We start from the raw sequence: 115,343 nt of genomic DNA, 5'->3' as shown, positions 1-115,343 counted from the left end.
CGAGCCTGCCGGTCAGCCGCCGGCCCTGCACTCTCTCGGCTGGCGCGGCCAGCAGGCGAAACGGGCCATCTATCTGCTGGACAATCCCGGGGCGGCGCTCAGCCAGATCCGGGTGGGACGGCGCGCCATGGCGGAGGATGCCTTCGGCGAGCACTACCTGACCCGGCTGATGAATGTCTCCCTCGCCGAGCGGCTGCACATCCGGCTGCGCGAGGAGCTGGGTTACACCTACTTCATCGACGCCGCCTTCGACGGCAACGCCGATGCGGGCCACTTCCTGTTGCAAAGCAGCGTGCGCAGCGGGGTGACCGGGGCGGCCCTGCGGCAGATCCTGCAGGAGCTCGACAAGTATCAGCGGCTGGGGCCGACCCGGCTGGAGGTGCGTACCCTGCGGGATCGGGTGCTCAATGGTCAGGCGCTCGATTACGAAACGTTGCCGCAGGAAATGGAGTACATGCTGCCCATCCTGCTCAAGGGGTGGCCGGAGGATTATGTGGAGCAGCGGGTGCAGCAGGTGAGCCGGCTCTCTCCGTTTACCCTGCGTGAGCTGGCCCGCCGCTGGCTCGATCCCGACGACATGGTGATCCTGGTGGTGGGGGATGCCAAGACGCTGGCTCCTGAGCTCGCCGCGTTGGGCTGGCCGGTGCAGCGCCTCTCTGCCACGCCTTAGCGGGTTGCCCCTATCGGGCGATGGCCGCAAGCAAAACAGCCCGCCCCCTGGCAGGGGGCGGGCTGTTTTTTTGCGCTCAAAAGAGGCAAACGGTCAGATAAGGGCCAGGGCGGCGGCCAGATCGGCAATCAGATCGTCGGCGTCTTCCACCCCGATGCTGAAGCGGATGAGATCGTCATTGACCCCGGCGGCGAGGCGGCTCGCCTCGTCCATGGCGGCGTGGGTGGTGCTGGCCGGATGGCAGGCCAGGCTCTCGAGATCGCCGAGGCTCACCGCCTGCACGAACAGCTGCAGGTTGTCGAGCAGGTTGGCGCAGCGGGCAAAGCCGCCTTCAAGTTCAATACTCACCATGCCGCCAAAGCCGCTGGCGAAGGCGCCGAGGGCATCGTGGCCCGGATGGTTGGCCAGCCCCGGGTAGATCACCTTCTTCACCGCCGGGTGGGCGGCCAGGAAGTCAGCCACCTTCTGGGCATTGTGCAGGTGGGCATCCATGCGCAGGGGCAGGGTCTTGACCCCGCGCTGCAGCAGGTAGGCCTCCTGCGGGCCGATGGGGGAGCCGATGTGCTTGAGGGCCACGGTGCGAATCGACTTCATCAGCGCGTGAGAGCCCGCCACCACCCCGGCGATGATGTCGCCGTGGCCGCCGAGGTACTTGGTGCCGCTGTGCATGACGATGTCGATGCCAAGCTCGAGCGGACGCAGCAGATAGGGGGTGAGGAAGGTGTTGTCACACACGGTGATGGCGCCCACCTTGCGGGCCGCTTCTACTACCACCCGCGGATCCACCACCTTGAGGGTGGGGTTGGTCAGGGTTTCGAACAGTACCACCTTGGTGGCGGGGCGGATGTTGGCCAGCAGATCCAGATCGCTCTCGTAGGCGGTGACCTTGATGCCGGCGCGGCTAAAGGTCTGCTTGAGAAACGCATCGGTGCCGCCGTAGAGCGGGCCGATATAGGCCACTTCATCGCCGCTGTCGGCCAGGGCATACATGATGGCGCTCACCGCCGCCATGCCGCTCGCCACCACCAGCGCCTCGTCGGCCCCTTCCAGTGCCGCGAGTTTTTGCTCCAGCTCGGCGGTGGTGGGGTTGCCAAAGCGGCTGTAGATGAAGCCGGGGGCCTGACCGGCGAAGCGCTCCTTGCCCGCCTGGGCGTTGAAGTAGCTGAAGGTGCTGCTCTGATAGAGCGGGGTGGTGAGGGCGCCGGTCTGGGGATCGATCCGCTGGCCGCTGTGCACGCTCATGGTTTTGAATTTCATTGTATTGCTCCGTCATTGCCAGGCTGTGGCCCAACTGCTTGTGTCATCTGAAGGGCGCCGTGGCGCCCCTCGTCTATTAGGTATGGCAGCGTCAGGCGAGTTGTGGTTCGCGCCGATCGCGCTTTGCCATCTGTTCGCTGCTTGTCTGCGCATTGGCGGACGCGGGGGCGACGCCATAGTGGCGGGCCGCCACATCCGGGTGGGAGCGCAGCCTCCCTTTGAGTACGTTCTCCCCCACCTGATAAAAGAGCGGGTTGGTCGGGTCGCTCTCGGGCCCCTGTGCCTGCGCCGCCAGCGCGGGGGAGAGGCTGAGCAGCGGCACGGTCGCATCCAGCCGCGCCGCCATGAAGAAGGCGCAGGAGAGGCGCGATACCCCGGGCGGCGGGCTCTGCACCCGGTGCAGTGTGGCCTTGAGGTAGCCGTTGGAGGCCAACTCCAGCAGTTCGCCGATGTTGACCACCAGGGCGCCCGGCAGGGGCGGCGCAGAGATCCAGCCGTCGGCCGTCTCCACCTCGAGCCCGGAGTGATGATCCTGCATCACCAGGGTCAGGTAGCCGGGATCCTTGTGGGCGCCCACCCCCTGACCGCTGCCCCCTTCGGCTTGCCCCGGGTAGTGGATCAGCTTCATGTGCTGATGGGGCGCCCCGCGAATACTGTCGTCAAACACCCCGGCCGGCTGCGCCAGCACCTCGGCGAAGGCGGCCAGCAGGGTGAGGGTGATGGCGCTCAACCTATCTTGCCACGCCAGCAGCTGCGCCTGCATACCGGGCAGGGCGGTCGGCCACTGGTTGGGGCCGATGAGCCGCTGCCAGGGATGCTGCAGGCTGGCGGCATCGAGGGCTGCCTCTTCGTTCATGATGTCGAACTGCTCGCGCAGATCCGGCCGCGCCCGGGTGAGCTCGGCCCCCACCTGGTTGTAACCGCGAAAGTGGGGGGAGTGCACCATCTGCACCGCCAGCTTCTCCTGCTGTGGCAGGTCGAAGAAGCGGGCCGCCAGCGCCAGGGTTTCCTGCTGTTCTTGCTCGCTCAGGCCATGGCCGATCAGATAGAAAAAGCCCACCTCACGGGCCGCCCGGCCAAGGGTGGCCAACATCTGGCGACGGGTCTCGGGGGCGCCGTCGAGCGCGGCGAGATCGATGATCGGCAGTGGTGAATGTTCCATGTGCACCTCCTCACTGGCCAGGGGCGGGATGTTACCCGCACACCTGACATGAAAACGACGACGCCCTGACCGATAAACCGGCCAACGCCCTGTTGCCAGGGATGGCGCCATTTGGATTGAGGGAGATGCTACTGTTCGGAGTTATAAGACGGAAACAACAAATTATTCTTAGTTATATACAAAAATCGAAATAGAATTCGCCACCCATCCGGGTGGCTGCCGATTGAGCGGCGATAATGGCAATATACCGGCGCACTTGACACCCATGTTGGCCTGACCCGGCATGTACCGGCTTGAGCGCAATGTGAGCGAGACTTGAGCCAAAAAAGAGGCGAGCATCGCTGCCAGCACAGAAATGCCCAAATACAGAGATGCAAAAAGGGAGGCTGATGCCTCCCTTTGTGTGACGGGTGTTGCGGCCCTGTGTGGTACCTGGCTCAGGCTCAGTAACCCAGGGTAAAGCGCTGGCGCAGGTGGGCTGGTTTTTCCGCTTCGTTGAGCACGCCGTCGGCCAGATCGCCAACCGTGATCCCGGCCGGTTGTTCACCGCTGAACAGCACCTGATCGGCACCGAGCCGGTAGCCGCCGCGCTTCTCGCCGGGTTCCAGGAACACGGGCGGGGAGACGAAACGCCAGTCGAGGGTGGTTTCACGGCGCAGGGCGGTGAGGCCGTCGCGGGCGGCCAAGGCCCCCTGTTTCCACTCGGCCGGGAATTCCGGGGTATCCACCAGTTGCACACCCGGGGCAATTTCCAGACTGCCGGCACCACCGACCACCAGCAGCCAGCTGTTGGCCGCGACGGCGGCGGCCACGATGGCGCTGGCCCCCTTGAGGTACTGGTCGTAGATGTCCGGGGCAGTCCAGCCCGGGTTGTAGGCGCTGATCACCCGATCGTGCCCCTTGAGCACCTTGGCCAGCGCCTGGCTGTCCTGGGCATCCACCGCCACGGCGGTGACCTGCGGGTGAGCGGCGACCTTGCTCACGTCACGCACGATGGCGGTGACGTGATGGCCGCGGCTGACGGCTTCATTGAGGATGGCTGTACCGACAAAACCGCTGGCACCGATCAGGGCAATTTTCATGGGAGATTCTCCTTCACTGTTGGAATGGGGCTATCCTACGCCCCCGAATGTGATTTAATAATCCGTTGTAAATTGCATTCACTTATAAGCTGGATTTAATAATGGAACAGCTCAAGCGTTACGCCATCTTCGCCGCCGTGGTCGAGGCGGGCAGCATGACCGGCGCCGCCAAGGCTCTCGGCATGACACCTTCCGCCGTCAGTCAGCATATCAGCCAGCTGGAGAGCCTGCTCGGCCTCACCCTGCTGCACCGCTCCACCCGCCGCCTCAACCTGACCGAGGCGGGAGAGGTGGTGTGGCAGGGGTGCCAGTCCCTGCAGCAGACCCTCAACCAGACCGAGCTGCGCCTCTCGGAGGTACGCGACAGCCTGCTGGGGGAGGTGCGGATCACCGCCCCGGTGGGGATGGCCGGCCAGCCGCTGGCACGAGCGCTCTCGCCGCTGCTGCAGGCTCACCCCGGCCTGTGCATCCAGATCATCGCCGACGACGAGAAGCGGGATCTCATTGCCGAGCGCATCGACGTGGCGCTGCGGGTCGGCACGCTCTCGGACTCCACTCTGGTGGCGCGCAAGCTGGGCCAGACCCGGATGTTGCTGTGTGCTTCGCCCGCCTACCTGGCGCGCAAGGGCACCCCGCGCAGCCCGGAGGCGTTGCTGGATCACGACTGGCTGGCTGCCGATATGCTGATCGGCGGGCTGACCTTCTTCGACGAGAAGGGGCAGGGGCACAGGGTTAAGCCCAAGCCGCGGGTGGTGTGCAACAACGTGTTGCCGCTGCGCCAGTTCACCCTGGCGGGGCAGGGGGTGTCGCTGCAGCCGGAGGGAGAGATCGCAGAAGATCTCGCCTCGGGCCGCCTGCTGGAACTGCTGCCGGGCTTTCGGGTGCCACCCATGGAGATCCACGCCATCACCCCGCAGCGGGAGATCCCGGAGAAGGTGCGCCGGGTGATCGCCGCCCTGCGCAGCCACTTCGCCGAACCGGTGGGGGCCGCGGCGACACGTCCGTAGCCCGGGCAAGGAAGAAGGCCGTTCCGGTTGGCCGGAGCAAACAAAGAGGGCAGCCCGCGGGCTGCCCTCTGTCGATGCAATGCCGGTGAGACCAGGCCCGGCCTCACTTCATGTAGAGGCCGCCGTTGATGGCCAGGGTCTCACCGGTGATATAGGCACCCGCCTCGCTGGCAAGAAACACCACGGCGGCGGCGATCTCTTCGGGCTTGGCCAGCCGGCGCATGGGGATGTCGGCCTTGATGCTGTCGAGGATGTCGGTGCGGATCGCCTCCACCATGGGGGTGGCGGTGTAGCCGGGGGCGATGGCGTTGACCGTCACCCCGAAGCGGGCTCCTTCCGCCGCCAGCGCCTTGGTGAAGCCCAGCATGCCAGCCTTGGCCGCCGAGTAGTTGACCTGGCCGAACTGCCCCTTCTGGCCATTGACCGAGGAGATGTTGATGATGCGGGCATCGCGCTGTTCGCACATGGCGTCAAACAGCGGCTGGGTCACGTTGTAGAGGCTGCACAGGTTGGTGTGGATCACCTCGAACCACTGCTCCGGAGTCATCCGCTTGAAGGCCCCGTCCCGGGTGATGCCGGCATTGTTGACCAGCACATCCACCCGCCCTTCATCCTGCAGCAATCGGCCTAGAGTGTCGCGGCACATGGCGGTGTCGGCGACGTCCAGCGCCAGCAGCCGTACCTGATCCGGCCGAAAACCCTGCTCCCCGTACCAGTCGTGCGCCGCCGCCCCGTTGGCGCTGGAGTGGGTGGCGATGATGCGATACCCCTGGGCCAGCAAGGCGGTGGTGATGGCGGATCCGATGCCGCCACGGGCTCCGGTGATCAAGGCAACTTTCTTCATCTTGGCTCTCCCTGCATAAAAGATTCGAACGAGGACTTTATGGGCTTTTTGAGGTAATTGATATATTTGTTTTCAAACAATCTGACAGGCAAACGCGTCACTTTTGTGACAGTCTGCCAAGCTGGCTTGACGCGCTGGCCTAAGGGGCTGGCAAGGCCCTGGGCAAGGGGACCAGGGTGAGCGCAGCGGCCAGCGCTTGCCGCCAAGGTCGCGGCCATGTTTAATGGGGCCCTTGCGCGTAGCGCCTTGCCGACAGCCCAGATCCGATCTCGTCATGACCATCTTGTCCACCATTCCGGGCGCCGTGCCCCAGCCGCATAGCCAGCTGACCCGCATCGAGCGGGTGCTCGACTACATCCACGCCAATCTGGATCAGCCGCTGGCGCTGGCCGAGCTGGCGGAGCAGAGCTGCTGGTCGCGCTGGCAGCTGCAGCGGGTGTTCCTCCATGAGACGGGGCTGACGGTGGCCCACTATGTGCGCGAGCTCAAGCTGAGCCAGGCGGCAGAGGCGCTGCTCTCTGGCCGCCAGCGGGTGCTGGATCTGGCGCTCTGTTACGGTTTTGGCTCAGAGGTGAGCTTCAGCCGCGCCTTCAAGCAGCAGTTCGGCTGCTCGCCGCTGGCCTATCGCAAGCGCGGCCTGCGGCTGGGGCTGCGTACCCCCCTGGTGCGGGCTACCCTGCCGCAGCCCACGCCTGCCAGGCTGGTACAGGTGCGAATTGAGAGCCAGCCGGGTTTTATCCTGCAAGGGGTGAAGGGGCAGATCCGCGGGCTGTTTGCCGCCGCTCCCGACTTTCAACAGACGGTGCCCGCCATCTGGCGCGCCCTGCGCACGGCGGGCGGTTTGCCACCCGGGCAGGAGCGGGTTGGGGTGGTGGATGTTGCTGGTGCCGGCGAGTCGCTCCCCTACTGGGCGGGCAGCGTGATGGAGGAGGGGACCAGCTTGCCTGCCGGTCTGGCGCGCCTCCCGGTGCCGGCCCAGACCTACGCGGTGCTAAGTCACGTGGGCCCGGTCAGTCAGCTGGGGCAGACCCTCAACTGGTTTATCCTGCACTGGCTGCCGAGCTCCGGTTATCGCGGCGTGGACGGCTTCGAGCTGGAGCGTTACGCCCCCGATTTTGACGGCAACCAGCCGGATGCCCGCATGGAGTACTGGCTGCCCGTCGCCCCTCTCTGAGAGGGCTATTCCCTTGCCTGGCGGATGCCGGGCGCTGCTATCCCTCTTTCCCTTTTTGCTGCGCCAGGCTTTGCTATCCATTCGACATCGCCTGCGTTGCTGCCGTCAGTTGAGGTTGCCGGATGGGGCCAAACTGGCCGCATTTTCTCCCTCTTCAGCGCCAACATGCCCCAAATTGTTAATTCAAGGGCAAAATGACCCAATAAAATGCAAATGAGATTTGTTACTATTCACTCATTGCATTCGAGGATCAGATGTACGCCACTCACCCCCCTTTGACCCTGGTCGCCGCGACTATCTCCGCCCTGTTGGCAGGCCCTGTGCAGGCAGCCGCCACCGAGCGCCCGACACAGACCCGGGCAGACGAGACCCTGACCGTGCTCGGCGAGACCTATCGCAACACCGCGACCAAGACCCGGCTCGACCCCCTGGAGACGCCCCAGGCCATTTCGGTGGTGGAGGGTGACACCCTGGAACAGCGCGGCGTCAGCTCGGTGAGCGAGGCGCTGCGCTACGTGCCTGGCGTCAACACCGAACTGCGGGGCGGAGCGGTCAACCGGCTGGATCTGTTCAACATCCGCGGCTTTGACAACTACCAGAACTTCTACGACGGCCTGCTGCTGCAGTACAACGACTGGAACCTGCAGCCCCAGATCGATCCGGTGGCCATCGAGCAGCTGGAAGTGTTCAAGGGGCCCACCTCCGTGCTCTACGGCAGCATGCCCCCCGGCGGCATGGTCAACCTCATCGCCAAGCGCCCCCAGCGGGAGAGCAGGCACAGCGTCAGCGTGGCGAGCGGGACGGGCACCCTCAAGGAGCTGACCCTCGACAGCACCGGCGCCCTCAACGATCAGTTTGCCTATCGGCTGGTGGGGCTGGCCCGCCAGAAAGAGGGTCAGGCGGTGACCTCAGAGGAGGAGCGCTACGTGCTGGCGCCCTCTCTCGACTGGCAGTTGAGTGATCGCACCCTGCTGAACCTCAACCTCTATTACCAGAAAGACCCGCAAGCCGGCATCTACACCACGGTGCCGGCCAGCGGTTCGGTCAAGTCCAACCCGCTGGGCCAGCTTGGCAGCGATACCTTCCTTGGCGATGAAAACTGGAACCACTACAGCCGGGAGGTGACCCTGCTCGGGTACAAGCTGAGCCACGACTTCAACGCCAACTGGCAGCTGCTGCAAAACGCCCGCTACATGGATGCCTCGGCCAACCAGCAGAACACCTACAACGCGGCGCTGGCGGCCGATAACCGCACCCTGGCCCGCAACGCCTACCTGACCGATGAAGAGTCTCGCGGCTTTGTCATCGACAACCAGCTGGCGGGCCAGGTGCAGACCGGCAAGGCCCAGCACAACCTGCTGCTGGGGGTGGATTACCAGTATCTGGATGCGCGCATTCTCTACCGGGATACCCTCGACTATGCGGCCCCTGCCATCGACATCTTCAACCCGAACCACCAGCAGATAGTGCCGGCAGACCTGGTCTTCAACTATCAGGACAACCGAACCATCCGCCAGTACCAGAGCGGCCTCTACCTGCAGGATCAGGTGCGCCTCGATCGGCTGGTGGCCATCGGCGGCGCCCGCTACGACCGCTACCGGATGGACACCGACAGCCGGACCCTCTATCAGGGGGCGGCGAGCAACAGCCTGGCCCAGATTGATCAGGACAACCTCTCGCTGCGCCTCGGCGCCCTCTACGAGCTGGATCACGGTCTCTCGCCCTATGTGAGCTATGCCGAGAGTTTCGAACCGGTGGCGGGGGCGGACAAGCAGGGCCAGGCGTTCAAACCGGCCACCGGCCGGCAGTGGGAGGGGGGGCTCAAGTTCCTCTCCGAGGACGTGAGCAAGACCGCCACGATCTCGGCGTTCCATATCACCAAGGAGAACGCTCTGGTGACGGATCCGGACAACGTCTACGGGCCCAAGCTGCAGACCGGCGAGATGGTCTCCAAGGGGGTCGAGCTGGAGGGGCGACTCGATCTCACCAGCCGCTGGGATCTGGCGCTGAGCTATACCCGCCAGGAGATGGAGATCACCCGCGACACCACCAGCCTGCAGGGCAAGACTCCGGTCTGGGTGCCGAAACAAATGGCTTCGCTGTGGAGCAACTACCTGCCAGCCGGTCCGCTGGCAGGGGCGCGCCTGAGGGTTGGCCTGCGCTACGTGGGGGAGGCCCAGCTTGATGCCGCCAACACCGACACCGTGCCGGATTACCTGCTGATGGACATGTCAGCCTCCTACGATCTGGCCCAGCTTAGCCAGCGCCTGCAAGGGGTGGAGGTGTCACTCAGCGCCAGCAACCTGTTCAACAAGACCTACTACTCCTGCTACGACCAGAACAACTGCTGGTTCGGGGCAGAGCGCAGCGTGGAGGCGCGACTCAAATACGTATTCTGACCCTGCGTCCCGGGCCGCGCCCGGGACTCTCTCACCCCATGAGTGGCGCCGGCCGTCATGCCCGCAGCCCGGGCGCACGGCGCGAGCCGGATCTGCAGGCGCTGGCGGATCACGGCGCCCTGTTCGCGGCCGCCGCCGGGCTTATCCCATCCCTCAAGGGGCGGCTGGTGTCTGCCGGCGAGGCTGCGGCGCTGTTGACTATGGCCGAACAGGCCACGCCGGCCGAGGTGGCGGCCGCGCTGCACGAGCATTGGCGGCTGGCCCATCCGGAGGCGGGCCCCGCCTACTGGCTCACCCGCAGCTGGGGCATGCTCTGCTGGCAATCCATCTATCTTGCCATGGTGGCCGTCTATCGGCTGCGGGCCGTGCCAGCGCTGGAGAGGCTGGGGCAGGGTTGTCAGGATGGGCTGGTATCGGGCTTTACCCTGCCGGCTGAGCCCATGATCAAGGGGGAGCTGGAGGTGTTGATCAAGGCGGCGGGCGAGCGGCTGCAGGCCCATTGGCAGGCGCTGTTCACAGCGCTCGGGCAGGCGCAGCGGCTGCGGCCCGGCTTCGTGCGCCCGCTCTTGGCGGACGATCTGCTGGCGGCGCTGGTGCGGGTGCCCGCGTTCTTTGACGAGATAAGCCCTGCCGAAGTGGCGGCCCATGCGCCGCACTGGCTTGCCGCCTGCGGCCTGCCGGCCGAGCATCTGGCGGGCTGGCAGCCGGCGCCCTGGCCGCCAGCGGCCGGCTTGGTCGGTTATGTGCGCCAGCGCTGCTGCCTGCACTACAAGCGCCGCGATGGTGAGCTCTGCGCCAACTGCCCGCGGCGGCGGGGGGCGGCGAGCTGTGAAGAGAGTGCTTGAAAAGAGAAAGCCTGCGTGATGACAAGCCGCCCTCAGGCGGCTTTTTACTGCGCCTTGCCGTATGGATTACTGCGCTCTTACGTCGCCCATCTTGCTGCGAATGCGTTCGAACAGGCTCTGCAGACAGGCTTGATCCCGGTCGGCGGCGCGCACGGCGCCATACATGTGGCGGCGTACCCCTTCCGCGAGCGGGCGCGCCTCGAGCAGCCCCTGACGGACAAACTCCTCGCAAGCCCAGCGCGGCAGGGCGGCGACGCCCAGGCCAGCGGCGGCCATCTGCAACATCACAGAGGTGTTGTCCACCGGCTTGCAGCGGGCGGGCTCGATGCCGGCCGGCTGCAGGAAGCGGCTGAACACGTCCATCCGCGCCCGCTCCACCGGGTAGACCAGCAGCACCTCGGGGCGCAGATCCTCAGGCTTGATGGTCTGCTGCCCACAGAGGGGGTGGTCCGGCGCCATCACCAGCACCAGCTCGAAGGCGAACAGAGGCTCGAAGTGGAGATCGCCGCGCGCCTGCACGTCGGAGGTGAGCAGCAAGTCGAGCTGGCCGCCGAGCAGGGCGCTGATGGCATCAAAGCCCGGCACCGACTCCACCTCCAGATCCACTCCCGGCCACTGGCGGCGAAAATCAGGCAACAGCGGCAGCAGCCACTGGATGCAGCTGTGGCAATCGAGCGCCAGGTGAAGGCGACCGGCCTCGCCGCTGTGCAGGGCCTGCAGCTGTTTCTCGGTCTGCGCCAGCGCCGGCAGCACCTGGCGGGCCAGCCCCAGCAGCTGGTTGCCGGCCGCAGTCAGCACCAGCGGCCGGCTCTTGCGCAGATAGAGCTCCAGGTTGAGGCGGGTCTCCAGCTCTTTTAGCTGGTGGGAGAGGGCGGACTGGGTGAGGTTGAGGGTCAGCGCCGCCCCGGCCAGCGAGCCCTGCTCGGCCAGCGCGCTCACCGTCTTCAGGTGCTTGATGTCGATCCCCGGGTTGCTTGACACCGCCATGGTATCCCTCCTTGTTGTGCCTGGGCGGCGGCTTGTTGCCCGCCTTGAGAATTTCTTGAGAGCCAGTTGAAAAGGATTCAATAGCCAACGCCACCTTATCTTGTCATTTTGGATGTGTAAACATCTGGATGGCTAAATCATCCAGTTCACCATCAGATGAATGAGCATAAGGAATGGAACCTATGACCTGCGCACACACCCTGGGCTTTCCCCGTATCGGCGCCAAGCGCGAGCTGAAATTTGCCCTCGAATCTTACTGGCGCGGCGAAACCAGCCAGGCCGAACTCATCGCCACCGGCAAGAGCCTGCGTGAGCGTCACTGGCAGGCCCAGCAACAGGCCGGTGTGACCCTGCTGCCGGTGGGTGACTTCGCCTGGTACGATCAGGTGCTCGGCACCAGCCTGCTGGTGGATGCCATCCCTGCCCGCCACCGTCATGGCGACACCGATCTCGATACCCTGTTCCGGGTCGCCCGTGGCCGTGCGCCGACCGGCCCGGCCGCTGCCGCCGCCGAGATGACCAAGTGGTTCAACACCAACTACCACTACCTGGTGCCCGAGTTCAGCCGCGACCAGCGTTTCAAACTGGGCTGGAGCCAGCTGTTTGACGAAGTGGAGGAGGCCAAGGCGCTGGGGCTGCCGGTCAAGGCGGTGCTGCTGGGGCCCGTCTCCTACCTGTGGCTTGGCAAGGAGAAAGAGAGCGGCTTCTCCCGCCTCGAACTGCTCGATCGCCTGCTCATCGTCTATCAGGAGATCCTGGCGAAACTGGCCGCCCAGGGGGTGGAGTGGGTGCAGATCGACGAGCCGGCGCTGGCGCTGGACTTGCCGGACGAGTGGCGTCTCGCCTACCTCAACGCTTACGAGCGTCTGGCCGGTCCTTGCAAGCTGCTGCTCACTACCTACTTCGGTTCGGTGGCCCATCAGCGCGACATCATCACCAGCCTGAAGGTGGACGGCCTGCACCTGGATCTGGTGGCGGCGCCCGAGCAGCTGGAGACCCTGGTCCCGCACCTGCCGGCCCAGTGGGTCATCTCGGCCGGGGTCATCAACGGTCGCAACGTCTGGCGTGCCAACCTGGCCAAGCTGGTACCGACCCTGAAAGCACTGAAAGCCAAGCTCGGCGAGCGGCTCTGGGTGGCCTCCTCCTGCTCCTTGCTGCACAGCCCGGTGGACTTGACCCTCGAGTTGGAGCTGGATGCCCAGACCCGCAGCTGGTTCGCCTTCGCCCTGCAAAAATGCTACGAGCTGGGGCTGCTGGCTGACCATCTCAATGGCGGGGAGCTGGACAAGATCACAGCCTACAGCCAGCCCATCGTGGATCGAGAGTCCGACAGCCGGGTGCACAAGAAGGCGGTGCAGTCACGGCTCGCCAGCCTCACCAACAGCGATTTCGATCGCCACAGCGCCTACCCGGTGCGGGCCGAGGCGCAGCGCTCGGATCTCAAGCTGCCGCTGTTGCCGACCACCACCATCGGCTCCTTCCCGCAGACCTCGGAAATTCGGGTGCTGCGCCAGGATTGGCGGGCTGGCCGCATCGACGACAGTGCCTATGAGGCGGGCATTCAGGCCCAGATCAAGGATGCCATCCTGCGCCAGGAGGCTATCGGGCTGGACGTGCTGGTGCACGGCGAAGCCGAGCGCAACGACATGGTGGAGTATTTCGGTGAGCTGCTGGACGGCTTTGCCATCACCCGCTTCGGCTGGGTACAGAGCTATGGCTCGCGCTGCGTCAAGCCGCCGGTGATCACCCGCGACATCGACCGGCCGACCCCCATGACCCTTGAGTGGACGAAGTTTGCCCAGAGCCTGACCGACAAGCCGGTCAAGGGCATGCTGACCGGCCCGGTGACCATCCTCTGCTGGTCCTTCCCGCGCGAGGACGTGAGCCGCGAGCAATCCGCCCTGCAGATTGGCCTCGCCATTCGCGACGAGGTGGCAGATCTCGAAGCCGCCGGCATCAAGATCATCCAGATCGACGAGCCGGCGATCCGTGAAGGCTTGCCCCTGCGCAAACAGGATCATCAGGCTTATCTCGACTGGGCGGTGCGGGCCTTCCGTCTGAGCGCAAGCCCGGTGGCGGACAGCACCCAGATCCACACCCACATGTGTTACAGCGACTTCAACCTCATCATCGAGGCGGTGGCGGCGCTGGATGCGGACGTGATCACCATCGAGACCAGCCGCAGCCAGATGCAGCTGCTCGAAGCGTTCGAGCGCTTCAACTACCCCAACGAAATCGGCCCGGGCGTCTACGACATCCACTCGCCGAACGTGCCGAGCCAGAGCTGGATTGAAGGCCTGCTACGCAAGGCGGCCAAGCAGATCCCGGCCGAGCGGCTGTGGGTCAACCCGGATTGCGGCCTCAAGACCCGCGGCTGGGAAGAGACCGAGGCCGCCCTCAAGGTGATGGTCGATGCCACCAAGGCGCTGCGTGCCGAGCTGGCCTGAAGAGCATCAGCAAACAACAAGAGAGTACGGGCATAACGAACGAGGGAAGGCGCAAGCCTTCCCTCTTTTTTGTTGGTTGAAGCCCCTCAGAGGGTGACGACAAAGGCGCCGCTGGCAAGCCCCGGGCTCGGGACGGGCGAGGGGGCGCTCGGCAGCTGCTGCGGCTGGGGTTCCCTTGCCAGCGCCTCGGCCAGCCAATGGTGATCGAGGGGGATGGCATTGCGATCACCGATCACCAGATTGAGGTGCTGGGCGCCGAGGCAGCCGTAGCGGGCGGGATCGGTCTGGGTAAAGAGGCCGAGGCAGGGCACGCCGCTGGCGGCAGCCAGGTGCAGCGGCCCGGTGTCGCCGCTGACGAAGAGGGAGAGGCCGCCGGCAAAGCGGGCCAGCTCGCTCAGGCTGGAGAGGGAGACTTGCACGTCCCCGAGCCGGGGCTGGGGATCGACGGGATCCTCGAGCTGGATCAGCAGGGTGCTGGGGTAGTGGCGGCGTAGATCCTCGAGCAGTCGCTGCCACTGGGGCAGAGAGAGCCCCTTGCCCTTGCGGGCGCCGGTGAAAAAGCCGATGAGCGGCCGCGCCGGATAGTCATGCCTGAGTGCCAGCAGCCGTGGGCTGGCGCTGTGCAGCAAGCTGCCGAGCTCAATCTGATCGGCGAGATGGCCGTGCATGCCGAGCAGTTGCAGCGGCTGGTGGGCGTAATGGCAGTGCTGGTTGGGGGTGAGGGGCTGGGGGAACAAGGCGTCGCCCTTGGCATCGTCAAAGCCCAGCTTCTCGCGGGCCTTGACCCAGCCGGCGATCAGGTGATCGGTGCTGGAGGCAAAGGGCACGTAGACCCGATCGTAGTGCTGACGGCGCAGTCGCCACAGCACCGACAGGGAGGCCAGCAGCCGCTTGCCCTGCAGCTTGACCGGATGAATGCGCTGCAGCTGCAGATCGGCCAGGAAGGGGAGCAGCTGGCCGCCGCTGCACACCAGCTCTATCTCGGCGTGGGGGTGGGCGCTGCGCACCTTCTGCAAAAAGGGCAGCAGAAACAGGTTGTTGCCGATGCGGCAGGTACTGCGAATGACCAGGATCCGCTTGGGAGGCTGGCTGCTCGCCGGCAGTCGGCCTTGACGCGCGAGCCAGGCGAGGGCGGCCCGCTCCAGCCCGGCGGTCCAGCAGCGGCGCTGGCCGTCGAAGCGGCGAAGGGCATCTCTGATGGTGCTCATAAGTAGTGGCTCCGTGCATGAAGATGAGCTCAAGATGACACTGCGATTCTTAAGGGCGTGTTAAGAGAAGGGGAAAAGGAGGTTGTCAGCAGCTTTTTTGTAAGAATTTGTTGCGGTATCACAGTTTTGTGACGAGCGCGGGGAGCAGCGGGATGGCGGTGTGACTCCCATGAGACCGGTCATCACCAAATAAGAGGGGTCTGGCTGCATCTGGCGGTGGTATTGGGCGAGGGGATGCCGTTAAAATTGCGCATTTGAAATAAATGTTATCCGCGCAGGAGCCCCATGCAGTTCAGGGATTTTTTTCCGGTATCCACCAATACCAGTATCAAAGAGAGTTGTTACGGCGCCCTGGGTGCCTTCGTCGGGTTGCTGGGTACCGCCCTCTTGTGTCGGTGGGGGCTGGGGCTTGAGGTCCATTGGCTGATCGCTCCCATGGGGGCCTCCGCCGTGCTGCTGTTTGCCGCGCCCGCCAGCCCGCTGGCCCAGCCCTGGTCCATCGTGGTGGGCAACGGGGTCTCGGCGCTGATGGGGGTGCTGAGTGCCAGCCTGGTGGCGGATCCGGCGCTGGCTGCGGCCCTTGCCGTGATGCTGGCCATCGCCGCCATGTTTCTCACCCGCAGCCTGCATTCGCCCGGCGGCGCCGTGGCCTTGACTGCGGTCATCGGCGGTGAGGGGATCCGCCAGCTCGGGGTGGGCTATGTGTTGCTGCCGGTGCTGCTCAATTCGCTGCTGTTGCTGCTACTGGCGCTCTGCTACAACCGGCTGCTGGGGCGCCGTTATCCCAACAGCGGTCAGGCCCAGCCCAATCGCCATCAGACCGCCGATCCCCAGCCGAGCGAGCGGGTGGCGACCCAGGCGGCGGACATCGACTTTGCGCTGGACAAGCACGGTGAGCTGCTCGACATCAGCCGCCAGGATCTGCAGGCGCTGCTGCAGGAGGCCCAGTTGCACGCCCTGCGGGCCAGGGTGGGCACGGTGCGGGTGCAGGACGTGATGTCGCGGGATCTGATCCTGATAGAGGCGCAGCAGCCGGCCATGGCGGCCTGGCAACTGCTCTCCCACCATCAGGTCAAGGCGCTGCCGGTGGTGGACGAGGCCGGCCGGCTGACCGGCATCATCACCCTGCATGACCTGATGATCGACCGGGCGCTGCAACAGCCGCGAGGCGCCGCAGACCTGGCCGAGCTGCGGGTCGCGGACCTGATGACCCGCAACGTGTCGACCGCCCGCCGCTATCAGCCGCTCTACGATCTGGTAGGCGCCTTCTCCGATGGCGGCCTGCACCACATGCCGGTGGTGGATGGCGAGCAGCTGGTGGGGATCCTGACCCAGTCGGACATGGTGGCGGCGCTGTTCAACCTGGCGCTGCACCCGGCGCAGGGCGAAACCGGCGCGCCGGCCAGTCCATAAAAAAGGCCCCTCGCGGGGCCTTTTTGTTGTCAGCGGTTTGGCTCAGGGGGCCGGGTAGATGGTGTTGCCCTGAAACACGGTCTGCTCGACCCGGGTGTCGGCAATCTGCTCTGGGGTGCCGGCCTCGACCAGGGCGAACAGATCCCGGTCGAGCACGATGAAGTCGGCGGATTTGCCTGCCTCGATGGAGCCGGTGATCTCCCCCTGGCGCACCGCCCTGGCACCGTTGATGGTGTAGGCGGCCAGCATCTCGGCCAGCGAGATGCGCTGGCTGGCGCGAAATGCATCGTCGCTGCCGGCCGCCCGCACGATGCCGGCGGCCATGTTCTCAAACGGGCGGGGATCCCGGCTGTCGACCGGCGCGTCGCTGCCTGCCACCAGGATGGCGCCCGCCTTGCGGCTGCTCTCGACCGGATAGAGGGCCTGCTGCAGATAGCCCAGCGGATCGTAGAGCGCCTCGCTCAGGGACTGGCCGGCCCTGGTTGGCTGGATGAAGGGGGTGACCAGCATGTCGTAGGCGAGCTGGGGTGTGGTCCAGGCGTAGGTGAAGGTGAGGTAGAGGCCGAGCTCGCCGAGGCGGCGCTGATCGTCCGGGTGCACCACCTGCAGGTGGGCCAGGGTGTGGGGGATGCCCCGATCGCCGTTGCTGGCGCGGGCGGCAGCCAGCGCATCGAGCCCGACCCGGGTGCTGCGATCACCGATGCTGTGCATGTGGATGCCAAAACCCGCCCCGTCCAGCGCGGTGACGTAGCGCTTCAGATCCGCCTCCCGGTAGTTGACGATGCCGTTGCTGCCAGCGTCTTCGCTGTCGGCGGTGATGGTGACCCGGCCGCTGTCCGGATCCAGCGCCAGATGGGGGTTCTGGTAGTTCTCCAGCATGCCGGCGTTGGGCAGGAAAGGCGGCGCGGTGAAGGGATCCCCTTCCAGCACCCCGTCGAGGAAGATCTTGACCGCATCGGCCTTGATCAGCGGGTTGCCGGCAAAGGCGCTTCTGACCTGAGTGGCCTTGGCCAGGTGCCCCTCGATGTCCAGCTTGCCGCTGTAGTCATCTTCGTGAAAGCAGGTGGCGGCGGTGATGCGCATCTGCAGCAGCCCCCGTGCCTGCATGCTGAGCAGGCGCTGGCGGATGAAGTCGGTGGCGCAGGCGTCCTGCACGCCGGTGATGCCGCGCGAGGCCATCAGGGTGGCGATGGCCGGCAGGATCTGCTCGTACTGGGCGGCGGCCCGCTCGTCGCTGGCGCTCAGCACCCCGCTGTCCGGTACCGGAATGGCGCTGCGGGCCCCCTCCCGGATGACGCCGCTGGTCAAGTCCACATAGGGGATGAACCGCTCGAATACCCCGCCCGGCGCCAATGTGCCGGGGTTGAAGCCCACCTGATTGCCATCCTGATCTTCGGCGCTGGCCAGCGCCTGCGAGTTGTAGGCACTGGCGTGACCGTCCGCCCCGAGCAGCACCACAGGGTTGTCCGGCGCCACGGCATCCAGGGCGGCCAGCAGGGTGGCATGGCTCGCGGTCGGGGTATTGCCATCGTAGGGGGACCACTGATTGACCACCAGCCACTCGCCCGGCTGCCCGGCGTAGCGGGGCAGGCACGCCTTGACCTTGGCGGCCAGCTGATCGAGATCGACGGCCTGGCCATCCAGATCGCACATGGGCAGGGCCACGGTGCCGAGCAGGTGGATGTGGTTGTCGTGCAGCCCCGGCAGCACCATGCGCCCTTGCAGATCCACCTGGCGGGTGGCGTTGGTCATGAAGGGTTCGGCCCCCTGGCGCGAGCCGACGTAGCGGAACTTGCCATCCTCGACCACCATGGCCTCGGCCAGGCTGTGCTGGCCGTCCTGGGTGTAAATCTTGCCGTTGAAGTAGAGGGTGCGGGTCGGTTCCTGCGAGCGGTTGTCCTGCTGGCAGCCGCCGAGCAGGACTGTCATCAGCAGGGCGACAAGTCCCCGGCGGTGGTTGTGTTGTTTGCCATCCATTGCGTGCTCTCCTTGTATGATTGCAGTGATTACTGCAAATATGAGCACAGTTGTTTATTGCAGCTGCGCCGAAAAATGCCAGTGATTGCTGCACTTTTTTTGACTTGTGTTGAGTCTGTCTCATCATGTAGTGATGAGACTCGGTGATCATGGAGAGAGACGCAATGGCGGAACACGCATTGCCAGAGGGGCTCTGCATGCGGCGTCAGCCGCGGCAGCAGCGCAGTCAGGAGGTAGCGACCCGCATCGAGCAGGCCACCCTGGCGCTGCTGCAGGAGCAGGGGTTTGCGGCGCTCAACACCAATGCCATCGCCGCCCGCGCCGGGGTGGGCATCAAGTCGCTCTATCACCTCTATCCCAACAAGGAGGCGATCATCTGCCGGCTGGCGATGGACTGGCTGGCGGCGGTGTGCGAAGCGCAGGCAGCGATCCGCCAGCAGGCGGACGACTGGCCGCAGACCCTGGCCATGCTGGATCAGGCGCTGGACGCGCTGGATGAGCGCTTCGTCGGTTACGGGGCCCTGTGGCAGGCGATGGATCTCATCCCGGCCCTGCACGGGCTCGAGCAGGAGCACGAGCGCGGCCAGCTGGCGTTCTGGCACGAGCGGCTGCGCCATTTTGGCTGCCGCTGGCCCGACCCCGAGCTCACCACCCTGATCCGCTACTTCTACCGGACGGCGGATGTGGTCAAGCAGTGCGCCAAGGAGGAGGGGCGCCTGGGGGATCCCATCTGGCTGCTCCATCGCCACTGGCTGCAGCAACTGGTGGCGAGCGCCATCGCCGAGCCGGATCCTGCCCGGGTGTGGCAGGCGTTGCCCACCCTGATGCCGGGCAGTGCGGCGGCAGAGGCAGAATGAATCGAACATGAGTGGAAGAAAAGAGGGAGTGCCAGGCACTCCCTCTTTGGGATGAAACGGGAAGAGACGCAGGACAAGGCTCAGCCGTAGCGGGCCAGGGTGAGCCCTTCGTCACTGATGGCGGTGTCGCTGCCGCTGATGAGATCGCACAGCAGCTGACCCGAGCCCGCCGCCATGGTCCAGCCCAGGGTACCGTGGCCGGTGTTGAGCCAGAGCCCGGGGATGGGGCTTGGGCCCACCAACGGGGTGCCGTCCGGCGTCATGGGGCGCAGCCCGGTCCAGAAGTCGGCGCGGCTGATGTCGCCCCCCTCGGGGAAGAGATCGCCGACCACCATGGCCAGGGTGTCGTGCCGTTTCGGGTTGAGGGCCAGGTTGTAGCCCGACAGCTCCGCCATGCCGCCAACCCGGATCCGCTCATCGAAACGGGTGATGGCCACCTTGTAGGTTTCGTCCAGCACGGTACTGCGCGGCGAGGCCTCGGCGTTGATCATCGGCAGGGTGAGGGAGTAGCCCTTGACCGGGTAGACGGGCAGATCGAGCCCGAGCGGGCGCAGGAACCCGGTGGCATAGCTGCCGAGGGCACAGACGATGGCGTCGGCCTTGAAGCGCTGCTCGCCGGCCCGCACCGCCACGGCGCGTCCCTGCGCCAGCTCGATCTCGTCGATGGCGCAGTTGAACACGAACTTGACCCCCAGTCGCTGCGCTTCCGCTGCCATGGCCTTGGTGAAGCGGAAGCAGTCGCCGGTCTCATCGCCCGGCAGGCGCAGGCCGCCCACTATCTTGCCACGTACCCGGGCCAGCGCCGGTTCTGCCCCTTCACAGCCAGCGGCATCGAGGGACTGGTAGGGCACGCCGTACTCTTCCAGCACCTCAATGTCGCGCTTGCTGGCATCGAGCTGGGCCTGACTGCGAAACAGCTGCAGGGTGCCGAGCTGGCGCCCTTCATAATCGATGCTCAGCTCGTCGCGCAGCAGCTTCATGCAGTCGCGGCTGTATTCGGCCAGCCGCACCATGCGCCCCTTGTTGACCGCATAGGCCGCCGGGGTACAGTTGGCAAACATCTTCAGCATCCAGCGCAGCTGGAAGGGATCCGAGGTTGGTCGCACCGTGAAGGGGGCATGCTTTTGCAGCAGCCACTTGGCGGCCTTGAGGGGAATGCCGGGGGCCGCCCAGGGGGCCGCGTAACCGGGGGAGATCTGGCCGGCATTGGCGTGGCTGGTTTCAAGGGCCACCCCGTCACGCCGCTCCAGCAGCGTCACCTTGTGACCCGCCTTGGCCAGATACCAGGCGCTGGTCACACCGACCACGCCACCACCGAGTACCACTATGTCCATCTTGTCTCTCCTTGACTGGGGCCCTCACCTTAATCAGCCGCCACAGGATATTCAACTGGTGTAGATATAATTGGGATATATATCTATTTACATTTATTTAACTGGTTTTCAATGTTGAAAAGTGTGGGCTTGTTGGTATTAGCTGTGGCAGTCAGAGCTGCTCCAGTCGGATCAGGTACTGCTCCGCCGTCGCCAGGATGGCGTGCTGCTGTTCGGCGGCCTGGCCATCCCAGTTGGCATAGGGCAGGGCGAGGCGAGGATTGCTGCCAAGTTTGTCCCGGTTGCGCCACAAAAAGTGCCAGTAGAGGCTGTTAAAGGGGCAACTCCCGTCGCCGTGGCGGGCTTTGATCTGATAGTGGCACCCCTTGCAGTAGTGGCCCATTCGCTCGAGATAGGCGCCGCTGCTGGCGTAGGGCTTGCTGCCCATCAGGCCGCCATCGGCAAACTGGCTCATGCCGCGGGTGTTGGGCAGCTCCACCCACTCGATGGCATCCACATAGATGCCGAGATACCAGGCATCCACCTGGTCAGGATCGATCCCCGCCAGCAGGGCAAAGTTGCCGGTCACCATCAGCCGCTGGATATGGTGGGCGTAAGCGTGCTCCAGAGACTGGCCAATGGCGTGGCGTACGCAGGCCATCCTGGTTTCGCCACTCCAGAAAAAACCGGGCAGCGGCCGCTTGGCCTCCAGAAAATTGGTCTGCTGGTAGTCGGGCATCTTCTCCCAGTAGAGGGCGCGCACGAACTCGCGCCAGCCGAGGATCTGGCGAATAAACCCCTCCACCTGCGCCAGGGTGATAGTGCCCTGATTGGCCTGCCAGTGGGCTTCAGCGGCGCGGATCACTTCGAGGGGGTGGAGCATCTTGCTGTTGAGGGAAAATGACAAACGGCTGTGAAACAGGCTCCAGCCACGCTCGCTCAGGGCATCCTGATAGCGGCCAAAGTGGGGCAGGCAGTGGGCCAGAAAATGGGCCAGCAACTCGCGACTCTGGCGCCGGCTGATGGGCCAGGGTAGGGCGCCGGCATCCGCCTCGCCGATGGTACTGACCCCGTGGCGGGTCAGCATGGCATCAATGTCGCTCACCTCGTTGGCAAAGATGAGGGGCGCCGGGATGGGTTGGCTCGCCGGCAATTTGGCGCGGTTCTCATCATCAAAATTCCAGCGCCCGCCAAGGGGTTGGCCGCGCTCATCGAGCAGCACCCTGTATTGCTTGCGCAGAGCGCGGTAGAAGAACTCCATCCGGCTGTGGGGGTAGCGCTGCCAGCCATCGCGGGGGGTGAGAAAATGTTCGCTCTCCACCTCGGTGGCAGGGATGGCCAGGCCAGCCGCCCATGTTTGCAACTGGCTGGCGAGGCGCCACTCGTCCGGGCTCTGCCAGGCAACGCTGTCGGCCTGATGTGCTTCGAGCTGAGCTGCCAGCAGACTGGGCAAGTCGGGCCAGCGGGCGCTCTCATCGAGGGTCAGGTAACAGACGCGGTGGCCCGCTTGGGTGAGTGCCGCTGCGAAGGCGCGCATGGCGGCAAAGAAGGCCAGCACCTTCTGGCGGTGGTGGCGGCAGTAGTCGGTCTCCTGGCGCAGCTCCGCCATCAGATAACAGATTGCCGGATCCGGGGTGCGAAACCAGCTGTGACCGGCGTTCAGCTGATCGCCGAGCACGAGGCGCAGCTCCATCAGACTGGCTCCCCGTTATGTTGACGGCTGTTATGACGAGCGTGGCGACAGCGCTCGCTGCAGTAGCGAACCGCCTCCCAGCTTTTCGCCCACTTGCGCCGCCAGCTGAAGGGGCGCTGGCAGACGGGGCAGATCTTCTCGGGCAGATGGGCTTTGCGATGCATGGGACTTCCGGCTGTGGGCAACGAGGTGCGTGAACGGTGTCAAGTCAACGGGATAACAGCTTAACGAAGCGGGGCGCTGGGGGGATCACAGTTACCCGCATCGGGCCAAGTGAATGGACGCTTTGTGAGCAGGCGCACAGCCCGGCGGTGCGCCTCTTGTCTGCCAATTAACCTGCCGTTAACGTGGCGAGGCTGCCTGCTGGCAGCACTCATCAATGGATCTTAATTGGCCACCGACTGGTTACAACCGACATGGAGGGGAGTGATGCCAATCGTGACAGCTACGCCCCGGGCAGCCTGCCTGCTCGCCCACTGGTACACCCGGGATCCCATTCTGACCCTCGACTTTCCTCACCGCTGATTGGCGGCACTGCCGTTTGAATTTGTCAGCCGGACGACTCTGATCGCCCCGGCCTCTTTGCCAATCCCGATTTCAAACACACTGGCGTTGCGCCGGTGAGGAGTCTTTTATGCGTCGTATACCCGAGCCGTTTCGTATCAAGATGGTCGAGCCCATCAAACAGACCACTGGCGCCGAGCGCCGCGCCGCCCTCGAGGCCGCTGGCTGGAACCCCTTCCTGCTGCTGGCCGAGGATGTCTATATCGATCTGCTGACCGACAGCGGCACCGGCGCCATGTCCGACCGACAGTGGGCCGGCATCATGATGGGGGATGAGGCCTATGCGGGCAGCCGCAACTTTGTCGAGCTGGAGCGCGCGGTGCGCGAGATCTTTGGCTATCAGCATGTGATGCCGACCCACCAGGGGCGCGGGGCCGAGCAGATCCTCTTCCCCGAGTTGGTCAAGCGTTGCCAGGGCAAGGCGCCGGTCTTCATCTCCAACTACCACTTCGATACCACCAAGGCCCACGTGGAGTTGGCCGGGGCGCGGGCCATCAACCTGCTCACTCCGAAAGCCCTCGACACCACGGCCCCCTACGCCTGGAAGGGGGATTTTGATCTCCCTCGCCTGAACGACACCATCGAGACCCTGGGGGCCGCCAACGTGGCCGGCATCATCATCACGGTCACCTGCAACAGCGCCGGCGGTCAGCCGGTCTCCATGGCCAATATGGAAGCGGTCTCGACGCTGGCCCGTCGTCACCATATTCCGGTGGTGATCGATGCTGCCCGTTTTGCCGAAAACGCCTGGTTTATCAAGGAGCGGGATCCGGCTTATGCCAAGCGCAGCATCAAGGAGATAGTGCGCCAGATGTTTGCGCTGGGGGACATCTTCACCATGTCGGCCAAAAAAGACGGGCTGGTCAATATCGGCGGGCTCTGCTGCTTCAAGGAAGATCTCGAGCTGTTTCGCGCGGTGCAGGTGCGCTGCGTGGCGATGGAGGGGTTTGTCACCTATGGCGGCCTCGCCGGGCGGGACATGGCGGCGCTCGCCATCGGCCTGCGCGAGGGGATGGATGAGGAGTATCTCACCTACCGTATCAGTCAGGTGGCTTATCTCGGCGAGCGGCTGGCCGAGGCGAGCATCCCCATCCAGACCCCCACCGGCGGCCATGCGGTGTTTGTGGATGCCAAAAAGTTGCTGCCCCATATTCCGGCCGAGCAGTTCCCGGCCCATGCGCTCGCCTGCGAACTCTATCTGGAAGGGGGCGTGCGCGGGGTGGAAATAGGCTCCCTGCTGCTGGGGCGCGATCCCGCCACCGGCAAGCAGGAGGCGGCGGACTTTGAGCTGTTGCGTCTCACCATTCCGCGCCGGGTCTACACCCGGGATCACATGGACTATGTGGCCGACTGCCTGATCGCGGTGAAGGCGCGGGCCAGCGAGATTCGCGGGCTCACCTTTGACTACGAGCCGCCGCTGCTGCGCCACTTCACCGCGCGGCTCAAGCCGGTCTGATTGCCAGCACTTTGGCGTCGTAGCCAGCGGATTTGTTTACAAGGCTCAACAACAAAAGCCCCCGCACCTAGGTGCGGGGGCTTTTTTGACGAGGATGGCCGGGCGCGTTACTGGCTGCTGAACAGCTTGGTCTGGGGAGTGGACTGGGCGGTCAGGCTCATGCGACCGGAAGTCTCCAGCCAGGATTTGATCCGCTTGGCATCGGCCACCCGGGCATTGGGGGTATCGGCATTGAGCAGCACCATGATCACCGGCTCGCGGTTGATCTGGGTGGCCATCACCAGGCAGCGACCCGCCTCGCGGATGTAGCCGGTCTTGGAGAGGGAGATGGGCCAGCTCCCTTCGCGCACCAGCCGGTTGGAGTTGAGGTAGTGCAGCTGGCGCTTGCCGTTGCGCACCATGCGCTCCTCGGTGGAGGAGTACTGGCGAATGAGCGGATAGGTGGATGCCGCCGCCACCAGCTTGGCCAGATCGTGGGCGCTGGAGACGTTGCGGGGGGTGAGGCCGGTACTGTCGGAGAACTGGGTGCTCCACATGCCGAGCATGCGGGCCTTGGCGTTCATCGCCTCGATGAAGGCGCGCTGGCCACCCGGGTAGTTTCTGGCCAGCGCCGAGGCGGCGCGGTTTTCCGACGACATCAGGGCGATGTGCAGCATGTCGGCCCGGCTCAGGCGCGAGCCCACCGCCAGCCGTGACCCGGTGCCCTTGAGTCTGTCCACGTCGGCCATGGTAACGGTCAGCATCTCGGAGAGACGCTGGTTGGCATCGAGCACCACCAGCGCCGTCATCAACTTGGTGATGGAGGCTATCGGCATCACCCGGTTGGCGTTGCGCTCCGACAGCACTTCACCGGTGCGCGAGTTGGCTACCACGAAGGCGGCGGAGCTCAGCGCCAGATCGTTGCGCTGCTCCAGAAAGCTGTTGGGGGAGTGGGACTGGGCTGAAAACGGATTGGCCTGGGCGCTCTCCATGCTGACGGGAACAAGGAAGGCACCGAGCAACAGGGTAAGAAAAGGGCGAGTAATCATGATTTGACGCTACCGTACGGCTGACAGGGATATTTGGCTAAGTTATATGACGGTAATTGACGCTTCACAACGTCTAATGGCCCGATATTTCAATTTTATGGGATGGCGCACCTTGAAATAACGGTAATGGCAGCTATGGGTGGCTTCATACGAGTAATTATGGGGTGGGCAGGAGTGGGGAACCTGGTCGCAGCGCACGGCTGGCGGCGCCCCCTGGCCGCCAGATAGTCACTCTTTTACCTCTCTCTGCTGCTTGTTTCCTTCCTCTCGCTCATTCTGGGTGATCATCTCTGCTGAAAACGGCCTGATCAGGGGCGGCAACATGTGCTGATGGCCGCCATGGCCGGATGTGGATCATCACAGGATCAAGGGGATAACGGCAGGGCTCTTGGCATGCGCCCGCTATGGTGCCATGGCCACCCGCATCAGCGCCGAGGGGCTGTTTTCGACAAAGTAGTGCCAGAGGTGATCATAGAGTGCCTGCTGGCCGGGGAAGCCCGCCAGTGCCTTGGCTTCGGCCAGGGTGCACCAGCGGTACTCGGTGTGCTCGTGATTGAGGGTCACCGCCTGTGTTGGCGGGCAGTAGACCACGAACACCGGCACCAGACAGACGGTGTTGGTGGCGTGCTCGTAAAACTGCTCCAGATACTGGCCGTTGTAGAGTTCGTGCACGACGATGCTGGTCTCCTCGCGAAATTCGCGCACTATGGTTTGCCAACCGGTTTCCCCCGCCTCGACCGTGCCCGCCACATGACACCAGAAGCCGCCCTTGACCCGTTTCATCATCAGCAACCGGGTCTCGCCCTGGACGGTGGAGAGTGCGACGCCGGAGACGGTGTGACAGCGAATGGGGATCATGGGGTAGGCTCCAGGAACAGGTTCAATAGACGCCTATTGTTCGGCCGCCGACGGGAGGTTGGCAAGTGATTTTCCTGCCGGCGGCGCTTGTGCGGGCCCAACGTGACAGGGGGATTCAGCCCCCATCATACGTGCGGTCAGCCTCCCATCATGCGGGCAGTCTGGATCGCCTCGATCAGCGCGGCCCGGTTGATGCGAGGGCGCTCTTCGTCCAGCAACTGCTGCCAGAGGGCGATAGCCTGGGAGTAGCGGCCGTGCAGGAAGTGATCGGAGGCGAGCAGCATCAGGGCGCTCACCTCGCCCTTGTCCTGCTTGAGCGCGCTATCGAGCAGGCGCAGCGCCTCGGGAGTAAGCTGCTGGCCCGCTTGGTAGTAGAGTACGGTGGCCTGGGCGGCCTGGGTCGCCGCGCTGGCCCCCCCCTCTTGCAGGGCGAGGCGCTGGTAGGCGAGCAGGGCGTTGGCGTACTCGTCCCGATAGAGATAGAGCTGGCCGAGCGCCGCCCAGCCGTCGAGATCGGCGGGGTTGGCTTGCAGACGCTGGTGCTGGGCGCCCAGTTCTTTGTCCTGCAGATCCCGCGGGCTCAATCCCGCCAGCGGATCGGGGCGCGACTGATAAGCCTGCCACGCCTGATAGCGGCCGGTGCCGGCATAAATGCCGGCCATCAGCGCCAGCAGCAAGGCTCCAAGCAGTATCCATGAGCGCAGCCAGGGCAGCGGACGGGCGGTGCGATCTCTTACCAGCCGATCGCGCAGGGCCTGCTCGGTGGTTGGGGTGGCGTTGGCGAGGCGGGCCAGCTCCAGCTCCCGGTAGAGGCGGCTGTGGGGGGCAAGCCCTGCCTGCTGCTCGGCCATGATCAGCCGGTTCAGCTCGGCCCTGGGGTCGTGGGCGAGCATCCCCTCGGCTCTGTCGCCGATAAGCGGCACCCGCGCTGGTTGCCGGCGATGCAGGCTCCTGCGCAGGCGATTGAGCGCCAGCAACAGCAAGAGGGCGGGGCCGCCCCACAGCAGCGCCGTGCTGCGCTTGAAGGGGGGATCGTAGCGCACGAAATCGCCGAAGCGCTCCGTCATGCGGGCGATCACCTGCTCATCAGACTGCCCCTCGTCCACCCAGCGATAGACTTCGAGCCGCAGATCCCGGGCGATGGGGGAGTTGGACTCCACCAGGTTCTGGTTCTGGCACTGGGGGCAGCGCAGGGCGCGGGCCAGTTCCTGAGCGCGGGTCTGCCGCTCGGGGTGGCGAAACTCATAGGTGTCGACCCCGCTGGCAAGGGCCCCGAGGCTCAATGCCAGCAAGAGCGGCGCGATCAGGGCGTGGCCGAGACGGCTCATGGCTTGCTCTCCTGCACTTGTCTCTTTACTTCTCTCTCCACTTCGGGCGGGCTGGCGGTGTTGCTGCGGGCCTTTGCAAGCAGGGGGGCAAACTGGCGTTGCCAGATTTCCCGGGTGAGCAGGCCGGTATGACGGGTCAGCAGGGTACCGTCGCCGGCGAAGAGATAGGTCTCCGGCGTGCCGTAGACGCCGAGCTCCAGTGCGAGTCGGCCATCGGGGTCCGCCAGCACGGCGCGATAGGGGTTGCCCGCCTCGGCAAGCCAGGCGCGAGCGGCATCCCCCTTGTCCCGATAGTTGAGGCCATAGAGGGGCACGGCGCTGGCCAGCTCACCCAGCAGCGGATGCTCGGCGCGGCAGTTGGGGCACCAGCTGGCCCAGACGTTGAGCACGAAGGGCTCCCCCTTGAGCGCCGCGGTGTGGATGGGGGCGCCGCCAAACAGATCGTCACTCTGCCAGGCGGGCAGGGTGCGCCCGGCGACGGCCTCATCCTGGCTGTAGGGGTTGTTGCCAAGGCCGAGCCAGAGCAGGGCACCGAGCCCCAGGGTGAGCACGAGCGGCACGAACAGGCGCAAACGGGCGTTCATAAGGACTCCTGTTCAAGCCTAGGGCAGGGGGCGGTCGCTGGCGCAGGATGGTTAGCCAGCAGCGGCCGGCGAGCGAGCAGACGCAGGGCGCCGCCCGCCATCATCAACAGGCCACCGAGCCAGATCCAGCGCACCAGCGGCTTGTAGTGCAGCCGCATGGCATAGGCGCCGGGCCCCATCTTCTCGCCGAGCACCACGTAGAGATCGCCAAACAGCCCCCACGCGATGCCGGGTTCGTTCATGTTCATGGTGCGCACGCTGTAATGGCGCCGCTCTGGGGTGAGCCGCGCCACCTCTTTACCGTCCTTATGCACGCCGAGAGTGATGCGTTCGGCGGTGTAGTTGGGGCCGATGAGCGGCTCGCTCCCCTCATAGCGAAACTCGAAGGCGCCGAGCCGATAGGGCTGACCTGCGGCGAGCACGGCGCCCCCCTCCTGACTGTGGTGACTCACCTGCGCAATGCCGAGGGCGCACACCGCCACCCCGAGGTGGGCCAGCAGGCTGCCGAACCGATTGAGGGTGAGTTCGCGCCGCGACGTCGGTTGCAAGAGCGGGAGCAGCAGGCTGGCCATCAGCCAGAGGCTCAGCACGTTGGCCGCGAGCCCCAGCCAGCTTGCCCGCAGCGGCTCGGGATAGGCGAGGCTCAGCAAGGCGCCCCCCAGCAGGCCGAACAGGCATGGGAGCAGCACCTTGATGCGGCGCTGGGCTGCCAGATGCTGCCAGCGCAGGCGCGGCAGCTGGGTCATCAGCGCCATCAGGCAGAGGGCCAGCGGCACGAAGATGGTATTGAAATAGGGGGCGCCCACCGAGAGCGAGCCCAGATGGAGCGACTGGAACACCATGGGGTAAAAGGTGCCGAGCAGCACGCTGGCGCAGGCCACGCTGAGCAGCAGGATGGCGGCGCCGAGCAGCCCCTCTTTTGACAGCAAGCCAAAGCGGGCATAGGGGGCGCGAATGTCCGCCCGCAGGGCAAACAGGGTGAGGGCGCAGGTCAATAGCAAGCCGAGCAGCAACAAGAGGGTGAGGCCGCGGCTGGGGTCGACCGCAAAGGCGTGCACCGAGGTGAGCACCCCGGAGCGCACCACGAAGGTGCCGAGCAGGCTCAGCGAAAAGGTAAAGATGGAGAGCAGCAGCACGGCGTGGCCGTAAGCACCGCGTTTCTCGCACACCACCAGGGCGTGCAGCAGGGCGGTGCCGAGCAGCCAGGGCAAGAGGGAGGCATTTTCCACCGGATCCCAGAACCACCAGCCGCCCCAGCCGAGCTCGTAATAGGCCCACCAGGAGCCCAGCACGATGCCGGCGGTGAGAAACACCCAGGAGCCGAGCGCCCAGGGGCGGCTCCAGTGGGCCACGGCGCCATCGAGCCGACCCGAGTGCAGCGCCGCCATGGCGAAGGCGAAGTTGACCGCAAAGCCGACGTAACCGAGATAGAGCAGGGGTGGGTGGATGATGAGGCCGATATCCTGCAGCATGGGGTTGAGATCGCGCCCCTCCAGCGGCCCCGGAAACTGGCGGTCAAACGGGCTGGAGAAGACCAGGGTATAGAGGCCGAACAGCCCGACGATCAGCCCCATGATGGCCAGTACCCGGATTGTGATCAGCGGATCGACCCGCCTGGAGCAAAGGGCCACCAGCGCGCCCCACAGCCCCAGCGCAAAGACGAAGAACAGCATGGAACCCTCGTGGCCGCCCCACACGGCCGCCAGCTTGAAGCCAAGGGGCAGGGCGCTGTTGGCGTGCTGGGCCACATAGACCAAGGTAAAGTCATCGAGGCCAAAACAGCCGGCGAGCAGCAGCAGGGCGGTCAACAGCAGGAGCGCGACCAGGAGGGCCAGCGGTGTTGCGCAGCCGAGCAGCTGGCGTGAGGCGAGCCGCAGCCCCAGCCAGGGCAGCAGCCCTTGCAGCAGGGCGAGCCCGGTCGCCAGCAACAGTGAGAGATAGCCGAGCTCCGCCAGCACACAACCTCCAGTCAATCATTCGTCTATGTTATGCCGCAGCGTCTGCACCGTACCGGCGCTGGGGAATAACATCCACATTTCTGGCAACAATCAATCGCAACAACCAATCGCAACAAATAAGCGCCAGTCACCCGAGGGTGGCTGGCGCTGGTGATCATACCTTTAAACTACCGTCATCTGGCCGGCGTAGAGCACGAAGTAGCGCAGCAGCAGGATCCCCACCAGAGTCAGGCTGCAGATCAGCACCAGATAGCCATTTTTGGCCCGCAGCGGTGCGGGGGCCAGCAGGGCCAGCAACTGGGGCAGCAGCATGCCGATGCCTACCACCCCGAGCCAGAATACCTGAGCCCAGAAGCCGCTGCCGATGGCTGCCCACATGGCAGCCTCCTTCTGGCCGCCACCGAAGTAGAGGCCGGTAAAGAAGCAGACCAGCAGCAACACCTCCACCGCCAGCACCGGCCGCTCGAAGCGGTGGACAAAGCTCACCCCCTGGCTGTGATGGTCCTCCTTGAACAGGGTGACCGCCAGCAAGATGGTGGAGGCGATGCCGGAGCTGACGCCGGAGATGAGGAACAGCACCGGCAGCACCGGGTTGTTCAACAGCGGATAGGTCTTGAGCGCTGACAGCAGAAAGCCGGTGTAGGCCCCCAACAGCACGGCAAGCAGCAGCAAGAGCGGCGCCAACAGCCGCTCAAAGCGTGCCAACAGGGCGATCAGCCCATCCACAAAGGCGAACTTCTCTTGCAGCAGGTGACGGCGCAAGGTCTCGATCTCGGTCCGAAACACCACCGCCAGCCAGGCGAACAGCACCGCCATGTAGACCTGGAACAGCATGACCCCCATGGACATCACGGAGTCGAACTGGTAGTGGAACATCAGCTTCCAGAAGGTCCACGGGCGGGCCAGATGGAAGATGAGGATCAGTAACCCCAGCACCACGCTCACCGGTGCCAGAATGGCGGTCGCCTTGATGATGCCGCTCTCGCTGCCGGCCCCCTTGCGGCGCAGCAGCACCGAGAGGGTGGTGGCCCCGGCGGAGATGCCGAGCAGAAAGAGATAGATGGCGATTGGCCAGTCCCACACCAGCGAGGAGAAGTGAAATGCGTCATGCAACATGATCCATTCCTCCTTCTGTTACTGCGGTAGATGGCGATCGGACAAATCCCCAGACAAGGGAGGGGAAGTGAAATGCCTCTTGCATGGTCATGACTTTATCTCCCCTTTGGGCACACGGTACATCTTGGGCGAGGTGCCGAGTGCCTGCTTGTAGCGATAGGTGGTCTCCTTCACCAGCCGTTTGGCGATAGGGCTGTCCGGGTCATCCAGATTGCCGAACACCAGCGCCTTGGTGGGGCAGGACTCCACGCATGCCGGCTCCTTACCCGCCGCCAGGTTGGTCTTGCGGCAAAAGTCGCACTTATCGGCAACCTTGGTCACAGGGTTGATGAAGCGCACCTGATAGGGGCAGGCGGCCAGACAGTACATGCAGCCGACGCAGAGATCCGGGTTGACGTCGACGATGCCATCTTCCTTGCGGATATGGGAGGCACCGGTCGGGCAGACGTGTACGCAGGGAGCGTTGTCGCAGTGCTGGCAGGACTTGCGAAAGAAGTGGTACTCGGCATCGGGGAAGGTGCCGATGGGGCCGGAGCGGATGATCTCGAGGCGCGAGACCCCCTCTGGCACCTGATTCACCTCCCGGCAGGCATCCATGCAGGCGGTACAGCCGATGCAGGCCGTCTCGTCGTGGATCATGCCGTAGCGGATCCCGTCGATGGTCTGGCTGTGGGCGAGGGTGGTGGCAAGGGAGCGGGCGTTGGCACGAGCAGCCCCCGTCATCATGATGAGGGCCCCCGCGCTCATCCCCGCCATGAAGTGACGGCGAGAGCAGCTCATTGTGCCTCCTTGCCCGAGGTGGTGTTCGCCTTGGCCGCCTTGACGGCCTCATGCTGCTTGCTGTGGCAGTCGACGCAGAGCTTGATGCGGGACTTCTCCGGAATAGCCACCATGGGCTCCTTGGCCGGGTGCAGCTGGTGGCAGCTGGTGCAGGTGAGCTTGGTGGCGTGCACGTCGTGGGCCCAGAGCGCCTCGCGCAGCGGTTTGGGTTCGTGACAGCTCATGCAGACCCCGTTCTGCTCGGCGATGGGGTAGCTCTCGGTACTCTGCTTGTCCTTGAAGCTGTCGCTAAAGCGCATCACATCCTTGACCCCTTCCCTGTGTTTGGGGGAGGGCTGACCATGGCAGTTGGTGCAGGTGACCGGCGCCAGGTTGTTGGGGTTGGTCGCCTGACCGTGCTTGCCGTGCATGCCGTATGCCTGCTCCTTGTGGCAGTCGGTACAGGCGGCATCGGGATTGCGCAAAAACTCCACCTCATGTGTAGCAGAGACAGGTGTGGCAGGGAGGGCCGCAGGCGCGCCAGCCGCATCGGCGGCCTGGCCCTGCAGGCTGGTCAGCAGCATGGCTGCCATCAGCATCAGTCGTAAGAAATCCATTGTTAAATCACCCATAGGAAGCCTCCATCCGGCTGCGGGCCCGACACTGCGGGCCCGCATGCCTCGTCATTGTGCGAGCCGTCCGGCCGCTTTGGCCTCGGCATCCCAGGCGGGGACTGTGGTCTTGAGGAACTGGGCCTTGTCGCTGTTCATCTGCTTCATGTCCATGCCAAGAGCGGCCTGGGCCTTCTCCTTGCTGGAGATGTCAGGAATGGCGATCTCGTGGCTGATCCCCTTGGCGGCCAGCAGGCGTGCCAGCTTGGTGCGGGCATCGGCAGCCTTGTCCAGGGCGGTTCCCAGCATGCGCAGCGCCACTTCCGGGGCGTGCATCTGCACCCCGTGGGAGGCGATGGAGAAGTCCCAGCGCCATTGGGCGTGACGGATGTCCTGCAGAATGTCCTTCATTTCGGCCTCGGTGGCGCCGGCATCCCAGGCGGCCTTGGCTTCAAAGTGGGCGTGCACCAGCTGCTTCTCGACTTTGAGCTTGATCTCGGTGACGGCATCCTTGCGCTGCTTGACCACCCCTTGCAGCATCTCTTTGCTCTGGGTGTGGCAGTTGCGGCAGGTCTGGTCGAAGCGATCGAAGGGGTTGCCTATCTTGTGATCGGTGTAGACCTTGCCCTGCTCGTTCTGCACCTTGGGCATGTGGCAGTCGACGCAGGCGACGTTGTTCTGGCCGTGAATGCCGGCGCGCCAGGTCTCGTACTCGGGGTGCTGGGCTTTGAGCATGGGGGTCTTGGAGAGGGCATGGGTCCAGTCGGCAAAGCCTATTTCATCGTAATACTGCTCCATCTGCTCCACTGTGGTGCCCTTGTCCCAGGGGAATTTCACCGCCTTGGTGGGGCCGCTGAAGTAGTACTCTACGTGGCACTGGCCGCACACCTGGGACTGCTGATCGAAGCGCCCCTGCTCCTTGAACGGCTTGCCGATGGCGGTCATGGCCCGGTCGGCATAGGGACGGGAGAGGTGCAGGGCGGGTTTGCCCTCCTTGAACTCTTTCGAGGCGGTGTCGTGGCAGTCGGCGCAGCCGATGGTGTTGACGATCTCGGGGCCGCCTTTTGCCCACATGCCCTTGAAGTAGCCATCCTCACCCTTCTCGTCGATGACGCGGGCCACGTCCGGGCCTTTGCAGCTCCAGCAGGCCATGGGCAGCGGACCGTCTTCGGCGGTCTTGGGGGCGCCGGTACGCAGGGTTTCCCGCACGTCGGTCAGCGCATAGAAGTGACCGCGCGGCTTGTTGTAATCCTTGGAGAAGGGGTAGCCGGCCCAGAGCACCACCATCTGCGGATCTTCCGCCAGGGCGTCGGTGCGCTCCTTGCTCTCGCTGGTGCCTTTCCAGCTGGTGAACTGATCGGCGTGATCCTTGGCGAACAGCTCGCTGCGCGCCTCGATCTTGTCCTTGGGTTGTGCCTCGTCGGCCGCCTGTGCCCAGCCGCTGGTGCCAAGGCAGGTGGTAAGCAGCAGGGCGGCGAGGCCCAGCCTGGTCTGTCTGTTGTGTGAACTCACGATCATCACTCCCAAATCGATCTCATTGCCAAGCCTGACCGTTCCATCCTGGATGTGGGCATCAGCCCCCGCACTAGGCAGGAGCAGGCAGGCCGATTAATTGTTATTAGTGAATAAAACCCATGTATTTATGCGATTGCTCAAGCTGGATATTACCAAATGGGTAAAACGAATGATGATTTATCGGGAGCGGGGTTGCGCTAGATCAATTGTCGGAGCAGGCAACAAGCGGAAATGAGATCCCGGTTAAATTATGAGGAAACTCAACTTATTGCATCATTGTTAATGCGGTGCACCACGTACCCTGGCGGCCATGGCCCGCCAGCCCGCGTCCCGCAAGGGAATGTGCGTCAAATGGCGCGAGCCGTATTTATTTAGGGGTAGAAAATTTATTTTGAATAGATATGCATTATTGAATTCAGGGAAGGGAGCCATGATGATCCCCTTATTGGCGGATTCAATCAGGGGGCTGTCCATGGATACCATGGCCTATTCGAACGATGATCCAGTAAAAAGAGCCGGCAATTGCCGGCTCTTTTTCTATCTGGTGCTTGCTTATCGGCCCCTGTGCCGAGCAGGCCATCTGGTCGGGTGTTTCAAGGGGATCAGGCCAGGGCCCGGGCCAGCAGATGGATGGGGTGTTCACAAGGGAACGGCGTGCTCATCTCGATCTGCCATTTGCAGGTCTCGCAGTCGGTGATGACCAGATCGGGCTTGAGCCGGTTTATCTGACCAAACAGCCCTTCGCCGATAGCCTGGCTGGTCTGGTAGTTCTCCGACTTGAAGCCGTAGGTGCCGGCGATGCCGCAGCACTGGGAGTCCAGCACGGTCACCTTGACGCCAGGGATGGCGCGCAGCAGCTCGAGGGTATAGATGACGCCGCCCATCTTCTCCATGTGGCAGGGGGTGTGGTAGGCGATGTGCAGATTGAGCGGCTTCATCGCCGGCTTGTTGCCCTTGTAGAACTCGTTCCACAGGAAGCGGGTCACCAGCGAGATGCGATCGCGCACCTTGTGGTTGTCCTGCTCCAGCAGGTGGGGATATTCGTCGCGCAGGGTGAAGCCGCAGGTGGAGGAGGTGGCCAACAGCGGCATCTCGTTGCCGAGCAGAGTGTTCTCCAGCTGCTTGATGTTGAAGGCCGCCTGCTGCTTGGCCTTGTCCATGAAGCCGTTGGCAATCAGCGGCACGCCGCAGCACTTCTCCCGCTCCAGCAGCTGGACACCGATGTTCATGGTGTTGAGCACCTGCACCAGCTCCTTGCCAAGTTGCGGGTGGTTGTAGTTGACGTAGCAGCCGTGGAAGTAGGCGATCTGGCGCTCGAAGCGGGCCTGACTCGCTTTCTGCTTCTTGTACCAGCCGCGGAAGGTACCCTGGGAGTATTTGGGCAGGTCGCGGTGGGAGGAGACCCCCAGCGCCTTGTCCAGCACCAGTTTCATCGGCTTGAGGCCGGTGGTGAAGTTGACCACCGGGGCCATCAGGGTGGACATGCTGCCCATCAGATCGGTGTGGGAGAGCACAAACTCGCGGATCCCCGGCTTGAAGCCGCTGTACTGGTGCTTGGCCTTGGCGATGATGTCGCCGATGCGCACCCCGCTCGGGCAGGCCACTTCGCAGCGCTTGCAGTTGGTGCAGTACTTGAGGGCGCTGTCAAAGAGCTCCGGGCTCTTGATGCGCAGCCGCTCGCCATCCGGGCCCGCCTGCTTGGGGCCGGGGTAGGCCGGGTTGGCCTTGGCCACCGGGCAGTAAGCGGTACAGACGGTGCATTTGATGCACTGATCGAAAGTTTGGTTGGCATGATCCAGTAGCATGTCAGTTCTCCTCCCGTTGGGTGTGAAGGCACGGGATGTGGGACAAAATCATCATTGGGCTGAACTCAAAATATGACCGGCAGCCTGCCAGCCGGTGGCAACCGCGACACCTGACCCTGACCCTTCCTTGATGGGGTCATAGTGCGCCAGCACGCTGCCGGCGCCGTAGAGGTTGGTGAGCGGCTTGCCGCCACGCAGCACTCTGAGCTTGTCGTCGGTCTTGACCCCGAAGCCCATGAAGGGGTGGTGGTCGAACAGGCGACGGCCGGCCCAGGCGTCCCGCTCGGGCAGGCTCAGCACATCGGCGTTGAAGATGGGCTCGCGAATGCCGCGCAGACGCGACTCCAGCCCGCGGCTGAAGAAGCTGCCGGAGGCGAGCACGAAGTGGTCCGCCTCGAACAGCTGATCGTCGCCATTCTGGCTGTGCACGCCAATCACCCGATCGCCCTCGTAACGGGCGCCCAGTACCCGCTCGCTGGTGAGGAAGGTGCCGCCAAGGGCCATGAAGCGGCGCTTGAGCGCCTCCTGCATCCGCATGCCGATCAGTGACGGCGGCATGGTGGCCACCTCCTTGATGATGCAGCCGGTGCGCTGCTCCAGCTCCGCCAGGCGCGGGCCGACCAGCCCGAGTGACAGGCAGGCGGGCAACACCAGGTGGTGGCAGCGCGGCTCGCCGCTCTCTTGTACCAGGCGGCTGATCTCGCGGGCCAGATCCGTCAGCAGGTCACGCTGGCCATTGCCCTGCTTGTCGAACAGGCGGGCGATGTCGGCGGAGCGAAACTCGTGGGGATTACGGCTGAACTCGGCCAGCTGGGGCAGGTGGAGCTCCCCGGTCAGGATGCGGCAGTGGGCGAAGCGCGTGTGGGTCGCCAGGTTGGCGGCCGCGAGCTCGGGGTGAAAGTCTCGAAATCCCTCCAGAGTGGCCAGCAGGATGGCGTCGGGGGCCGGCGCATCGGTCACGCAGGCGCAGGTGTCGGGGGAGAGCCAGGTGGCTTTGAGGGTGCCGATGGGGGTCAGTCGCTTGTGGTTGCGCTCCTGGCGAAACAGCGGCAATCCCTGCGCGGCGCAGTGGCGCTGCAAATCATCGAGGCTCGCCGCGATATGGGTCAGCCCCACCTTGTTGTAGGGATGCTCGGGGTTGGCGGCCATGAAGGCGGGCAGGGCGGCGCGGGGATCCCCCTCGCTCTCCAGCAGATCGACCGAGCCGGAGGAGAAGTGCAGGGCGCTCTGGCCGGAGGCCATCAGCAGGGTCTTCTGGCCGGCCTCGGCCAGGCGCAGGGCCGCCGAGAGGCCCGCCAGGCCGCCGCCGATAACGATGCTGTCAAATTTCATGGCTGCGCTCCTTGGTGGGATTTGCGGTGCTGGCATCGAGCGGGAAGGGCGGCTCGGCCACCAGGTGGGGGGCCGTCCACTCGCCAAGGCCGAACAGCCCCTCGTAGATCCAGTAGGTAAATTCGGCTTCGCGCAGGGCATCGCCCCATAGCACCGGCCGGGCGCCCTTGTAGCGCTCTTCCAGGAACTGGCGCAGCATGACGCACGCCTGACGGCCGTCGGCCTTGCCGTACTCCTGCATCAGGCCGGCGGCGCGATAGGCGCACAGCTCCCCCTGACAGGGGCCCATGCCCAGGCGGGTGCGGCGGCGCAGATCCACCAGGTTGTCCACATCCAGCTCGCGCAGGGCGTATTCAATCTCGCCCGCAGTGACCATCTCGCACTCGCAGATGAGGGCGTTGGCCTTGGGATTGTCGCGGAAGAAGGCGATGACCCGCTCGCCGTGGCGGTACTGGGCCGAGCCTTCGGCTGGCACCGAGAGGCCGGGGGCGGAGACCTTCTCCGGATCCCGTGAGCCGGGCAGGCTCAGTTCGGCGGTGCGGCAGGGTTTGCTGTTGCCCAGCTTCTTGGCCAGCAGATCGGTAGCCCATTCGGCCATCAGCCGGTAGGTCATCAATTTGCCGCCGGTGATGGTGTTGAAGCCCTTGAGCCCATCGCGCTCGGCGTGATCCAGCAGCACTATGCCGCGGCTGATGTTGCGGCCGGACTCGTCGCCATCCACCGCCACCAGCGGGCGAACGCCAGCGTAGGCGCGCAGCAGACGGGTGCGGGCCATGATGGGGGCGAGCTTGATCCCCTCGCGCAGCAGCACCTCCACCTCTTCAGGCTCGACGGTGAGCTGGTCAATCTTGTGGTAATCGATGCGACTCGACGTGGTGCCGATGAGGGAGATGGTATCGCCCGGCACCAGGATGTCCGCGTCCGCCGGTTTGCGGGCGCGGTTGAGCACCAGCTGGTTGATGCGGTAATCCATGATGAGCAGGGAGCCCTTGGCCGGGAACATGCGGATGCCGAGATCGGCGTACTCGCAGATCTGCTGGCCCCAGATGCCGGCGGCGTTGATCACCTCCTGGCACTCCACCTCGAACGCTTCACCGGTGCGGGTGTTGATGGCCTTGACCCCGTGCACCCGATCCTGAGTGCGCAAAAGCCCCAGCACCTTGCTGTGGGTGAAGATGCGGGCGCCGTGCTCCTTGGCATCCAGCACGTTGGCGGCGGCCAGGCGGAAGGGATCGACCGTGCCGTCCGGCACCTGGATGGCACCGATCAGCGCCGGGTTGACGTTGGGTTCGAGGCGCAGCGCATCGGCGGGATCCAGCTGGCGGGCGTCGATGCCCGCCAGGGCGCAGGCGTCCATGAAGGTATTTTGAAAATTGATGTCATCTTCCGGCAGGGTAATGAAGAGGCCGCCGGTGTCCTCGACGCAGTGGCTGGCGATCCGCTTGAGGATGCGGTTCTCCTGAATGCACTCGCGGGCGGACTCCTGATCCGTCACCGCGTAGCGGGCGCCGGAGTGGAGCAGGCCGTGGTTGCGGCCCGTGGTGCCGGCGGCGATGTCGTCCCGTTCAAGCAGGATGCAGTCGATGCCGCGCAGTGCGCAATCGCGCATGATGCCGGCTCCGGTGGCGCCACCCCCTATGATGACGACTTGTGTGGTTATTCTTTTCATTCTTGCCCGTCTCATCTCTTCCAGATGGTGCCAGTGTGGCCTGTCTCTGGGCGAAAATGTTTGATATGGGCCAAGTTAATGTTCGCAAACGCTCAAGTTAAGGGTGGTTAATGAGCAAATCGTGATTGTTGTCACACTCCAGCAACAGCAGAGGGGGCCGCCGTGCCCCCTCTGTCGACACGAGTCGCGGCGCTCAGCCGCAGCACTTCTTGAACTTCTTGCCGCTGCCGCAGGGGCAGGGGTCGTTGCGTCCCACCCGCAGCGGCGCCGGATCCTGCTCGCCGTCGGTGTAGACCCAGCGCCCCTGATGGCGCACGAAGCGCGAGCGCTCATGCAGGCAGTGGCGCGCTTCACCTTCCATGAACCAGGCCTTGAACTCCACCATGCCGAGGGTGTTATCGGGGCCGCCCTGGCTGGCGATGATCTCGAGCCCGTCCCATTGGGTGTCGGTCTGGGAGAGCTGCTCCGCAGTCAGATTCCCTAGATAGTCAGGGTGCCAGCTGTGCACCAGATACTCCCCCAATCCCAGCACGAAGGCGCTGTAGCGCGAGCGCATCAGCTGCTCCGGGGTCTGGGCGGCGGCGCCCCGATGCAGTGATCCACAGCACAATTCGAGAGAAAGAGTTGAACCGCAAGGACATTTGTTCATGTGTCTGGCCATCAGAGTCGATAGATATAGAGGGCGGGGATTGTAGCGAAAGCGGGTCCCCGTCGACCAGCATCCTATACTGGTCTGGTAGGAACGGAACGCCCATAAAAATAGCTGCAAGGATGTGAAAGATGACGCTAAAGCAGAAAATTCTGTTGTTGGGAGCCGTCCCCGTGCTCCTGATGGCCCTGGTGGTCAATCTCAGCAACTACATGATTTCAAAGAGTGACCTGGAAGCCGATCTGGTGGTGGCGCGAGAGAATGCCATCAAGGATCGCAAGGCGTTGCTCAGCAGCTACCTGATGCTGGCCAAGACCGCCATCGATGCCGTCTACAACCAGCCGGACAGCCCGGCGGTGCGCAAGCAGGTGACCGAGCTGCTGCGGCCGCTGCGCTACAGCAGTGACGGCTACTTCTTCGTCTACGACTTCCAGGGCAACACCATACTGCTGCCCACCCGCCCCGAGATGGAAGGCAAGAACCGCTGGCAGGACAAGGATGCCAAGGGCAAGCTGCTGATCCAGGAGATCGTCAAGGCGGCGCGCCAGGGGGATGGCTTCTCCGAATACTCGACCGCCAAGCCCTCCATCGGCCGGGATGCGCCCAAGCTCTCCTTCAACCTGGTGCTCGACAAATATCAGTGGGTCATCGGCACCGGCTTCTATATCGACGACATCGACAACGAGCTGGCGGTGCTGCGCACCGAGCGCGAGAGCAACATGCGCGACTCGCTGCAGAGCAGCGTGCTGCTGATCCTGGTGATCCTGGGGGTGACCCTGGCCGCCACCGTGGTGATCGGCAACCGGGTTACCCGGCCGCTGGCGGATGCGGTCTCGGCCCTCAACGACATCGCCGACGGGGAGGGGGATCTGACCCAGCGCCTCAAGGTGCAGAGCCATGACGAGATTGGTCAGCTGGCCACCGCCTTCAACCGCTTCGTGACGCGGATCCAGTCGGTGGTGAGCCAGGTGGGGGAGACCAGCAATCACCTGTTCAGCGCGGTGGAGAAGCTGCACCACCTGAGCGAGCACTATGACCATCAGATGCACGGCCACAGCCGGGAGACCGACCAGGTGGTAACCGCGGTGACCGAGATGAGCTCCACCGCCCAGGAAGTGGCGGCCAGCGCCTCCAACGCGGCCACCGCCACCAGCGACGCGGCGCGCGAGTCCGATGCCGCTCGCGGCGTGGTGGGTACCGCCATCAACAGCATCAACCGGCTGGTGGGCGAGGTGCACACCGCCTCCGGTGTCATCGAGCAGCTGGCGCAGGAGACCGCCAAGATAGGATCCGTGGTGGAGGTCATTCGCGGCATTGCCGAGCAGACCAACCTGCTGGCGCTCAACGCCGCCATCGAGGCGGCCCGGGCCGGCGAGCAGGGGCGCGGCTTTGCGGTGGTGGCGGACGAAGTCCGTTCGCTCGCCGGTCGCACCCAGCAGAGCACCAAGGAGATCAACGAGATGCTGCAGCGCCTGCAGGGCGGGGTGAAGCAGGCGGTGGACGTGATGCAGGCAAGCGAAGAGCGCAGCCAGGAGACGGTGCAGGAGGCGAGCCACATCGCCACCTCCCTCGACAGCATGGTGATGGCGGTCAGCACCATCAACGACATGAACATCCAGATAGCCACCGCCGCCGAGGAGCAGCACGCGGTCTCCGAGGAGATCAACAAGAACTTGGTGGCCATTCAGCAGATCGTCAGCGAGCTGACCGACGCGGCGGTCGAGTCCAACAGCACCACCCGCGATCTCGCCAGCACCGGCGACAAACTGCGCAAGCTGGTCTCCCAGTTCCGCTACTGATGGGGTGACAAGAGGGGGATGTTCCTCACAAGATGCGGCCTGAACCCCGGTTCAGGCCGCACTTTATTTGGGGATTGACCAATAATATGTGAAAATTGCCCCCCTCTGTGTCAGCCCTTGCCCCATACCCTATGAATGAGATCGTGAAAGGCAGTATCGATTTGATCCGTCAGCTCAACTATGGCCTGGTCTATGCCAGCCTGGAGGAGCACAAGGAGCTGTCCCGTACCGATCTCTCCCGTCTGACCGGCCTCTCGCCTGCCAGCATCACCAAGATCACCCGCGAGCTGCTCGACGGCGGTCTGGTGGTCACCTGTGGCGAGAGCTCGGTGGGGCGTGGTCGCCGCCAGACCCTGCTGCGCATCAACGAGCGCCGCTTCCAGTTTCTCTCCATGCGCCTTGGCCGCGGCTATGTGGACATGGCGCTGTTCGATCTGGCCGGCCGCTCGCTTGCCCGTCATCGCCATGTCTTCAGCGAAGGGGAGCGCGCCGACCTGCTGGCCAGCCTGGTGCGGGCCATCGAGGGCTTCTTGCCCAAGAAGGCGCTGCGCCTCGCCTGCATCGCCCTCTGTCTGCCGGGCCAGGTGGAGCGCCACTCCGGCATGGTCAAACACTTCCCCTTCTACGATCTGCGTAACTGGCCGCTCGGCCCCACCCTGCAGGAGGCGTTCGCGGTGCCGGTGCTGGTGAGTGGCGACGTGCGCACCTGGATACAGGCCGAGCGTGAGTGGGGCGCCGCCAAGAACTGCGCCGATGCGGTGCTGGTGTTCGTGCACAATGACATCGGGGTCGGCATGGTGGTCAACGGCCAGCTCATCGAGAGCGAGTCGGCCCTGCTCGGCGATCTCAGCCACTTGCAGCTCGAACCCTACGGTCAGCGCTGCTACTGCGGCGGCTTTGGCTGTGCCTGCACGCTGGTGACCAATCAGGCGCTCGAAGCCCAGTACCGTGATCTGCGCGAGCGGATGCAGGAGTACGATCTGCCCGAGAGCGTCACCATCCGCGAGTTGTGCGAGCTGGCGCTGGCGGGCAACAGCCTCTGTCAGGACATCCTCCATCAGGCGGCGGGGCGGCTCTCCCGGGTGCTCTCCAACCTCATCTGCCTGCTCAATCCGGGCAAGCTGCTGCTGGGGGGGGAAATCACCCGCGCCGATCGGCTGCTGTTCCCCATGTTGCACCAGTCGCTGGCAAGCCAGCTGCCGGCCGAATACCTGGTGCGGCTGCAGATTGAATCCACCCACTTCTACGAAGATCCCACCAAGCCCACCTCGGTGCAGGTGCACAAGGCCCTGCGCGACGGCAGCCTGCTGCTCGACTTGTTGCGAGGCGACAAGGAGGCATGAAGCTGGGGTTGCAAGGACGCATCCTCCTCATGCTCTGTCTGGTCAGTCTGCTGCAGCTGGTGCTGCTGAGCGGGGCCAGTTACTACTATGTGTCCGAGCAGCGCTACCGCGAGGTGGGGGATCAGGCCCTCGACGTGGCACGGTTGGTGGCCCGCGAGCCTGGCGTGCTGGCCGGGGTGAAGCGGGCCGACACCGCCCGCCTCAATGTGCTGGTGGAGCGGATCCGCGCCGAGGTCGGCGCCAGCTACATCGTCATCGGCGATAAAGACGCACGCCGGCTGGTGCACCCCAATGCGGATCGCATCGGCCAGCCCATGATGGGGGATGATCCGCGGCGGGCGCTGCAGGGGGAGGCCTATATCTCCCGCGCGCAAGGGTCCCTCGGGGTCTCGGTGCGTGGCAAGAGCCCCATCCGCGATGAGCTCGGCCAGATCATCGGGGTGGTGTCGGTCGGTTATCTGGTGCGGGATATCGAGGCGGACCTGCAGGGGTTCCTGCGCTTCGGCCTCGTCATGACCCTGCTCATCGTGCTGCTCAACAGCCTGGCCGCCGCCTGGCTGGCCCGCCGTTACAAACGCGCCATCCTTGGCTTCGAGCCCGAGCAGATCGGCCGCCTCTATGCCGAACTCGACTGCACCCTGCGCAGCGTGCGCGAGGGGATCCTCACCATCGACGAGCAGGGCCGGCTCACCTCCCTCAATCCCAATGGCATCCGTTTGCTGCGCCTTGACGAGCAGACGGCCCGGGCCGCCATCGGCCAGCCCGTCACCCGGCTGCTGCCGGAGAGTCGGATGCTCTCCCTTATTCAGGATCCGCGCCCCCAGTTTGACGAGGAGATAGTGCTCAACGGCCAGTCCCTCATCGTTAACCGGCTGCCGCTGGTGCGAGACGGCAAGCTGATCGGCGCGGTGTCGAGCTTTCGGCGCAAGGATGAGCTGGCCGAACTGAGCGCCCAGCTCTCCCAGGTGCAGGCCTACAGCGATCTGCTGCGGGTGCAGACCCACGAACACCACAACCAGCTTGGCACCATCGCCGGGCTCATCGAGCTCGGGGCCACCCGCGAGGCGCTTGCCTTCATCGGGCGGGAGGCGGCCACCGAGCAGAGCCTGCTCAGCTTCCTGCTGAGCGCCATCGCCAAGCCCAAGGTGGCCGGCCTGCTGCTCGGCAAATACCACAGGGCTCACGAGCTGGGGCTGGTGCTGGAGGTGGATCCGGATTCCCGCCTGCACGACATTCCCCTTCGCGTCAGCGGCTCCCAGTTGGTGACAGTGCTGGGCAATCTCATCGACAATGCCTTCGAGGCGACCCGTCGCCACGGTGCCCCCTACCAGCCGGTGCGGGTGGCGCTGAGTGATCTCGGCCAGGATCTGATCCTGGAGGTGGAAGACGGGGCGGGGGGGATCGATCCTGCACTGGCTGATCGCCTGTTCGAGCGGGGCGTCAGCAGCAAGGCGGAGCCGGATCACGGCATCGGCCTCGCGCTGGTGCGCAAGACCCTGGATGCCCTGCAGGGGACCATCACCATCGAAGCCACGGCGCAGGGGAGTTGCGTCGTCTGTTACATTCCCAAGGAGGTGTGAGTGATCAAGATCCTGATCGTCGAGGATGACCCGGCCATTGCCGAGATCCACCGCCGCTTCGTGCAGCGGCTGGCGGGCTTCGAGGTGCTGGGGGTGGCACTCACCCTGTTCGATGCCAGAGAGCAGATAGAGATCCTCAAACCCGATCTGGTGCTGCTGGACGTCTGGCTGCCCGATGGCGAGGGCTTTGCCCTGCTGCGGGAGTTGCGTCAGGCGGGGGCTTCCCTCGACGTGATACTGCTCACCGCGGCGCGAGAGGCCGGCGCCCTGCAGGAGGCGATGCGGCTCGGGGTGGTGGATTTCATCCTCAAACCCGTGGTGTTCGAGCGGCTGCGCGACACCCTCGATAAATATTGCCAGAGCCGCGCCGCCCTGGCGGCGCTGGCCGACATCGATCAGCAGGCGGTGGACGCCCTGCTGGGGACGCCGTTGCAGCAGGTGGCGGCGGACGGCCTGCCCAAGGGGATCGACGGGCTCACCCTGCAGCGGGTGCTGGCGGCGCTGGGGTCGCAGGGGGCCAGTGCCGAGGAGATTGGCGGCCGGGTCGGGGTGAGCCGCACCACGGCGCGCCGCTATCTGGAGTTTCTGGTGGGCCAGCAGCTGGCGAGCCCGGAGCTGGAGTACGGCACCGTGGGCCGGCCGGAGCGGCGTTATCGCCAGCCCTGAGCGGGATAGCCCCCCCATCTCGTCTTGCCAATAAAAAGAGCGCCTGTCGGCGCTCTTTTGCAGTGTGAGATCCGTCAACTCAGCTCGGTTCGGATTGCAGTGTGGCGGCCGGTGTGCGGCGCGCCTGCCACCACTGCCACACCGGCAACAGCAGCATCACCAGAGTGATTAGCGTGAAGGCGAGGGTGATGGGGCGCTCCCACAGGAAGCTCAGGGAGCCGTCGTTGATCACCAGGGCCCGGCGCAGGTTGTCCTCCAGCATGCCCCCCAGAATGAAGCCGAGCAGCATGGGCGCCATGGGGAAGTCCAGCAGGCGCAGGCCGATGGCGATCAGTGCCACCAGCGCCATCACATAGATGTCCATGGTGTTGAAGGAGACCAGATAGACCCCGATCAGCGAAAACAGTAGCACCATGGGGATGAGCACCGGGCGCGGCACCTGCAGGATCTTGGCCAGATAAGGGATGAGCGGCAGATTGAGGATCAAGAGCACCACGTTGCCCAGGTACATGGAGATGATCACCGACCAGAACACATCCGGATGCTCCATGAACAGGCGCGGGCCCGGCTGGATGCCGTAGGCGATGAGGGCCCCCAGCATCAGCGCCGTGGTGCCGGAGCCCGGGATCCCCAGGGTCAGCAGCGGCACGAAGGCCCCGCTGGATGCGGCGTTGTTGGCCGCTTCCGGCGCGGCGATACCGGTCAGGCTGCCCTTGCCGAACTCCTCCTGCCTGCGCTTGCTGGCGAAGTTGCGCTCGGCGCCATAGGCCATGAAGGAGGCGATGGTGGCGCCGGCCCCCGGCAGCACGCCGATGAGAAAACCCATCACCGAGGAGCGGGCGATGGGGGGCGCTATCTCTTTGACTTCGTCCCTGCTCAGTTTGAGGGAGCCGAGCTGCTGGATCTTGCGCGCCTCCTCCTTGCTGGTGTCCTTGCCCGGGCGCAGCACCGTCATCAGGATCTCCGCCAGGGCGAAGGTGGCCATGGCCAGCAGCAGGAAAGAGAAGCCGTCGCGCAAGTCCGGCAGACCGAAGGTGAATCTGTCCACCCCGACGCTGCGATCGATGCCGACGGTGGAGAGCATGATGCCGAACAGCGCCATGATCAGTGCCTTGAGCACCTGGCCCTTGCCGGCAAAGGCCGCCACCGCCGAGAGCCCCAGCACCATGAGGGCGAAGTAGTCCGCCGACTGGAACGAGAGGGAGACCTTGGCCAGCAGCGGCGCCGCCACCATCAGGAAGATGGCGGACAGGGTGCCGCCGGTGAAGGAGGCGTAGGCGGCGATGGCCAGCGCCTTGCCCGCCTGCCCCTTGCAGGCCAGCGGATAGCCGTCGATGGCGGTGATCATGCTGGCGGAGCAGCCCGGGGTGTTGATCAGGATGGAGGAGGTGGAGCCGCCGAACATGGAGCCGTAATAGACCCCGGCCATCAGGATGATGCCGGAGGCGGGATCCAGCCCGTAGGTGATGGGGATCATCAGGGCGATGGCGGTGACGGGCCCAAGGCCCGGCAGCATGCCGATGAAGGTGCCGACGAAACAGCCGACGATCACCATGAAGATGTTGATGGGCATCATGGCGGTGCCCAGTCCTTGCAGAATGCCGTCTAACATGGGTTCTCCTTATCCCAGCAACTGGGTGAACAGCCGGCCCGGCTCGAGGTAGACGTTGAGCCCCTTGGTGAGCAGGGCCCAGAAGATGAGGGTGAACGGCAGGCTCACCTTGCAGGCGAAGGCGAGGCTCTGCTCGCCCATCAGCCGGATCCCGCCGATCAGAAACAGGGTGGTGGCGACCAGAAAGCCGAGCCAGCCAAGGGCCAGGCCGTAGGCCAGCATCAGCAGCAACAGGGCAAACACCAGTCGCCAGTTGCCGCTCTCCCGCTGCAGCCGCTCGCCGCCCGGAAAGCAGATCAGCAGCAGGGAGAGCAGGGCGCCGGCACCGGCCAGGGCATAGGGCAGGGTGCTGGCGGTAAAGGGTTCATATTCGTCCCCGGGGTAGCCGGGGATCTGGGTGGCGTGATAGCCGTAGGCGAGGGAGAGCAGCAAAAACAGCAGCCCCCCGAGTCGCTCCTTGGTCAGATGCAGATGCATGGGATGACTCCGATGGGCGGGCCAGGCCCGCCGACAGTGGGATTACTTGATGAAGCCGAGTTCGCGCATCAGGCCGCCGATCTGCTGCTCCTGCTGGATCAGAAAGGCGGTGAACTCGGGGCCGGCCTGATAGAGATTGGTCCAGTTGTTGCGGGCGCGGACCGTTTCCCACTCCGGCTTGTCATACATCTGCTTGAGCAGGGCGGCGAATTCGGCCGACTTGTCGGCGCTGACGGCGGGGGAGGCAAAATAGCCGCGCCAGTTGGCAAATACCGTGGGGTTGCCCTGCTCGCTGAAGGTGGGCACCTCGCTCGCATCCGGCATCCGCGTCGGGGCCGTCATGCCGAGGATCCGCATCTGGCCCGACTTGACCGCCTCCATCGCCTCGCCAAAGCCGGTGGAGAGCACCTGGGTTTCTCCTGCCAGCACCGCCGCCATGGCGCTGCCGCCGGCGTCATAGGCCACGTAGCGCAGCTTGCCGGCATCGGCCCCGGCATTCTTGAAGGTCATGGCCGCCACCAGATGATCCAGGCTGCCACGGGCGGAGCCGCCGGCAATCTTCACCTTGGCGGGGTTCTCCTGATAGGCGGCCAGCAGCTGGGGCCAGCTCTGATAGGGGGAGTCCAGCGGCACGACCAGCGCCTGGTAGTCGGCGATGATGGCGGCCACCGGGGTGAGATCCCGGAACGATTGCGGCAACTCCTTGGAGAGGGATTTGACGATGATGGGGGTGGAGTTGACCATCAGGGTCTTGTCGGACTGGGCCGAGGTTTCGATCAGGTGAGCGATGGCCTTGGCGCCGCCACCGGCCGAGATGTTCTGGTAGGAGGCGGTGGTGATGAGGCCGGATTTGGTCAGCGCCTCGCCGGTGCCACGGGCGGTGTTGTCCCAGCCACCGCCGGCGCCGCCCGGAATGAGGAAGTGGATTTCGTCGATCTTGGCCTGGGCGCCGAGGCTGGTGCCCAGCAGGCAGCAGAGCAACGTGTGTTTGAGGGTTCCTTGCAACATGGTGTACTCCTTGTGATTGTTGCAGGAAGGTTAATTAATCGTGTTTGGTCGGCAAACAATCTGGCCGTAATGGCTATTAAGGCTGTTGTGGTCATTGTGTTCATTCTGGTCACGACGGGGTGAGGCAGGGTCATGACGGGGCTGAAGGTCGTCAGAATGGTACTGCGGTGACGGCTGAAAAGGCGCGCGGCTCCCCATCTGACGGGAGCCTCGCGGATGAAGGGCTGGCTTATCCCTGTGATGCGGGGGCGGCGGAGACCTGGTCGCCGCCGGTGCCCTGCTGCTTGATGGTCTCGGTCGCCTGCTGCCTGCGCTGCAACTGTTCCATCACCAGCTTGTAGGCGATGTAGTACTTGTAGATGTTGCCCACGTAGGTGACCGTCTCCGGCCCTATCTTCTCCGCCGCCACGTACTCGACGTTGTGAAACCAGACGTTGGGATCCAGCCCCCGTTTCTTGGCCTCGATGCGCAGCCGCGCCACCCTGGCGGGGCCGGCGTTGTAGGAGGCGAACGAGAAGAGCGCCTTGTCGAGGGCCGTCATGGGCTCGTCTGCATAGTAGTGGTCGATCATCCAGCGCATGTATTTGACGCCGCCGTGGATGTTGGGCTCGAGCTGGCGGATGTCGCCCACTTTGAGCCCCTTGCCGGTGGCGGGCATGATCTGCATGATGCCGATGGCGCCGACGTGGCTGCGCGCCTTGTGATTGAGGGCCGACTCCTGATAGCCCTGGGCCGCCATCAGCAGCCAGTCCACCTCGTATTTCTCGCCATATTCGCGAAACAGATCCACCACCTGCAGAAACTTCTGGCGCTCGGCGTCGGCGGCGGCGCTCTTGACGAATTTGTTCTGCTTGAGATAGCGGGCCAGGATGGCGTCACCGCTGTGTTTGCCGCGCAGGGCGGCTATCTGTTCGTTGAGCATGGCCAGCAGTTGCGGGCTCTCCTTGCGCACCGCCCAGGCGATGACCCCCCCTTGCCGGAACACCGGCTGTTCATGGATGCGGATGGCGGGGAAGATCTTCTGCCAGAACCGGGCCTTGTGTTCGTCCATGACGATGAAGGGCAGCAGGCCGGCATTGACCATCTCCACCAGATCTTCATCTTCCAGCGCCTCCGGGGCCGGCTGGATGTCGACAAGCGGCTCTCCCGCCGCCTTGCGCGCCTGGTTGTAGGCCGTGAGGCTCTCGAAGTAGCTGGAGGAGGGGCGTACATAGACCCGTTGGCCGGCCAGATCGGCGGCGCTCTCCACCTTGGGGGAGGCTGGCCCCGAGATGAGCAGCTCCCGCACGTTTTCCAGCAGAGGGTTGGTAAAGAGCACCCCCTGCAGTTTGCGCCGCTCGGTGATGGTGAGGTTGGCGGCGGCGATGTCGCCCTTGCCTGCGATGAGGGCTTCCAGCAGGGCCTCGCGCGCTACCGGGATAAAGACCAGATGCAGCTTGAGATGGCGCTTGAGGCTCTTTTGCTTGCGCAACTGCTCGTTGAGCCGCTTCTCCACTTCGATGAAGGCGTCGTAGGTGACGCCCCGCTGAACCCCCTTGTAGATGAAATAGCCGGTCTTGTTGTAGGTGGTGAGCACCCGGATGGTGCGCCGTGCCAGCATGGCATCGAGATCGCCAAGCAGGGGCTGGGCGAGCTGGTCGCTGCTAAAAGCCAGGGCGGCCGGTTCGGAGTCGGCTTCCTCTGCGGGGGAGGTTTGCGCTGGCGTGGCGGCCTGCAGCGGGCCGCACAGCAGCCAGCCCAGAAGGATCCATAACCGTATCATGACGATGCCCTCGTGTGTTTCATTGAGTTTAAGCGGCATGGGGCGGGCGCTTTAGCTCAATGGGTTTGGTCGGTGAGGGGCGCATAGCACGATAGGCCCTATCCTGCGGGGGCGAGCCGGTGGGTGTTTGGGCGAAAAGGAGAGAGGAATGAACGAAAAGGGGAGCCATAGCGGCTCCCCTTGAGTTGGTTGGCTTGGTGCTAGATCGTCGGTGCTAGAACCAGAAGCCGATGATGAAGGAGCCCGCCAGAGTCAGCATGACGTTGGCCACCGCATAGGTGCCGGCATAGCCGAGCGCCGGGATGGAGCTGTTGGCCGCCTCGTTCACCACGTCCATGGCCGGGGCGCAGGTGCGGGCCCCCGTGATGGCGCCGAGCAGCAGGGCCGGGTTCATCTTCAGCACCCAGACCCCGAACAGGTAGCCCACCAGCACCGGCAGGGTGGTCACCAGCATGCCGGAGAAGAGCACCACGGCACCGACCTGGCTCAGGTGATCCAGAATGCCGCCGCCGGCTTTGAGGCCGGTGCTCACCATGAACACCGCCAGACCGAGATCCTTGGCCAGACGCAGGGCGCCCGGCGGCACGTAGCCGACCGTGGGGTGGTTGGCGCGCAGGTAACCCATCAGGATCCCCGCCAGCAGCAGGCCGACGGCGTTGCCCAGCCCAAACTCCAGCTGGCCGAACACCAGGGAGACGGAGCCTATCAGCAGTCCCAGCACGAAGAAGGTGGTGAAGGCCACCAGATCCGTGGTCTGGCTGTGGATGCTGATGAAGCCGATCTTGTTGGCCAGCAGCTTGACCCGCTGTTTCTCGCCGCTGATCTGCAGCACGTCACCCTTTTGCAGCATGATGTTGCGATCAAAGGGCATCTCTATCTGGGAGCGCACTACCCGGTTGAGGAAGCAGCCCTTCTCGGTGAGGTTGAGCTCCACCAGATGGCGACCCACCACCGCATCGTTTTTCACCACTATCTCTTCGGTGACGATCTGCAGGTCAAGCAGGTTGCGGTCGAACACCTCCTTGCCGTTGCGGTAGTTGACGTCGAGCTTCTCGTGGCTCTCGGGGTAACCCACCAGGGCGATCTCGTCCCCTTCCTGGATGACGGCATCGCCATCCGGGCTCGCCAGAATGCCGTTGCGGCGGATCCGCTCCACGTAGCAGCCGGTGTGGGGGTAGATGCCGGTCTCGCGCAGGGTGCGGCCACCGATCCAGGCCGCCAGTTCCGGGCCGACCCGGTAGGCACGGATGATGGGCAGGTAGGTCTTGCGGCTCTCGTTGTCGGAGAGGCCGCGCTCGCGGGCGATCTTTTGCGCCTCGGTGTTGAGGTCGAGCCGTGCCAGTGAAGGCAGGTAGCGTACCACCAGCATCAGGCCGACCAGCCCCACCAGATAGGTCAGTGCATAGCCGATGCCCATGTTGTCGAGCACCGACTGCATGTCGGTCTGATGGGGCAGGTTGAGCAGGCCGCTGCGCAGGGCATCCTGCGCGCCCACCAGCGCCGGGGTCGAGGTGAGCGAGCCGGCCAGGATGCCGGCCGCCATGCCCGGCCCCAGATTGAAGAACTTGGCCAGCCCCACGGTGAGGAAGAGGGCGGTCAGCAGGATCACCAGGGTGAGGGTGATGTAGTGGATGCCGTCACGCAGGAAGACGCTGAAGAAGTGCGGCCCCGCTTCTATCCCCACGCAGAAGATGAACAGCATGAAGCCGACGTTCTCCGTGGTGGCGGTGAATTCGAAGCCCATCTGGCCGAACAGCAGGGCGGTAAACAGCACGCCTATGGTGTTGCCGATCTGGAAGTTGCCGAACCTGACTTTGCCGAGCAGCAGGCCGAAGGCCAGTACCACGAACAGCAGCAGGGAGTCGCTTTGATGTAGCAGTGTCACAAAATCTATGGTCATGCCCGGAAAAACCGAGGAAAAAAGTGGGGCCGATATTGTGCCGGATCCCTCACCAATAAAGAAGCGTCAAAGGAGGATTAATCGGCACTAACCCGCCACGCGACCCGCCTGTGTGAGGGAAACTGCGGGGCGGGTCTGGTGATGACCTCTATTTCCCTCTGCCAGCCCCGCTGTCAATTAGTGATTCCTGCTATCTGTGATCCTCGTCTTTCCGCTCTGCTTGAAAATTTATTCTCTGCTGTTTGGCTGGGCGCTTTCCTGGTTTTTCAGCACATCTGACTGAAGGGGTAGGCATGAGTCCGGGAGCTGATAGGTGGGTGTCGAGAGGGAGTGACCCATGTTGTGCGGGATGGCGAAAAGATATCTGCAAAAGGCATCTGTCGGCGGCGATGGCAACCCATTCAGGGGGGCGCTCAAAAACAGCAGAAAATCAGGTCGGCAGGGAAAAACATCGCCCGTCGCTGGCAATGGCCTGCCAGCCTAGGCCGTCATTGGCTTTGCTCTACTTACCCACAGAATCTGTGGATAACCCTGTTCATGAAACTTGGTGATCAGGCTGTATCCCGCGCCAATACTGGGCTGCAAGGACTGTTCAAAAAATACCTGAGATAAATTGTTTCTATAAAAATCAAATAGTTAGACGCGGCAGAACAAAACGCTGCCGGGGCGGATGCGGAATCAAAAGGGAGGCGTCACCGCGGGATGCGGCTTGTGCATTAAAATTGGCAGAGGAAAGCACTAAAGTGGATAACTTGCACCGAGATGGTGAGGAGATTGGCTCCCCCGACTGGACTTGAACCAGTGACATACGGATTAACAGTCCGCCGTTCTACCGACTGAACTACGGGGGAACATCAGGCAAGGAGGAGCATCATACAGAGGTCGTATTTCGAGGTCAATAGCCGCTTCTTCCGGCAGAGTGGATACCCAGTCCACCCCATCTCGGAGTACACTTCTGCTCTTGCGTTTTTTTGCCGGGAGTCGTCATGAGCAAGTTATTCCAGCTGGCCAGCCAGTTTCAACCCGCCGGGGATCAGCCAAGGGCCATCGCCCAGCTGCTCGATGGCATCGAATCCGGCCTTGCCCATCAGACCCTGCTCGGGGTGACCGGCTCGGGCAAGACCTTCACCATGGCCAACGTCATTGCCACCCTCAATCGCCCTACCATGATCCTGGCTCCCAACAAGACCCTGGCGGCCCAGCTCTATGGCGAGATGAAGGAGTTCTTCCCCGACAACTCGGTGGAGTATTTCGTCTCCTACTACGACTACTACCAGCCGGAAGCCTACGTGCCGACCACCGACACCTTCATCGAGAAGGATGCTTCCATCAACGATCACATCGAGCAGATGCGGCTGTCGGCCACCAAGGCGCTGCTGGAGCGCCGCGACGTGGTGATCGTCGCCTCGGTGTCGGCCATCTACGGTCTGGGGGATCCGCAAGCCTACCTCAGCATGATGCTGCACCTGAAAGTGGGGGATCTGATCAATCAGCGGGATATCCTGCGCCGTCTCGCCGAGCTGCAGTACACCCGCAACGACATGGCCTTTCAGCGCGGCACCTTTCGGGTGCGGGGGGAGGTGATCGACATCTACCCCGCCGAATCGGACAAGCTGGCCCTGCGGGTGGAGCTGTTTGACGAGGAGGTGGAACGCCTCTCCCTGTTCGATCCGCTGACCGGCGCCATCGAGCAGACGGTGGTGCGCTACACCATCTATCCCAAGACCCACTATGCCACCCCGCGCGAGACCATTCTGGGGGCCATCGAGCACATCAAGGAGGAGCTCAAGAGCCGCCGTGAGCAGCTGTTGTCGCTGGGCAAGCTGGTGGAAGAGCAACGTATCAGCCAGCGCACCCAGTTCGACATCGAGATGATGCAGGAGCTGGGCTACTGCTCGGGCATTGAAAACTACAGCCGTTACCTCTCCGGTCGCGCGCCCGGCGAGCCACCGCCCACCCTGTTTGACTATCTGCCGGGGGATGGCCTGCTCATCATCGACGAATCCCACGTCACGGTGCCGCAGATCGGCGCCATGTTCAAAGGGGACAGATCCCGCAAGGAGACCCTGGTGGAGTACGGCTTCCGGCTCCCCTCGGCGCTCGACAACCGGCCGCTCAAGTTCGACGAGTTCGAGGCGTTGATGCCGCAGACGGTGTTTGTCTCGGCCACCCCTGGCCCCTACGAGCTGGAGAAGTCCGGTGGCGATGTGGTGCAGCAGGTGGTGCGCCCCACCGGCCTGCTCGACCCAGAGATCGAGGTGCGGCCGGTTACCACCCAGGTGGACGACCTGCTCTCCGAGATCCGCAAACGGGTGGCGGTGGAGGAGCGGGTGCTGGTCACCACCCTCACCAAGCGGATGGCGGAAGATCTGACCGAATACCTGGCGGATCACGAGGTGCGGGTGCGTTATCTGCACTCGGACATCGACACCGTCGAACGGGTGGAGATCATTCGCGATCTGCGTCTCGGCAAGTTCGATGTGCTGGTGGGGATCAACCTGTTGCGGGAGGGGCTCGATATGCCGGAGGTTTCGCTGGTGGCGATCCTGGATGCAGATAAAGAGGGGTTCCTGCGGTCCACCCGCTCGCTCATCCAGACCATCGGCCGGGCGGCGCGCAACCTCAACGGCAAGGTCATTCTCTACGGGGATACCATCACCAACTCCATGCAGGTGGCGATCGAAGAGACCGAGCGGCGCCGTGCCCTGCAGCACGCCCACAACCAGGAACATGGCATCACCCCGACGGGGCTCAACAAGTCGGTGGGGGATGTGATGGACATGGGAGGCAGTCGCAGTGCGGGCAAGAGCGGGCGGGGCAGTCGCAAGGCCGCCGAGCCGCAAGGGGAGTACCATGCTCGCTCCGCCAGCGAGATCAGCAAGGAGATCAAGCGGATGGAAGAGCAGATGTTCCAGCATGCACGGGATCTGGAGTTCGAGCAGGCGGCAGCGCTGCGGGACCAGATCCAGCGGCTGCGCAACGAGTTGATCGAGAGTTGAGTGCCTTGCCGGGCGCCAGACGCTGGCTGATCTGGCGGCGTTTGCGCCGCCTCTATCGGGGTTTTCGTCACCCTGATACCCCCTGGTGGGCCAGGGGGCTGGTGATCCTGGTCCTGCTCTACGGCATCAGCCCGCTGGATCTCATCCCCGATGTGGTGCCATTCGTTGGTTGGCTCGACGATGCGACCCTGTTGCTGCTCTTGTTGTGGGGTTGGGAGTTATGCCTGCCCGGTGTTGTGAGGGCGGCGCTCACCGAGCGGGAGTAGGCCGACTTGGCCGTGCCCGCTGCATCGCCGTCGATTTGACGAAAAGTGTCATGCCGGTTGTGTTTGGGCGTGATAAGAAAAGAGCATGGTGGGGGAGATTGTGGCGCTCAATGCATTGGCGTAGACTCCACGCCGTTCACTTTATGGGTATGAGAAAATGGATCTGATCCTGTTTGCGATTGATTTTATCCTGCACGTTGACGTGCACTTGAAAGAGCTGTTTGAAAACTATGGGATCTGGGTTTATGCCATCCTGTTTCTGATCATCTTCTGCGAGACCGGACTGGTGGTGACCCCCTTCCTGCCGGGCGACTCCCTGCTGTTTGCCGCCGGTGCGCTCACCGTGGGCAGCGTGCTGGATGTGCATACCCTGGCCGCCGTGCTGATCATCGCCGCGGTACTCGGCAACGTGGTGAACTACACCATAGGTCACTTCTTCGGCGAGCAGCTGTTCCGCAATCCTGACTCCAAGATCTTCCGGCGGGATTACCTGGACAAGACCCATGCCTTCTACGCCAAGCATGGCGGCAAGACCATCATCATCACCCGCTTCCTGCCCATCGTGCGCACCTTCGCGCCCTTCGTGGCGGGCATGGGCGCCATGACCTACCCGCGCTTCCTGGCGTTCAATCTGGTGGGCGGTCTGTTGTGGGTCCTTTCATTCGTCTATGCCGGTCACTTCTTTGGCAATCTGCCGGTGGTGCGTCAGAACTTTACCCTGCTCATCTTCGGCATCATCGGCATTTCGCTGCTGCCCATGGTGATCGGCATGGTGAAGGCCAGAATGAACGCCAGCAAGGCGGCTTCCTGAGCACCCTGCTGCCTGGCTGATGAAGCCGAATGACATAAAAAAGAAGGGAGCCACCGGCTCCCTTCTTTTTTATACTGCTATCGGGCTTAGCTGCAGCAGCGACCCTTGACCAGATTGCCGATGGCCACCACAACGAACACCAGCAGGTAGGCGGCGAAGATGGCCACCAGCCACTGAGGCATGGAGAAGCTCAGGAACTGCCAGGTGACCTCGCTGCAATCGCCATCCGGGTAGAACATCCAGGGGATCCACTGATCCAGCGGCGCCCAGCTCGGGAAGTCGACAAAGCCTTCGCAGACGTTGAAGGGGGAGGGATTGACCTGATAATCCACATGCTTGAGCGCCAGTTTCAGGCCCCAGAAGGCACTGGAGCCCCACAACAGCAGAGCGCTCCAGCGCACGTACCATTTCTGCGGTGCCACCATGCCGAGCAGCCCTGCGGTGAGGACTCCCAGCGTGGCGATCCGCTCATAGACGCACATGACGCAGGGATGCAGGCCCAGCACATGCTGGAAGAAGAGGGCGCTCAACTCGAGGAACAGGGCAGAGGCTGCAAGCAGACTCCAGGCCAGGCGATGGGCGGCAATACGGCGCAGAAACTCTATCATCTGGTTGATCTCACAGAAAAAACAGTGGCTGAATTAGAGCAGAGCAGGGGCCAAAAGGAAAGGGCCCGCATGGGCCCTTATGGCATCAATGCAGGGCGGGCAGCGCCGTCGGCGTGACGTTGTCGAGCACCAACCAGCCAGCCTGATAGAACCAGTCGGTGAGCGGCCCGAGCAGTATCTCTACCGAGAAGAAACCCACCAGTCCCAGCACCAGGGTATAGGGCAGCGCCATCCACACCATGCGCCCGTAGGAGAGGCGCAGCAGCGGTGCCAGCGCCGAGGTCAGCATGAACAGGAAGGCGGCCTGGCCATTGGGAGTGGCCACCGACGGCAGATTGGTCCCGGTGTTGATGGCCACGGCCAGCAGTTCGAACTGTTCGCGGCTGATGGCGTTGTTGAGCAGCGCCGTCTTCACCTCGTTGATGTAGACGGTACCGACGAAGACATTGTCACTGACCATGGAGAGCAGGCCGTTGGCCAGATAGAAGAGCGCGAGCTGGGCGTCCGGCTCGGCGGCCAGCACCCACTGGATCACCGGCTTGAACAGCTGCTGATCGATGATGACGGCGACCACGCTGAAGAAGACGGCCAGCAGGGCGGTAAAGGGCAGTGCCTCCTGGAATGCCTTGCCGAGGGAGTGCTCTTCGGTGATGCCGGTGAGCGAGGTGGCCAGCACGATGACCGACAGGCCGATGAGGCCCACCGCCGCCAGGTGCATGGCCAGCCCCAGGATCAGCCAGAGGGCGATCGCTGCTTGCACGATGAGCTTGGCCTTGTCCTGGGCGGTACGTCCGGCCTCTTCATAGCGGTTGTAATCCTCCATGATGCGGCGTACCGCGTCCGGCAGCTTGGCACCATAGCCAAACCAGCGGCACTTTTCGACCAGAACACAGGTGAGCAGACCGCAGATGAATACCGGTACCGTGACCGGAGACATGCGAATGGCAAACTCGCCGAAGTTCCAGCCCGCCTGCTCGCCGATGATCAGGTTCTGCGGTTCTCCTACCAGGGTGCAGACACCGCCGAGGGCGGTACCGATCGCGGCATGCATCATCAGGCTGCGCAGGAAGGCGCGAAAGTCGTCCAGATGTTGGCGATTGAGTTCATTGACGGCGTCATCATCGGTGTGATCGTGCGGGTTGCCGAACTCCTTGCCGGAGGAGACCTTGTGATAGATGGCGTAGAAGCCGGTGGCGACGCTGATCACCACGGCGATCACGGTGAGGGCGTCGAGGAAGGCCGACAAGAAGGCGGAGACCAGACAAAATGCCAATGAAAGCAGGGTCTTGGAGTGGATCCGGATCAGCAGCTTGGTAAACACATAGAGCAGCAGCTGCTTCATGAAATAGATGCCGGCCACCATGAAGACCAGCAGCAGCAGTACCTCGATATTGGCCACCAGCTCATGTTTTACCTGCTCGGCCGAGGTCATGCCGATCAGCACCGCCTCGATGGCCAGCAGACCGCCGGGTTGCAGCGGATAGCACTTGAGCGCCATGGCCAGCGTGAAGATGAACTCGATGACCAGCAGCCAGCCGGCGATGAAGGGATCGAGGTAAAAGGCGATCGGGTTGATCAGCAGAAATAGAAGAATAGCGGCCTTGTACCACTGGGGCGCATTGCCCAGAAAGTTCCTGGCAAAGGCTTGCCCTAAGCTGATTGGCATAATAATGAGTCTCTGTGTTGTGGTTGGTATCTGCGTCTATGCAGTCAAGACAGGCTCGACCAGAACATCCGGATGTTGTCCCTTATCAGATTGATTCCTCATGATTTTAATCAAAAAGAGCATTAACTATAAATAACATAGTCGGCCTTGCCCACGAGATTGGCCGTTTTATCGCCAATCGATGGGGTTGGCTGACACCCATTGCAGGAATCAATACATATTTTTAACAAAATGGCCTGCTTATGTGAGCAGAGGACCGACCTTCTGCTTGCCAGCCCTCCCTGCTTTGCTATTATTCGTGAGCCTTTTTACGTACTACAACAGAGTCACTACATGGTCATAAAAGCGCAGAGCCCTGCAGGGTTTGCCGAGGAATATATCATCGAGTCCATCTGGAACAATCGCTTTCCTCCAGGATCCATCTTGCCGGCCGAGCGTGAGCTGTCCGAGCTGATTGGTGTGACTCGAACCACCTTGCGTGAAGTGCTGCAGCGTCTGGCCCGTGATGGCTGGCTCACCATCCAGCATGGTAAACCGACCAAGGTGAACAACTTCTGGGAAACCTCTGGTCTCAACATTCTGGAGACCCTGGCCAAGCTGGATCAGGACAAGGTGCCGGATCTGGTAGCCCAGCTGCTGTCGGCGCGCACCAACATCTGCACCATCTTCATTCGTGGCGCGATCCGCAACAATCCGGAGCAAGCCGCCGAGATCCTGCGCGGTGCCGACGCGGTAGAGAACTCCCCGGAAGCGTATGCCGAGTTTGATTATCGCCTGCACCACCAGCTCTCCTTTGCCTCAGGCAACCCGATTTATGCCCTGATCCTCAACGGCTTCAAGGGGCTGTACAGCCGGGTTGGACGTTACTATTTTTCCGACAAGCAGGCCCGTGAAGCAGCCGATGCCTATTACAAGACCTTGCTGAACCTGGCCGAGACCAAGAATCACGAAGCCGTGTTCATGACGGTACGCCAGTACGGCATCGAGTCAGGCAAGTTGTGGACCCGTCTGCGTCAGGACATGCCGAGCAATCTGTGCGACAACTAATCGGATTCTGATGCAAGAAAAACGCGCCAAATGGCGCGTTTTTTTATGGTGGATGAGCTGCTTGCTCAAGCCGGTTTTTTCTCCGGGCAACGCCCGATGATATCGGCAGGAAGTTCACCGTTGTCCTGTTCCAGCACCACATCGAACCCCCACAACTGGTGCAGATGCTTGAGCACCTCGTGCCGGGAGTCACCCAGCGGGATCCGGTTGTGCGGCACGTAGCGCAGCGTCAGCGAGCGATCGCCCTTCACTGCCACATTGAATACCTGGATGTTGGGCTCCAGGTTGCTCAGATTGTATTGAGCCGACAGGGTGTTGCGCACCTGGCGGTAGCCCTCGTCATTATGGATGGCCGAGACCTTGAGATAGTTCTTCAGATCGTCGTCATCAATGGCGAACAGCTTCATGTCGCGCATGACCTTGGGGCTGAGGAACTGGCTGATGAAGCTCTCATCCTTGAAGTTCTGCATGGCGAAATGCAGGGTATCGACCCAGTTGCTGCCGGCATAATCGGGGAACCAGTATCTGTCCTCCTCGGTCGGGTTCTCGCAGATACGGCGCAGGTCGGTAAACATGGCAAAGCCGAGGGCGTAGGGGTTGATCCCCGAGTAGTAGCGGCTGTTGTAGGGGGGCTGGTAGACCACGTTGGTGTGGCTGTGCAGCACCTCAATCATGAAGCGATCGCTGATCTTGCCCTCGTCATAAAGGTGATTGAGGATGGTGTAGTGCCAGAAGGTGGCCCACCCTTCGTTCATCACCTGGGTCTGCTTTTGCGGATAGAAGTACTGGCTGATCTTGCGCACGATACGCACTATTTCGCGCTGCCAGGGCTCTAGCAGAGGAGCATTCTTTTCGATGAAGTAAAGAATATTCTCCTGTGGCTCAGCCGGGTAGCGTCTGTCTTCCACCCCGGAGGCCTTGTGCTGTTTGGGCAGGGTTCGCCACAGCTCGTTGACCTGGGTCTGCAGATAGTCTTCCCGTGCCTTCTGGCGCCGCTTCTCTTCGGCCAGCGAGATCTTCTGGGGCCGCTTGTAGCGATCCACCCCGAAGTTCATCAAGGCATGGCAGGAGTCGAGCAGCTTTTCCACCGCATCGATGCCGTGTTTCTCTTCACACTCGGTGATGTAGTTCTTGGCGAACAGCAGATAGTCGATGATGGAGGAAGCATCGGTCCAGGTCTTGAACAGATAGTTGTTCTTGAAGAAGGAGTTGTGGCCGTAGCAGGCGTGGGCCATCACCAGTGCCTGCATCGGCATGGTGTTCTCCTCCATCAGATAGGCGATGCAGGGATCCGAATTGATGACGATCTCGTAGGCCAGCCCCATCTGGCCACGTTTGTAGTTGCGCTCGGTGTGAATGAAGCGCTTGCCGAATGACCAGTGCTGATAACCGATGGGCATGCCGACGCTGGAGTAGGCATCCATCATCTGCTCTGCCGTGATCACCTCGATCTGGTTGGGGTAGGTATCCAGTCGATAGAACTTGGCGACCCGGGCTATCTCCTGATGGTAAATGTCCAGCAGGTCGAAGTTCCAGTCCGGGCCATCGTCCAGCGGTGCGACTTTTCTTGCGGTTTCTACCATATGACCTCCCTCACGCCGCTTGCTTCTTGAACAGCTCCCGGAATACCGGATAGATATCCTCTACCTTGCGTATGTGTTCCATCGCGAAGTGGGGGAACTCGCTGGCGACCGATTCATATTCGTGCCACAGCGTCTGGTGGGCACGGGTGGTGATCTCGATATAGGAGTAGTACCGCACGCGCGGCATGATGTCCCGCGCCAGGATCTCCCTGCACTGTGGCGAGTCGTCGGCCCAGTTGTCGCCATCCGAGGCTTGCGCCGCATAGATGTTCCACTGATGGGCAGGATAACGCTCGTTGATGATGTCGTTCATCATCTTGAGGGCGCTGGAGACGATGGTGCCGCCGGTTTCCTGGGAGTAGAAGAACTCATGCTCGTCCACCTCCTTGGCCTGGGTATGGTGGCGGATATAGACCACCTCGACGTTTTTGTAGGTCCGGCTCAGGAACAGATAGAGCAGGATGTAGAAGCGCTTGGCCATCTCCTTGGTGGCCTGATCCATGGAGCCCGACACGTCCATCAAGCAGAACATCACCGCCTGGCTGGAGGGGACGGGCCGCTTGACGAAGTTGTTGAATTTGAGATCGAAGGTGTCGATGAACGGGACAGCGTCGATCCGTCTTTTCAGCTCCCTGATCTCCTTCTCGAGCTGGGCTATTTCGGCAAAATGTTCGTTGGGATCTGCCGCCAGCAGGGCCAGCCTATCTTCCAGCTCATGCAGCTGGCGCTTCTTGCCGGCCTGCAGGGCCATCCGACGGGCCAGCGAATTTTGCAGCGAACGCACCACGTTGATGTTGGCCGGCACCCCGTTGGAGGTGTAGCCCGCCCGGTAGGTTTTGACTTCCATCAGCTGGTTGAGCTGGGTTTTCTGCAGCCGAGGCAGCTCGAGATCTTCAAACAGCAGATCGAGATACTCATCCTTGGAGATCTGGAAGACGAAGTCATCCGCCCCTTCTCCCTGATTGGAAGCCTGCCCTTCGCCAGAGCCTTGACCGCCACCTCCTCCCTTGGGGCGGTCAATCTTGTCGCCGGAGACGAACTGGTCATTGCCGGGATGCACCATCTCCCGTTTGCCGCCTTGCCCCTGATGGAAATGGGGCTCGCCGATATCCTTGGTCGGGATGCTGATGCTCTCGCCTGTGTCTACGTCCTGAATGCTGCGCTTGGAGACAGCATCAGAGACCGCTTGTTTGATCTGCTTCTTGTAGCGGCGGATGAAGCGCTGCCGATTGACAGCGCTTTTGTTTTTGCCGTTGAGCCTGCGGTCGATAAAATGCGCCATAACTCCCCCTTGAACAGTCAGGGTCAGGATGACTTGCGTACCCTGAGATACCATTCGGAGAGCAGTCGCACCTGTTTGCGGGTGTAGCCTTTCTCCATCATCCGTTCGACAAAGTTATCGTGCTTCTTCTGCTCCTCGGCTGAGGTTTTGCTGTTGAAGGAGATAACCGGCAGCAGCTCTTCCGTGTTGGAAAACATCTTTTTCTCGATCACGGTGCGCAGCTTCTCGTAACTGGTCCAGTTGGGGTTACGGCCTGCATTGTTGGCCCGGGCACGCAGCACGAAGTTGACGATTTCGTTGCGGAAATCTTTCGGGTTGCTGATCCCGGCGGGTTTCTCAATCTTCTCCAGCTCGCTGTTGAGCGACGCGCGGTCAAACAGCTGGCCGGTCTCAGGGTCACGGTACTCCTGATCCTGGATCCAGAAATCGGCGTAGGTGACGTAGCGGTCGAAGATGTTCTGACCGTACTCGGAGTAGGACTCGAGGTAGGCGGTCTGGATCTCTTTGCCGATGAACTCAACATAACGTGGAGTCAGATAGCCCTTGATGAACTCAAGGTAGCGATCATGCAGCTCTTGCGGGAACTGCTCGCGCTCGATCTGCTGCTCCAGCACATAGAAGAGGTGCACCGGGTTGGCTGCCACTTCCGCGTGGTCGAAGTTGAAGACGCGGGAGAGGATCTTGAACGCGAAGCGGGTCGACAGGCCATTCATCCCTTCATCCACCCCGGCGTAGTCGCGATACTCCTGATAGCTCTTCGCCTTGGGATCCGTGTCTTTGAGGCTCTCGCCATCATAGACCCGCATCTTGGAGTAGAGGCTCGAGTTTTCCGGCTCCTTGAGGCGTGACAGCACGGAGAACTGGCCCAGCAGTTCAAGGGTGCCCGGGGCGCACTTGGCATCGGTCAGTTCGCTGTTGACCAGCAGCTTCTCGTAGATCTTCACCTCTTCCGACACGCGCAGGCAGTAAGGCACCTTGACGATGTAGACCCGGTCGAGGAAAGCCTCGTTGTTCTTGTTGTTGCGGAACTGCTGCCACTCGGATTCGTTGGAGTGGGCCAGCAGGATGCCGTCGAAGGGCAGGGCGGAGAGCCCCTCGGTCCCGTTGTAGTTGCCCTCCTGGGTGGCGGTCAGCAGCGGGTGCAGCACCTTGATGGGCGCCTTGAACATCTCGACGAACTCCATGATCCCCTGGTTGGCCTTGCACAGCGCGCCCGAGTAGGAGTAAGCGTCGGCATCATCCTGGGCAAAGTGCTCCAGCATGCGGATATCCACCTTGCCGACCAGAGAGGAGATGTCCTGGTTGTTGTCATCGCCCGGTTCGGTCTTGGCGATGGCGATCTGGTCGAGGATGGAGGGATTGACCTTCTCCACCTTGAACTTGGTGATGTCGCCACCAAACTCGTGCAGTCGTTTGGCGACCCAGGGGGACATGATGGGGCGCAGATAACGGCGCGGAATGCCGTACTCCTTCTCCAGAATTTCGCCATCTTCTTCGATGTCGAACAGGCAGAAGGGGTGGTCGTTGACCGGTGAACCCTTGATGCGATAGACAGGCACTTTTTGCATCAGGGATTTGAGCTTCTCTGCCAGCGAGGATTTACCACCGCCAACCGGCCCCAGCAGATAGAGGATCTGCTTCTTCTCTTCCAGGCCCTGAGCTGAGTGCTTGAGATAGGAGACAATCTGTTCGATGGCCTCTTCCATGCCGTAGAAATCTTTGAAGGCGGGATAGCGTGCCACGACGCGGTTGGAGAAAAGGCGACTGAGTCTGGGGTTGACCGAGGTGTCGATCATTTCCGGTTCACCGATGGCGACCAGCAAACGCTCGGCGGCGGAGGCGTAGCAGGATTTGTCCTGCTTACACATATCCAGAAATTCCTGGATGGTGTATTCCTCTTCCCTGGCTTTCTCATATCGCTGTTGATAATGCTCGAAGATGCCCATAACTTTGCCCTCGTTATAGTCGCTTACCCTGAAAAGAGTGGATCACTACTTTTGTTCTGTTTACCTCATTAAGCCTAGTCAACAGCCCCCAGTAATCCATCACCAACTATTGGTTTAAATTTGCAAGGGTACTTCCCGACCCAATGCGGGAAGGCGCAATCAGTGACACACCTATGTTACTGACTGTTAAATTATTTTTGCCACGATAGTGAGGTAAATGTCAAAGACATAAAAAATAAATGTTTGTCAGAAAATGGAAATGACATCGCGTTTATTTGGGAGACTGGCTGCAGCACAGACGGGGCAAGGGGCAGGGTGTAGACGAGACGAACCGGTGTTACGTTTACGTGCACGGAAGGTGTTTTGTTTGGTGTTTTAGCTCTAATTTTTACATTGACGCTACATTGCGACTGCTCTAGATTGGCCCTGTGTCAGGCAGTCAGCGCTTTAGCAAGAGAGTGGCTGGTTGCTGATACAAAGCTCTGTTTAAGCACGTTTCCGTTGGCTTGACCCTCGCAGATGCGAGGGTCTTATTTTTTTGGGGCTCTACACGATGTTTAAGTCGTTTATCCCTGTTGGTGAGCGGCATAAATGCGGGATACGGCCGCCAGCACATCGGCAAAGGGGTGGGACGCCAGCTGGCCGAATCCAGCCAGGCTTCTGGCCTTGAGCCGGGTGGTGAGCGGGGTGGTGATGCCACACAGGAAACGCGTCAGGATGCGGGGATCCCGACTGTGACACAGGGCCACCAGTGGATCGCACCAGGCTCTGAGCCCCTGTTCATTGGGGAGTGTCCGGCTGGGTAAGGAGGGAAGCTGCGCCACCTCTCCCCGACAGACCGAGCAGTGCCCGCAATGGGTGGGCGCGGCCTGATCGGCAAAGTAGCGGGCCAGCTCATGACTCAGGCAACTGCTGGAGGTAAAGAAACCCAGCAATGCCTGCAGACGCGCCAGCTCGCTTTGTTCTTTCTTTTCAAACAGCCCGTGCAGCTGATCGGCCAGCGGTGCTATGTCCAGATCTTGTTGTTGCACCCGATAGACCTCGGTCATCTGCTTGCTCTCCAGCTCAATCCAGCCTTGCTGCTGCAGATAATCCAGCGCGGCAGCGGCCCGCGACCGTTCTCCCTGATAACCCTGCCAGAGCGCCTCGAAGTCCATGGTGCACCAGCTGCGCGCCTGCGGGGCACTGGCGAATACTTGCTCCAGAAACTGGCGTCGTGCCGGATTGAACCGGGCCAGGATGTCGGCTTTGTCCAGCACGAACTTGAAGCGGTATTCGGCAAAATAGCTGTAGGCCGGCGCTATGATGCCCGCCATCTCCAGGTAGACCAGCAGGGTCTTGAGCGGCAGCTGGCGGATATTGGTGTCGTTGGAGAGGCGCAGCAAGCCAAATTCCCACTCACTGCCGCTTTGCTGCAGGATCTCGAGCAAGGTGACGATGGCCGCTCTGTCCGGAGTGTCGCCATAGACGAAGTTTTCCAGCACCGGCAACTGGCTGCGATTGGCCAGTACCATGCAGCGGGAAGGCAGACCATCCCGGCCGGCGCGGCCTATCTCCTGACTGTAGTTTTCGATGGATTTGGGCAGATCGTAATGGATCACCCGGCGAATGTCGGCCTTGTCGATCCCCATGCCGAAGGCGATGGTCGCCACGATGCAGTCCAGCTTGCCGGCCATGAAGTCGTGCTGGATCTGGCTGCGCAGGGTGGCATCGAGCCCGGCGTGATAGGCGCTCGCCCTGATCCCGGCTTGTTGCAAGCGGGAGGCGCACTGCTCTGCGGTGTGCTGCAGGGTGACATAGATGATGGTCGGCGCGGTGGGGTCACGAACCAGTTCGGCATGCAGCCAGCCATCTCGAGCCTCGTCAGGCAGCGGTACCACGGCCAAGTCCAGGTTGGCGCGATAAAAACCGGTGACGATGAGTCCCTCATCCTCGATCTCGAATTTGGCCTGCATGTCGGCCATGACTGCCGGGGTGGCGGTGGCCGTCAGCAGCAACACCTGCGGGATCTGCAATTCACGGCGGTAATCCGGCAGCTTGAGATAGTCGGGGCGAAAGTTGTGGCCCCACTCCGAAATGCAGTGGGCCTCGTCCACCACCAGCATCGACAGCGGCACCTGCTGGATGAAACGGCGAAAGCGTTCGTTCTTGAGCCGCTCCACCGAGATCATCAGGATCTTGAGCTGGCCATCGCTGGCCTGCTGCATCACCCGGCGGCTCTCCTCCGGCGTCAGGCTCGAGTCGAGGGTGGCGGCGGCGATCCCCTTGCTGCGAAGGAAGGCGAGCTGATCGTGCATCAGCGCGATCAGCGGCGAAATCACCAGGGTCAGATGGGGCAGGGCAAGCGCCGGCAACTGATAACAGAGGGACTTGCCGGAGCCGGTGGGAAAGATGGCGGCGGCACTCTGGCCGGCCAGTAATCGGCTGATCACCGCCTCCTGTCCCGGTCTTAACCGATCGAAGCCGAAGTGACGGGTCAACAGGGATGAGATCATGGCAGGGCTCCAGCGCAAAAACCGTCATGATACCACCGCCGGGGAGTGTCTGGATGGCCAAGCGAGGGAAAACGGCATCCATTTGAATGCTGTTGATATTGTGTTATCGCATTGTTGTGGTTTTTTTGTGAGGTAAACCGGATATTTTTCAGTGATTATATGGAAAAAAGCGGTTGCAGATGGGATATTCCTTGTCCGCAATCCCGTGTGTTACCGGACAGGCTCAACAGAAGGCTTGCCGGGACAGATGACGCCAGCCGTGACATGGGTGTCGCCTGGCGTAGCGGTTGCCAACAGGACTAATGATTCACGCACTTCGGTGCTCAGGGACTATTTGATGACACAACAACACCCCCTCGTAAGACTGGTCAACAGTACCAGCCTGGTTAGCCAGATCCTGGTCGGTCTGGTCTTCGGTATCCTCCTTGCCATGTTCATGCCGGAATGGGCCAAAACGGCGGGTCTGCTCGGCAGCCTGTTCGTCGGCGCCCTGAAGGCGGTCGCCCCGCTGCTGGTCTTTGTACTGGTCATGGCGGCGATCATCGGCCACAAGCAGGGCCAGAAGACCAACATGAAACCGATCCTGCTGCTCTATCTGCTGGGTACCTTCCTGGCTGCTGCGGTCGCCGTCGTGGCCAGCTTCCTGTTCCCCTCCAACCTGCATCTGGTGGCCAACAGTGCCGAGATCACCCCGCCGGGCGGCATCACCGAGGTACTGCAGACCCTGTTGTTCAACGTGGTGACCAACCCAGTCAAGGCGCTGCTGGATGCCAACTACATCGGCATTCTGGCCTGGGCCATCGGCCTTGGCATCGCCATGCGCCACGCCAGCGAGGGGACCAAGGCGGTGATCACCGACCTGTCCCACGGCGTCTCCACCATCGTGAAAGCGGTGATCCGCTGCGCGCCGCTCGGTATTCTGGGCCTGGTTGCCTCCACCCTGGCGGAGACCGGTTTTGACGCCCTGTTCGGCTATGCCCAACTGCTGGTGGTGTTGATCGGCTGCATGCTGTTCATCGCCTTCGTGGTCAACCCGCTGATCGTGTTCTGGAAGATCAAGCGCAACCCCTATCCACTGGTGCTGACCTGCCTGAAAGAGAGCGGCGTGACCGCCTTCTTTACCCGCAGCTCCGCCGCCAACATCCCGGTCAACATGGCGCTGGCCGAGAAGCTGCGCCTGCCGGAAGACACCTATGCGGTCTCCATCCCGCTGGGTGCCACCATCAACATGGCCGGTGCCGCCATCACCATCACCGTGCTCTCCATGGCGGCGGTACACACCCTGGGGATGGAAGTGGATCTGGCGACCGCCATTCTGCTCTCCGTGGTCGCCACCATCAGTGCCTGCGGCGCGTCCGGCGTGGCCGGCGGCTCCCTGCTGCTGATCCCGCTGGCGTGCAGCCTGTTTGGCATCAGCAACGACATCGCCATGCAGGTGGTCGCCGTGGGCTTCATCATCGGGGTACTGCAGGATTCTGCAGAGACTGCCCTCAACAGCTCCACCGACGTGCTGTTTACCGCCGCGGCCTGCATGGCCGAAGATGAAACCCTGCTGGATGCCGCGCCGGTGCCCAACAGCGAAGCCTGATAGTACAGCCTTCACCGCACTGAAAACGCCCTCATTCGAGGGCGTTTTTTATTGTCTGGCGGTCTGGGGGCTGGTCCGGTCCGCATCTGCAGGAGATGAGGGGGCCGGATGAAGTTGATGCAGTGGGCGCATCAAGAGCCCGGAGGAACGCCTTGCCAGGCAGGCTGTGTGGCACCGGCTTGTATAAGGCTGCATGGGCCATGGGTCAGCCATTGTCGGTTGCCGTTGAAGGGAGGATGACGAGAGAAAAGGGGGAATCGTCGGGATGGGGAGCTTGGACGATGTTATGCGAGTGGCGCATCGGCCAACATGCCTGTGCATGCTCGCCTGCCGGAGAGCCATCATCGGCTGCTGTTGGCACCATAAAAAAATGCCAGCCGGTTACCCGGCTGGCATTGTTGCTGGTATGGCCGAGTGTCAGCCGAGCAGTTGGTAGAGGATGGCGGAGATGGCCGTCATCCCCATCACAGCCACGAAGACGTTGCTGATATGGCCCTGATACTTCGCCATGGCCGGCACGCGCTTGATGGCGTACATCGGCATGATGAACAGGATGGTGGCGATGATGGGGCCGCCCATCGACTCGATCATGCCGAGGATGGAGGGGTTGATCACCGCGGTGCCCCACAGGGTCAGGATGAAGAAGGCGATGATGAACATCTCGACCTTCTTGTGGTTCGGCTCCTTGCCGGACTTGCGCAGGTTCTGGACGATCATCCCCTTCAGGCCTTCGCGGGCACCCAGGTAGTGGCCGAAGAAGGAGGAGACGATGGCCACGAACGCCACCAACGGGCCGAAGTAGGAGATGATGGGGCTGGCGTGCTGGTTGGCCAGGTAGGAGAGCACGGCGATGTTCTGGGACTTGGCTTCTGCCAGCTGCGCCGGGGTCAGGCTCATCACGCAGGAGAAGACGAAGAACATCACGAAACCGAGCAGGATGGTGGCGGTACGCTTGAGGATGGCGTCAGATTTCTCGACCGCGTGTTCGCCGTGATCGCGACGCTGGGCCAGCGAGAAGCTGGAGATGGCCGGGCTGTGGTTGAAAGAGAACACCAGCACCGGAATGGTCAGCCACAGGGTGATGGCAAAGTCCTTGCCGGACGGCATCTGGGAGAGGGCCGCGCCGGTCCAGTCCGGGATGAGATAGAAGGAGATCCCCACCAGGATGGCGATGAGCGGGTAGACCAGGAACTCGGTCACCTTCAGCATCAGTTTTTCACCGGCCAGCATCACCGACATCATGCCCATGATCAGCACGATGGAGAGGATCCAGCGCGGGGGCGCCGTCATCTGCAACTGGTTGACCATGAAGCTCTCAACCGTGTTGGTGATGCCCACCCCGTAGATCAGCACTATGGGGTAGATGGCGAAGAAGTAGAGCAGGGTGATCAATTTGCCGGCACCCACGCCGAAGTGCTCTTCCACCACTTCCGTGATGTCGGCATCGGGTCTGCTGGAGGAGAGTACGAAGCGGGCGAGGCCGCGGTGGGCCAGGTAGGTCATGGGGCCGACCAGCAGCGCCATCACCACCAGTGGCCAGAAGCCACCCATGCCGGCGTTGATGGGCAAAAACAGAATGCCGGCGCCGACGGCGGTGCCGAACAGGCTGATCACCCAGCTGGTGTCTTGTTTGGTCCAACCACGCGATTGGATGGAGCGGGTTCCTTGCTCCTGTGAGGTCGCAACGTCCTGTGCGCCGGTGACAGTATTAGACATGTGTCTCACCCCGAATTGTGGTTTTTATTGAATCGGCGCAAGGATACGGTTTTTTTAATCAAAAATGTTGATCAAATTCACCTTTATGGGGCTCAAACCCGCATTCTTTTGTGGAAATGTGATCGAAAGAAGAATTAATCAATTATTTTTTATAAAAACCTACGTTAGTTTAATGTTAATGCGCGAATGTTGCACAACCTTTTGTAGGCAAAATGTTATATGGCAAGTTGCCGATAGAGTTGGCGGATCATGCTGGCGGTGGCGCCCCAGATGAAATGGTGTTGCCAGGGGATCCAGTAGATGGTGTGCAGGTGATCGGCTCTGGGGATGGTGAGCGCGATATGGTGGCGTGGATCCAGCAGGTGGTTGAGCGGCACTTCGAAAGCCTGGTCGACCTCGTCCCGGCTCAAGGTGAGCTGATAGTCGGCCGTGACCAGCCCCAGCACCGGCAGCACGTCGTATTGGGAGACGGTGTTGAGGGGCGTGAGGGTACCCAGCACCTCTATCTGGGCAGGGACGATGCCGAGCTCTTCCTGGGTTTCCCGCAGCGCCGTGTGGATCAGGTCCCGGTCGTCCGGATCCTGTCTGCCACCGGGGAAGCTTATCTGCCCTGCGTGGTGGCGCAGGTGCGGGCTGCGCCGGGTCAGCAGCAGTTGCAGACCGTCGGCCCGCTCGACCAGCGGCAGCAGCACGGCGGCGGGCTTGAGCCCGGCCACCGTCAGCCGGTGGGCGGGGGCGGGGCGTTGCAATAAAAAGCGGGTCAGCAGTTCGGCACGGTCCATCTCGATTCTTCTTCGCTCCAGTTGCTGTGATCCATTTTGTCAGGTTTTCAACGTAGTGTGTCCAGCAGCGGCAGAATGCGGGCCACCTTGTCATAGGTTTCCTGATATTCGTCGTCCACCTCGGAGTCGGCAATGACGCCGCCACCGGCCCAGCAGTGGAGCTGGCCCTGTGCGGCGATCAGGGTGCGGATGCAGATGCTGGTATCCATCCGGCCATGCTGGCTCAGATAGCCGATGCTGCCGCAGTAGGCGTTGCGCCGCTGGGGCTCCAGCTCTTCGATGATCTCCATGGCCCGGATCTTGGGGGCGCCGGTGATGGAGCCGCCGGGGAAACAGGCGCGCAGGAGATCCACTGCCTGCCACTGGGCGTCCAGCTCGCCGTGGATGGTGGACACCAGGTGATGCACTGCCGGAAAGGACTCTACCGCAAACAGGCTGGGCACGCTGACCGAGCCGGGCCGACTCACCCGGCCGATGTCATTGCGCAGCAGATCCACGATCATCAGATTTTCCGATCTGTCCTTGTCGGCGCTAGCCAGCTCCAGGGCACTGGCCTGATCCAGCGCTGGGTCGGCCAGTCGCGGACGGGTGCCCTTGATGGGCTTGGTCTCGATATGGCGCTGGTCGAGCAACAGGAAACGCTCGGGGGAGAGGCTCAATATGGCGCCCTGCGGCAAGCGCAGGAAGGCCGAGAAGGGGGCGCGGTTGGCTTGTGACAGCGCCTGATAGGCCTGCCACTCGTCGCCCCGATAGGGCGCGCTGAAGCGCTGGGTCAGGTTGATCTGATAGCAGTCCCCGGCGGCCAGATAGGCCTGGACCTTGGCAAATTTGTCACCGTATTGCGCGCGGCTCATGTTGCTCTGCCATTTTCCCTGCAAGGCAAAGGGCTCAGTGACGGTTGCCTGCTGCGCCTTGAGCCACTGCAGGCGGCGGGCAAGGCCGGCCTCATCGCCCCAGTGCACCAGCTGCCACTGGCCCGTTGCCACGTCCCGCAGCAGGGCCCAGTCATAGATGCCGACTGCCATGTCCGGGATGGTCACGTCACGGGCGGCCAGGCTCGGCAGACGCTCGAAACGGCGGCCCAGATCATAGCCAAACAGGCCGAGAGCACCGCCGATGAAGGGCAGGGGGGTCGCTTGACTGATGACCTCTCCCAGCAGCGCGTGCTGGCGTTGGGCCAGCAGCGTCAACGGATCATCTTCATGGGATTCGTGCTGATCTCCCTGTGCGATGCGGGTCAGCGTTCCCTCGGTCTGCAAAGTGGCCAGCGGATCGGCGGTGATGATGTCGAAGCGGTTGTCCGCGCCCAGCGGGCCGGCGGATTCCAGCAACATGGCCCAGGGCAGATGATGAAGGCGTGCGAACAGGGCATGGAGCGCCGTCTGGTGATCAAAATGGTGGATATGCAGCGTTGGTTTCATTTTTTGTTACACAGGCAACAGTTTACAGCCTGCTCCCTAGCCGGTACGGGGGTGGCAAGCGTATCATAGCCGCCGGAATTTTTAGAAAAAACACGCCGTTGTCTTATCGGGCCGACAGGCAAGCCGCCTGGCACCACCCCACCGAAGCACGGCTCATATGGAAGCCCTTGCTCTGCATCGCGCCGGAGACAAGGACCAGTGAGGATGATATGAGCATCATTAAAAAACAGGATTTTATCGATTCCATCGCCGACGCCCTGCAGTACATCTCCTACTACCACCCCCTCGATTTCGTGCAGGCCGCCAAGGCAGCCTATGACCGCGAGATCAACCCGGCCGCCAAGGATGCCTTGGCCCAGATCCTGATCAACTCCCGCATGTCCGCCGAAGGGCATCGCCCCCTGTGTCAGGATACCGGCATCGTCACCTGCTTCGTCAAGATCGGCATGCAGGTGCAGTGGGACAGCGACATGACGGTGCAGGAGATGGTGGACGAGGGCACCCGCCGTGCCTACACCAATCCGGACAACCCGCTTCGCGCCTCCGTGCTGGCCGACCCCGCCGGCAGTCGCAAGAACACCAAGGACAATGCCCCGGCCGTGGTGCACATCGACATGATCCCGGGTGACAAGGTGGAAGTGAGCATCGCGGCCAAGGGCGGCGGCTCCGAGAACAAGTCCAAGATGGTGATGCTCAACCCCTCCGACGACGTGGTGGAGTGGGTGCTAAAAACCGTACCGACCATGGGCGCCGGCTGGTGTCCACCGGGCATGCTGGGGATCGGCATCGGCGGTACTGCCGAGAAGGCGGCCGTACTGGCCAAAGAGGCCCTGATGGAGCATATCGACATCCAGGAGCTGATCGCCCGTGGTCCGGAGACCACCGAAGAGAAGCTGCGGGTCGAGCTCTACGACAAGGTCAACAAGCTGGGGATCGGTGCCCAGGGCCTCGGCGGTCTCACTACCGTGCTGGATGTGAAGGTGAAATCTGCGCCGACCCACGCTGCCTCCAAGCCGGTGGTGATGATCCCCAACTGCGCGGCGACCCGTCACGTGCACTTCGAACTGGATGGCTCCGGCCCGGCCGAGCTGACTCCGCCGAAGCTGGAAGATTGGCCGGAGATCACCCGCTCGGCTGGCGGCAACGTGCGCCGTGTCAATGTCGACGGCATCACCAAGGCAGAGCTTGCCAGCTGGAAGAGCGGGGATACCGTGCTGCTCTCCGGCAAGATCCTGACCGGTCGCGATGCCGCTCACAAACGCATTGCCGACATGCTGAAAAAAGGTGAGGGGCTGCCGGAAGGGGTCGACTTCACCAACCGCTTCATCTATTACGTCGGCCCGGTCGATGCCGTGCGTGACGAAGTGGTCGGCCCGGCCGGCCCGACTACCTCAACCCGGATGGACAAGTTCACCGACATGATGCTGGGAGAAACCGGCCTCATCGGCATGATCGGCAAATCCGAGCGAGGCCCCAAGACGGTCGAGAGCATTAAGCAGCACCAGGCTGTCTATCTGATGGCCGTCGGCGGCGCCGCCTATCTGGTGGCCAAGGCCATCAAGAAGGCGCGGGTAGTGGCCTTTGCCGATCTGGGTATGGAAGCCATCTATGAGTTCGAGGTGGAAGACATGCCGGTGACCGTGGCGGTCGACTCTCAGGGCAACAATATCCATGAGACAGGCCCGGCTTACTGGTCTGCCAAGATTGCCGAGCTCGACGGCAAACTGGCGTGAGCGAAAGCTGTTTGATGGCTGTTCACTCACGGTCTGGAGACTTGTCTCGAGGCTCAGCGTGAGCGGACACGGCGCGTGACTGTTATCGATACCACCGTTATACAGCTGCAGCCATAACAGACAGAACGAAGGCGACCCCAGGGTCGCCTTCTCTTTTGGTCTGCGTGCAATCGACTGAGTCATGCCAACTGCCAACTGCCAACTGCCAACTGTGCTCGGTGTGAGGGGCTCTGCGCCTCGCTTTCATGCCGGCTTCCACTTCCGTCTGTCGGCAGGCACTTGCCTCTGTTGCCTGATGGTTGTAGGGCTCTTGTCACTCAGTGATTGCTGGGCTGTTCAGCGCCCAGCGAAAAGCCCGTTCAACTCAGCAGCCAGTCCTACAAGGCGTCTCCTCGCACTCTTGGTACCTGTCAGTGGTTGAGATAGACATCCTGCCCGCCATAGACCAGTGAACCACTGTGGACGGGAGAGGATGCGGCCGGCTCGAAGAAACGGGTCAGTACCCCGCAGCGTTGTCCTAGCTTGCTCAACTTGGCGCGATCCAGCATGACCTGCTCCGGCAGCCAGGTCAGCACGGCGGCGCAGCGGCCGTTGCCCAGACTCTGTTCCAGAGTACGCTGCCAGTTTTTGATCTTGGGGCTGTGCAGCACCAATACTCTGGCGGGATTGATCCCCTGAGCCTGCAGCTGCTTGGCTACTGGCAGACCGGGTGGTGCAATCAACAGGATCCAGCCCGTATCACCATGGCTCAGTCTCACCAGCTCATCAAGCAGCGGGGCTTCATGGGCAATCGTTGCGCTGTAACGCTCATCATCCATGTTGCCTTGATGCCGGGTGGGCCAGGGATTGCTCATACCGGCTGAGGTGGTGATGGGGTGCTGACTCATGGGCTGGCTCATATGTTTGTCCTGTATGAATAACCATGCTGTATGCGTATACAGTAGTTGCTGTTGGTGCCAGTGACAAGCCATTTGTGGTCAAAAATGTGATCGAATTGGTAGTGATTTGATCTATGGTATTGATTATAAAGATTATTTATTTGATGTTGGTGGTGGGTGTTTTTTCGCCTATGGACAAAGCAGGAGGGGACGCCCATGGTTATACAGTATGTCTTGCACAGAGGAGAGATGAGATGGATGTCAGTACCTTGCAACGACTGGATGCCAATATCCTGCTCGGGATCATCAATGAGAAGCTGCGGCTGGAGTGTGACGGGCTGGAAGAGTTGCTGGCCTACTACGACATGACGGAAGATCAGCTGGCTACCCGCTTATTGCAGATAGGCTATCACTATGACCCCATGAGCAACCAGTTCAAGGCCCATGGCTGACCCGCAGAAATCAACCGAACAGCCTTGGTCTTTGCTTTTGATGAACAGCGCACATTGAAATCGTTTTCAATGTGCGCTGAATTTTTAGTTATTTTCAAGGATTTTCAGCGCTTGGCAATCATTGAAAACCTATTCACGTATTTATATTTTCATGAAGAGATTAACTGTATGATTTTTAATGAAATTAAAGATTCATAATGGCAGGTTTCAGGAAAGGGTTTTCAAGCTTGAACTGTCATTTTTATGCGTTAAAGTGTGACTTGCGTTAACTTTTAAACCAGCGGCTTTAGCTAGTATGCCCACGCCGGAACATATTCTGAGATAACAACAGCGCCGGTCCCTGATGGGATAACAATTTATTATTCTGTAACGAAGGAAATGGTTTATGGCTACCAAGAAGAAGACAGACCAGGATCTCCAACTGGATAAAGATCAGCTCAAGGCGAGTATCGTGCGTCACCTGCGTTCTACCTTGGGTACAAGCGAACAGAAAGCCTCGCCAGAAGCGTGGTGGAAAGCGACCGCAGCCGCCGTCAACGAACAGGTGTACGAGCGCCTGACCCGCACTCAGCAGACTCACTTCAAGAAAGATACTCGTGCGATTCACTATCTCTCTGCTGAATTCCTGATGGGGCGTTTGACCTCCAACAACCTGCACAACCTCTCCCTGTACAAAATTTGCGAAGAGGCGCTGGGTGAACTCGGTCTGGAACTGACCGATCTGTGTGAACAAGAGCCCGACATGGCGCTCGGCAACGGCGGTCTGGGCCGTCTGGCCGCCTGCTTCATCGATTCCCTGGCGACCCTGAACTACCCGGCGGTGGGTTATGGTATCCACTACGAGCACGGCTTGTTCCGTCAGGAAATTCAGGATGGTCGCCAGATTGAGCGCCCCGACTCCTGGCGTGAATATGGCAACCCCTGGGAGATCTGCCGCCCGGAATCCGTGCAGGAGATCCCGCTCTATGGCTATGTCGAGACCGTGTTTGGCGACAACGGTGGCCTCAAGAAGGTGTGGCACGCCGGCCGCAAGATCAAAGGGGTGCCTTGGGATATCCCGGTGGTCGGCTTTGGCGGCCATACCGTCAACATCCTGCGCCTGTGGGAATCCCGCGCCTCCGAGTTCTTTGACTGGGACGTGTTCAACGCCGGTGGCTATATCGATTCCCAGGCGGAGAAAGCCCAGGCCGAGACCATCTCCAAGGTGCTCTATCCGAACGATGAGACCGATGCGGGCAAAGAGCTGCGCCTGATCCAGCAGTACTTCTTCTGTGCCTGCTCCATCAAGGACATCATGCGTCGCTACAAGCGGGTGCATGGCGCCGACTTCAGCAACTTTGCCGCCCAGATTGCCATCCAGCTCAACGATACCCACCCCACCGTGGCCATCCCGGAACTGATGCGGGTGCTGGTGGACGAAGAGGGACTGACCTGGGACGCGGCCTGGGCCATCAGCTATCAGGTCTTCTCCTACACCAACCACACCCTGCTGCCGGAAGCGCTGGAGAAGTGGTCGGTCAGTCTGTTCGAGAAGGTGCTGCCCCGTCATCTTGAGGTGATCTACGAGATCAACGCCCGCTTCCTGAGCGAGCTGGTGGAGCCCAAGTGGCCGGGTAACGATGCCATCAAGGCCAAGCTCTCCATCATCGAAGAGGGTGATGTGCGCAAGGTGCGCATGGGCAACCTGTGTGTCATCGGCTCCTCCAAGGTCAACGGCGTGGCCGAGATCCACTCCAAGCTGGTGAAGGAAGACCTGTTCCCCGAGTATGCCGAGCTGTGGCCCCAGAAGATGTGCAACGTCACCAACGGGGTGACCCCGCGTCGCTGGCTGCTGGCTTGCAACCCGGAACTGGCTGAGCTTTACAACGAGGTGGTGGGCAAGGAGTGGCCGTTGCAGCTCGACAAGCTGCGCAGCGTGGTCAAGTTTGCCGACGACAAGGCATTCCAGCAGCAGTTCATGACCATCAAGCGCCACAACAAGGAGAAGCTGGTCAAGGTGATCAAGGCCGAAACCGGCATCGAGGTGAGCTCGGAGGCGATCTTTGACGTCCAGATCAAGCGTCTGCACGAGTACAAGCGTCAACAGCTGAACCTTATCCATATCATGGCGCTCTACCGTCGCCTGCTGGCCAACCCTGACTATGACATGCACCCGCGGGTGTTCATCTTCGGCTCCAAGGCGGCGCCCGGTTACAAGCTGGCCAAAGACATCATCTACGCCATCAACAAGCTGGCGGAGCGGGTCAACAACGATGCTCGCATCCAGGGCAAGCTGAAAGTGGTGTTCATGCCGAACTACCGCGTCAGCCTGGCCGAGAAGCTGATCCCGGCGGCTGATGTCTCCGAACAGATCTCCACCGCCGGCTATGAGGCCTCCGGTACCGGCAACATGAAGATGGCGCTCAACGGTGCCATCACCATCGGCACGCTGGACGGCGCCAATATCGAGATCGCCGAAGAGGCGGGAGCCGAGAACTGCGCCATCTTCGGCCTGAACGTGGACGAGGTGAAGGCATTGAAGGGCCGCGGCTACAACCCGTACGACTTCTACTATGCCAACTCCGAGCTCAAGGCCGTGCTGGACTGGTTTGATACCGACTACTTCACGCCGGGTCGTCCGGGCGAGCTCTCCTCCATCAAGCGCTCCTTGCTGGAAGGGGGGGACCCCTACCTGACCCTGGCCGATTTCGCCTCCTACTCGGAAGCCCACAAGCTGATCGATAGCTGGTATCGGGATCCGGCCCTGTGGGCGAAGAAGGCCATCATCAACTCGGCCACCATGGGCAAGTTCAACTCCGATCGCTCCATCCAGGACTATGTGGATCGCATCTGGAATTTGAAAGCCTGCAACGTCGGCTAAGTTCCTCGACAGCCAAACCCCCGCACTGCGGGGGTTTTTTATTTCGCCATGGATGGGATTTTCATGGTGAAGGCACTGTCTTTCCATCCCATTGGTGGTGGGGTCGGTATGCAAAGTTCTCACTGGGAGGGAAGCGTACGGATACAAGAAAGGCCCCGTCAGGGGCCTTGTAGGGAAGCAGGGGATGGCCCCGCTCAGTGCAGGATATCGCCGAAGCAGTAGGCCAACAGGGTCAGGATCAAGGTGAACACCAGGTTCAGCACCAGGCCGGCCCGCATCATCTCACGCTGCTTGATATGACCGCTGGCGAACACGATAGCGTTGGGCGGGGTGGCCACCGGCAGCATGAAGGCGCAGGAGGCACCGACGGCGATCAGCACGGAGACGACGATGGGCGAAACGCCCAGCGCCTGGGCAACCCCGGCAAACAGCGGTACCAGCAGGGCGGCGGTGGCGGTGTTGGAGACCAGCTCGGTCAGGAACACCACGAACGCGGCCAGACAGAGCAGGATGATGAAGATCGGCATGGTGGCCAGACCGTTGGAGAGGTGCTCCGCCAGGAAGGCGTTGGCCCCGGTTTGCTTCAGGATGGCGCTTAAGGTAAGGCCACCACCAAACAGCATCAGCACGCCCCAGTCGGTGTTCTGGTTGATGTCATCCCAACTGGCCACCCGGCTGATGGCAATGGCCACGATGGCGCCCATGGCGATCAGGGTATCGAACTGGGGAATGCCTCCCAGTGCCTTGGCAATGGGCTGGGAGCCGATCCACAGCAGTACTGTGGTCAGGAAGATGAGCAGGGTGATCTTGCGTTGACCGGTCCACTGGATGGTGACCTTCTCGGTGCTGACCTGATGGGAGAGGTTGGGACGAGTCACCATATAAAGCAGGCCGATGCCCACTGGCATGAAGATGAGTACCACCGGGATGCCGAACTTCATCCAGTCGGTGAAACCCAGCCCCATCTGGGCGGCGGCGATGGCGTTGGGCGGGCTGCCGACCAGGGTGCCGATGCCACCGATGCTGGCGCTGTAGGCGACCCCAAGCAAGACGAAGACCAGGGTACGGCGCTCCTTGTGGGCATCGAGACCTTTCAGCATGCCGAGGGCCAGCGGCATCATCATGGCGGCGGTGGCGGTGTTGCTGATCCACATGGAGAGGGCGGCCGTGATGGTGAAGAGCACGATGGCGGCCCAGCCGAGGTGGCCTCTGGCAAGCTGCATTACCTTGGCGGCGATCTGGGTATCCAGCCCCTGTTTGGAGAGTGCGGCGGCCAGTGCAAAGCCGCCGAAGAACAGAAACAGCACCGGGTTGGCGAAGTCCGTCAGCGACTTGCTCATGTCAAAGACCCCGAGCAGGGTGGCAAGTACCGGGATGGAGAGGGCCGTGATGGTGATGTTGACTGCTTCAGTCAGCCACAGGATGGCGATGAAGACCAGGATCCCCAGCCCCTTGTTGACGTTGGGGTCAAAGGGGAGCCAGGCCAGCATGGCACAGAGCAGCAACACGTCCAGGATGACGATCCCGGATTTGATGTCCAGCCAGCGTGATGGGGTAGTGGAGGGTACTGCAGATGTGTGCATATTGTTCTCTCGGTTAATTTATGGTTGTTGTTGTGTTGCCGAGATTACATTCATCCCCCCGTTTGAAACAGGGGGAACTGGTCAAAGCATGCCGGGACTCACAGAGTCAAGGTAAATGAAAACATTAAATAAACACAAATTAAACATATCGGTATCATTTGTGGCCTAGATGAAGCTGTGCAACCACTCCTTGAACATGCTGGGAGGAAGGGAGCCACTGCGCTGTGCCACCATCTTGCCCTGCTTGAAGACCATCAGGGTGGGAATGCTGCGAATGGCGTAACGGGCCGCAATGGCGGCTTGTTGCTCGGTATCGACCTTGACGAAGCGGAGTCTTGGTTCAAGTTCACTGGCAACTTGTTGAAAAACAGGTGAAAATTGAAGGCATGGTCCGCACCAGCTGGCCCAGAAGTCGACCACGACCGGGATGTCAGACTGGATCAGGGTATCGAACTGCTGTTCCTGGCCGTTGACCGGGGTGGTGGCGAACAGCCCGCTCTTGCAGCGGCCGCATTTCGCATTTGAATCCACTTTTTCTTCAGGCAGGCGGTTCCTGGTGAAGCAATGGCTACAATAGGTAGTGATAAATGACATAATTGATTCCTGTATGCATAAGCCCTGCAACATCTTATTGCACTGACAGGGCAGAGTAACGGTAACATAGTAGTCAGTTATCTTTCACAGCCAGTTATCCTGTGTCGACATGATGTCGGTGGATGCGTGGCCATGACATGAGAATCGAGACGGGATGAATAATGTGACACGGGTCAATCGTGTTGTGCTTAGCCTGATCATCGTATCGCTGCTGGCGTTTTCCGGCTATTGCTGGCAGCTGCTCAGCCAGCAGCAGAAGGCCTCCGAGCTCAGCGTTGCCGCAGAGTTGATCCTCAATCGGGTCAATACCGACACCGTCTATCTGCTTGGCCGCGAGAAGGCCAACGACGGCAACGTACAGCAACGTCTCAACCAGTTGTCGAGCAACCTCGACAGCTTCGTGCGTCAGGTGCGCAACGATCCCGACTCTGCCGACAATCCCCACTCCCAATCCCTGTTGCACGACATCGACAGCTATTTGCTCGACTTGGCCAAGCTTTATTCCATGGAGATGGCGATCGAGTACATAGAGCAGCCTTTTCAAAAGCAGCTCAACGGCTTGCTGGCCACCTTGCCGGCAGACTCTCCGCTGGCTATTGATCTGACCGAGCTGGCCCAGCTCAGTCACTACCTCAAGCGCAGCTGGGACAAGGGCGAACAGCTGCGGCTGCAGGCCCTGCAGCGCCGTCTCAAGACGGCCTATCCTGCCAATCCCGAAGTTGCGGGGCTGGCTCAGCTGAGCGAGGACGTCAGCCATCAGGTGGTGGAGTACCACGTGCTGCGCAACCAGGTCATCGACATGCACGAGCTGGAGGGGCTGTCACTCTGGAAGCAGAGCAAGATGGAGCAGGCCTCCTCCCTCAAGAGCCGCTTCTATCTGATGGTATTGGGGGGGGCCATGCTCTGTTTCGGGCTGGTGGCGGTGACCCTGTGGCGACGCAACCAGAAGCTGAGCGAGTTGTCGCGCCAGACCGGCTTGCTGGCCCAGGCCAAGAGCGACTTTCTGGCCAACATGAGCCACGAGATCCGCACCCCCATGAACGCCATCATCGGGTTCAGCTCGCTGGCACTGCAGACCGAGCTGGATCAGCAGCAGCGGGATTATCTCAGCAAGATCAAATCCTCGTCGGACACCCTGCTGCTGCTCATCAACGACATTCTGGATCTGACCAAGGTGGAGTCCGGCAAGCTGACTCTGGAGGAGATCGACTTCGATCTGAGCGAGCAGATCGACTCGCTGGCCGGCATGTTTGCCGACCTGGCCGAGCGCAAGCAGGTCGAGGTCATCATCAACAAGTCGCCGGCCGTGCCGGATTTTCTGCGCGGCGATCCGCTGCGCCTCGGCCAGGTGCTGGTCAATCTGGTCAACAACGCCATCAAGTTTACCGAGCGGGGCGAGGTGGAAGTAGCCATTACCCTGGTCAACCAACACCCCATGCAGGTGCGTTTCAGCGTGCGTGACACCGGCATCGGCATCGCCGAGGAGAAACAGGCCCAGCTGTTCCAGCCCTTCACCCAGCTGGAGGCAGGCAATACCCGCAAATACGGCGGCTCCGGGCTGGGTCTCAACATCTCCCAGCGTCTGGTCGAACTGATGGGGGGCCGGATCACGGTACAGAGCAAGCCGGGAACGGGTTCGGTCTTCCAGTTCGAGATCCCCATGACCAAGGCGGTCTATGGCGTCTCCGGGCGGCGGGTCTTCTTCGAGCATCAGCCGCTGGTGCTGGTGATGGATGACAACGAGCTGGTGCTGGATCTGGCCAAGGATATCCTGGGCCGGGCCGGTGCCAGGGTGATGGCGGTCAACAGCCTCTCCCGGGCTCGCCAGGTGCTGCGGGAAGAGGGGCAGAATATCCGGCTGGCCATTCTGGACTGGCGCATGGGGCAGGAAGACGGGCTGGATCTGGCGCTCGAGATGTATCAGCACAGCCAGTGGCGCCGTCTGCCGATCCTGATGACCAGTGCCTGGGCCAAGGAGGGACTGCATGGGCGGATGGAGAGCATGGGATTGACCCACTTCCTGCCCAAGCCGATGACCGAAAATGCCCTGCTGGCCAAGGTGGACGAGCTGCTCAACGGCAGCTCCCACGATCAGCAGTTCCGCCAGGCCGAGGCGCAGGGGGATCAGCAGCATTTTCGCGAGCTGCTGCAAGGCATCCGGGTACTGCTGGCCGAGGACAACCGGGTCAACCAGCAGCTGATCATCGAATACCTGCGCCGGGTCGATGCTCTGGTGACTGTGGTGGGCAACGGCCGGGAGGCGGTCGAGCGGGTGGCCGAGCAGCCCTTCGACGTGATCCTGATGGACTTGCAGATGCCGGTGCTGGACGGGCTGGATGCCACCCGCCAGATCCGCAAGATGGTCGACAAGCACGATGTACCCATCATCGCCCTGACCGCAAGTGCCATGCCGGGGGACAGGGAGCGTTGCCTCGGGGTCGGCATGAACGGCTATGTCACCAAGCCGGTCAGCAAGCTCGATCTCTACAACAATCTGCTGCAGTGGGTGAAGAGCGCCAGCGGCGAGCGGCGGGTGCCGCTCGAGGTGAAACCGCCCGATCTGATGGGAGTGCTGGATCTGGAGGATGCCCTCAGGCGGCTGGAGCAGGACAAGGAGGCGCTGCAGATCCTGTTCAAGCTGTTCATGTCTGAGCACAAGGACGACCTGTGGGAGATCCGCTCCGCCCTGCGTCGTCAGCAACCCGATATCGCCTGCCGGTTGCTGCATACCCTCAAGGGGGTCTCCGCCAATATTTCCGCCTCCCGTCTGCAGATCATGGCCGGTGAACTGGAGTGGCGGTTGCGCCAGCAGGAGGAGCTGACCGAGCAGGATCTGGAGCAGTTGCAACAGGTATTCAGTCTGACCCGGGAGGAGGTGTCCCACTTCCTGCTCACCGGGGAGCAGCATGAAACACCGTACGCCGGCTTCGGACAGCGTGATGATCGCTTGTTGTAACAGGTGAAATAGCAATAATTCTCAAGCCGCTTGCTTCAGGCTATCATGACCCCTTCGTATCGCCCCCAGCCGGGGGCGATTGCATTGAGTTTCCCCGTGATGGGCGCCGGCCCTGGGCCGGTCGCGACAAAGGATATCTACGTGAGCGTATTTGCAAGGCTGGGCTGGTTCTTCAAGGAGCAGTGGCGGCGTTACCTGATCGCCATCTCCCTGTTGATGATGGTGGCCCTGTTGACCGTGATCCCGCCCAAGGTGGTGGGCTGGGTGGTGGATGGCATCGCCAAAGGGTCCCTTGATAGTGCAACCCTGACGGGCTATCTGGCCGGGCTGTTTGGTCTTGGCCTGCTCATCTATCTGCTGCGCTACGTGTGGCGGGTCATGCTGTTTGGCGCCTCCTATCGGCTTGCCTATGTGCTGCGCAACCGGCTGTTCAGCCACTTCACCCGCATGAGCCCGGACTTCTACCAGCGCCACCGTACCGGCGATCTGATGGCCCATGCCACCAACGACATCCAGGCGGTGGAGATGACCGCCGGGGAAGGGGTGCTGACCCTGGTGGACTCCATCATCGTCGGGGTGCTGGTGCTCTCCATCATGTGCAGCCAGTACTCCTGGCAGCTGACCCTGCTCTCCCTGTTGCCGTTGCCGGTGATGGCATTTTTCATGAACCGCTTCGGCACCCAGATCTACAAGGAGTTCAAGGCGGCGCAGGGTGCTTTCTCCCGGCTCAACAACAAGACCCAGGAGGCCCTCTCCGGCGTGCGGGTGCTCAAGTCCTATGCGGTGGAGTCGCTCGAAGATCGCGGCTTTGCCGAGCTGACCCGGGAGGCGGGCGCCTGCAACATGGCGGTGGCCCGCATCGATGCCAAGTTCGATCCCGTGATCTACCTCTGCATCGGCTGCTCCTACTTTCTGGCGGTGGCGGGCGGCAGCGCTCTGGTGCTGCGTGACGAGCTGACCCTGGGGGAGCTCACCAGCTTCACCATGTACCTCGGCCAGCTGATCTGGCCCATGTTCGCCATCGCCTGGTTGTTCAACATCATCGAGCGTGGCAGCGCCGCCTATTCGCGGATCGAAAGCCTGCTCGGCGAGCGCAGCGACATTGAAGAGCCGGCCCAGCCGGTGGCGCTGGCCTCGGCCTTTCCGCTGAGCGCCGTGGCGCTCAGCTACCAGCTCGAGCAGCGCACTCTGTTGCGCAATGTAGATTTCACCCTGCAAGCCGGCGGCATGCTGGGCATCGTCGGGCGCACCGGCGCGGGCAAGAGTTCCCTGCTCAAGCTGTTGATGCGACTGGCCAACCCCACCGCAGGGGAGATCCGCATGGGGGAGGTGCCCATCTCGCAACTGGCGCTGGGTGAGCTGCGCGGTCAGTTTGCCTATGTGCCGCAGGAGCCGTTTCTCTTCTCCACCACCATTGCCGCCAACATCGCCCTCGGCCGCCCCGATGCCAGCCGGGAGGAGATTGAGCGGGTGGCGCGCATCGCCTGCGTGCACGACGACATCAGCCGTTTCCCCAAAGGCTATGAGACCGAAGTGGGGGAGAAGGGGGTCACCCTCTCCGGCGGTCAGAAGCAGCGGCTCGCCATCGCCCGAGCCCTGCTGCTGGAGGCGCCCATCCTGGTGCTCGATGATGCCCTCTCGGCGGTGGATGCCCATACCGAACAGCAGATCCTGCACGCCCTCAAAGCCCACAAGCGTATCCTGATCCTGGTCAGCCACCGGATGACGGCGGTGGAGCAGGCCGACGAGATCCTGGTGCTGGAAGAGGGCCACGTCAGTGAGCGGGGTCGCCACGGCGCCCTGATGGCCCACAACGGCTGGTACGCGGACATGGTGCGTTACCAGCGTCTCGAGCAAGACGTGGAGGAGAGCCTGTGAGCCCACTCATCAAGAGCGCCTTCACTCTGTGTGGCGCTGAGCCCGAGTGCTGGTATGCCGGCCTGGTGCCTCATCATCAGCGGCTGAAACAAGACGTGGAGGAGTACCTGTGAACCCGACCATCAAACGACTGCTCGGGTACTGCGCCCGTTATCCACGCTGGCTCATTCAGGCGGGGCTCTGCCTGCTGCTGGCCACCGGCGCCGAAGTGGCCGGTCCCCTGCTCATCAAGCTGTTCATCGATGACTATCTGGCGCCGCGCCAGCTGGTGTGGCCGGCCATCGCGGCCATCGCCGCCGGCTATCTCGGCCTGCAGGTATTGTCTGCGGCCGGTTTCTATCTGCAATCCCTGCGTTTCAACCGCATCGCCCAGGCGGTGGTGCAGCGGCTGCGCGAGCAGGTGTTTGCCACCGCCATCCGGCTGCCGGCCCGCTACTTTGACCAGCATCGCTCCGGCTCGCTCATCTCCCGCATCACCAACGACACCGAGGCGATCATGAACCTCTATGTGCAGGTGATTGGACTGCTGGTGCAGAAGGTGGTGCTCTTGTGCGGCATCCTCATCTCCATGGCGCTGCTGGATCTGCGGCTGATGCTGGTGTGTGCCTGTCTGTTGCCGGCGGTGGGCGGGGTGATGTGGCTCTATCAGAAACTGAGCGTGCCCGTGGTGCGGGCGACCCGCAGCCTGCTCTCCGACATCAACAGCCGTCTCAACGAGTCGCTGCAGGGGATGCCGGTCATTCAGGCCATGGTGCAGGAGCGCCATTTCGCCAACGCCTTTGCCGAGGTGAACCAGCAGCACTGGGCGGCGCGCCTCAAGAGCCTCAAGATCAACGGCATCCTGCTGCGCCCGCTCATCGATCTCTTCTACATGATGGTGCTGATCGGCCTGTTGGCGCTGTTTGCCCGCGAGGGGCTGAGTGCGGAAGGCGCCATCCAGGTGGGGGTGCTCTACGCCTTCATCAGCTATCTGGGGCGGATGATCGAGCCGCTCATCGAGATGACCAACCAGCTCAACCAGTTGCAGCAGGCCATGGTGGCCGGGGAGCGGGTCTTTGCCCTGCTCGATGAAGCGCGCGAGAGCACCGAGGGCGAGATGCGCCCGCTCAAGGGGCAGGTGAACTTCGAGCGGGTGAGCTTCTCCTACGATGGCGAGCAGCAGGTGCTGCGCGACGTGAGCTTTGCCGCCAAACCGGGCCAGATGCTGGCGCTGGTGGGTCATACCGGCAGCGGCAAGTCCACCATCATCAGTCTGCTGATGGGCTTCTACCCGCTGGATCAGGGCACCATCCGCTTCGATGATCACCCGATGGCGAGCCTGTCGCTCTCGGCGGTGCGCCGCAGCATCGGGCTGGTCCAGCAGGATCCCTTCATCTTCGTTGGGACGTTGGCGGAAAACCTGCGCCTTGGCCGCGACGGCATTGACGAGGCACGCCTGTGGCAGGCGCTGACCGAGGTACAGCTGGCCGAGTTCGTGCTGAGCCTGCCGGAGGGCTTGAACACCCTGATGGAGGAGGGGGGCAAGAACCTCTCCGCCGGCCAGCGTCAACTGCTCTCCTTTGCCCGCGCCCTGGTGGGCGATCCACGCATCCTCATTCTGGACGAGGCGACCGCCAGCGTGGACTCCCAGACCGAACTGGCCCTCTCTTCGGCGCTGGCTGCGGCGCGGCGCGGTCGCACCACCATCGCCATCGCCCACCGTCTCTCGACCATCGTCGACGCGGATGAGATCCTGCTGCTCTCCCGTGGCCAGGTGAACGAGCGGGGTACCCATGGCGAGCTGATGGTGCTGGGCGGCCATTATGCCCAGCTGTTCGAGATGCAGAGCCAGGGGGCCTGGCTGGAAGAGAAGCGGGCCTGATCGACTACCACAGGAACGAGCAGAGGGAACCCGTGCGGTTCCCTCTTTTTTGATGAGGGGAAATGACGGCAAGCGTGATCCGCGTCCTTGTCGAACGCCTGCCATGCTGGCAACATGCTGTTTACATTAACTCATCGGATCAGTTCGCATATGGATTTGCAACGTTTAAAGGCCAACCTGGCGCTGCGGCTTTTTGCCTGGCGCTACATCCCCGTCATCGGATTTTGTGCCCCGGTCATCGAGGAGATGAGCGCCAAGGCGCTGCGTATTCGCATTCCGCTTGGTTGGCGCACCCGCAACCACCTGGGCAGCATGTACTTCGGCGCGCTGGCGACCGGCGCCGATCTGGTGGGCGGTCTGCTGGTGATGGAGAAGGGGCGGCAGCGGCGCAAGAAGGTGCACTTCGCCTTCAAGGATGTGCAGGGGGAGTTTTTGAAACGGCCCGAGGGGGATGTGCAGTTTGACTGCGCGGCCGGGGAGGAGATCGACGCCATGATCGACGAGTCGCTGGCCAGCGGTCAGCGCATCAACCGCCCCATCCAGGTGGTGGCCACCTGTCCGTCGCTGAACGGAGATGAGGCGATGGCGCGCTTCGTGCTGACCCTGTCGATCAAGGCCAGCTGAATGCCAAAGGGCGCGTCGGCGCCCTTATTCAAGCGAGGTCAGAGGATCTCGGGGCTGACCCCTTCCTTCACCACCACCTTCATGTCGTTGAAGTTGACTACCTGCTCGGCCACTGTGCTGGGTAGCACTTGCGTGGCAGAGCGTCGGGATCAGAGGATCTCGGGGCTGACGCCTTCTTTCACTACGACCTTCATGCCGTTGAAGTTAACTACTTGCTCGGCCACGATCTTGCAGCGCTTGCGGGTCTCGACCTGACCGTCCACCTCTACCAGCCCTTCGGCGACCAGCGCCTTGGCCGCACCGCCACAATCGGCCCAACCCTGATGTTTGATAAGGTCGCACAAGGCAACGAAGGGGTGGCCTTCGAGCAGAAACGTCTCCATGGGAAATCCTCTAGTGGATGAATGGCTGAAACAGCAGGGCGATTATTCTAGGCAGTTCGGGCCGCCAAAGAAAGGGCAAGGGCACCGTCTGCAGGCAATTGTGGCTTGCCAGACCATTTTGGGGGCGTACACCATAGCAGTCAGCCCGGCAGTGGCCGGGCTGACTGAGATCATGGGGCAAACCCTTTTCAGTCAAACTTCACCACGGCTTCACCGCTGACGGCGATGGCGCCGGTTGCCGTCAGGATGCGGGTGGCCAGGGTGATGATGGGCTTGTCGCTGCGCAGGGCGATGATCTCCACCTCTGCCGTCACCTCATCCCCCACAAACACCGGCTGCTTGAAGGCGAGGCTCTGACCGAGATAGACGGTGCCCTTGCCCGGCAGCTGTTGACCCAGCAGCCCCGAGAAGAGGCTGGCCAGCAGCATGCCGTGCACGATGGGGCGCTCGAATGGCGTGGTGGCGGCGAAAGCGGGATCCAGGTGCAGCGGATTGAAATCCTCCGACAACCCGGCAAACGCCTCGACCTCTGCCGCCCCGAACCGCTTAGTCAGGCTGGTTTTTTGGCCCACCTCAAAGGGAAGCATGCTCATGCTGGCTCCTCCTCGGGGGTCTGGGCAAAGACCGGGTTGAGCCTTACCTTGACGTAGCTGCCGGGGGCCGCTTCCAGCCCTTCGCTCGGGATGCGGGCAGGGAGGGGGGCGGGATCCTCTTCCCGGCTCTGGATGAAGGCTGCCATCTGCGGCCACCAGGAGCCGGGGGTGTGGCTTGCGCCGGCGAGCCACGCCTCGGGGCTGGCGGCCTCGGCGTCGTTTTGCCAGAAGCCGTACTTGTTGGCGTCCGGCGGATTGACGATGCCGGCGATGTGGCCCGATTCAGCCAGGATGAAGCGCTGCTCGCCACCGAACAGCTTCATGCCCTGCCAGGTCCCTTGCCAGAGGGCGATGTGATCGTCCATGGCCGAGACCAGCAGCACCGGGGTCTTCACCTTGCCGAGATCGATGCGGGTGTGGCGGATCTTGAGCTCCCCCTTCACCAGCTGGTTCTCCAGATAGAGCCGGCGCAGCAGGCTGCTGTGGGTCTTGCCCGCCACATTGGTGCTGTCGCTGTTCCAGTGCAGCAGATCGAACGCCACCGGGCTCTGCCCCTTGAGGTAGCTGTCGATGTAGTAATTCCAGTAGAGGCTGTTCTCCCGCAGCAAGCTGAAGGAGACCGCCAGCTGGCGTCCGTCCATGATGCCCTTGGCCTCGTTCTGGGCTTCCAGCGCCGCAATGATGGGCTCGTGGATGAAGATGCCAAGTTCCCCTGGTTGGGAGAAGTCGAGCAGGGTGGTGAACAGGGTGGCGGAGCGAACCCGCTGCTTCTGACGGCGGGCCGCCAGCCAGCCCATGGCCAGGGAGAGGGCGGTACCGCCGATGCAGTAGCCGATGCCGTGCACTTCCCGCTCGCCGGTGGCCGCCTCCACGCCATCCAGCGCGGCGATGACGCCGTCCACCACGTAGTCGTCGAGGTCGATGTCGGCCTGGGCCGGACCCGGGTTGCGCCAGGAGATCATGAACACCGTCTGGCCCTGGGCGACCAGCCAGGCCACCAAGGAGTTCTGGGGCCGCATGTCCAGGATGTAGTACTTGTTGATGAAGGGCGGCACGATCAGCACCGGCGTCCTGGCCACCGTTTCTGTGGTCGGGCTGTACTGAATGAGCTCATACAGCTCGGTGCGCTGCACCACCCGGCCCGGCGTCAGCGCCAGATCCCGGCCGAGCTCGAAGGCGGACTCGTCGGTCAGGCGGATGTTGAGCTGATCGGCGCTGCGCTCGAGATCTTCGGCCAGCAGCGCCAGCCCGCGCACCAGATTCTGACCGTCGGATTCCAGGGTCAGCTTGAGCAACTCCGGGTTGGTGGCCAGAAAGTTGCTGGGGGCCATGGCGTTGATGTACTGGCGGGTAAAGAAACGCAGCCGCTCCCGGCTCTTCTGGGGCACCCCCTCGAGGGCATCCACCGAAGCCAGCAGGTGCTTGGCGGTCAGCAGATAGGATTGCTTGAGGTAGTCATAAATGGGCTGCTCGCTCCAGGCGTCGGCCTTGAAGCGGCGATCGCTGCGCTCGGGGGCGATGAGCGGCTCGCTCTGCTGGCCTGCGCTTTTGAGCAGGGTGTGCTGCATCAGCTTGAGCTGATCCTGCCACCAGTTCATCTGGGCATTGATCAGTTGCCAGGGCTGCTGGCTACCCTGTTCCAGCACCTGACCGAGATCGTCGAGATTGGTCTGCAGCAGGGCTTGGGCCGTGCGCTCGGTCTGCGCCTTGGCCATGTCCAGCAGCTTGTCGTTGTAGTGGGCCAGGGCCTCGAACAGCGGGCCGTAAGATGATTGGCTCATGTTCTCTCCTTCACCCATCCCCGGCGCAGGGCGAGCCTGTCGTGACGGAGCATGGGGAGATGTGGCTGCCCGTCGCGGGCAGCCAGGGGGATATCAGGCCTTGCCCGTGCTCTTTTTGATGCCGTCGGCAGCCAGGGCGTCGAGGTCGTCCTTGAACTGCTGGCCGAGGGTGTTGAGCTTCTGGATGTCGTCCAGCATCTGGCGGGAGAGCTGGCTGGCGGTCTCCAGCTGGACGGTGCCGAGGGCCGCCAGGCTCTGGGCATCCTGCACCTTGCCGGCGGCCTGCAGCTGGTTCAGTCCCAGCTCGGCATAGGCGTTGGCGGAGGCCAGCTGCAGCCGGGTCAGCTGTTCGATGTTGCTGGCCAGCAGCTGGTTGTAACGGGTGAGGGGGGCGGCAAAGCCTTGCATCTGCTCGGTAAAGGTCTTGATTACGTCCATATTCATCGCGTGTCTCCGTGGTTGGCAGAAGGTATTGCAAAAGGGCCGATGGGCCCATTCTTCGGTTACATCCGTTCGACTACATCCTTAAGTCGTTACGTGTCGTTTGCTCTGTTCAAACGCACGTTTAGGCATTGTGTTACCAAATGAGGCTTGATGTAAATAATATAAATGTTAATTTTTGGCGAAATATTGATTCTGGTCTGTCCAGTTTGATTGGCCCGATTCAGACGAGGGGTGACGCAGCCACGTCCGTCGGGTCTCGTTCCCAGGCCGCGGGGCTGGTAGGCTGACGCCACTCCCTGAGTCTTGAGGAATGCATCGATGAAACCTGCTCGCCTGCTGCTTGCCCTAGGGGCTGCGGCCCTTGGCAGCGTTGCCCACGCCAGTACCCCTGTCCAGCTCTCCTTGCCCGGCGTCAATCTGCCCGCGTCCCATCAGGTCGAGGGGGCCAGAGCCTCTGTGCTCTATGGTCGCATCGGTCAGGTGAAGGGGATCGATCTGCCGGTCTTCGCCCTTTCCGACGTGGATCAATTCACCGGTCTGCAGCTTGGCATCTTCCTCGGCGCCGGCCGGGTACGCCACCAGTTTGGCGGGGTGGCCATCAACGCGGTCAACTGGCACGAGGGTCAGGACAAGGGGGTCAACCTTGGCTTCGTCAACCTGACCAACAATGTGCAGGGCCTCAACTGGGGGGCCGTCAACATCGCCAAGGGCAATGCCCTGGCCAACGTCGGCTTCGTCAACTATGCCGAGCGCACCACCTTCCAGCTGGGCTTCATCAACGCCACCAAGCATTTGGACGGTCTGCAGATTGGCCTCGCCAACTACGCCGAGAACGGGGTTTTCCCCATCTTGCCGCTGATCAATTTCAAGAAATCCTTCTAAGCAGCGCCGCCAACCTTGCTTTAGGGGCGCCAGCCATTACCCTGTGCTGCATTGATAGCGTGCAGAGGTGACACTGGCATGACAATGGAACACATGGATGCCATCGGCATCGGCTGGGACGTAAGAGGCTGGCAGGGCAGTGCCCAGGCGGTGGCCGTGGTGGGGTGGCAGGCGCGTGAACAGCGGCTGCACTGGTTTGGGGTATCGCCTCTGTTTCGACTGAGCTCACGGGTTGCGCCGGATCTGGATGCCTTGCTGCGCCCGGCATTGCACGACGAGATCCACCTGCTGCAGGTGCTGGCCTGCCCGCAGTTGGCGCTGGGGATCGACGCGCCGCTGGCGTTTCCTCGCACCTTGGGCGAGCTGCTGGCGGGGAGGGCGACCGAGTGCGCCGTGCCCCAGCGCGAGATAGACAACCCTTATGCCTATCGGGACTGCGAGCGCTGGCTGCACCGGCAATATGGCAAGAAGCCGCTCTCGGCCACCTTCGACAGACTCGGCAACAACGCGACCCTGGCGCTCGCCATGCTGCCCCGATTGGCCGACTTGCAGCTGGTGCCCAAGCAGCAAGCGCAGGCCGATCGCGCCGTGCTGGAGGTCTATCCCGCCCTTGCCAAGGTGGGGGGCAAGGCATCGGCGGTGCGTGCCGAGCTGCTGGCGCATCTGCCGGCCGATGTGACGGCGGGGACCGATCGCTACGACGCCGCCATCTGCGCCCTGATGGCGCTGCAATATGCCGCCAAGGGGAGCGTCTCCCTGTTGCCGACACTGGTGGCACCGCCCGCCGAGATGGCTTTGGACGAGGGTTGGGTCTACCACTTCGCTCGCCCCTGATAAACCGGATCGGGCCGACCAGCCCGATCTGTCCTTTGGCCGGCGGGTTATACCTTCACTTGCACCGACGCCGTGGCCTCCTTCCACTACATTGCCTTGCTGCCTTGCTGCCTTGCTGCCTTGCTGCCTTGCTGCCTTGCTGCCTTGCTGGCTGAGGGCCGGGGCTGCCGCAGGTATCTGCCGGTTTACTCGTCATCAGATGGCTCTGCGCACAAAAAGCTTGTTTGTTAATCTCATATGCCATCAAACAAGAGTTTTGTACCACCTTATCAGGCCATGCCGGCTATGCTCGCGGTTGCAAGCTAAGGCATATCAGTAAAGAGGGGGCCGGTGATGGCGATGGCAACCAGCGTCATCGAGAATTTTGCCGACCAAATAAGGGGTTGTGCTGATCAAGGGTGGAAGATCAATATCTTCATCCGATATATTGCGCCTTTCCCCTGACTCTTCTCTGCGGTGATGTCGATGAAACGCATTCTCTCTATCCAGTCCCACGTGGTGTTCGGCTGTGCCGGCAACAGCGCCGCCGTGTTTCCCATGCGCCGTCTCGGTATGGAGGTATGGCCCATCAACACGGTGCAGTTCTCCAACCACACCCAATATGCGGCCGGTTGGCAGGGAATGGCGATGCCCGCAGGGCATATCAGCGCCCTGTGCGAAGGGCTCTCGAATATCGAGGTGCTGGCCCACTGCGACGCCGTGCTGAGCGGTTATCTGGGCTCGGCGGAGCAGGGGGACGAGATCCTGGCGGTGGTGGCCGCGGTCAAGGCCGCCAATCCTGCCGCCATCTATTTCTGCGATCCGGTGATGGGCCACCCGGAGAAAGGGTGCATCGTCGCCCCTGGGGTGACCCGTTTCTTGACCGAGCAGGCGCTGCCGGCGGCCGACATCATGGCCCCCAATCTGCTGGAGCTGGAGACCCTGTGCGACGTTCATCTGACGGATCTGGCGCAGACGCGGGCCGCCGCCCATCAGCTGCTGGCACGCGGGGTGAAGATGGTGCTGGTCAAGCATCTTGGACGCGCTGCCCGTGAGCCGGGTCGTTTCGAGATGCTGCTGGCCACCCCCGAAGGGGATTATCTGATCGACCGCCCGCTCTACGAGTTTGCCCGCCAGCCGGTGGGCGTGGGGGATCTCATCAGCGCGCTGATGCTGGCCAACCTGCAGGCGGGTTACGATGCCGTCAGCGCGTTCGAGCGCACCAACGCGGCGGTGGATGCGGTACTGCTGCACACCTGGCAGGCCGATGCCTATGAGTTGCAGCTGATCGCGGCCCAGGAGGCCTTTGTCGCCCCCCTGATCAAGGCGCGGGCCGAACGACTGGCCTGATTTTCCCATCGGTGGCCAAGTCTGGGCGCGGATGATCCACGTTCTGCTTGGCCCCCTGCTCATCCTTCCTCATCTCTCGATTAACAGTCCACCCCTGCGCCGCTTATCTGGTTGCACACCGAGTGGGGCAATGTCGCCTCAGCCGTCACCTTGGCCCTGACACCGGGCATCCGGTTCAGATCAGGCCGTTATCCTGTTCCCGCTGCTCTGCCTCATCGAACGTGACCTGCCGGTAGTGCTCGACTGTGGGGAAGGGATCGTAGAAGTGATGGAGCAGGGCCTTCCACTGCTGGTACTGGGGTGAGCCACGAAAGCCCTGGGTGTGATCTTCGAGGCGCTGCCAGTTGACCAGCAGCAGATAGCGGTGGGGATCGGTCAGCGAGCGCTGGAGCTGGTGTCCGCCGTAGCCCGGCATGGTGCTGATGATGCGCTGGGCCTGGGAGAATGCCAGCTCGAAGGCGGCAGCCTGACCGGGGATGACCTGCAGATGGGCGACTTCCAATACCATGGTGACTCCTTGTCCCAAGGATAAAGGGGCCATTGCAGCAGGTCGGGCAGGGAATGACAAGGCCGGCCGCAGGGGCCGGCCTTGTCGGTGTAATCACGGCTTTGCTTGAGTGCCGATCAGGCGTGTGGGTGGCGGGCCCGGTAGCGCTCGGCCATGGCGTTGGCCGCGATCATGGCGTGGTAGACATCCTGCTCGCTGACGCTCATCGGCATGTTGCCCATGGTGTCGAGGGGATCGCAGGCAAGCTTGGCCACCTGGCGCCACTCGCTCTCCACGAAACGGCTCAGCCCCATCTCCTGCAGGGTCATGGGCAGGCCGGCCAGCTGGATGATGCGCATCACCTCGTCCAGCTCGGCCTGGGGCGCGCGCTCGAGTACCAGCTGGGTGAGCAGGCCGAACACCACCTTCTCGCCGTGCTGGGCCCGGTGCAGATCCGCCACCACCGACATGCCGTTGTTGACCGCATGGGCCGCCGCCAGGCCGCCCGCTTCGGCGCCCACACCGCTCAGATAGATGGTGGCCTCGATGATCTGCTCCAGCGCCGGGGTGGTGACATGGTGGCGCACCGCGTCCATCGCCAGCTCGATGTTCTCCCCCAGCAGCTCGTAGCAGAGCCGGGCCAGTCCGAGACCGGTGCGGGAGGGGCGCTTGCCCACCAGATTGATGCCATCCGCCCGGTAACAGGCGCGGGCCTCGAAGTAGGTGGCGAGCGCATCACCCACGCCGGCTGCAAAGAAGCGGGCGGGGGCCGCCGCTATGATGGCGGTGTCGGCGATCACCACGTCCGGGTTCTGGGGCAGGAACAGATAGCGCTCGAACTCGCCCGCCGGGTTGTAGATCACCGCGAGGGCGGTGCAGGGGGCATCAGTGGAGGCGATGGTGGGAAACAGCACCACGGGGCGGCGCAGGTAGAAGGCCACCGCCTTGGCGACGTCCAGGGTCTTGCCGCCGCCGATGCCGACGATGACGTTGGCCCCCTGTTGCTCGGCCAGATCGCACAGGCGGCGGATCTCGATGTCGGTGCATTCGTAGTTGAACTTCTCGACCGCTCCCTTCAGGCCCGCCTGCAGCAGGCCGGCCAGCGCCTCTTCCCGCACCCTCTCCAGAATGAACTCGTCGCTGACGAGCAGGGCGTTGTCGCCGAAATCTTTTACGTGATCATGGAGTTGGGGCAGCAGATCGTGGCCGATGATGAACTTTTTGGGGGAGGTGACGGTACGAGGCAGGATAGGCATGCAGTATTCCTCAAGGCAGTGAGCAGTATCCGTTTGGTATGCAAACGGGTCTTTCTGCCACACCATACGCCTCGTCTAGGGTGAGGTGAAGGAACAATCATATGCAAATGGGGCTATAGCAGATACAAAATTAATCCTGGTGCTGTTTTGATTGTTTTATGAAAGCGGGAGGGGTGACGCAACACGCCCTCCATGGGGAGGGCGCACTGTGGTTACAGAGTAGAGGCGAGCAGTGTAGAGGCGTGCGAAGCGGAGGCGGTGCGCGGCTCAGAGCTGCTTGTAGAAGAAGAGGGTGGCCGCCAGGGTGCCGTCGGCACTGCGGGCAAAGGCGGGGATCTGGCCCGCCTCCTGGTAGCCGAGCTGGCGATAGAGGCGGGAGGCGGCATCACCCACCCGGGTGTCGAGCACCAGCAGGCTGCGGCCGGCCTCTTTGGCCCCTTGCTCCATGCTGGCCATCAGGGCACGGCCGACCCCCTTGCCACGGTGGAGACTGTGCACCATCAGTTTTTCCACCTCGGCGCGGTGACGGCCATTGGCCTTGGTGCACAGCGAGAGCTGGAGGGCACCGACCAGCTGGTGTTGCAGGAAGGCGACCCAGAGCCGGCGGCTGCCCGCGGCCAGCTCTGTCTCTATGCCCTGCCAATAGACGAGCCCCTGCTCTTCGGTCAGCGGCGGCAGGAAGCCCACCGAGGCGCCGCTGGCGACGCTGTCTTGCAGCAAAGTGATGAGGGCAGGTTTGATGCCCTGGGTGGTATCAACCTCAACTATGTCCATCAGGAGTCCTTGTCAACGAAGTTCACGCCGCCGGCCCGGTCTGCCGCGGCGCCTGCCGCCAACGGGACCGGCGGCAGGATGACTGGCTAGACTCGCCGTTTCTGCCGCCAATTTCAAGTCGTTGTCGCTCGCCGGGTGCGCCCGATCACGCCCTCCAGGCGGGTTTCCCTCAGCGGATGAGCTGCTGTTCGACCAGCCAGGCAAACAGCAGCCGGGAAACCGGAGAGATCTCGGCCATATGGCGGCTGTCGAGCCAGCGCAGCTCGGCGATCTCCGCCGAGGCGACGGGAGTGCCGTCAGCCTCGCCGGTGTAGCAGCGCAGCCTGACGTTGACCCCCTGCGGCTTGCCGTCGGCCTGGGCGCTGAACTCGCAGGCAAACGCCAGGGTGTCGGGCTTGAGGGCCACGGCCAGCTCCTCCTCGATTTCGCGCATCAGCGCCGCCTCGTCGCTCTCTCCCGCTTCGCGCTTGCCGCCGGGAATGTAGTAGATCTGCTTGCCGTGGGAGCGGGCACAGAGCAGTTGCTGATCCTTGAAGGTCAGCCAGGCGAGTTTGTCGATCATGAACGTCTCTCTGGTGATGGGGTGGTGGCTTGTTCACACAGGGTGCGATAGGAACGGGTCTCCAGCCATTCGGGGTTCAGCCCGAGCCGGGCGGCCATGGACAGCAGTTGCCGGCGATAATCTGGCAGCAAGGTTTCGTCATCGGTCATGATGGCCAGCTCGGCAAAATCGCCAAGCCCCGCCAGGTGATCCAGGGTGACGTGGAAGGGGCCGACGAAATAGATGCTGCGCACTTTGCGAAGGGTCAGTATCGGCTGGTAGCCCAGGGTGTGCAGCATGCTGATGGCCTTGTCGGCGTCGGTGATGTTGACCGCCTCGCAGCGATCGGGTTCGGGCCCCTTCACGATCCAGAGCCGGATGCCGGAGGGTTGCATGGTACGGATCAGCAGGCTCTTGTCCGCCGCGCTCAGGCTGCGGCCCGGCGTGTCGAAGTAGGTGTCCTGCTCCTGATTGTGCTCCAGCATCACCTCGGGATTGAGGGCGGCGAGGGCTGTGGTGAAGGCCTCGACATCGCCGAGCCTGTATTTGAACTCGACCTCGAAGCGGCCCTGAAAGTGCTGTGCTGACATCGGCAGGCATCCTTGAGTGCGCAGATTGGTATGGCGGGCAGCCTAGCAAAGTTGGCGGGCGGGCCCAAGGGGCAAGGCGGCAGGATGTGGAAACGATCTGTTTCCGGGGCCTATGGTTGATCAATGCACCGCCTGTCGCCCTGATCAAGGGCAGACGCCGCACACGGTCGAGCCAGTTCGGGCATGGCGGTTGCTCACAAGCTCGCCGAGCGGCCGGCAAAAGTTCGCGCTGGCGCACAGGATGGGGCGTGCAGGCTGGGCGAGGGCAGATCCCTGTGTTTTAATCCTCGCCACGTTTGCGGCAGCCGCCCCGTGCCGGGCCGCTGCCTTCGCTTTGGCAAGAGGCAGGTGAGAAGATGCAAGTGACAGCAGAGAGCAAGTTTATCGGACTCGGGGTGGCGGGCAATTTCGCCGGTCATCTGGAGCAGGCCGGCGAGGCCTCGGATTTCGTGGCGGTGGTGGTGCGCGACACCAGCGCCCCCAAGGCGCTGTTCCCCTTCTACGTGCCGGGCCACCCCGGCCAGCTCGGCGTCTTCCCCTTGAGCGGCGACGCCATCTTCTTGCCGGAAGCGGCGGTGAGCGGCGATGAGAAGGTGCAGATAGAGCCGGAAGTGGCGCTCTGGTGCGAGCTGGAGTACGCGGGGGAGCAGGTGGTGGCCATCCATCCGCGCGCCTTTGGCGCCTACAACGACTGCTCCATCCGCCGTCCCAACGCCAAAAAGATCAGCGAGAAGAAGAACTGGGGCGAAGAGAGCAAGGGGCTAGCCCCCACGTTGCTACCCCTTTCCCATTTCGCCGCTGGCTGCGAGCTCGATGACTACCGCATCGCCTGCTATCTGGAGCGGGACGGCGAGCTGCACCCCTACGGGGTCGACAGCGCAGCGGTGGATTACAGCTACTTCCACGGCCAGCTGCTGACGTGGGCCATCGACAAGTTCAATCATCAGCAGGACGAGGGGCCGGCCGAGCACATCCAGGGGCTGCTGGCCCAGGCCGGGCGCCCGGCCCATGCCCTCATCAGCATCGGGGCCACCCGCTATACCCCGTTTGGCGAGACCCACTTCCTCAAGCCCGGCGACACTGCCTGCGTGCTGCTCTATCCGGCCAGCCGCTATGACGAGGCGGCGATCCGCGAGGCCATTCGCACCCGTCAGTTCGGGCCGGATCTGTCTGTCCTGCTGCAGGCGGTCAAGACCCGCAGATGACCGGTCCTTCCCCCGTGCTGGCGGGGGAAGGCCGGCCGCGCGTTGCATCCGTTATCCTTCCCCTTCGCGTTTGTTGCCTGATCCCGCTTACCCGGCCCGGCCATTTGGCTTACCATTGCTCTTTTTGCCGAACACGTTGTTGAACACGTTGTTGAATAATGGGGTAGCCGATGGGCGAGTTGAAAACCATGGGGTTGTTTCTGGTGACGGCGCTGGCCGAGATCCTGGGTTGTTATCTGCCCTATCTCTGGCTGACCCAGGGGCGCAGCGTCTGGCTGCTGCTGCCGGCGGGGTTGAGCCTGATGCTGTTCGCCTGGCTCCTGTCGCTGCACCCGACCGTGGCCGGGCGCGTCTATGCCGCTTACGGCGGCGTCTACATCTTCGTGGCCATCCTCTGGCTCTGGCTGGTGGACGGCATCCGGCCCAGCCTGTGGGATCTGCTGGGGTCGCTGGTGGCCCTGTGCGGCATGGCCATCATCATGTTTGCCCCCCGCGAGGCGTGAAGCCGCATCGCCCGCAGCTCAAGGAGAAGAGGGATGACGCACATCAGGGCCTGTACCCTGCAGGACATGGCCGGTCTGCTGGCGCTCTATCGGGAATTGCGCCCCTATGACCCTGCGCTTGCGCCGGACGCTGCTCGCGCTGCGCTGACGGCCTTGCTGGCGCAGCCCCATCTTCACCTGCTAGTGGCGGAGGTGGATGGCCAGTTGGCGGCCACCTGCCAGCTCGGCGTGGTAGCGACCCTGACCAACGGCGGCCGGCCGTTTGGTATCATAGAGCACGTGGTGACGGCCTCTGCGTTTCGGCGCCGGGGCATCAGCCGACAGTTGCTGACCCATGCCCTCGCGCTCGCCTGGCAGCAGGATTGCTACAAGGTGATGCTGCTGTCGGGGGAGGGGCGCGAGGCAGCCCACCGGCTCTATGCGTCGCTCGGCTTCAAGGCCGGCATCGAGAAGGGGTTTGTCCTCAAGCAGGTCGACGCCATGGCGCCGGCCGGGCAGGCTCCAAACAATCAATCTGTTGAGTGAGTACGATATGAGACTGGAACAGCCATCGCGCGGGGATTATCAGGCCCTGATCGCACTGTGGGAGGCGTCGGTGCGCGCTACCCATCATTTTCTGCCGGATGAGGAGATCGCCACCCTGCGCGAGCTCATTCTGGAACACTACTTTGACGCCGTGACCCTCACCTGCGCCCGCAACGACCAGGGTATCGCCGGCTTTTGCGGGGTGCACGAGGGCAACATCGAGATGCTGTTTGTCGACCCGGCGCTACGCGGGGGCGGGGTGGGTCGCTTGCTGGTGGCCGATGCCATCGCCCGGCTGGGGGCGACCCGGGTGGACGTCAACGAGCAGAATGAGCAGGCACTCGGCTTCTATCGCCACCTGGGTTTCGAGGTGGTGGGCCGCTCGCCACTGGACGGGCAGGGCAAGCTCTATCCATTGCTGCATATGACACTGGCAGGGCAGTGACACCGGCCCAGTAAAAAACCGCCCTCGGGCGGTTTTTTGTTATGACGGGATCAGGACGGCCTGTTACTCCTCGTTGGAGTTGTCCTGATAGTCGTCGCGCTGGGCCTTGGGCAGGCGGCGCATGGGGGTAAAGCCGATATCCTCGCCCACCACTTCCCGCTTGCGGGCTGGGGCAGGCTTCTTGCCGCCATCGCTCTTCGCCTTGCTCTTGCCTGCGGCGGATTTGCCGTTGCCACCCTTGGCATTGGCGGCGCCACGGGCACGCGGCGGATTTTGTACCGGCTTGCTGCCCGGCAGGGTCTGCCGGCTCGGCTTGCCGCTCGGTTCATACCCTTCCAGGATCTCCACCGAGAGGGATTGGCCGATCAGCGCCTCTATCCCCTTGAGCTGGCCCAGCTCGTCCTGGCTCACCAGCGAGATGGCCTCGCCGCCACGGCCGGCGCGGCCGGTGCGGCCGATGCGGTGGATGTAATCCTCCGCCATCTGGGGCAGTTCGAAGTTGATCACGTGGGGCAGTTGATCGATGTCGAGGCCGCGAGCGGCGATATCGGTCGCCACCAGCACCCGCACCTTGCCTTCCCGAAAATCCGCCAGCGCCCGGTTGCGGGCCCCCTGGCTCTTGTCGCCGTGGATGGCGACGGTATCGAGCCCGTCTTTTTGCATCTGCTGGGCCAGGCGATCGGCAATCTGCTTGGTGCGCACGAACACCAGCACCCGCTGCCAGTTGCCGCGGCCGATCATGTGGGAGAGCAGCTCGCGGCGACGTTCCCGGTCGACCTGGATGATGCGCTGGGTCACCTGCTCGGCGGCGGTGTTGCTGGGATCCACCTCGATCAGGGTGGGGTCGTTCAGCAGGTCATCCGCCAGCGCCTTGATCTCGCTTGAGAAGGTGGCGGAGAACAGCAGGGTCTGCCGTTCGGCCGGCAGCGCCTTCATGATGCGGCGAATGTCGACGATGAAGCCCATGTCGAGCATGCGATCCGCTTCGTCCAGCACCAGCACTTCCAGCTCGGACAGGGTCAGCGCCCCCTGGGTCAGCAGATCCAGCAGACGGCCAGGAGTGGCCACCAGGATGTCGATGCCAAGCTTGATGGCGTCCAGATTGGGCTTGATGCTGACGCCGCCGTAGGCGATCAGGGTGCGAAACGGCAGGTGGTGGGCATATTTTATGATGCTCTCACCCACCTGGGCAGCCAGCTCACGGGTCGGGGTCAGCACCAGGGCCCGCACCTGACGGCGGCCACGGCCATGGTTGGCCAGCAGGCGCTGCAGCATGGGCAGGGTGAAACCGGCCGTTTTGCCTGTGCCTGTCTGGGCGCCGCCGAGCACATCCTGTCCGGCCAGAATGGCGGGAATGGCTTGTTGCTGGATGGGGGTTGGCTGTTCGTAACCCAGCTCCTTGACGGCCCGCAGGATGTGCGGAGACAGACCCAGTTCGTTGAATGACATGTTCGAGAGAGACTCCTCTGGTGAGCCTTGGGCTCAGCGGATGGTGGGTGCGCTGGCACCCGCCACAAGATGGAAATGATAACGGGGGCGTAATATAGCAGATGCGCGCCCTGCACGCAGCAGCCGTGTCGCGTTGTCCGGCCGCCGCGTGCCGCGGCCTCAGAGCAGGGCCAGGATATCGTCTCGCAGGCTCTCGGGTTTGGTGGTGGGGGCAAAGCGGTCAACCACCTTGCCATCCCGGTCGATCAGAAACTTGGTGAAGTTCCACTTGACGTTCTCCAGCCCCAGCAGGCCCGGTTTCTCCTTCTTGAGCCAATGATAGAAGGGGTGGGCCTGCTCGCCGTTGACCTCGCACTTGGCCATGATGGGGAAGCTGACCGGATAGTCGAGGGAGCAGAAGCGGGCAATCTCCTCTGCATCGCCCGGCTCCTGATGGCCGAACTGATCGCAGGGAAAGCCCAGGATCACCAGTCCGCGTGGGCCCAGTTCGTGATAAAGCGCCTCCAGTCCGGTGTACTGGGGGGTAAAGCCGCAGCGGCTGGCGACGTTGACCACCAGCACGACTTGGCCTTGCAGGGTGGACAAGGGCAGTTCGGTACCGTCAAGGCGTTGCAGGATAAGGTCGGGCAATGACATGAAGCACTCCTGTTGCATGGGGCCCATTCAGGGCGTATCGCTCCACGGTAACGGGCGCGACGGCGCGGAGCAAGCGCCGCTTTCCCCTTTGCCATGAAAGATCTGGCCCGGTCTGAGGCCATTTGAGTGCGCCGGATCACAGGCTGGCGAGGGGGACCAGATAATGGGGGCCTTGTGCGCCCGGATAGCGTATTGATGGTGGGACTTCTGAGGATAAGCAAACCGGTTTGTGTCTTGCCCTGGAAGTCGCTAAAAAGCGCCCTCTCTCCACTTGTTGCGAGTCAATCTTGGACTATCAAGCCGTCATGGATGCCATTTACACCCGGGGATGGGTGATAGTGGATGATTTTTTAACCGCCGCCGAGGTGGATGCCCTCAAGGCGTGTCTGCCGGATGCGTGGCGGCCGGCGGGGATCGGCCGCGATGCCCTGCACCAGGACAACCGCGCCATTCGCCGGGATCAGATCCACTGGCTAGAACCCTCCCTCGGTGCGCCGGTGGCCGACTATCTGGCCCGCATGGAGGCACTGCGGCTGGCCGCCAACCGGATGCTGATGCTGGGGCTGTTCGACTACGAGGCCCACTTTGCCCGCTATCGCAGCGGTGACTTCTATGCCACCCATCGCGATGCCTTCGCCGGGCGATCCAACCGCCGCCTCACCTCGGTGTTCTACCTCAACAACGACTGGCAACCCCAGGCGGGCGGGGTGCTGCGGATGTACGATGACGACGAGCAGTTTTTGATGGATGTCTCGCCCCGAGGCGGGCGGCTGGTGCTGTTTTTATCCGAAGAGTTCCCCCACGAGGTGTTGCCCGCCAACCAGGAGCGCTACAGTATCGCCGGCTGGTTTCGGGTCAACGGCAGCGGCAACGGCCGGCTCGATCCGCCGCGCTGAGCTCTTTTCATCCAATTTCTGACACAGGCGGGAATTTTTATGGCCGTTGTCGGCGGATGGGGCTCCCATCGGCTGACAAGGCTCGATCTCCCTTGCTACACTGGCCCGCACTTATCTTCGTATCTGGCTTCGTCCGGTTTTAATGCGGTTGGGTTTTAAATGGTGATGGCGAAGCCGCTTTTCCCAAGGGATCACATCTAATGAAGAACATGCATGTCTTGCTGCTGTGCGGCGGCGGTGGCTCCGAGCACGAAGTCTCTCTGCGAAGCGCAAATTTTCTCGAGCAACAGCTCGGTCTTTTGCCTGGGGTCGACGTGACCCGAGTCGAGATGTTTGCCGACCGCTGGCTCAGTGCCGACGGCCGCGAATGCAAGCTGGGGCTGGACAAGCTGCTGTCGTTTGACAGCGTGGCCCGTCCGGTGGATTACGTGGTGCCCTGCATCCACGGTTACCCTGGCGAGACCGGCGACCTGCAATCCTTCCTCGAGCTGGCGGGCCTGCCATATCTGGGCTGCGATGCCGAGGCGAGCAAGATCTGCTTCAACAAGATCAGCACCAAGCTGTGGCTCTCCGCCATCGGCATCCCCAACACCCCTTATCTATTCCTGACCGAGCAGAATGATGCGGCGCTGAGCGAAGCGAAAGCCGCGCTGGCCAAGTGGGGCAAGGTCTTCATCAAGGCGGCCTCCCAGGGCTCTTCCGTCGGCTGCTACTCCGCCAGCAACGAAGCGGATCTGGTGAAGGGGATTGCCGATGCCTTCGGTTACTCCGAGCAGGTCCTGATCGAAAAAGCGGTCAAGCCGCGCGAGCTGGAAGTGGCGGTGTACCAGTACGGCGACGAGCTGGTGGCCACCTACCCGGGCGAGATCTGCGTGCCGCAGGACAAGTTCTACACCTATGAAGAGAAGTACAGCAGCGCCAGTCACACCGAGACCGCGCTGCGTGCCGAGGGGCTGACCCAGGCGCAGGCTGATGCCATTCACGAGTACGCCCTCAAGGCGTTCCGTCAGCTCAAACTGACCCACCTGTCGCGCATCGACTTCTTCCTGACCGAAGAGGGCGAGATCCTGCTGAACGAAATCAACACCTTCCCGGGCATGACCTCCATCTCCATGTTCCCGAAACTGCTGGAGCATCACGGTCACCGCTTCGCCGACTACCTTGAGCAGATCCTGCGCAAGGCAGTCTGAGGCCGGCGCCCGAGCAGGGCGAGCTGAATGATGAAGAGGGGCCTGCGGCCCCTCTGTCGTTGTTGCGGTGGGCGATGTCACATGGCTTCAGGGGTAAACAGCCAGATGTGCGCCCCTTGTGGATCTGCAATCAGGGCCATGCGCCCGACCCCCGGGATATTCATGGCGGGCACCACCACGCTGCCGCCGTGCTGGTTGACCCTGAGCACCCTGGCATCGACGTCATCCACCGCGATATAGGTTGCCCAGTGGGGGGGTACGCCGGCCATCTCGGGATTGCCCCGGGTGGCCTGCACGCCGGCGATCGGCCTGCCATTGGCAACCAGCATGGGGTAGTCGCCGCCTTCCATCGCCATGGTCTGGCTCTCCCAGCCGAGCACTTCGGTGTAGAAACGGATCCCGGCCTCGCCATCGGGCAGATAGAGCTCGTGCCAGGTGAAGGTAGTGCCTTCGGCCAGGGCGTGCTCGCGGGCAATATCTTGTTCTGCCATCGTCGTCCTCCTGTGTCCCATGCGTGGGTGCATGGGTTGACGACCAAGTATAGAGAGGCGTTGCCTCCCGGCTTGCCCCGGATGGGGGGCCTTGCTGCGCGGTGGACGGCTCGTTACAATCTGCCCCCTTTTTGTCCTGCCACAGGCATCGCCAGAGCCGCGTTCCATGAAGCCAATTCCCGATCACGCCGTCAATCGCCTGCGCATCTGGCGCAAGAGCGTCTCGACCCGACCCTTTCTCGCCCGTGGCGGCAGCGTGCCGCGCTGCGAAGCCTGCCAGCTGCGCCACGACTGGTGTGCCTGCGAATGGCGCCCCGAACTCAAGGCCGAGGCCGGCTTCTGCCTGCTGATGTACGACAGCGAGCCGATGAAGCCCTCCAACACCGGCCGTCTCATCGCCGATGTGCTGCCGGATACCACCTGGGCGTTTCTCTGGTCGCGCACCAAGCCTCATCCCGAGCTGCTGGCCCTGCTGGCGGATCCCGTCTGGCAGCCCTATGTGGTGTTTCCCGCCTGCGAGAAGGAGCCAGCCCGGCTCACCTCGGTGGTGACCCCGCTCCCAGGCAAGAAGCCGCTGTTCATCCTGCTGGACGGCACCTGGCCCGAGGCGCGCAAGATGTTCAACAAGAGCCCCTATCTGGACGGCTTGCCGGTGCTCTCCATCAAGCCCGACGCGCTCTCCACCTATGGCATGCGGGTAGCGCACTGCGACGAGCACCTGTGCACCGCCGAGGTGGCGGCTTGCGTGCTGGAGGTGGCCGGCGAGCTGGCGGCGGGACAGGCGCTGCAGCTCTGGTTCAATCTCTTCAGCAGCCGCTACATGGCGGGCCGGGTCAGCCGGGCCCCCGGCGAGGATGAAGTTCATTTGCAGCAGGCGCTGGCCGACATCAAGGGCAATGAGGCGACCTGTGCGCCCGATGCTGCCTGATGTGGTTCAATCTCTTCAGCAGCCGTTAAATGGCCGGCCGGGTCAGCCGGGCCCCCGGCGAGGATGAAGTTCAGCTGCAGCAGGCGCTGGCCGACATCAAGAGCGATGGGGCGACCTGTGCGCCCGATGCTGCCTGAACAAGGTGGGTGAGGGGGCCGGCATGCTTGCCAGCCGCTTCACCGGGGGGATTAATTGATGAAAATCAGGAATCAATTGCCTGCCACTGTTTCGTTAGCTTCATGAGCCAAGCCCCATTAGGATAGCGACCAGCGTTGTTCATCAGGCTCATGGCGAGCCTGCGCCGTGCGGGCCCTTGTCGGCCCCGTCAATGTTGTGAGGCTATGGATGGAATTGGAACTGTTTACCCTGCTTGCCCTGTTCGGCGTGGCCCTGGTGGCCGGCTTTATCGATGCCATTGCCGGCGGGGGCGGCCTGCTGACGGTGCCCGCCCTGCTCGCCACCGGCATGCCGCCGGCGCTGGTGCTCGGCACCAACAAGCTGCAGAGCAGTTTCGGCTCCTTCTCCGCCACCTGGTTCTATGCCCGCAAGGGGCTGCTGGAGTGGCACATCATCTGGCCGGCGGTGATCTGCACCTTCATCGGCGCGGCGCTCGGCACCCTGGCGGTGCAGACCATCGACGCCGCCATTCTGGAGCGGTTGCTGCCCTTCCTGCTGATGGCCTTCGCCTGCTACTTCTTCTTCTCCCCCCGGGTGAGCGATGCCGAGAGCTCTCGCCGCCTCGCTCCCATGGCGTTCGCCCTGCTGGTGGGCGGCGGGGTGGGCTTCTATGACGGCTTCTTCGGACCGGGCACAGGGTCGTTTTTTGCCATCGGTTTCGTGGCGCTGGCGGGTTTTGGCATGGCGCGGGCTACTGCCCACACCAAGCTGCTCAACTTCACTTCCAACATCGCTTCGCTGCTGTTTTTCGCGCTGGGGGGCAAGGTGGTGTGGAGCGTCGGCTTCTGCATGGCGCTGGGCCAGTTCATCGGCGCCCGTTTCGGCTCAAAAATGGTGCTCAAGCAAGGGGTAAAGCTCATCAAGCCGCTGCTGGTGACCGTCTCCTTGCTGATGTCCGCCAAGCTGGTGTGGAGCCAGTACCCCGAGCTGTTTGCCTGGCTGGGGTAAGCGCTTTTCGCTGATACCGGCCGTCAACACAAGGGGGCCCGATCCGCAAGATCGGGCCCCCTTGCATTGTGACCCTCAGCGGGCCAGCGGTTGGAAGTGGGCTTGCAGGGCCTGCACCAGCTGGGCGATGCGTGCACGCTTGAGGCTGTTTGGCCGATAGACCAGGTGCAGCGGGCGAGCGAGCCCGGCGAGGGGGCGAGCCTGGGTCCCCTGTGCGCCGACCAGCGCCAGCAGGCCGGCCGGCAGCAGCACCGGGCCGATACCGGCCTTGGCCAGCTCGATCAACGCGAGGTAGGAGTCGAGCTCCATGGCGGGGGTAAGGCCAAGGGCCGCCAGCGGTTCGCGCAGGTAGCGGTTGGAGGGGTTGTCCAGGTCCATGGTGAGGATCTGGCGCAGCCCTTGATCGGCGTTTTCCCCCTCGCGCTGATCGCCCTCCACCAGATAGAAGGGCTCCTCCAGCAGCAGTCTGGCCTCCAGGCCATGGCCCGGTGGCAGGCGCCCGGCGCAGATGCCGAGCAGGGCATCGCCGCTGCGTACTCGCGCCAGAATGACCGGGGTATGGTGGGTGGAGAGGGCGAGGTGGGGATCCTGTCGCAGGTAGTCGTGCATGAAGCGGGCGAGGTAGCCCGCCAGCAGGGTCTCGGAGCAGGCGACGGGCAGGGGAGTCAGGTCGGTGAGGGTCTGGCTGTCGGCCAGCACCCCCTTCATCTCGGCGAGGCTGGGGGCGACCCGGGCCAGCAACTCTTGCGCCTGAGGGGTGAGCCTTATCTGGCGTCCGTCCGGCTCGACCAGCTTCTTGCCGAGGCGCTGTTCAAGCTGGGCGATGCGCTTGCTCACCGCCGACTGGCTGATATAGAGCCGGCTGGCCACCTTGGCCATGGTGCCTTCGCTGGCCAGCAGGCAGAGTGTCTCCAGCCCTTCCAGTAACATATCGCCTCCCGTCATCTTCATAGGAAGGCGTTACCTTAGGGGCTGGCGGAGTTGGGATCAAGCATCCTTCGCCGCCCTGACGGGGCGCAGGCGCCACTCCCGCAAGGGCGGTGCGAAGATCACCAGGTTGCCAAGCAGGCTGATCATGACCCCCGCCACCGACACCGGCTGCCAGACGAACCCCTCGTAGAAGGTGGAAAGCGTCAGCGCCACCAGGGGGAACAAGACGGTGGCGTAGGAGGCCTTGCTGGCGCCGATCCTCCCCACCAGGGTGAGATAAGCCGTGAAGGCGATGACAGAGCCGAACAGGGCGAGATAGACCATGGCCGCCAGGTAGTGACCATCGGTCGGGATCACCAGCTGCTGGCCGAGCAGGGTGACCCAACCCAGCAGCAACACCACCCCGTAGACCATGCCCCAGGGCACCAGCTGCAGCACATGATAGCCCTGGCGTTGGCCGCGGGCCGAGACCAGGTTGCCGAGCGAGAAGCAGAGGGTGCCGCCGCAGGCGAGCAGCAGCCCCTTCCAGCCGTTTGCACCCAGTTGCGCATCCGCCAGCACCGGCCAGAACAGCAAGAGGGTGCCAAGGAGCCCCAGCAAGGATCCCTGCAGCCAGCGCAGGCCGGGACGTTTGTCCTCGAACAGCCAGAGGTTGAGGCCGTTGAAGATGCTGGCACTGGCGAAGATCACCGCCGACAAGCCGCTCGGAATGTAGAGGGTGGCGTGATAGAAGCAGAGAAAGTTGGTGGAAAAGAGCAGGCCGCCGAGCAGGGCGGCATAACGCTGGCCCGCCCAGGGCAGGCGCGGGAAACGGCCACTGGCGGTGAGCAGGGCAAACAGCGCCAGCGCCGCCAAGGCGAAGCGATAGAGCACCGAGACCTCGATGGGAATGGGGCCAAGCTGCCAGGCGATGGCGATCCAGGTGCTGCCCCAGATAAGGACGGTGGCAAGATAGAGCATCAGATTCATGGGGTATCCGGTGAGATGACAACGACATGGGATCAGCATGCAGCGGGCGGCGGTGGCGGGCTTACACCATCTTGCGGTTTTTTGCAGGCAGCCGCAGCCTTTGCCGCCGCGCCGCGTTAAGATGGCGCACAAGGACCATCAGGCAAGCAACAAGAGGAACAGAGCGGGTGCTGCAGACTAAGCCGGCGGGAGTATTCGATGCACTGGTCAGCACGGGCGCGCGCCTGGAGAACGCCTGCTGGCTGGAACCCGGCCTTGGCGTCGCCAGCTGGCGCAACTGTTACGATCAGACCCGCTACCACAAGCCGGGCCACCATACCCTGAGCGTCTACCTGCAAGGGGGCGAGCAGACCGAGCGGCTGGACGGCCCGGGCGGCCACGGCGGCACCGGCAAGGTGTGCATCATGCCGGATCACCACAGATCCGAGTGGCTGGTGCGCGAGGAGTTTCGCTTCTTCCACCTCTACTTTACCCCGGCCCACCTGACCCGCATCGCCGAAGAGGTGTGCGACAAGGAGGGGCGCCACCTGCTGCTGGAAGACAAGACCTTCATCGACGATCCCAAGGCCGCCACTCTGGTGCAGGGCCAGCTGATGCAGCTGGACTGGCAGCACCAGGTGGACCGGATGGCGCTCTCCCACGGCGCCTGGATGCTGATGCTGCACGCCTATCGCCACCACACCCGGGAGGCGCCGCCGCTGCCCGAGGTGCGTGGCGGCCTGGCGCCGGCGGTGATCCGGCGGGTGCAGGAGTACCTGCTGGCCCATCTGGCCGAACCTGTCACCCTGGCCGCGCTGGCGCAGGAGGCGGGTCTCAGCGAATACCACTTCGCCCGCATGTTCGGCCAGAGCCTGGGCTGCCCGCCCCATCGCTACCTGCTGGGGCTGCGGCTCAAGCGGGCCAAGCAGCTGCTGGCCGGCGCCGACTCCCTGGCCAGCATCGCCATCCAGTGCGGCTTCTCGTCCCAGGCCCATCTTGGCAACCGCTTCCGGGAGGCGTTTGGTCTGACCCCAGGCCAGTGGCGCAGCCAGCTGTCATCCTCCTGTCACAGATGAGCGGCAGATTGGTTGGCAACGAGGGGGAGCCTCGTTCCTTCAACCTGCACAGGAGTTGCCCTTGAATCATCGCAAACGTCAGACCCGTACCCGCCACCTCTGGTTCAGCCACTGGAATGCCCCTCAGGGCCGCCTTGGCATGCCGACCCCGCCCGAACCGCTCGTTCCTCACAGTTCCCGCTGAAAATCGCCACGACCCGATAGGATTTTCCCGACAACTTTGCCACTATTGCGCCATCAGGATGGACTGGATATGGCCGCATGTTTCTGGAACGCATTGAAGTCAAAGGTTTTCGCGGAATAAATCGCCTCTCGCTCGGGCTGGACAACACCACAGTGCTCATCGGCGAAAACGCCTGGGGCAAGTCCAGCCTGCTGCGCGCCCTCTGGTGTCTTCTGGGTCAGGATGCCGAGCCCTATCAGTTCAGCAGCGATGACTTTCACCAGCCAGAAGATCCCGAACTCGAACCGGCCCGCCACCTGCAACTGGTGCTCACCTTCAGCGAGCACAGACCCCAGATGTGCCTGCACTCCCGCCGGTTGGCTAGACTTGGGGCGGCCTGGGTCAAGCACAAGGACAAGTTTCACCGCATTCACTACCGTGCCAGCGCCGAACTGCAGAGCGATGGCTCCGTCACCACCACCCACGACTTTCTCGACGGCATCGGCAAGAGCCTGCCCATCGACGATGCCCATGAACTGGTCTGTCTGCTCATCACCATGAACCCGGTATTCCGGCTGCGGGATGCCCGTACCGCCCGCAACGGGGTGGAGACCCTGCAGTGGGGGGATCTCTCCGAACACCGGCTGAGCGAGCTGGCCGACAAGCTGATCGATGAGCCCCAGCGTATCGGCGAGCCCGAGCTCAAGGAGGCGCTGCAGGCGGTGCGCCAGCTGATGGATCACTACTTCAACGCGCTGGCCCCCATCAAGAACAAGCCGCGCAGCCAGCGGGAGATCGTCAATCGCCCCATGACCCTGCGCAACCCCGGCAATCTGCAGGCGCTGCTGCGCAATGCCGACAACCGGGCGCTGCAGCTGGCGATGGCGGGCATGGCGGCCACCCTGCTGCAGGCGCGGGGCAACCGGGAGCTGGAGCAGGGGGCGCGCCCCATCATGATCCTGGAAGATCCGGAGAGCCGCCTGCACCCCACCATGCTGGCGCTGGCCTGGGGGTTGCTGGAACAGCTGCCGGGGCAGAAGCTGCTCACCACCAATTCGGGGGACCTGCTCTCCTCGCTACCCCTCAACCAGATCCGCCGGCTGGTGCGCCGCCAGCAGGACATCGTCTGCCATCAGCTGGGGGGCGAGCGCTACAGCAGCGACGATCTGCGCAAGATAGCCTTCCACGTGCGCATCAACCGTCCCATGTCGATGTTTGCCCGCTGCTGGCTGCTGGTGGAGGGGGAGACCGAGATCTGGCTGCTCTCCGAACTCGCCCAGATCTGCGGCTACAGCCTGCGGGCGGAGGGGGTGCGGATCATCGAGTTTGCCCAGTGCGGCCAGTCACCGCTTATCAAGGTGGCGCGGGATTTTGGCATCGAGTGGCATCTGCTCACCGACGGCGACGAGGCGGGGGTCAAGTACGCCACCTCGGCCCGCTCCCTGCTCAAGGGCGAGCGGGAGCGGGATCGCTTGACCCAGTTGCCGGCGGCGGACATAGAGCACTACCTCTATCACAACGGCTTCGAGGCGGTGTTCCGGCGTGAAGCCGGCGTGGGGGGGCGCTCGACCCTCAACGCCGGGCGCATCATCAACAAGGCGATTCACCATCGCAGCAAGCCGGGCATGGCGCTGGCGGTGGTGGAGGAGGCGGAGCGACTCGGCGGCGAGCACATCCCGCCGGTGCTGCGCCAGATGTTCGCCCGGGTGGTGGCGCTGGCCCGCGGCCAGGGCTGATCGCTGCCGGCTTTGGTCGCAGCGGATGGCGAGGGCGTTGTATTCTGGGCAGGCAAGGCGGCTGGCGCCCGTTGCCGGCGTCTGATCGCCAGTCATCAATGGCGGCCGCGCTCCCGGCAGGGATTGGGGATGGCGGCGGCTTTGGGTATACTCGGCCCCTTCATCCGGCGCCCATCGGCGCGTTCTGAATCCTTGCTGCTGGAGGCGTCATGTTCGTCCAACTCCCTTTTTGGCTCTTTCCCCTGACCGGCCTGATGGCGCTGGGGGCCCTCATCGCCCTGGGCCTGGTGCTCTGGCGCGGTGATCTCTGCCCGGGCCAGCGCTCGCGGATCACCACCCAGCTCTTCTCGGTCTGGGTGATCACCGGCCTCTCCCTGATGTTGGCGGTGGAGGCCAAGGCGGCCGACTGGCTGATCTGGAGCGGTGCTGCCGCCCTGATCCTGGGGGTGGTGCTGTCGCTGGCTCAGTCCAGGCTGGAGGGCAAGCGCGCCATTCCCGCCACGCTGTTCTGGCTGCCAGCCATGCCGCTGCTGGTCTATGGCATCGGCTTGCTGCAGATCCAGGGCTGGCTCGGCGGCCTGCTGCAGATGGTGCTGCTGGGGGCGGCTTTCGCCCATCTGATGTTGCTGCGGGCCCGTCACCGCCTGCAGGCATTCAATACCCTGCTGCCGCTGGCCGGGCTGGTGGCTGCCATCCTGAGTCTGCTCTGGCTGGCGGTGCTGGTGGGCTGGCAGGGAAGCAGCGCCAGCCTCGATGCGCTGATCCCCGGCGTGCTGACCCAGGCTGCCCTGCTGACTGCGGCCCTGCTGCTCTGGTTCAGTCCGCTCTATCGTCAGCAGGAGACGGCGCCGGTGGTGGTCTCCACCGCCCTGTGCGGCCTCATCATCGCCCAGCTTGCAGCGACCAGCGTGCTGCACCAGCTGGCCTGACAGACTGGCGTCATGAAAAAGCCCACCCCGGTTGCCCGGGGTGGGCTTTTTGCTGGCCGTGTGCGGCCCCTGGTTTGCGACCCCTAGTAGAAGTCGTCGGCGCCACAGATGAAGAGGCAGCTGCTGCGCGGCTGGGCCAGGTACTCCCGGGTCAGTCCCTCCAGCGGCATGCCGAAGGTGCTGATGTCCTCGGGCGAGGGCAGGGCGGTATCCAGGATCCGGCGCCAGTAGCCACCGACTCCCTTGGGGGGGCTTGGCAGATTGAAGGTGAGCGGCTCCCAGTAGGCGTTGAACAGCACGTAGAGGGCCAGCCGGGTTTCGCTCGACAGGGCCGACATGGCGATGGCGTGGGAGTGAGGGCTGAAGTCCGGCTGGGCGGCGTTGACCCCGTGCCAGCAGATCTCGCTGTGGCGCAGGATCTCGGTCAGCGACAGCGGCATGCTCTCCTGCTCCGGGCGCTGGAACAGGTGCTTGCGATACTGGATCAGCTCCTTCATGAAACGGAACATCTCCTGACCCATGGCGTCGGGCTGCCACTGCATCCAGCAGGTGTCGTTGTCCTGGCAGTAGCCGTTGTTGTTGCCGTGCTGGGTGCGCAGCACCTCGTCCCCCATCAGCAGCATGGGGGAACCCACCGAGAGCAGGGTGGCCACCATCATGTTCTTGGCCTGCCGCAGGCGCAGGGCGTTGATCTGGGGATCCTCGCTCGGCCCCTCCTGGCCGTGATTCCAGCTGAAGTTGTGATCGCAGCCGTCCCGGTTCTGCTCGCCGTTGGCGTCGTTGTGCTTGCCGTTGTAGCTGGCCCAGTCCCACAGGGTGAAGCCGTCGTGGCAGGTGACGAAGTTGATGCTCTTCTCCGGATCGGCGTGATGGTAGTGGTAGATGTCCGGGCTGCCGCACAGCCGCTCCACGAAGGGCATCACTGCATTGTCATCCCCGCGCAGAAAGCGGCGTACGTCGTCCCTGAACTGACCGTTCCACTCGCGCCAGCGGGCGCCGGCCAGGCTGCCCACCTGATAGAGGCCCCCCGCATCCCAGGCCTCGGCGATGAGCTTGATGTCGGCGATGCGGGGATCGGTATCGATGGTGCGCAGGGTCGGCGCATTGGCCTGGGGCTGGCCCGACTCGTCCCGCGACAAAATGGCCGCCAGGTCGAAACGAAAGCCGTCCACGTGCATCTCCTGGCGCCAGAAGTGGAGGCTGTCCATGATCATGCGCAGCACCACCGGGTGGGCACCGTTGAAGGTGTTGCCGCAGCCCGAATAGTTGGTGTCCTTCTGATTGGCATCGAGGATGTAGTAAGCCTCGTTGTCGATGCCGCGAAACGAGAAGGTGGGGCCATCGTCGCCCCCCTCGGCGGTGTGGTTGTAGACCACATCCAGGATCACCTCGATGTTGGCCCGGTGCAGCGCCTTGACCATGTCGCGAAACTCGGTGAGAGGATCCTCGCCGCTGGCGTACTGGGCGTGGGGGGCAAAAAACGACATGGGGCTGTAACCCCAGTAGTTGGATAGCCCCTTGGGGGAGTCCTGGGGATCGAACTGGAACACCGGCAGCAGCTCGACCGCGGTGACGCCGAGGGATTGCAGGTAGGGGATCTTCTCGATGAGACCGAGGTAGGTGCCGCGCAGGGCGGGGTCGACCCCTGAACTAGGCGACTTGGTAAAGCCCCCCAGATGCAGCTCGTAGATCACCGAGCGGGAGAGGGAGTGGGCGGGCAGCTTGTCTCCCTCCCAGTCGTAGTGGCGGGTGTCCACCACCCGGTTCTTGGCACACTCCGCCAGGTTGCTGCCGGGGCGGGCCGCCGCCCAGCGATCGTAGTTGGCACCCAGCTCGATGTTGCGGCCATAGGGATCCAGCAGCACCTTGTCCGCATCGAAGCGGGTGCCGTAGTAGGGGCGCCAGGGGCCCTGGATGCGATAGGCATAGCGTTGACCGAGTTCGATGCCCTCTATATGGATGTGCCAGTAGTAGGCGGTACGGTTGAGGCGAGGGGAGAGCGGGATCACTTCTGGCGTGGCGTCGTCGGCGCTGGTAAACAGCAGCAGTTCGACCCGGCTGGCGAGGCGAGCCCAGATGGCGAAGTTGACGCCGTCGTGCTCGGGTGTGGCCCCCAATTGACGGCAATGACCGGCGGAGATGCGCATGATAAACCTACCCAAAACGAGGAGTTACAAACCATCTGAGTGTAGTGCGCCAAGCTGGCCCCAAACCTGCTTGTCTGAAAAATCGGCGCTCTGTTGCAAATTCCTGCGATTTGTGCCGGTTTAATCTTCGAATGAAGTTTTTTTAGGATATTTACTTGCAATCTGAGCGCCGGCGCCTATTATTGGCGACCTCAGACGCGGGGTGGAGCAGCCCGGTAGCTCGTCGGGCTCATAACCCGAAGGTCGTCAGTTCAAATCTGGCCCCCGCAACCATCTGAGTTCTTGTATCAGGATTGCCTTGCAATGGTTTGATAAACAAGAAAATTCGAACAGGCTACTGCTCAGCCTGGACGAAAAAATACGGACGCGGGGTGGAGCAGCTCGGTAGCTCGTCGGGCTCATAACCCGAAGGTCGTCGGTTCAAATCCGGCCCCCGCAACCAACTATTTGTGTCCATGGCAAGTGCATTGCGCTGCGGTGGAGACGAAGACAGCAAGAGGCAACTGCTCTGTCTCTTGTGGTGGCAGTACAATTCGGACGCGGGGTGGAGCAGCTCGGTAGCTCGTCGGGCTCATAACCCGAAGGTCGTCGGTTCAAATCCGGCCCCCGCAACCAACTATTTGTGTCCATGGCAAGTGCATTGCGCTGCGGTGGAGACGAAGACAGCAAGAGGCAACTGCTCTGTCTCTTGTGGTGGCAGTACAATTCGGACGCGGGGTGGAGCAGCTCGGTAGCTCGTCGGGCTCATAACCCGAAGGTCGTCGGTTCAAATCCGGCCCCCGCA

At 62.8% G+C, this 115,343-nt stretch carries 95 protein-coding genes, 5 tRNA genes and 1 pseudogene (1 of these 101 running past the window's edge); 44 read left to right on the top strand and 57 right to left on the bottom strand.

Annotated features, from left to right (window positions below; translation table 11 throughout):
- Positions 1–670, top strand: partial view of a pitrilysin family protein gene (locus tag QLG02_RS18240; RefSeq protein WP_282465824.1) — the 3' end only. 2,108 nt of this gene lie to the left of the window's left edge; only the last 670 of its 2,778 coding nucleotides appear in the window; the start codon falls outside the window, past its left edge; it ends in the stop codon at positions 668–670.
- 93 nt (positions 671–763) lie between these two features.
- On the opposite strand, the gene QLG02_RS18235 is transcribed toward QLG02_RS18240, so the two are convergent.
- From QLG02_RS18235 to QLG02_RS18225, 3 genes are all read right to left on the bottom strand, one after another.
- Positions 764–1,927 (bottom strand): PLP-dependent aspartate aminotransferase family protein, encoded by a 1,164-nt coding sequence (locus QLG02_RS18235; RefSeq protein ID WP_282465823.1) that lies wholly within the window; start codon positions 1,925–1,927, stop codon positions 764–766.
- Between the two features lie 91 nt (positions 1,928–2,018).
- The gene (locus QLG02_RS18230) at positions 2,019–3,089 is read right to left on the bottom strand and encodes a 2-oxoglutarate and iron-dependent oxygenase domain-containing protein (protein ID WP_282465822.1); all 1,071 of its coding nucleotides are present in this window, start codon (positions 3,087–3,089) and stop codon (positions 2,019–2,021) included.
- A gap of 443 nt (positions 3,090–3,532) precedes the next feature.
- On the bottom strand, positions 3,533–4,171 hold the full coding sequence (locus tag QLG02_RS18225; RefSeq protein WP_019838689.1) for an NAD(P)-dependent oxidoreductase: 639 nt from the start codon (positions 4,169–4,171) through the stop codon (positions 3,533–3,535).
- Positions 4,172–4,272: 101 nt separating this feature from the next.
- Between QLG02_RS18225 and QLG02_RS18220 the strand changes: the two genes are divergently transcribed.
- Positions 4,273–5,178, top strand: a complete 906-nt coding sequence (locus tag QLG02_RS18220; protein WP_282465821.1) for a LysR family transcriptional regulator — start codon at positions 4,273–4,275, stop codon at positions 5,176–5,178.
- 103 nt (positions 5,179–5,281) lie between these two features.
- Here QLG02_RS18220 and QLG02_RS18215 read toward each other — a convergent pair whose 3' ends face one another.
- A complete protein-coding gene (locus QLG02_RS18215) occupies positions 5,282–6,022 on the bottom strand; it encodes an SDR family oxidoreductase (RefSeq protein ID WP_016350525.1) in 741 nt (246 codons plus the stop codon).
- A 196-nt stretch (positions 6,023–6,218) separates the two neighbouring features.
- On the opposite strand from QLG02_RS18215, the gene QLG02_RS18210 reads away from it, so the two are divergent.
- The 3 genes from QLG02_RS18210 to QLG02_RS18200 all read left to right on the top strand — a co-directional run bounded on the left by QLG02_RS18210 (position 6,219) and on the right by QLG02_RS18200 (position 10,440).
- On the top strand, positions 6,219–7,196 hold the full coding sequence (locus QLG02_RS18210) for an AraC family transcriptional regulator (protein WP_282465820.1): 978 nt from the start codon (positions 6,219–6,221) through the stop codon (positions 7,194–7,196).
- 254 nt (positions 7,197–7,450) lie between these two features.
- Positions 7,451–9,595, top strand: a complete 2,145-nt coding sequence (locus QLG02_RS18205; protein WP_282465819.1) for a TonB-dependent siderophore receptor — start codon at positions 7,451–7,453, stop codon at positions 9,593–9,595.
- Positions 9,596–9,633: 38 nt separating this feature from the next.
- Positions 9,634–10,440: a siderophore ferric iron reductase gene (locus QLG02_RS18200; RefSeq protein WP_282465818.1), complete on the top strand. Its 807-nt coding sequence runs from the start codon at positions 9,634–9,636 to the stop codon at positions 10,438–10,440.
- A gap of 66 nt (positions 10,441–10,506) precedes the next feature.
- Here the strand turns inward: QLG02_RS18200 and QLG02_RS18195 are convergent, their stop codons facing one another.
- Entirely contained in the window at positions 10,507–11,427 is a 921-nt protein-coding gene (locus QLG02_RS18195; protein WP_282465817.1) for a LysR substrate-binding domain-containing protein, read from the bottom strand.
- 182 nt (positions 11,428–11,609) lie between these two features.
- Here QLG02_RS18195 and metE point away from each other — a divergent pair, with 182 nt between their 5' ends.
- The gene (gene metE / locus QLG02_RS18190; protein ID WP_060389561.1) at positions 11,610–13,874 is read left to right on the top strand and encodes a 5-methyltetrahydropteroyltriglutamate--homocysteine S-methyltransferase; all 2,265 of its coding nucleotides are present in this window, start codon (positions 11,610–11,612) and stop codon (positions 13,872–13,874) included.
- 86 nt (positions 13,875–13,960) lie between these two features.
- On the opposite strand, the gene QLG02_RS18185 is transcribed toward metE, so the two are convergent.
- On the bottom strand, positions 13,961–15,082 hold the full coding sequence (locus tag QLG02_RS18185; protein WP_282465816.1) for a glycosyltransferase family 9 protein: 1,122 nt from the start codon (positions 15,080–15,082) through the stop codon (positions 13,961–13,963).
- 285 nt (positions 15,083–15,367) lie between these two features.
- Here QLG02_RS18185 and QLG02_RS18180 point away from each other — a divergent pair, with 285 nt between their 5' ends.
- Entirely contained in the window at positions 15,368–16,495 is a 1,128-nt protein-coding gene (locus QLG02_RS18180; RefSeq protein WP_282465815.1) for an HPP family protein, read from the top strand.
- Between the two features lie 42 nt (positions 16,496–16,537).
- Here QLG02_RS18180 and QLG02_RS18175 read toward each other — a convergent pair whose 3' ends face one another.
- Complete coding sequence (locus QLG02_RS18175; protein ID WP_282465814.1) at positions 16,538–18,472, bottom strand: amidohydrolase family protein; 1,935 nt, start codon at positions 18,470–18,472, stop codon at positions 16,538–16,540.
- 164 nt (positions 18,473–18,636) lie between these two features.
- Between QLG02_RS18175 and QLG02_RS18170 the strand changes: the two genes are divergently transcribed.
- Positions 18,637–19,329, top strand: a complete 693-nt coding sequence (locus tag QLG02_RS18170; RefSeq protein WP_282465813.1) for a TetR/AcrR family transcriptional regulator — start codon at positions 18,637–18,639, stop codon at positions 19,327–19,329.
- A gap of 80 nt (positions 19,330–19,409) precedes the next feature.
- Here the strand turns inward: QLG02_RS18170 and QLG02_RS18165 are convergent, their stop codons facing one another.
- The 3 genes from QLG02_RS18165 to QLG02_RS18155 all read right to left on the bottom strand — a co-directional run bounded on the left by QLG02_RS18165 (position 19,410) and on the right by QLG02_RS18155 (position 22,499).
- Complete coding sequence (locus tag QLG02_RS18165; protein WP_011705831.1) at positions 19,410–20,663, bottom strand: D-amino acid dehydrogenase; 1,254 nt, start codon at positions 20,661–20,663, stop codon at positions 19,410–19,412.
- Between the two features lie 151 nt (positions 20,664–20,814).
- Complete coding sequence (locus tag QLG02_RS18160; protein WP_282465812.1) at positions 20,815–22,335, bottom strand: cryptochrome/photolyase family protein; 1,521 nt, start codon at positions 22,333–22,335, stop codon at positions 20,815–20,817.
- Entirely contained in the window at positions 22,335–22,499 is a 165-nt protein-coding gene (locus QLG02_RS18155; protein ID WP_282465811.1) for a DUF2256 domain-containing protein, read from the bottom strand. Before QLG02_RS18155 ends, QLG02_RS18160 begins: the two co-directional genes overlap by 1 nt.
- Before the next feature lie 470 nt (positions 22,500–22,969).
- Here QLG02_RS18155 and QLG02_RS18150 point away from each other — a divergent pair, with 470 nt between their 5' ends.
- Positions 22,970–24,355: a tryptophanase gene (locus QLG02_RS18150; protein WP_282465810.1), complete on the top strand. Its 1,386-nt coding sequence runs from the start codon at positions 22,970–22,972 to the stop codon at positions 24,353–24,355.
- A gap of 107 nt (positions 24,356–24,462) precedes the next feature.
- Here QLG02_RS18150 and pbpG read toward each other — a convergent pair whose 3' ends face one another.
- The 13 genes from pbpG to QLG02_RS18085 form a co-directional block, all read right to left on the bottom strand.
- Positions 24,463–25,383 (bottom strand): D-alanyl-D-alanine endopeptidase, encoded by a 921-nt coding sequence (gene pbpG / locus QLG02_RS18145; RefSeq protein WP_282465809.1) that lies wholly within the window; start codon positions 25,381–25,383, stop codon positions 24,463–24,465.
- Positions 25,384–25,785: 402 nt separating this feature from the next.
- Positions 25,786–26,241 carry an NUDIX domain-containing protein gene (locus QLG02_RS18140; protein WP_282465808.1) on the bottom strand — a complete coding sequence of 152 codons (456 nt, stop codon included), beginning with the start codon at positions 26,239–26,241 and terminating at the stop codon, positions 25,786–25,788.
- A 137-nt stretch (positions 26,242–26,378) separates the two neighbouring features.
- Entirely contained in the window at positions 26,379–27,569 is a 1,191-nt protein-coding gene (nrfF, locus tag QLG02_RS18135) for a heme lyase NrfEFG subunit NrfF (protein ID WP_282465807.1), read from the bottom strand.
- Positions 27,566–28,153, bottom strand: a complete 588-nt coding sequence (locus QLG02_RS18130; RefSeq protein WP_282465806.1) for a DsbE family thiol:disulfide interchange protein — start codon at positions 28,151–28,153, stop codon at positions 27,566–27,568. Before QLG02_RS18130 ends, nrfF begins: the two co-directional genes overlap by 4 nt.
- Positions 28,150–30,111: a heme lyase NrfEFG subunit NrfE gene (nrfE, locus tag QLG02_RS18125; protein WP_282465805.1), complete on the bottom strand. Its 1,962-nt coding sequence runs from the start codon at positions 30,109–30,111 to the stop codon at positions 28,150–28,152. Before nrfE ends, QLG02_RS18130 begins: the two co-directional genes overlap by 4 nt.
- Positions 30,112–30,273: 162 nt before the next feature.
- Positions 30,274–31,227 carry a cytochrome c nitrite reductase subunit NrfD gene (nrfD, locus tag QLG02_RS18120; RefSeq protein WP_282465804.1) on the bottom strand — a complete coding sequence of 318 codons (954 nt, stop codon included), beginning with the start codon at positions 31,225–31,227 and terminating at the stop codon, positions 30,274–30,276.
- A gap of 87 nt (positions 31,228–31,314) precedes the next feature.
- Positions 31,315–32,007 (bottom strand): cytochrome c nitrite reductase Fe-S protein, encoded by a 693-nt coding sequence (gene nrfC, locus QLG02_RS18115; protein WP_282465803.1) that lies wholly within the window; start codon positions 32,005–32,007, stop codon positions 31,315–31,317.
- Positions 32,004–32,618: a cytochrome c nitrite reductase pentaheme subunit gene (nrfB, locus tag QLG02_RS18110; RefSeq protein ID WP_139707263.1), complete on the bottom strand. Its 615-nt coding sequence runs from the start codon at positions 32,616–32,618 to the stop codon at positions 32,004–32,006. The genes nrfC and nrfB overlap by 4 nt, the downstream gene beginning before the upstream one ends.
- A gap of 51 nt (positions 32,619–32,669) precedes the next feature.
- A complete protein-coding gene (gene nrfA, locus QLG02_RS18105) occupies positions 32,670–34,115 on the bottom strand; it encodes an ammonia-forming nitrite reductase cytochrome c552 subunit (RefSeq protein WP_282465802.1) in 1,446 nt (481 codons plus the stop codon).
- Between the two features lie 599 nt (positions 34,116–34,714).
- Positions 34,715–35,917, bottom strand: coding sequence for an anaerobic glycerol-3-phosphate dehydrogenase subunit GlpC (glpC, locus tag QLG02_RS18100; protein WP_282465801.1), 1,203 nt, complete (start codon positions 35,915–35,917; stop codon positions 34,715–34,717).
- Positions 35,918–35,968: 51 nt separating this feature from the next.
- Positions 35,969–37,249: a glycerol-3-phosphate dehydrogenase subunit GlpB gene (gene glpB, locus QLG02_RS18095; protein ID WP_282465800.1), complete on the bottom strand. Its 1,281-nt coding sequence runs from the start codon at positions 37,247–37,249 to the stop codon at positions 35,969–35,971.
- Positions 37,239–38,918 carry an anaerobic glycerol-3-phosphate dehydrogenase subunit A gene (gene glpA / locus QLG02_RS18090; protein ID WP_282465799.1) on the bottom strand — a complete coding sequence of 560 codons (1,680 nt, stop codon included), beginning with the start codon at positions 38,916–38,918 and terminating at the stop codon, positions 37,239–37,241. Before glpA ends, glpB begins: the two co-directional genes overlap by 11 nt.
- A gap of 193 nt (positions 38,919–39,111) precedes the next feature.
- The gene (locus QLG02_RS18085) at positions 39,112–39,567 is read right to left on the bottom strand and encodes a YchJ family protein (RefSeq protein WP_282465798.1); all 456 of its coding nucleotides are present in this window, start codon (positions 39,565–39,567) and stop codon (positions 39,112–39,114) included.
- Between the two features lie 131 nt (positions 39,568–39,698).
- On the opposite strand from QLG02_RS18085, the gene QLG02_RS18080 reads away from it, so the two are divergent.
- The 4 genes from QLG02_RS18080 to QLG02_RS18065 all read left to right on the top strand — a co-directional run bounded on the left by QLG02_RS18080 (position 39,699) and on the right by QLG02_RS18065 (position 44,955).
- Complete coding sequence (locus QLG02_RS18080) at positions 39,699–41,366, top strand: methyl-accepting chemotaxis protein (RefSeq protein ID WP_282465797.1); 1,668 nt, start codon at positions 39,699–39,701, stop codon at positions 41,364–41,366.
- Between the two features lie 131 nt (positions 41,367–41,497).
- Positions 41,498–42,709 carry an ROK family transcriptional regulator gene (locus QLG02_RS18075; protein ID WP_024944477.1) on the top strand — a complete coding sequence of 404 codons (1,212 nt, stop codon included), beginning with the start codon at positions 41,498–41,500 and terminating at the stop codon, positions 42,707–42,709.
- Positions 42,706–44,289 (top strand): sensor histidine kinase, encoded by a 1,584-nt coding sequence (locus QLG02_RS18070; RefSeq protein ID WP_282465796.1) that lies wholly within the window; start codon positions 42,706–42,708, stop codon positions 44,287–44,289. Before QLG02_RS18075 ends, QLG02_RS18070 begins: the two co-directional genes overlap by 4 nt.
- Positions 44,290–44,955 carry a response regulator gene (locus QLG02_RS18065; protein ID WP_282465795.1) on the top strand — a complete coding sequence of 222 codons (666 nt, stop codon included), beginning with the start codon at positions 44,290–44,292 and terminating at the stop codon, positions 44,953–44,955. It abuts the gene before it with no gap.
- 79 nt (positions 44,956–45,034) lie between these two features.
- Here the strand turns inward: QLG02_RS18065 and QLG02_RS18060 are convergent, their stop codons facing one another.
- The 6 genes from QLG02_RS18060 to QLG02_RS18035 all read right to left on the bottom strand — a co-directional run bounded on the left by QLG02_RS18060 (position 45,035) and on the right by QLG02_RS18035 (position 52,565).
- Positions 45,035–46,567 (bottom strand): tripartite tricarboxylate transporter permease, encoded by a 1,533-nt coding sequence (locus tag QLG02_RS18060; RefSeq protein WP_029303156.1) that lies wholly within the window; start codon positions 46,565–46,567, stop codon positions 45,035–45,037.
- Between the two features lie 9 nt (positions 46,568–46,576).
- Entirely contained in the window at positions 46,577–47,038 is a 462-nt protein-coding gene (locus QLG02_RS18055; protein WP_010634132.1) for a tripartite tricarboxylate transporter TctB family protein, read from the bottom strand.
- 48 nt (positions 47,039–47,086) lie between these two features.
- On the bottom strand, positions 47,087–48,052 hold the full coding sequence (locus QLG02_RS18050; RefSeq protein ID WP_269381404.1) for a tripartite tricarboxylate transporter substrate-binding protein: 966 nt from the start codon (positions 48,050–48,052) through the stop codon (positions 47,087–47,089).
- A 229-nt stretch (positions 48,053–48,281) separates the two neighbouring features.
- Positions 48,282–49,814 (bottom strand): lytic transglycosylase F, encoded by a 1,533-nt coding sequence (locus QLG02_RS18045; protein ID WP_269381406.1) that lies wholly within the window; start codon positions 49,812–49,814, stop codon positions 48,282–48,284.
- Between the two features lie 214 nt (positions 49,815–50,028).
- Positions 50,029–51,714: an aspartate:alanine antiporter gene (locus tag QLG02_RS18040; protein WP_011706282.1), complete on the bottom strand. Its 1,686-nt coding sequence runs from the start codon at positions 51,712–51,714 to the stop codon at positions 50,029–50,031.
- 775 nt (positions 51,715–52,489) lie between these two features.
- Positions 52,490–52,565 (bottom strand) — tRNA-Asn (locus QLG02_RS18035).
- 135 nt (positions 52,566–52,700) lie between these two features.
- On the opposite strand from QLG02_RS18035, the gene uvrB reads away from it, so the two are divergent.
- From uvrB to QLG02_RS18020, 3 genes are all read left to right on the top strand, one after another.
- On the top strand, positions 52,701–54,713 hold the full coding sequence (gene uvrB / locus QLG02_RS18030; RefSeq protein ID WP_029303152.1) for an excinuclease ABC subunit UvrB: 2,013 nt from the start codon (positions 52,701–52,703) through the stop codon (positions 54,711–54,713).
- The gene (locus QLG02_RS18025) at positions 54,710–54,979 is read left to right on the top strand and encodes a DUF1232 domain-containing protein (RefSeq protein ID WP_224480379.1); all 270 of its coding nucleotides are present in this window, start codon (positions 54,710–54,712) and stop codon (positions 54,977–54,979) included. Before uvrB ends, QLG02_RS18025 begins: the two co-directional genes overlap by 4 nt.
- A gap of 157 nt (positions 54,980–55,136) precedes the next feature.
- Positions 55,137–55,790: a DedA family protein gene (locus QLG02_RS18020; RefSeq protein WP_011706279.1), complete on the top strand. Its 654-nt coding sequence runs from the start codon at positions 55,137–55,139 to the stop codon at positions 55,788–55,790.
- A gap of 86 nt (positions 55,791–55,876) precedes the next feature.
- On the opposite strand, the gene dsbB is transcribed toward QLG02_RS18020, so the two are convergent.
- Together dsbB and nhaB are read right to left on the bottom strand one after the other, a co-directional pair.
- Positions 55,877–56,398 (bottom strand): disulfide bond formation protein DsbB, encoded by a 522-nt coding sequence (dsbB, locus tag QLG02_RS18015; protein ID WP_016350563.1) that lies wholly within the window; start codon positions 56,396–56,398, stop codon positions 55,877–55,879.
- An 85-nt stretch (positions 56,399–56,483) separates the two neighbouring features.
- Positions 56,484–58,064 (bottom strand): Na(+)/H(+) antiporter NhaB, encoded by a 1,581-nt coding sequence (nhaB, locus tag QLG02_RS18010; RefSeq protein WP_282465794.1) that lies wholly within the window; start codon positions 58,062–58,064, stop codon positions 56,484–56,486.
- Between the two features lie 333 nt (positions 58,065–58,397).
- Between nhaB and fadR the strand changes: the two genes are divergently transcribed.
- Positions 58,398–59,111 carry a fatty acid metabolism transcriptional regulator FadR gene (fadR, locus tag QLG02_RS18005; RefSeq protein ID WP_282465793.1) on the top strand — a complete coding sequence of 238 codons (714 nt, stop codon included), beginning with the start codon at positions 58,398–58,400 and terminating at the stop codon, positions 59,109–59,111.
- A 65-nt stretch (positions 59,112–59,176) separates the two neighbouring features.
- Here the strand turns inward: fadR and QLG02_RS18000 are convergent, their stop codons facing one another.
- The 4 genes from QLG02_RS18000 to QLG02_RS17985 form a co-directional block, all read right to left on the bottom strand.
- Entirely contained in the window at positions 59,177–60,694 is a 1,518-nt protein-coding gene (locus QLG02_RS18000) for a SpoVR family protein (protein WP_011706275.1), read from the bottom strand.
- Between the two features lie 10 nt (positions 60,695–60,704).
- Entirely contained in the window at positions 60,705–61,976 is a 1,272-nt protein-coding gene (locus QLG02_RS17995) for a YeaH/YhbH family protein (RefSeq protein ID WP_016350566.1), read from the bottom strand.
- Positions 61,977–61,999: 23 nt separating this feature from the next.
- Positions 62,000–63,922 (bottom strand): PrkA family serine protein kinase, encoded by a 1,923-nt coding sequence (locus QLG02_RS17990; protein ID WP_011706273.1) that lies wholly within the window; start codon positions 63,920–63,922, stop codon positions 62,000–62,002.
- Between the two features lie 566 nt (positions 63,923–64,488).
- Complete coding sequence (locus QLG02_RS17985) at positions 64,489–66,417, bottom strand: ATP-dependent DNA helicase RecQ (protein ID WP_282465792.1); 1,929 nt, start codon at positions 66,415–66,417, stop codon at positions 64,489–64,491.
- A gap of 337 nt (positions 66,418–66,754) precedes the next feature.
- Here QLG02_RS17985 and sstT point away from each other — a divergent pair, with 337 nt between their 5' ends.
- Entirely contained in the window at positions 66,755–68,005 is a 1,251-nt protein-coding gene (gene sstT, locus QLG02_RS17980) for a serine/threonine transporter SstT (RefSeq protein WP_011706271.1), read from the top strand.
- Positions 68,006–68,422: 417 nt separating this feature from the next.
- On the opposite strand, the gene QLG02_RS17975 is transcribed toward sstT, so the two are convergent.
- The 3 genes from QLG02_RS17975 to pabB form a co-directional block, all read right to left on the bottom strand.
- The gene (locus QLG02_RS17975; protein ID WP_011706270.1) at positions 68,423–69,721 is read right to left on the bottom strand and encodes a serine/threonine transporter; all 1,299 of its coding nucleotides are present in this window, start codon (positions 69,719–69,721) and stop codon (positions 68,423–68,425) included.
- A gap of 215 nt (positions 69,722–69,936) precedes the next feature.
- Entirely contained in the window at positions 69,937–70,503 is a 567-nt protein-coding gene (locus QLG02_RS17970) for a CoA pyrophosphatase (RefSeq protein ID WP_041217442.1), read from the bottom strand.
- A gap of 47 nt (positions 70,504–70,550) precedes the next feature.
- A complete protein-coding gene (pabB, locus tag QLG02_RS17965) occupies positions 70,551–71,837 on the bottom strand; it encodes an aminodeoxychorismate synthase component I (protein WP_282465854.1) in 1,287 nt (428 codons plus the stop codon).
- Positions 71,838–72,133: 296 nt separating this feature from the next.
- Between pabB and QLG02_RS17960 the strand changes: the two genes are divergently transcribed.
- Positions 72,134–73,657, top strand: a complete 1,524-nt coding sequence (locus tag QLG02_RS17960) for a fumarate hydratase (protein WP_024944465.1) — start codon at positions 72,134–72,136, stop codon at positions 73,655–73,657.
- Between the two features lie 410 nt (positions 73,658–74,067).
- Here QLG02_RS17960 and QLG02_RS17955 read toward each other — a convergent pair whose 3' ends face one another.
- Positions 74,068–74,556 carry a cell division inhibitor gene (locus QLG02_RS17955; protein WP_045525145.1) on the bottom strand — a complete coding sequence of 163 codons (489 nt, stop codon included), beginning with the start codon at positions 74,554–74,556 and terminating at the stop codon, positions 74,068–74,070.
- A gap of 233 nt (positions 74,557–74,789) precedes the next feature.
- Here QLG02_RS17955 and QLG02_RS17950 point away from each other — a divergent pair, with 233 nt between their 5' ends.
- Positions 74,790–74,987: a DUF4250 domain-containing protein gene (locus tag QLG02_RS17950; protein ID WP_005300391.1), complete on the top strand. Its 198-nt coding sequence runs from the start codon at positions 74,790–74,792 to the stop codon at positions 74,985–74,987.
- A gap of 385 nt (positions 74,988–75,372) precedes the next feature.
- Positions 75,373–77,847 (top strand): glycogen/starch/alpha-glucan phosphorylase, encoded by a 2,475-nt coding sequence (locus QLG02_RS17945; RefSeq protein WP_282465791.1) that lies wholly within the window; start codon positions 75,373–75,375, stop codon positions 77,845–77,847.
- Positions 77,848–78,041: 194 nt separating this feature from the next.
- Here QLG02_RS17945 and QLG02_RS17940 read toward each other — a convergent pair whose 3' ends face one another.
- Positions 78,042–79,430: a DASS family sodium-coupled anion symporter gene (locus QLG02_RS17940; protein ID WP_039215233.1), complete on the bottom strand. Its 1,389-nt coding sequence runs from the start codon at positions 79,428–79,430 to the stop codon at positions 78,042–78,044.
- A 165-nt stretch (positions 79,431–79,595) separates the two neighbouring features.
- Positions 79,596–80,024: a thioredoxin TrxC gene (gene trxC / locus QLG02_RS17935; RefSeq protein ID WP_106552682.1), complete on the bottom strand. Its 429-nt coding sequence runs from the start codon at positions 80,022–80,024 to the stop codon at positions 79,596–79,598.
- Between the two features lie 154 nt (positions 80,025–80,178).
- Here trxC and QLG02_RS17930 point away from each other — a divergent pair, with 154 nt between their 5' ends.
- The 4 genes from QLG02_RS17930 to QLG02_RS17915 all read left to right on the top strand — a co-directional run bounded on the left by QLG02_RS17930 (position 80,179) and on the right by QLG02_RS17915 (position 87,343).
- Entirely contained in the window at positions 80,179–82,980 is a 2,802-nt protein-coding gene (locus tag QLG02_RS17930; RefSeq protein WP_106552681.1) for a response regulator, read from the top strand.
- Positions 82,981–83,121: 141 nt separating this feature from the next.
- Positions 83,122–84,858, top strand: a complete 1,737-nt coding sequence (locus QLG02_RS17925) for an ABC transporter transmembrane domain-containing protein (protein ID WP_282465790.1) — start codon at positions 83,122–83,124, stop codon at positions 84,856–84,858.
- A gap of 109 nt (positions 84,859–84,967) precedes the next feature.
- Entirely contained in the window at positions 84,968–86,719 is a 1,752-nt protein-coding gene (locus QLG02_RS17920) for an ABC transporter transmembrane domain-containing protein (RefSeq protein WP_282465789.1), read from the top strand.
- 150 nt (positions 86,720–86,869) lie between these two features.
- Positions 86,870–87,343: a DUF4442 domain-containing protein gene (locus QLG02_RS17915; protein WP_005300417.1), complete on the top strand. Its 474-nt coding sequence runs from the start codon at positions 86,870–86,872 to the stop codon at positions 87,341–87,343.
- Between the two features lie 38 nt (positions 87,344–87,381).
- Here QLG02_RS17915 and QLG02_RS17910 read toward each other — a convergent pair.
- The 5 genes and pseudogenes from QLG02_RS17910 to QLG02_RS17890 form a co-directional block, all read right to left on the bottom strand.
- Positions 87,382–87,456, bottom strand: a pseudogene (locus tag QLG02_RS17910) (ribosome-associated protein); the annotation flags it as partial.
- 36 nt (positions 87,457–87,492) lie between these two features.
- Positions 87,493–87,726 (bottom strand): ribosome-associated protein YbcJ, encoded by a 234-nt coding sequence (gene ybcJ / locus QLG02_RS17905; protein WP_010674882.1) that lies wholly within the window; start codon positions 87,724–87,726, stop codon positions 87,493–87,495.
- A gap of 188 nt (positions 87,727–87,914) precedes the next feature.
- Entirely contained in the window at positions 87,915–88,319 is a 405-nt protein-coding gene (locus tag QLG02_RS17900; RefSeq protein WP_282465788.1) for a MaoC family dehydratase, read from the bottom strand.
- On the bottom strand, positions 88,316–90,100 hold the full coding sequence (locus QLG02_RS17895) for a class I poly(R)-hydroxyalkanoic acid synthase (protein ID WP_282465787.1): 1,785 nt from the start codon (positions 90,098–90,100) through the stop codon (positions 88,316–88,318). The genes QLG02_RS17900 and QLG02_RS17895 overlap by 4 nt, the downstream gene beginning before the upstream one ends.
- A gap of 93 nt (positions 90,101–90,193) precedes the next feature.
- Positions 90,194–90,544, bottom strand: a complete 351-nt coding sequence (locus QLG02_RS17890) for a phasin family protein (protein ID WP_011706254.1) — start codon at positions 90,542–90,544, stop codon at positions 90,194–90,196.
- A 318-nt stretch (positions 90,545–90,862) separates the two neighbouring features.
- Between QLG02_RS17890 and QLG02_RS17885 the strand changes: the two genes are divergently transcribed.
- The 3 genes from QLG02_RS17885 to pdxY all read left to right on the top strand — a co-directional run bounded on the left by QLG02_RS17885 (position 90,863) and on the right by pdxY (position 93,589).
- Positions 90,863–91,426, top strand: coding sequence for a phaC PHA synthase (locus tag QLG02_RS17885; RefSeq protein ID WP_282465786.1), 564 nt, complete (start codon positions 90,863–90,865; stop codon positions 91,424–91,426).
- 78 nt (positions 91,427–91,504) lie between these two features.
- Positions 91,505–92,260: a DUF429 domain-containing protein gene (locus QLG02_RS17880; RefSeq protein ID WP_282465785.1), complete on the top strand. Its 756-nt coding sequence runs from the start codon at positions 91,505–91,507 to the stop codon at positions 92,258–92,260.
- A gap of 465 nt (positions 92,261–92,725) precedes the next feature.
- Positions 92,726–93,589, top strand: coding sequence for a pyridoxal kinase PdxY (gene pdxY, locus QLG02_RS17875; protein ID WP_041217450.1), 864 nt, complete (start codon positions 92,726–92,728; stop codon positions 93,587–93,589).
- 175 nt (positions 93,590–93,764) lie between these two features.
- On the opposite strand, the gene QLG02_RS17870 is transcribed toward pdxY, so the two are convergent.
- From QLG02_RS17870 to cyaB, 5 genes are all read right to left on the bottom strand, one after another.
- Complete coding sequence (locus QLG02_RS17870; RefSeq protein ID WP_282465784.1) at positions 93,765–94,097, bottom strand: antibiotic biosynthesis monooxygenase; 333 nt, start codon at positions 94,095–94,097, stop codon at positions 93,765–93,767.
- Positions 94,098–94,213: 116 nt separating this feature from the next.
- Positions 94,214–95,332, bottom strand: coding sequence for a glycerol dehydrogenase (locus QLG02_RS17865; RefSeq protein WP_282465783.1), 1,119 nt, complete (start codon positions 95,330–95,332; stop codon positions 94,214–94,216).
- Positions 95,333–95,599: 267 nt separating this feature from the next.
- Positions 95,600–96,106 carry a GNAT family N-acetyltransferase gene (locus QLG02_RS17860; RefSeq protein ID WP_041217453.1) on the bottom strand — a complete coding sequence of 169 codons (507 nt, stop codon included), beginning with the start codon at positions 96,104–96,106 and terminating at the stop codon, positions 95,600–95,602.
- A 169-nt stretch (positions 96,107–96,275) separates the two neighbouring features.
- On the bottom strand, positions 96,276–96,668 hold the full coding sequence (locus tag QLG02_RS17855; protein ID WP_270812288.1) for an NUDIX domain-containing protein: 393 nt from the start codon (positions 96,666–96,668) through the stop codon (positions 96,276–96,278).
- Entirely contained in the window at positions 96,665–97,237 is a 573-nt protein-coding gene (gene cyaB, locus QLG02_RS17850; protein ID WP_282465782.1) for a class IV adenylate cyclase, read from the bottom strand. Before cyaB ends, QLG02_RS17855 begins: the two co-directional genes overlap by 4 nt.
- Positions 97,238–97,593: 356 nt before the next feature.
- Here cyaB and QLG02_RS17845 point away from each other — a divergent pair, with 356 nt between their 5' ends.
- The 4 genes from QLG02_RS17845 to QLG02_RS17830 all read left to right on the top strand — a co-directional run bounded on the left by QLG02_RS17845 (position 97,594) and on the right by QLG02_RS17830 (position 99,915).
- Positions 97,594–98,442: a DUF5718 family protein gene (locus tag QLG02_RS17845; protein ID WP_282465781.1), complete on the top strand. Its 849-nt coding sequence runs from the start codon at positions 97,594–97,596 to the stop codon at positions 98,440–98,442.
- Between the two features lie 170 nt (positions 98,443–98,612).
- Positions 98,613–98,945 (top strand): YnfA family protein, encoded by a 333-nt coding sequence (locus tag QLG02_RS17840; RefSeq protein WP_282465780.1) that lies wholly within the window; start codon positions 98,613–98,615, stop codon positions 98,943–98,945.
- 33 nt (positions 98,946–98,978) lie between these two features.
- Positions 98,979–99,470, top strand: coding sequence for a GNAT family N-acetyltransferase (locus tag QLG02_RS17835; protein WP_282465779.1), 492 nt, complete (start codon positions 98,979–98,981; stop codon positions 99,468–99,470).
- Between the two features lie 7 nt (positions 99,471–99,477).
- Positions 99,478–99,915: an acetyltransferase gene (locus tag QLG02_RS17830; protein ID WP_282465778.1), complete on the top strand. Its 438-nt coding sequence runs from the start codon at positions 99,478–99,480 to the stop codon at positions 99,913–99,915.
- 63 nt (positions 99,916–99,978) lie between these two features.
- Here QLG02_RS17830 and QLG02_RS17825 read toward each other — a convergent pair whose 3' ends face one another.
- On the bottom strand, positions 99,979–101,364 hold the full coding sequence (locus tag QLG02_RS17825) for a DEAD/DEAH box helicase (protein WP_029301011.1): 1,386 nt from the start codon (positions 101,362–101,364) through the stop codon (positions 99,979–99,981).
- A 159-nt stretch (positions 101,365–101,523) separates the two neighbouring features.
- A complete protein-coding gene (locus QLG02_RS17820) occupies positions 101,524–102,000 on the bottom strand; it encodes a glutathione peroxidase (protein WP_282465777.1) in 477 nt (158 codons plus the stop codon).
- Positions 102,001–102,287: 287 nt separating this feature from the next.
- Between QLG02_RS17820 and QLG02_RS17815 the strand changes: the two genes are divergently transcribed.
- Positions 102,288–102,896 (top strand): 2OG-Fe(II) oxygenase, encoded by a 609-nt coding sequence (locus QLG02_RS17815; RefSeq protein ID WP_016350596.1) that lies wholly within the window; start codon positions 102,288–102,290, stop codon positions 102,894–102,896.
- Positions 102,897–103,096: 200 nt separating this feature from the next.
- Positions 103,097–104,086 (top strand): D-alanine--D-alanine ligase, encoded by a 990-nt coding sequence (locus QLG02_RS17810; RefSeq protein WP_024944446.1) that lies wholly within the window; start codon positions 103,097–103,099, stop codon positions 104,084–104,086.
- A 77-nt stretch (positions 104,087–104,163) separates the two neighbouring features.
- Here the strand turns inward: QLG02_RS17810 and QLG02_RS17805 are convergent, their stop codons facing one another.
- Positions 104,164–104,577 (bottom strand): VOC family protein, encoded by a 414-nt coding sequence (locus tag QLG02_RS17805; protein ID WP_282465776.1) that lies wholly within the window; start codon positions 104,575–104,577, stop codon positions 104,164–104,166.
- 166 nt (positions 104,578–104,743) lie between these two features.
- Between QLG02_RS17805 and QLG02_RS17800 the strand changes: the two genes are divergently transcribed.
- Both QLG02_RS17800 and QLG02_RS17795 read left to right on the top strand, forming a co-directional pair.
- A complete protein-coding gene (locus QLG02_RS17800) occupies positions 104,744–105,505 on the top strand; it encodes a tRNA-uridine aminocarboxypropyltransferase (RefSeq protein WP_102988854.1) in 762 nt (253 codons plus the stop codon).
- 345 nt (positions 105,506–105,850) lie between these two features.
- Positions 105,851–106,630, top strand: a complete 780-nt coding sequence (locus tag QLG02_RS17795) for a TSUP family transporter (RefSeq protein WP_011706235.1) — start codon at positions 105,851–105,853, stop codon at positions 106,628–106,630.
- A gap of 75 nt (positions 106,631–106,705) precedes the next feature.
- On the opposite strand, the gene QLG02_RS17790 is transcribed toward QLG02_RS17795, so the two are convergent.
- Positions 106,706–107,560, bottom strand: a complete 855-nt coding sequence (locus QLG02_RS17790) for a LysR family transcriptional regulator (protein WP_282465775.1) — start codon at positions 107,558–107,560, stop codon at positions 106,706–106,708.
- Between the two features lie 57 nt (positions 107,561–107,617).
- Positions 107,618–108,529 carry a DMT family transporter gene (locus QLG02_RS17785; protein WP_282465774.1) on the bottom strand — a complete coding sequence of 304 codons (912 nt, stop codon included), beginning with the start codon at positions 108,527–108,529 and terminating at the stop codon, positions 107,618–107,620.
- A 167-nt stretch (positions 108,530–108,696) separates the two neighbouring features.
- Here QLG02_RS17785 and QLG02_RS17780 point away from each other — a divergent pair, with 167 nt between their 5' ends.
- The 4 genes from QLG02_RS17780 (at position 108,697) to QLG02_RS17765 (ending at position 112,412) form a co-directional block, all read left to right on the top strand.
- A complete protein-coding gene (locus tag QLG02_RS17780) occupies positions 108,697–109,584 on the top strand; it encodes an AraC family transcriptional regulator (RefSeq protein ID WP_045525185.1) in 888 nt (295 codons plus the stop codon).
- Positions 109,585–109,645: 61 nt separating this feature from the next.
- On the top strand, positions 109,646–109,768 hold the full coding sequence (locus tag QLG02_RS17775; RefSeq protein ID WP_254902163.1) for a hypothetical protein: 123 nt from the start codon (positions 109,646–109,648) through the stop codon (positions 109,766–109,768).
- A gap of 77 nt (positions 109,769–109,845) precedes the next feature.
- The gene (locus QLG02_RS17770; RefSeq protein ID WP_042067495.1) at positions 109,846–111,483 is read left to right on the top strand and encodes an ATP-dependent endonuclease; all 1,638 of its coding nucleotides are present in this window, start codon (positions 109,846–109,848) and stop codon (positions 111,481–111,483) included.
- Positions 111,484–111,692: 209 nt separating this feature from the next.
- Positions 111,693–112,412: a hypothetical protein gene (locus QLG02_RS17765; RefSeq protein WP_029301004.1), complete on the top strand. Its 720-nt coding sequence runs from the start codon at positions 111,693–111,695 to the stop codon at positions 112,410–112,412.
- Between the two features lie 83 nt (positions 112,413–112,495).
- Here QLG02_RS17765 and glgX read toward each other — a convergent pair whose 3' ends face one another.
- Positions 112,496–114,559, bottom strand: a complete 2,064-nt coding sequence (gene glgX / locus QLG02_RS17760) for a glycogen debranching protein GlgX (RefSeq protein ID WP_282465773.1) — start codon at positions 114,557–114,559, stop codon at positions 112,496–112,498.
- Between the two features lie 196 nt (positions 114,560–114,755).
- On the opposite strand from glgX, the gene QLG02_RS17755 reads away from it, so the two are divergent.
- From QLG02_RS17755 to QLG02_RS17740, 4 genes are all read left to right on the top strand, one after another.
- A tRNA-Met gene (locus QLG02_RS17755) sits at positions 114,756–114,832 on the top strand.
- Positions 114,833–114,924: 92 nt separating this feature from the next.
- A tRNA-Met gene (locus tag QLG02_RS17750) sits at positions 114,925–115,001 on the top strand.
- 96 nt (positions 115,002–115,097) lie between these two features.
- Positions 115,098–115,174: transfer RNA gene (locus tag QLG02_RS17745), tRNA-Met, on the top strand.
- Between the two features lie 96 nt (positions 115,175–115,270).
- Positions 115,271–115,343, top strand: a tRNA-Met gene (locus QLG02_RS17740).

The sequence above is a fragment of the Aeromonas sp. V90_14 genome (genome assembly GCF_029967615.1).
GTDB classification, from domain to species: Bacteria; Pseudomonadota; Gammaproteobacteria; order Enterobacterales; family Aeromonadaceae; genus Aeromonas; species Aeromonas hydrophila.
The sequence above is the reverse complement of the archived record's forward strand: the minus strand, read 5'-3'. Positions and strand labels throughout refer to the sequence as shown.

Bases quoted from the DNA above. Each gene is read 5' to 3' on its own strand.
- QLG02_RS18225 (WP_019838689.1), bottom strand. From the start codon at position 4,171: ATGAAAATTGCCCTGATCGGTGCCAGCGGTTTTGTCGGTACAGCCATC.
- QLG02_RS18050 (WP_269381404.1), bottom strand. From the start codon at position 48,052: ATGTTGCAAGGAACCCTCAAACACACGTTGCTCTGCTGCCTGCTGGGC.
- QLG02_RS18235 (WP_282465823.1), bottom strand. From the start codon at position 1,927: ATGAAATTCAAAACCATGAGCGTGCACAGCGGCCAGCGGATCGATCCC.
- QLG02_RS17945 (WP_282465791.1), top strand. From the start codon at position 75,373: ATGGCTACCAAGAAGAAGACAGACCAGGATCTCCAACTGGATAAAGAT.
- QLG02_RS17825 (WP_029301011.1), bottom strand. From the start codon at position 101,364: ATGTCATTCAACGAACTGGGTCTGTCTCCGCACATCCTGCGGGCCGTC.
- QLG02_RS17885 (WP_282465786.1), top strand. From the start codon at position 90,863: ATGAAACCTGCTCGCCTGCTGCTTGCCCTAGGGGCTGCGGCCCTTGGC.
- QLG02_RS17985 (WP_282465792.1), bottom strand. From the start codon at position 66,417: ATGATCTCATCCCTGTTGACCCGTCACTTCGGCTTCGATCGGTTAAGA.
- QLG02_RS18160 (WP_282465812.1), bottom strand. From the start codon at position 22,335: ATGGAGCTGCGCCTCGTGCTCGGCGATCAGCTGAACGCCGGTCACAGC.
- QLG02_RS18060 (WP_029303156.1), bottom strand. From the start codon at position 46,567: ATGTTAGACGGCATTCTGCAAGGACTGGGCACCGCCATGATGCCCATC.
- QLG02_RS18020 (WP_011706279.1), top strand. From the start codon at position 55,137: ATGGATCTGATCCTGTTTGCGATTGATTTTATCCTGCACGTTGACGTG.
- QLG02_RS17860 (WP_041217453.1), bottom strand. From the start codon at position 96,106: ATGGACATAGTTGAGGTTGATACCACCCAGGGCATCAAACCTGCCCTC.
- fadR (WP_282465793.1), top strand. From the start codon at position 58,398: ATGGTCATAAAAGCGCAGAGCCCTGCAGGGTTTGCCGAGGAATATATC.
- QLG02_RS17840 (WP_282465780.1), top strand. From the start codon at position 98,613: ATGGGCGAGTTGAAAACCATGGGGTTGTTTCTGGTGACGGCGCTGGCC.
- QLG02_RS17855 (WP_270812288.1), bottom strand. From the start codon at position 96,668: ATGATCGACAAACTCGCCTGGCTGACCTTCAAGGATCAGCAACTGCTC.
- QLG02_RS18140 (WP_282465808.1), bottom strand. From the start codon at position 26,241: ATGATCCCCATTCGCTGTCACACCGTCTCCGGCGTCGCACTCTCCACC.
- QLG02_RS17770 (WP_042067495.1), top strand. From the start codon at position 109,846: ATGTTTCTGGAACGCATTGAAGTCAAAGGTTTTCGCGGAATAAATCGC.
- cyaB (WP_282465782.1), bottom strand. From the start codon at position 97,237: ATGTCAGCACAGCACTTTCAGGGCCGCTTCGAGGTCGAGTTCAAATAC.
- QLG02_RS18220 (WP_282465821.1), top strand. From the start codon at position 4,273: ATGGAACAGCTCAAGCGTTACGCCATCTTCGCCGCCGTGGTCGAGGCG.
- QLG02_RS18175 (WP_282465814.1), bottom strand. From the start codon at position 18,472: ATGGATGGCAAACAACACAACCACCGCCGGGGACTTGTCGCCCTGCTG.
- dsbB (WP_016350563.1), bottom strand. From the start codon at position 56,398: ATGATAGAGTTTCTGCGCCGTATTGCCGCCCATCGCCTGGCCTGGAGT.
- glpC (WP_282465801.1), bottom strand. From the start codon at position 35,917: ATGCTACTGGATCATGCCAACCAAACTTTCGATCAGTGCATCAAATGC.
- pdxY (WP_041217450.1), top strand. From the start codon at position 92,726: ATGAAACGCATTCTCTCTATCCAGTCCCACGTGGTGTTCGGCTGTGCC.
- glpA (WP_282465799.1), bottom strand. From the start codon at position 38,918: ATGAAAAGAATAACCACACAAGTCGTCATCATAGGGGGTGGCGCCACC.
- QLG02_RS18085 (WP_282465798.1), bottom strand. From the start codon at position 39,567: ATGAACAAATGTCCTTGCGGTTCAACTCTTTCTCTCGAATTGTGCTGT.
- trxC (WP_106552682.1), bottom strand. From the start codon at position 80,024: ATGTCATTTATCACTACCTATTGTAGCCATTGCTTCACCAGGAACCGC.
- QLG02_RS17845 (WP_282465781.1), top strand. From the start codon at position 97,594: ATGCAAGTGACAGCAGAGAGCAAGTTTATCGGACTCGGGGTGGCGGGC.
- QLG02_RS18205 (WP_282465819.1), top strand. From the start codon at position 7,451: ATGTACGCCACTCACCCCCCTTTGACCCTGGTCGCCGCGACTATCTCC.
- QLG02_RS17870 (WP_282465784.1), bottom strand. From the start codon at position 94,097: ATGGTATTGGAAGTCGCCCATCTGCAGGTCATCCCCGGTCAGGCTGCC.
- QLG02_RS18150 (WP_282465810.1), top strand. From the start codon at position 22,970: ATGCGTCGTATACCCGAGCCGTTTCGTATCAAGATGGTCGAGCCCATC.
- QLG02_RS18185 (WP_282465816.1), bottom strand. From the start codon at position 15,082: ATGAGCACCATCAGAGATGCCCTTCGCCGCTTCGACGGCCAGCGCCGC.
- QLG02_RS17990 (WP_011706273.1), bottom strand. From the start codon at position 63,922: ATGGGCATCTTCGAGCATTATCAACAGCGATATGAGAAAGCCAGGGAA.
- QLG02_RS17955 (WP_045525145.1), bottom strand. From the start codon at position 74,556: ATGAGCCAGCCCATGAGTCAGCACCCCATCACCACCTCAGCCGGTATG.
- QLG02_RS18130 (WP_282465806.1), bottom strand. From the start codon at position 28,153: ATGAACGCCCGTTTGCGCCTGTTCGTGCCGCTCGTGCTCACCCTGGGG.
- QLG02_RS17790 (WP_282465775.1), bottom strand. From the start codon at position 107,560: ATGTTACTGGAAGGGCTGGAGACACTCTGCCTGCTGGCCAGCGAAGGC.
- QLG02_RS18040 (WP_011706282.1), bottom strand. From the start codon at position 51,714: ATGACCATAGATTTTGTGACACTGCTACATCAAAGCGACTCCCTGCTG.
- pbpG (WP_282465809.1), bottom strand. From the start codon at position 25,383: ATGATTACTCGCCCTTTTCTTACCCTGTTGCTCGGTGCCTTCCTTGTT.
- metE (WP_060389561.1), top strand. From the start codon at position 11,610: ATGACCTGCGCACACACCCTGGGCTTTCCCCGTATCGGCGCCAAGCGC.
- nrfD (WP_282465804.1), bottom strand. From the start codon at position 31,227: ATGTTGCATGACGCATTTCACTTCTCCTCGCTGGTGTGGGACTGGCCA.
- QLG02_RS17940 (WP_039215233.1), bottom strand. From the start codon at position 79,430: ATGCACACATCTGCAGTACCCTCCACTACCCCATCACGCTGGCTGGAC.
- glgX (WP_282465773.1), bottom strand. From the start codon at position 114,559: ATGCGCATCTCCGCCGGTCATTGCCGTCAATTGGGGGCCACACCCGAG.
- QLG02_RS17960 (WP_024944465.1), top strand. From the start codon at position 72,134: ATGAGCATCATTAAAAAACAGGATTTTATCGATTCCATCGCCGACGCC.
- QLG02_RS17805 (WP_282465776.1), bottom strand. From the start codon at position 104,577: ATGGCAGAACAAGATATTGCCCGCGAGCACGCCCTGGCCGAAGGCACT.
- QLG02_RS17820 (WP_282465777.1), bottom strand. From the start codon at position 102,000: ATGTCATTGCCCGACCTTATCCTGCAACGCCTTGACGGTACCGAACTG.
- QLG02_RS18045 (WP_269381406.1), bottom strand. From the start codon at position 49,814: ATGATACGGTTATGGATCCTTCTGGGCTGGCTGCTGTGCGGCCCGCTG.
- ybcJ (WP_010674882.1), bottom strand. From the start codon at position 87,726: ATGGAGACGTTTCTGCTCGAAGGCCACCCCTTCGTTGCCTTGTGCGAC.
- pabB (WP_282465854.1), bottom strand. From the start codon at position 71,837: ATGTTGCTGGAATCCGCCGGCCCGCTGGGCGCGGACAACCGCTTCGAC.
- QLG02_RS18000 (WP_011706275.1), bottom strand. From the start codon at position 60,694: ATGGTAGAAACCGCAAGAAAAGTCGCACCGCTGGACGATGGCCCGGAC.
- nrfA (WP_282465802.1), bottom strand. From the start codon at position 34,115: ATGATCGTGAGTTCACACAACAGACAGACCAGGCTGGGCCTCGCCGCC.
- QLG02_RS18075 (WP_024944477.1), top strand. From the start codon at position 41,498: ATGAATGAGATCGTGAAAGGCAGTATCGATTTGATCCGTCAGCTCAAC.
- nrfB (WP_139707263.1), bottom strand. From the start codon at position 32,618: ATGGGTGATTTAACAATGGATTTCTTACGACTGATGCTGATGGCAGCC.
- QLG02_RS18195 (WP_282465817.1), bottom strand. From the start codon at position 11,427: ATGGCGGTGTCAAGCAACCCGGGGATCGACATCAAGCACCTGAAGACG.
- QLG02_RS17890 (WP_011706254.1), bottom strand. From the start codon at position 90,544: ATGAATATGGACGTAATCAAGACCTTTACCGAGCAGATGCAAGGCTTT.
- QLG02_RS17765 (WP_029301004.1), top strand. From the start codon at position 111,693: ATGTTCGTCCAACTCCCTTTTTGGCTCTTTCCCCTGACCGGCCTGATG.
- sstT (WP_011706271.1), top strand. From the start codon at position 66,755: ATGACACAACAACACCCCCTCGTAAGACTGGTCAACAGTACCAGCCTG.
- QLG02_RS17830 (WP_282465778.1), top strand. From the start codon at position 99,478: ATGAGACTGGAACAGCCATCGCGCGGGGATTATCAGGCCCTGATCGCA.
- QLG02_RS18080 (WP_282465797.1), top strand. From the start codon at position 39,699: ATGACGCTAAAGCAGAAAATTCTGTTGTTGGGAGCCGTCCCCGTGCTC.
- QLG02_RS17930 (WP_106552681.1), top strand. From the start codon at position 80,179: ATGAATAATGTGACACGGGTCAATCGTGTTGTGCTTAGCCTGATCATC.
- QLG02_RS17865 (WP_282465783.1), bottom strand. From the start codon at position 95,332: ATGCCTATCCTGCCTCGTACCGTCACCTCCCCCAAAAAGTTCATCATC.
- QLG02_RS18230 (WP_282465822.1), bottom strand. From the start codon at position 3,089: ATGGAACATTCACCACTGCCGATCATCGATCTCGCCGCGCTCGACGGC.
- QLG02_RS18155 (WP_282465811.1), bottom strand. From the start codon at position 22,499: ATGCATCGCAAAGCCCATCTGCCCGAGAAGATCTGCCCCGTCTGCCAG.
- nrfC (WP_282465803.1), bottom strand. From the start codon at position 32,007: ATGAGCTGCTCTCGCCGTCACTTCATGGCGGGGATGAGCGCGGGGGCC.
- QLG02_RS17835 (WP_282465779.1), top strand. From the start codon at position 98,979: ATGACGCACATCAGGGCCTGTACCCTGCAGGACATGGCCGGTCTGCTG.
- QLG02_RS18165 (WP_011705831.1), bottom strand. From the start codon at position 20,663: ATGGACATAGTGGTACTCGGTGGTGGCGTGGTCGGTGTGACCAGCGCC.
- nhaB (WP_282465794.1), bottom strand. From the start codon at position 58,064: ATGCCAATCAGCTTAGGGCAAGCCTTTGCCAGGAACTTTCTGGGCAAT.
- QLG02_RS17810 (WP_024944446.1), top strand. From the start codon at position 103,097: ATGAAGAACATGCATGTCTTGCTGCTGTGCGGCGGCGGTGGCTCCGAG.
- QLG02_RS17975 (WP_011706270.1), bottom strand. From the start codon at position 69,721: ATGTCTAATACTGTCACCGGCGCACAGGACGTTGCGACCTCACAGGAG.
- QLG02_RS18170 (WP_282465813.1), top strand. From the start codon at position 18,637: ATGGCGGAACACGCATTGCCAGAGGGGCTCTGCATGCGGCGTCAGCCG.
- QLG02_RS17950 (WP_005300391.1), top strand. From the start codon at position 74,790: ATGGATGTCAGTACCTTGCAACGACTGGATGCCAATATCCTGCTCGGG.
- QLG02_RS17915 (WP_005300417.1), top strand. From the start codon at position 86,870: ATGGATTTGCAACGTTTAAAGGCCAACCTGGCGCTGCGGCTTTTTGCC.
- QLG02_RS18070 (WP_282465796.1), top strand. From the start codon at position 42,706: ATGAAGCTGGGGTTGCAAGGACGCATCCTCCTCATGCTCTGTCTGGTC.
- QLG02_RS17800 (WP_102988854.1), top strand. From the start codon at position 104,744: ATGAAGCCAATTCCCGATCACGCCGTCAATCGCCTGCGCATCTGGCGC.
- QLG02_RS17785 (WP_282465774.1), bottom strand. From the start codon at position 108,529: ATGAATCTGATGCTCTATCTTGCCACCGTCCTTATCTGGGGCAGCACC.
- QLG02_RS18215 (WP_016350525.1), bottom strand. From the start codon at position 6,022: ATGAAGAAAGTTGCCTTGATCACCGGAGCCCGTGGCGGCATCGGATCC.
- nrfF (WP_282465807.1), bottom strand. From the start codon at position 27,569: ATGAGCCGTCTCGGCCACGCCCTGATCGCGCCGCTCTTGCTGGCATTG.
- uvrB (WP_029303152.1), top strand. From the start codon at position 52,701: ATGAGCAAGTTATTCCAGCTGGCCAGCCAGTTTCAACCCGCCGGGGAT.
- QLG02_RS17995 (WP_016350566.1), bottom strand. From the start codon at position 61,976: ATGGCGCATTTTATCGACCGCAGGCTCAACGGCAAAAACAAAAGCGCT.
- QLG02_RS18180 (WP_282465815.1), top strand. From the start codon at position 15,368: ATGCAGTTCAGGGATTTTTTTCCGGTATCCACCAATACCAGTATCAAA.
- QLG02_RS17795 (WP_011706235.1), top strand. From the start codon at position 105,851: ATGGAATTGGAACTGTTTACCCTGCTTGCCCTGTTCGGCGTGGCCCTG.
- QLG02_RS17970 (WP_041217442.1), bottom strand. From the start codon at position 70,503: ATGGACCGTGCCGAACTGCTGACCCGCTTTTTATTGCAACGCCCCGCC.
- glpB (WP_282465800.1), bottom strand. From the start codon at position 37,249: ATGAAATTTGACAGCATCGTTATCGGCGGCGGCCTGGCGGGCCTCTCG.
- QLG02_RS17900 (WP_282465788.1), bottom strand. From the start codon at position 88,319: ATGAGCATGCTTCCCTTTGAGGTGGGCCAAAAAACCAGCCTGACTAAG.
- QLG02_RS17895 (WP_282465787.1), bottom strand. From the start codon at position 90,100: ATGAGCCAATCATCTTACGGCCCGCTGTTCGAGGCCCTGGCCCACTAC.
- QLG02_RS18200 (WP_282465818.1), top strand. From the start codon at position 9,634: ATGAGTGGCGCCGGCCGTCATGCCCGCAGCCCGGGCGCACGGCGCGAG.
- QLG02_RS17880 (WP_282465785.1), top strand. From the start codon at position 91,505: ATGACAATGGAACACATGGATGCCATCGGCATCGGCTGGGACGTAAGA.